This window comes from Pseudomonas citronellolis (assembly GCF_900112375.1).
Taxonomy (GTDB): domain Bacteria; phylum Pseudomonadota; class Gammaproteobacteria; order Pseudomonadales; family Pseudomonadaceae; genus Pseudomonas; species Pseudomonas citronellolis.
The window spans coordinates 1-112,873 of sequence record NZ_FOLS01000002.1; the positions used below are offsets into that span (position 1 = coordinate 1).

Sequence of the window (112,873 nt, forward strand, 5' to 3'; positions counted from 1 at the left end):
CAGCGCCAGGCCTGGTCGTGCACTCGGATCGTGGTAGCCAGTACGCCAGCGAGGTTTATCGCGCGCTGCTCAAGCGGCATGGCCTGGTCTTGAGCATGAGCCGCAAGGGAAATTGCTGGGACAACGCGGTCATGGAACGCTTCTTCCTGAACCTGAAAATGGAGCGGGTCTGGCAACGTGACTACGCCAACCATGCTGAGGCTATGACCGACATTGCCGACTACATCGTCGGCTTCTACAACAACGTGCGCCTGCACTCCAGCCTAGGCTATCTGCCACCCACCCGCTACGAGCGCAGGCCACCCAGACAACCTATCGAAGTGTCCGAAATTATTTGACCACCACAAACCAGGCCTTATCTCGGCACAGACTAGCCCCCTCTCCCTTCAGGGAGAGGGTTGGGGAGAGGGGAAAGCCCGAGCGCCGGTGTCATTCCCACTGTAGGAGCGCGCCCTGCGCGCGATTCGCGCGCAGGGCCCGCTCCTACAGGTGCATGGCCTAACGGAGCGCGTAGGGGCAGCCCCTTCTCTCCCTCCGGGAGAGGGCTGGGGTGAGGGAAAACCCGAGCTCCAATGTCATTCCCATTGTAGGAGCGCGCCCTGCGCGCGAATCGCGGGCAGGGCCTCCTACAGGTGCATGGCCTCGCGGAGCGCGTAGGGGAATGGAATCGAGCGAGCAGGCCTGCGGCCCCCTCACCCTAACCCTCTCCCGGAGGGAGAGGGGACCGTTCGGAGTAGTCGGGGAGGTTGGAGTCAGCCGGAGACCAAGGATTCTCCGGCTGAAACCTCACTCCCAGCCGGCACGGGCAGCCCCCTCTCCCTCCGGGAGAGGGTCGGGGTGAGGGGAAAGCCCGAGCGCCGGTGTCATTCCCACTGTAGGAGCGCGCCCTGCGCGCGAATCGCGGGCAGGGCCCGCTCCTACAGGTGCATGGCCTCACGGAGCGCGTAGGGGAATGGAATCGAGCGAGCAGGCCTGCGGCCCCCTCACCCTAACCCTCTCCCAGAGGGAGAGGGGACCGTTCGGCGTGCGTTGGTATTTCGGCGTTAGCCGGCTAGCACAGGGATTGCCGGCTGAAACCAGGCCGCCTCTCGGCACGGGCTAGCCCGGTAGGATGGGTTGAGCGAAGCGATACCCATCACCATGGCCCGATGGGTATCGCAAGCTCAACCCATCCTACGAAAAGCGTCTCGCCGCAGCCGCCAGACAGGCCGCGTATGACCGCGAACGGTTACATGCCCTACCAGCGATAACGCAGCAACCGGCCGATACGGCCCAGGGTGGGCCAGCGCTGCATCAGTTGCACGAATGCGCGGGACGACCAGGCCATCCGCCGGCATTCCTCGGGGGTGTAGGTGAGGCGCTCCTCGACCAGCTGCAGCCCCGGCACCAGCGCCTCCAGCTCCTTGGGCTCGTCCAGTGCCCAGTGCACCCGGGCGCCGCGTGCCCAGAACGGCAGGAACAGCCCCAGCATGCGGATGCCGAAGCGGTTGTAGCCGTCGAAGATCAGCTCGCCCTGGGGGAAGCGCGCCAGCAGGCCGCGCAGCAATGCGCTCACCTCAGCTTCGCGCAGGTAGGGCATCAGGCCTTCGGCGACGATCAGCAGCGGGCGGCCGGTGGGCAGCGCGTCGAGCCAGGACGGGTCGCCCATCGCGCCGGGCAGCAGCGTGCAGCCTTCGCGTGCCGGGTATACCTCGCTGCGCAGCGCCAGCACGTCCGGGTAGTCCACTTCGAACCAGGCCACGCTGGGCGGCGGGTCCAGGCGGAACACCCGGCTATCCAGGCCGCAACCCAGGTGCGCCACACAAGCATCGGGGTGGGCGGCGAGGAATTCGGCGGCCCAGCGGTCGAGCTTCCAGGCGCGCAGGGCGATGCCGACGTAGCTGCTGCGGCCCAGGCGGAAGCGCGCGAAGTCGTAGTCCAGGCGCGCCAGCGCGGCGGCCGCGAAGCGGTCCTGCAGCAGCGAATCGGGCAGGCGGCTTTCCATGGCCTTGGCGTAGAAGGTGATCAGCAGGGTTTCCTTGACCCCGCCGAGCTGGATGCGTGGCATTGGCGGCTCCCGGGGCGGACGACGGCACCGCCCTCCCCCGCAAGCCTAGGACCGCATCGGCGGATGCCGCAAGCGCAGCGGCGCCGTCGGCTCAGCGCAATTGCAGGCGGGCCCAGTCCCGCGGGGCAATCTCGCCGGCCAGTTGCAAGCCACCGCGGGCGTCGCTGAACAGCACCAGCGAGGTGCCGTAGCCGGGGGTTTCCAAGTCCCGGTGGCTGAGCGCCTGGGCCAGTTGCTCCATGCATTCGCTGTGGGTGACCAGGATCAGGTTGCGGTGGCTGGCCTTGTGTTCCAGCACGTGGTTGAGCAGGTTGCCGGTGCAGTCGGCGACCCAGGCCTGGCCCAGGGTGCCGTCGCCGAACATCAGGCTGGCGGTCTGCAGGGTGCGCGTCAGCGGGCTGGCGTAGACGTCGGCGTTGTCCAGGCCGAAGCGGCTGCGGTAGTCGTCGCCCAGGGCCGTGGCCAGCGCCCCGCCGCGCACAGTGATGCCGTCCTCGGCGCCCAGGCAGGGGGCGTCGGAACGGTCGCAGCGCTCGGCGTGGCGCACCAGCACCACCACCTCGCCCAGGCGCCAGTGGCGGGCCAGGTCGTCCTCGCCCGGCAGCGGCGGGCGCTGCGCCGCGACGCTGGCCGCGCCGCACAGGGCCACGGCCAACAGGCCGAGCAGCCCGCAGGCCAGGGCCATTACCCGTCTGGATGGACGCCGCCAGGTTTCCGGAATCTGCCTCACTTCGCCACAGGCCTCGCGCTCGATGGTTCGGGACGCACCCGGCACGCTGCCGGATGCTGGCCGCCATCCTGCACGGGCGAAGGTGAAAACTCCGCGAGGCGAATGTGAGGATTTCGTTGAGCGCCAACCGCCGCTCGGGATGCCGACGACCCGCAGGGCCAGGGCCGTCGGCGGGCCCTGGCCGGGCGGGCGTCAGTCGCTGATGCCCTGGATGTCGTTGAAGGTGGACAGCAGGGTGTTCAGCGAATCCAGGCTGCGGTCCTTGTCCGGGGACTTGGCGTGCAGTTCCCGCACCGCGCCCTCGACCGCCGCGTTGGCGGCCTTCCAGTCCTCCGGGCTCTTGCGCTTGAGCTCGGCGGCAGCGGCTCGCCACTTGGCCTGCAGGGCGTCGACCTTGGCCCGGGCGCTGGCGAAGTCGTCGGCGCCCACCGCGTCGAGCGACTCCTCGGCCAGGCGGCCGTATTCGCTGAGGTCGCCCAGCGGGCCCTGCTGGTCGTCGGCCTCCATGCCGCTGGGCGGTGCGGCGTCTTCGGCCCAGGCCGGGTTGTGTGCGACCGGAACAACAGCAACCAGCAGCGCCGCCAGCGCCGCCGCCAATACCGTCCGCGAGGAAGAACTCATTGTCTGGCTCCTTAGGCTGGCCAATGTGACTTCGAGGAGTGTAGAGGCTGGACGGTCAAATTTGCAGCCACCGGGCACGGCCTCGGCAAACCGGGAACGCCTTCGAGAAAACCCTCATCAAGGAATTTCCCTACAGCACATAACGCTCAGCTCCCACGAGCCGGATCGATAGTCTTCCCGCCGTCATGGCGTTTGCCATGACAGGGTGTCGCAACCCAAAGGTCCTTCAGCACAGCAGCAGCATTCAAAGCAAAGGCGCCACGTGCGTCGCGCTTGCCTTGGTTATGGCTGGCCGTGCAGGGCAGGCTTCCGCCTGGCCGGATTCTCCTTGGACCTCCGGTTTGCGACCCCTGCACGGCTCGCCGCCCTCCGTGTCGCAACGGAAGCGGCGGGTTCCATCCGGTCCAAGGAGCGTAAGGAAATGCACCAGTTCCCTTCCAAGCCCGCGCCCCTCCGCGCGAAGAACGCCCGCCCGGGCATTCAGCAAGAGTCTTTCAGGATTCGTGAATTCAAACCCCTTCCGGAAAGCTCGCAGGCCTTCTCCGAAGTGCTTTACATCGACACGCTGGCACCCTCGACACAGTTGCTCGACACGGCCCTGCAGCGCCTGCGGGCGCTCGGCGGCGTGCTCGACCTGCTGGAGGAGCACCCCGCCGCCAGTGCCTCGCAGTGGGACCTGGCGCGCTGGAGCGCAACGTTGCGCATGCTCCACGCCGACACCCAGGCACTGCTCGAGGCTGCGCACCAGCGCACCCACGAGGAACGCCCGGAGTAACCGGCCCCCGCCGCGCCCGCCTCAGCGGCTGGTCTGCAGGCGGCGGCGCGCGGCGTGGCGTTCCAGGGCCAGGTCGATCAGCCGGCTGACCAGTTCGCTGTAGCTCATGCCGGCAGCCTGCCAGAGCTTGGGGTACATGCTGATGCGGGTGAAGCCGGGCAGCGAGTTGAGTTCGTTGACCAGCACCTGGCCATCGCCGGTGAGGAACACGTCGACCCGCGCCAGGCCCGAGCAGCCCAGCACCTGGAAGGCTTCCACGGCGAGCTGGCGGATGCGTTCGCAGGCCGCGGCATCGATGTCCGCCGGCACCACCACCCGGGCGGCGTCTTCGTCGATGTACTTGCTGTCGTAGGAATAGAAGCCCCCACGCACCACGATCTCGCCGCAGCCGCTGGCGATGGGCTCGTCGTTGCCGAGCACCGCGCACTCGATCTCGCGGCCGTTCACCGCGGCCTCCACCAGCACCTTGTCGTCGAAGGCCAGGGCCTCTTGCACGGCGGCGACGTAGCCGGCCTCGTCCTCGACCTTGCTGACACCCACCGAGGAACCCAGGTTGGCCGGCTTGACGAACAGCGGCAGGCCCAGTTGGCGCTGCGCTTCGGCGAAGGGCGTGCGCGCGGCGGTGGCGCGGGTCAGGGTGATGAAGGGGGTGATGGCGATGCCGGCGTCGCGCAGCAGGCGCTTGCTCACGTCCTTGTCCATGCAGATGGCCGAGCCGAGCACGTCGGCGCCGACGAAGGGGATGTCGGCCATGCGCAGCAGGCCCTGCAGGCAGCCGTCCTCGCCCTGGGTGCCGTGGACGATGGGGAAGATCACGTCGACGTGGTCGAGCAACTGGCGGCTGCCGGTTTCCACCAGCTGCCGCTCGGCCTTGCCGGGCACCACGGCCAGCTCGCGGTTGGAGCGGTTGAGCGCAATCAGCGCCGGGTTCTCCTGGTTGAGCAGGTAGTCGGAGGCGTCGTTCAGGTGCCAGCGGCCGTCCTTGTCGATGCCGATCAGCACCGGCTCGAACCGCGAGCGGTCCAGGGCATCGACTATGTTCTTCGCCGACTGCAGCGACACCTCGTGCTCCGCCGAACGCCCACCGAAAATCACCCCGACACGCAACTTGCTCATAACTGCCTCCAGCTTGCTGATGGGCGCTTCTTATCATGGTGGTGGGGATTTTTATAGGAGCGGTGGTCGGGTGGGGTGGGGCCTATTCTGAAGAGCACCCTCTCCCCAGCCCTCGGCTGCGCGCCCCGCCCTGAAGGGAGAGGGGGCTTGTCCGTGCCGAGAGCAGGTATGGTTTCAGCCGGAAATCACCGCGCTTGCCGGCTGACTCGGGAAAACCAGACCGCGCCGAACGGTCCCCTCTCCCTTCAGGGAGAGGGTTAGGGAGAGGGGGCGGAGCCACGCCCGAACACCTGCATATCCGGGAGGCACCGTTCGCGAGCAAGCTCGCTCCTACGAAAAGCCAAAAGCCAGAAAGCCGAAAAGCCGGAAAAGCCGGAAAAGCCAGCCCAGCCTCAAACCACCGCCAGGTGCATCTTCCGCCGCGGCGGCGGGAAGGCCGCATCCAGCTTCGCCAGATCCTCCCCATCCAGCCGCAACTGCAGCGCCGCCGCATTGTCGCGGACATGCACAGCCTCCACCGCCTTGGGAATGGCGATCACCCCACCCTGGCGGATCAACCACGCCAAGGCCACCCGCGCCGGAGTGGCGCCATGGCGTTCGGCCACTTCGCGCAGGGTGGCATTGCGCAGCAGGTGGCCGCCCTGGCCTACCGGGCAGTAGGCCATCAGCGGCATGCGCTGTTCCTGGCACCAGGGCAGCAGGTCCCATTCGATGCCGCGTTCTTCCAGGCTGTATTGCACCTGGTTGGTGGCGCAGTGCAGGGCGCCCAGTTCCTGCATGTCGTCGAGGTCGAAGTTAGAGACGCCCCAGCGGCGGATCTTGCCGTCCTGGCGCAGGCGCTCGAAGGCCTCGACGGTTTCCTCCAGCGGGTACTGGCCGCGCCAGTGCAGCAGGTAGAGGTCCAGGCAGTCGGTGCCCAGGCGCTTCAGGCTGCGCTCGCAGGCCGCCGGCACGCCGCGGGCGCTGGCGTTGTGCGGGTAGACCTTGCTGACCAGGAAGACCTGCTCGCGCAGGCCGCGGATGGCCTCGCCGACCACCTCTTCCGAGCCACCCTCGCCGTACATCTCGGCGGTGTCGATGAGCGTCAGGCCCAGCTCGATGCCTTCGCGCAGGGCCGCCACCTCGCGCTTGCGCGCCGCCCTGTCCTCGCCCAGCCGCCAGGTGCCCTGACCGATGGCCGCAACGCGCGCGCCATCGGCGAATACCACCTCTTTCATGCCTTGCTCCTTCTTCGTTCAATGCCAGGGGTCGTAGGTGCCGAAGCTCCACACGTGGCCCTCGGGGTCGCGGCAGGTGAAGCCCTGGCCGCCGTAGTCCTCGTCGCGGATGTCGATGACCATCTGCGCGCCGGCGTCCAGCGCGCGGCGGTACAGGGCCTCGGCGTCGGGCACCAGCAGGTACAGGCTCTGGGTGCAGCCGCCGACGTCCTCGGGCCGGCGCATCAGCCGGCCGTATTCGTTGTCCACCGCCGAGCCCAGCATCAGCATGCCGCTGCCGTCGGGCAGGCACAGCTGGGCATGGGCCACGCCGCCTTCGCCGTCGTCCACCACCAGTTGGCGGACGAAGCCGAAGGTGTCGCACAGCCATTGGATGGCCGCCGGCGCGTCGCGGTAGCGCAGGCAGGGGATCAGGCGGGGATGGCTGGCCATGGCGGTCTCCTCGTGGCGCTGGGGCCCACACAGCATAGACCGCGGCCCGTCACAGACGCAGGCGCCAGCGCCCGTTGCGGACCAGGCGCAGCACGCCCAGCGGTTCGACGTCGATGGCGTTGAACGCCGCCGCGCCGGCCCGCAGCACGTGCAACGCGGCGGCGCGCAGCACCGCGGGGTGGCTGACGACGATGAAGTGGCCGTCCTCGTCGAAGGCGTCGAGCCAGGCGCCCACGCGCTCACACAGCTGCGCCTGGGATTCGCCGCCGTGGGGCGCGGCGGCGGGGTCCGTCAGCCAGGCGGCCAGGTCCTGCGCCGCCGTGGCCTGCAGGGCCTCCAGGCTCTGCCCGCGCCAGGCACCGTAGTCGCAGTCGCGCAGGGCTTCCAGCAGCTGCGGCTCGGCGCCCCAGGCGGCGGCGGTCTGCCGGGCGCGCAGCTCGGGGGCGCAGAGCACCCGGCGCGGCGCCTTGAGCCCGGCGCGGCGCTCGGCCAGGCGCTCGTCCTGGCCCGGTTCCAATGGCTCGTCGGCCTGGGCGAAACGGCCCTGGCGCTGGGCGGCGGTGCGCCCGTGGCAGACGAAGCTCAGGCGGCTCGGCATCGAATTCTCTCCCATTCGCAGGCGCCGGGGTTTACACTGGCCGACGCTCTCGTAGCATCTTGTTACTTGGAAGGAAGCCGGTGAAAACCCGGCACGGTCGCGCCACTGTATTCGGTCCCAAGGCCGAGAGTCAGACCCTTCCCTACAAAAACAGATCGCCCACCATTTCAGGACGCGTAATCCTAGGAGGTCTCCATGGCTCATTCAGCCACCCACGCCGATGCCGGCGTATCGCTCCCCGTCATCCCGCTCGGCGAACTGCTGCCGTGGGCCATCTTCGGCGGCCTGCTGCTGCTCCTGGCGCTGTACTTCGTCGGCGCCGAACAGGGCGCCACCTCGATGTTCAAGGGCATGTACGTGCACGAATTCGTCCACGACGGCCGCCACCTGCTGGGCTTCCCCTGCCACTGACCCCGGGGACTCCCTGACATGACTGGAAAACTCCTGCTGCGCGGGATGCTCGTCGGCGTCCTGGCGGGCCTGCTCGCCTTCGGTTTCGCCCGCCTCTTCGGTGAGCCCGAGGTAGACCGCGCCATCGCCTTCGAAGAACAGATGTCGGCCATGCACGAGGCCGAGGAAGCCGCCGCCAACGGCGGCATGGCCGCACATGACCACGAGGAAGAACTGGTCAGCCGCGAGGTCCAGGCCAGCATCGGCCTGCTCACCGGCGTGGTGGTCTACAGCGCCGCCATGGGTGGCCTGTTCGCCCTGGTGTTCGCCTACCGGCTCGGCCGCTCCGGGCACCTGAGCCCGCGCGCGCTGAGCGCCCTGCTGGCCCTGGCGGCCTTCGTCACCCTGTACCTGGTGCCGAGCCTGAAGTACCCGGCCAACCCGCCGTCGGTGGGCGACCCGGAAACCATCCGCCAGCGCACCACGCTGTTCTTCCTGATGATCGCCGTGTCCATCGCCGCCGCCGCCATCGCGCTGAACCTGGCCCGCCGCCTGAGCGCCAGCCACGGCGCCTGGGCCGGCACCATCGCCGGCGTGGCCCTGTACGTGGTGGTCTGCATCGTCGCCGCGGTCCTGTTCCCGGCCGTGCGCGAAGTGCCGGCGGACTTCCCGGCCGACCTGTTGTGGCAGTTCCGCCTGGTGTCCCTGGGCATCCAGGCGATCCTCTGGAGCACCGTCGGCCTGGTCTTCGGCTGGTGGATCGAGTCCAAGCCGCTGAGTCAATCGTTCATAGGAAAGGCCTGACCGCTTCCGGCCAGCCATTTCCGCCGCGGGTCCCGCCATCGGGACCCGCTTTCCTACCCCGCCATATCCCCGCTTTTTCCATATACCCTCCCCCATCGGCCTTGTAGACAAACCCGCCGATTCTTGAGGCCTGCGAGGCCTACATCAGCCTACAAAAAACACCTGCTTAATCTGGCGAATAAACCTACGTTTTCGTCCGCCTTTTCATCTGGTTCAGATTGGCCATTCCTGGGGAAGATTTCCGCCGATCCCTTATCGAGGCCAAGACGATGACGCACAACCTGCTCAAGCACATATTCGCCGGCACCCTGCTGGCCCTGCCCCTGGAGCAAGCACTGGCACTGGCGGAGGTATACGGCGACGTGGAGGTTTACCTGGAAATATCCAAGGGCTGCCAGGTGGGTGGAAGCGCAGTGCTCGACAGCACCAACGACTTCGGCGAACTCGATTTCGGCAGGGTCGGCCCGACCTGGGACACGACGTTGAAAACCCAGCTGATCAGCCCGCAAGGCGGCACGCTTCAGGTGACCTGCGATCCGAACATCAAGGCCTTCAAGGTCGCCATCGATGGCGGCCGGCGGGGCGATCGGATGTTGAAGCTCAACACCGGCCCGGACACCGTTGCCTACAAGGTGTACCAGGACGCCCAGCACACCAAGGAATACGCCGTCGACCAGTTCGTCTCCTTCCCCATCCCCACCGGCGGCGCGACCGTCAACATCCCCATCCATGGCTCCATCGCGCCCAATACCAGGCCCAAGCCGAGCGGCACGTACCAGGACACCCTGACCGTCACCATCGACTTCTGACGCCCCGCGGGGCCCGTCCATCCTCGACCCGCCTGGGGCTTGCCATGACACCTCACCCACTGCCGTGCCGGTGCGCCACGCTGCTGCCGGCCGTACTGCTCGCCACCCTGGCGCCGCTGCAAACGGCCAGCGCCGACACCCGCGCCAGTTTCCGGGTTTCCGCCAGCGTCACCCGCGGCTGCCTGGTCAACCACGCGGTGCCCGGCAACGGCAGCAACCTGGGCGACCTCGGGCGCCTGGACTTCGGCCGCCACCCGCCCGCTTCCACCGCCGGCATCAGCACCCGGCTGTCACCCAACAGCGCCGTCACCCTCAGTTGCACCCCCGGCGTGACCCTGCGCATGACGGTGAACGGCGGCCTGCACCTCGCCGGCGGCCTGCGCCACCTGCGCGCAGGCGAAGCGCAGCTGGCCTACCGCCTGTACCTCGACGCCGGCCTCAGCCAGGAGATCCCGGTCAACGCCAGCGTGCGCGTCGACTACGACGACGCCGAGAACATCCGGCTGCCGATCAACGCCGCCCTGCGGCTGCCCGGCAACCAGGCGTCCGGGCGCTACCAGGACCGCCTCGGGGTGACCTTGTCATGGTGAGCGCCCCGATGGCCCTGCTCCTCGCCCTGCTCGTCCTGCTGCCCGGCGCGGCGCGGGCCGGCAGCTCGCTGCTGATCTGGCCGATCGACCCGGCGCTGGAGCACGACCAGCGCGCCAGCGCGCTCTGGCTGGAGAACCACGGCAACCAGCCGGCCCAGCTGCAGGTGCGCATCTTCGCCTGGAGCCAGCGCGGCGGCGAGGAACACTACCAGGTGCAGCACGAGGTGGTCGGCAGCCCGCCGATGTTCCGCGTCGAACCGGGCGCCCGCCAGTTGGTGCGGCTGACGCGCCTGGCGCCCAGCGCCCCGGGCACGGAGCGCGCCTACCGCATTCTCATCGACGAAATCCCCACGCCGCAGGCCTCGCCGGCGCCCGCCGAAGGCAATGGCATCCGCTTCCAGATGCGCTACTCGGTTCCCCTGTTCCTCTATGGCGAGGGCCTGGGGGCGAAGAGCGCCGAGCGCCCGGCGCTGGACTGGCGCCAGCTCGTCGAAGGCGGCAAGGCCTACCTGGAGGTGCGCAACCGCGGGCCACGCCATGCCCGTCTGACGCAGGTGGTCCTCGAACGGCCTGGCGGCAACCAGGCGATCGAGGACGGCCTGCTCGGCTACGTGCTGGCCGGCGCCAGCATGCGCTGGCCGCTACCACGGCCGCTGAGCGGCGGCGGGCGCCTGCGGGCGGAGGTCAACGGCGAAGGTGGCGAGATAGCCGCCGCGCCCCGCTGAGCCGGGCCATGGGCCGCCAGTCGCCGCGCCGCTGCCCCGCGCTGCTCGCCGGAGCCGCCCTGCTGTGCGCAGGCGAGCCCCCGGCGGCGGCCTCGCTGCCCCTGCCGCCGCGGGAGTCCAACGTCCTGGTCGATGATGCCCGCCTGTACCTGGAGGTGCTGGTGAACCTGCGGCCGAGCGGCCAGGTCATGGCCGTGGACAGGCGCCAGGGGCATTTGCGCATGGATGCGGCCGACCTGCGCGCCCTCGGCCTGCCGGTGACGCGCGACGGCCCGCTCGACCTCGCCGGGCTGCCGGAAGTCGAAGTGCGCTACGACGCCGCCAACCAGCGCCTGCTGCTGCAGGTGCCGGCGCACTGGCTGGCGGAACAGCATCTGCAAGGCGCCGCGCCGCAGGCCCGCATGCCGGCCCGCAGCAGCTTCGGCGCCCTGCTCGACTACCAGCTGTACGCCAGCAGCCCGCGGGACGGCCAGGACATCCACTCGGCCTGGAGCGACCTGCGCCTGTTCGGCGACTTCGGCGTGTTCAGCCACAGCGGCGTCTACCAGCAGCCCTTCGGCGGTTCGGCGCAGCGCAGCCGCTACCTGCGCTACGACAGCGCCTGGCGCTACGCCGACGAAGAACGCGCGCTGACCTACGAGGTCGGCGACCTGGTCAGCCGCACGCAATCCTGGGCCACGCCGGTGCGCCTGGGTGGCGTGCAGCTGTCCCGGGATTTCGCCATCCGCCCCGACATCGTCACCTATCCGCTGCCGCGCTTCGCCGGCGAGGCGGCGCTGCCCAGCACCCTGGACCTGTTCATCGACGGCTACCGCAACAGCAGCTACCAGCTGCAGCCCGGCCCCTTCAGCATCGGCGGCCTGCCCTACATCAACGGCGCCGGCCAGGCGGTGCTGCAGACAACCGACGCCCTCGGCCGCCAGGTCTCCACCAGCGTGCCCTTCTACGTCAGCAGCGACCTGCTGCGCCCGGGCCTCAGCGATTTCGCCCTCAGCCTGGGCAGCCTGCGCCAGGGCTACGGCGAGGACGACTTCGCCTACGGCACCGGTGCCGCCAGCGCATCGCTGCGCCACGGCCTGAGCGACTACTTCACCCTGCAGGCCCAGGCCGAGGGCGCCACCGGCCTCGCCATGGGCGGCATCGGCGGCGTGTTGCGGCTGGGCACCCTGGGCATGCTCAACGCCGCCGCCAGCCATGGCAGCCAGGACGGCGACGGCGGGCGGCAGTTCAGCTTCGGCTACCAGTACAGCGCGCGGCGCTTCAGCTTCTCCATACAGCGCAGCCAGCGCGACGCCGGTTACCGCGATCTGGCGCACCTCGCCCAGGAACACCAGTGGCGCGGGACGACGGCCGAAGACGAAGACGACGAGCGAGGGCGGCGCTATTCGCCCTCCCGCCGCAGCACCCAGGCCACCGCCAGCCTCGCCCTGGACGACTGGGGCAGCCTGGGCGCCGGCTACTTCGAGGTGGAGACCGGCGACGGCAGCCGCACGCGCCTGCTCAACCTGTCCTGGAGCCGCTCGCTGTGGGGCGACGCCAGCCTCTACCTATCCGCCAACCGCGAGCTGGGCAACGGCAGGTGGAGCAGCGTCGTGCAACTGGTGGTGCCGTTCGACCTGCGCGGCACCCTCAGCGCCAGCGTCGAGCACGACGCCGAGGGTCGCGGCAGTCGGCGCCTCGACTACAGCCAGTCGGCGCCCACCGAGGGCGGCTTCGGCTGGAACCTCGGCCTGGCCGACAACGCCCAGGGCGGCGCCTGGCGCCAGGCCGCGCTGCACTGGCGCGGCCAGCACCTACAGGCCCGGGGCGGCCTGTACGGTAGCGCCGGCGACTACACCCACTGGCTCGACGCCGGCGGCGCCGTGGCCTGGATGGACGGCGCGCTGTTCCCCAGCAACCGCGTGCACGACGCCTTCGTGCTGGTCAGCACCGACGGCCATGCCGATGTTCCGGTGCGCTACGAGAACCAGCTGGTCGGCCACACCAACGCCGACGGCCACCTGCTGGTGCCCTGGAGCAGCGCCTACTACGCCGGCAAGTACGAGATCGACCCGCTGGGCCTGGCCTCCAACGTCGTGGCGCCGCTGGTGGAGCAGCGCGTGGCGGTGCGCTCCGGCAGCGGCTACCTGCTGCGCTTCCCGCTGCAGCGGGTGCTGGCCGCCAGCCTGCTGCTGCACGACAGCCACGGCCGGCCGCTGCCGATCGGCGCCCAGGCCCGCGTCAACGGCGGCCCGCCCGTGCCCGTGGGCTGGGACGGACTGGTCTACCTGGAACACCTGCAGGCGCACAACCGCCTGCGCGTGAGCCTGCCCGACGGCCAGGCCTGCAGCCTGGTCTTCGACCTCGACCCGCAGGCCGAAGAACTGGCGCAGCTGGGCCCGTTGCCCTGCCGCTGAACCCTGGAGCCGACCATGACCACACTGCGCTACCTGCTGCCCTTCCTGGCCCTGGCGCCACTTACCGGCCTGGCCCATACCGAGACCGAGCAATGCACGATCAACCCCGGCAGGGCAAGCTTCGGCAGCCACGGCTCGATGACCATCGCCAGCGGCGTTCCGGCCATGCAGCTCTCCGGCGGCGCCCGGTGCAGCCTCAAGGGCTATCCGATCCGCGAGAACTGGATACGCCTGCTCCCGGAGAACCTCAACGGCGGTGTGCTGCGCAATGCCGCCACGGGCGACGCCATCCCCTTCGAGCTGTACGGCAACGCCGGCCTGAGCCTGCCTCTACGGCAGGGCCAGTTCTACAACTACTCCAACTTCCCGTTTCCCGGCGGCGCGCCGGACGTCTCGCAGTTCCCCCTGCACGCCCGCCTGCGCCCGGCCAACGTGGCGCCCGGCACCTACACCGCCACCATCCAGCTACGCTGGCAGTGGCGCATCTGCGTGGCGGGCCGCGTGCTGGGCGCCTGCTACTTCCCCGGCTGGGACATCACGCCCGGAGTGAGCGGCGGCTGCATCGCCGAGATTTGCACCTCGGCGCCGAGCAACTGGGGTACGGGCGTGCTCACCAGCATGCAGCTGGTGGTGCAGGTCAACCGCGACTGCCAGCTCAGCGCGCCCGCCGTGAACTTCGGCAGCGCGCCGCTGATCGCCGGCTTCCGCCCGGTGCAGCAGCGCATCCAGGTGCGCTGCTCCAAGGGCACGAGCTACGACGTCGGCCTGAGCGACGGCGTCAACGCCAGCGGCGGCCAGCGGCGCATGGCCAGCGGCGGCAACCGCCTGGCCTACGAGCTGTACAAGTCGAGCAGCGGCAGCGAGCGCTGGGGCTCTGCGGGCACTGAAAGGCGCCCCAGCAGCAGCGCCGAACTGAACCCCGGCAGCCTCGACGGCCTCACCTACCAGGGCTTCGACTACCGCGCGGAAATCCTCCCCGACCAGCCCACTCCGCCGGCCGGCACCTACAGCGACAGCGTGGTGGTGGACGTGCGCTTCTGAGCGTGCTCAGGGATACAGGGCCTCGGCCAGCGACCGTGCCGCGCGGCCGCTTTCCACGCCTGGCACCAACTGGCTGAAGGGCAGCGTCACGAAACGCCCTTCGCGCACCGCGCGCAGCCGCGAGAGCAGCGGGTGCGCGCGCAGGTAGCGGACCTTCTCCGCCGCCGGCGACCAGCGCGCATCGGCCAGCAGGATCACGTCCGGGTCGCCCGCGAGCAGCGTCTCGGGGCTGGCCAGGTAGCCGCGCAGCGCCACCGCCTCGAACAGGTTGCGCGCCCCGGCGGCGCGCAGCAGCTCGCTGACGAAGCCGCGCCCGCCCTGGCTGGCCAGGCCGGCGTCGCTGCTGTCGAGGTAGAACACCCGCAGCGGCGCGCGGCCGTCAGCCCTGGCGGCCGCCGCGCGCAGGTCGGCCTGCTGGGCGTCGATCAGCGCCTGGGCCCGTGCCTCGACGCCCAGCAGCCGACCCAGGGTGCGCAGGTCGTCGCGCACGTTGCCGAAGCCATCTCCCGTGCGCTGTGCACAGGCCGCCTCCAGCAGGTAGTTGGCGATCCCGGCGGCGGCCAGTTCGGCGCGCCCGCGCCCGGGGTCGAAGGCAGTGGCGAAGCCGCCCACCACCAGGTCCGGGCGCAACGCATAGAGCAGTTCGGTGGACGGATAGCGCGCCGACACCACGGGCACGCCGCGGTAGCGGTCACCCTGCAACTGCGGCCCCGGGTCGTCCAGATAGGCCACGCCCGCCAGCCGCTCCCCGGCGCCCAGTTCCAGCAGCAGGTCGGCGGCGTGCTGGTTGAGCGCGAGGATGCGCTCGGGCACCTTGGCTAGGTGCCAGGTCTCGCCGCAGTTGCGGTAGTCCTCGGCGGCCAGGGCCGGCGTCGCCACCAGCAGCCCCAGCAGCAGTGCGAAGCCTTTCATGGCGCGCCCTCGATCAGCAGTTCGGCCACCGGCTCGCCGCCCGCCAGGTGCTGCTCCACCACCCACAGCACCTCGGCCTCGTCACGCACGCCGTACCAGCAGCGGTCCGGGTAGACCGTCAGCAGCGGCCCGCGGTTGCAGGGGAACTGGCAACCGGTGCGGGTCAGCAGCACGCCTTCGGCGGTTTCGATCAGCTCGCGCCTGGCCAGTTCGCGGCGCAGCGTCTTCCACAAAGGCAGGGCACCGCGCCGCACGCAGCGCGGGCCGGTGCAGAGGAACACCTGGCGCTTGTGCGGCGGCGGCGCCGACCAGTCCGGTTGTTCCGGCACCGGGCCGACGGTGCGGCATTCCAGTTGCTGGCGGCCGTCGTCGATGGCGGCGCCGACCAGGCGGGCGTCCAGGCCACGACGGCCGAGGGCCGAGGCGGTCACCCGCGGGCACGGCGCCTGGGGAAAGTCGCCGGCCAGTTGCGCCACCTCGCCGCGCAGCCAGTCGAGGTAGGCGCCGTCGCTGGCCGGTTCCATATCCACCAGCAGCAGCACCCTGCCCGCTCGCAGCTGCGTGCGAATGGCCGGCCACAGGGCATCGAAGCCGTCGCTGGTATCGACCAGCGTCACGGCGCGGTGGGACGCCGCCAGCTCGGCGCGCAAGGCCTCGCCCTGGGCGCCCGCGAGGGGGCCGACGATCAGCAGCGCCTGGTCCATGGCCACCTCAGAAGCTGAAGGTGTAGCGCAGCTCGGCGGTGCGCGGGCGGCCCAGGTTGTCCACCTGGCGGATGCCGTTGGTGGTGCGGCTGGTGGCGTAGTCGCGGTCCAGCAGGTTCTCCAGCAGCAGGCTCAGGCGGTGGCGGCGGGCGCCGTCGAGGTAGCGGTAGGCGTCGCCGTCGAGCACCGTGTAGTGGCCGTAGTCGTCGCCCTGCGGGCTGACGATGGAGCCCACGTAGCGCAGCGCCATGCCGAAGCCCCACGGGTCCTGGTCGTAGCCCAGGCGGGTGCGGGCGAAGAAGTGCGGGATGTTGTTCACCGTCACGCCCTCGCGGGTGTCCACCAGGTTGCGGGTGGCGTCGGCGTCCAGCTGCCAGTGCTCGCCCAGCCGCCACTGGCCGTTGGCCTCGATGCCGCGCACCTCGATCTCGCCGTCGCCGTTCACCCACTGGTCGCCGGCCAGGGTGATGAGGTCCTTTATCTCGCGGCGGAACAGGGTGACGCTGCCGCTCCAGGGCTGGCCGAACAGCGCGCCGCTGTAGTCCAGGCCCAGCTCGGCGTTGCGGCTGCGCTCGGGCTTGAGGTCGCGATTGCCGATCTCGCTGCCCGGCTCGTTGACGAACAGCTGCTCGGCGTTGGGCAGCTTGAAGGCGGTGCCCAGCTGGCCGCGCAGCTTGAGCTGGTCGCTGAGGTCGTAGAGCGAGGTGAGCATCCACACGGTGGCGCCCTCGCCGCCGCTCATTTCCTCGCGGCGCACGCCCAGGCTGGGGTGCCAGTTCGGCAGCAGGTCCACCTGCGGGCGCAACTGGGCGTACAGGGCGTGGGATTCGGCCTTGTCGTTGTCGATGATCAGGACGTCGTCCTGGCCCTTGTACCACTGGTTGTCGCTGCCGAAGACCAGCTCGTGGCCGCCGGCCAGGCGCGCCTTGCCCTCCAGCTGCGCGCCCCAGTCGGTGAAGCCCCAGTAGTCGTTGTGGTTGAGCACCCGGGTGCCGCCGCCGGCGAGGTTGTAGATGCGCGTGTAGCGGGTGTCCCAGTCGTTCAGGTGGGCCTTGGCGAACCAGCTGAAGTCGTCGTTCAGGCGCTGCTCGAAGGTCGCCGTGGCGATCTGCTGGATGCGGTCGTTGCTGGTGTGGTGGTTGTCGGCCGGGCGGGCGAAGTCCAGGTCGGCGTCGGCGTATTGGTAGAACAGCTCCAGCCGCGAGGTATCGCCGAAAGCCTGGATGGCCTTGGCGCCGAACACGTTGACGTCGTAGGAGCGGCGCTTGTCGCTGACGGTGTCGGTCATGTCCTGTTCGCGGAACGGCTTGTAGCCGTCGGAGCGGTTGTGGCTGACGTAGGCCAGCAGGCCGAGGTCGCCCAGGCCGTTCTCCAGCACCTTCTCCACCCGCGCGTCGCCGTTGCGCCCGCGGAAGCTGTCCAGGCCCAGGTTGACCTCGCCGGAAGCCTCGCGGGTCTGCGCGCTGCGGGTGACGATGTTGATCACCCCGGACACCGCCTGGGTGCCGAACAGCAGGCCCTGGCCGCCCTTGAGCACCTCGATGCGCTCCACCGCGGTGGTCGGCAGGGTGTCCAGGTAGAGGCCGCCGTACAGGCGGTTGTTCAGGCGCACGCCGTCGAGCAGGATCAGGGTGTCGTCGTTGCGCCCGCCCAGCAGCGAGTAGGTGCCGTAGTCGAAAGGGCCGTTCTTCGGCGCCACGAACAGGCCGGGCACGTACATCTGCAGCACGCGGGTGATGTCGGCGCTGGGGCCGGCGCGCTCGATCTGCTCGCGCTCGATGACTTCGAGCTTGCTGCCGTAGCGGGCCATCTCGGCGACGGTGGTGGACTCCACCGAGGGCGCGCTGACGATTTCATCGCGCAGGCCCAGGGGCTCGGCGTTCAGGCAGGGGCTCAGCAGCAGCCCGGCCAGCCAGGGCGCACGCCGGGAAACGGAATGGGAAAGGGGGAATTGCAAGGTGATCGCCTCGAAACGGGAATTTCGCAGGCGGCGCAGCGAGTCCCGGCGCGAGCGCGTCCGGAATCCGGCTCACGCCCGCCCACCGCGGGTTTGCCAACAACGCTCCAGGCCGGTCTCCGGGCTTGCGAGGGTTCTGGAGCATCCGCCTTCCCATGCCTGAGCACAGTGGCCTCGTGGATGCCCCGCTCGCTTACCGTTGCGGGGGCAGCGCCGGACTGATCGCCAAGGGCGACGCACCGGCTTCCCGTTTCACCTCACGCACGGCGGCGTGAGGCACCTGGAACGGCGCGCATCTGACCATCGGTGCGGCGGGGCGTCAAGGGCGCGGGTGTCGCGCCTGGACCGTCCATCCAACGGCGGTTAAGGTGAGCGGCCCGGAACCGGGCCCCCGGTGCCCTGCACATGGAAAAGACTGGATACAAATGACCGACCTCCCCATCGTCTCCGTGCTCATCCACGTGCCCGACTGGCGCACAGCCACCGACTGGTACGCCCAGGCCTTTCCCGCGGCACGCCGCGTGGTGCACGCCCCCGACGACTTCGGCCACCTGCAGCTGGGCGCGGTGGCCCTGGAGATCGTCAACGCCGACGCCAAGGTCACCGCCGGCGCCGCGGGCTCGGTGGTGTACTGGCGCGTCGCCAACCTCGACGGCGAGCGGGCCCGCCTGCTGGCCCTGGGCGCCGAACCCTGGCGCGGGCCGCTGGCCCTGCCGGAGGGCGGGCGCATGTGCCAGGTGCGCGATCCCTGGGGCAACTGCATCGGCCTGCGGGAGGACTGACAGGCGCCAGCTTTCCGCTATCATCGGCGGACCTTTCCCGACGCCCGAAAAGGACCTCCCATGTCGGTTTCCTCCCTGGTCACCCTGCTCGTCCTCGCCGTGCTGTTCTTCGGCGTCATCGCCATCTACAACCGCCTGGTGAACCTGCGCGCCCGCTACCGCAACGCCTTCGCGCAGATCGAGGTGCAGCTCAAGCGGCGCTACGACCTGATCCCCAACCTGGTGGAAACCGCCAAGGCCTACCTCAAGCACGAGCGGGAAACCCTGGAAGCGGTGATCGCCGCGCGCAATGCCGCGGTGGCCGGGCTCAAGGCCGCCGCCAGCCAGCCCGGCGCCGCTGCCGGCCTGGCCCAGCTGGCCAGCGCCGAAGGCGCCCTGGGCGGCGCGCTGGGGCGGCTCAACGTGACCATGGAAGCCTACCCGGACCTCAAGGCCTCGCAGAACCTGCAGCAGCTCACCGAGGAGCTGTCGAGCACCGAGAACAAAGTGGCCTTCGCCCGCCAGGCCTACAACGACGCAGTGATGGAATACAACGCCTACCGCCAGTCGTTCCCCGCCGTGGTGCTGGCGGCGAATTTCGGCCACAAGGCCGAGGTCGCGCAGCTGGAGTTCGCCGACAGCAAGCAGATCCAGGACGCGCCCAAGGTCGCCTTCTGACGAGCGGCCCGCGCGATGAACTTCTTCCAGCACCAGGACCGCGCCCGCCGCCAGACCGGCCGGCTGATCCTGCTCCTGGCCGCGGCGGTGGCCTGCCTGGTGACGCTCACCAGCCTGGCCCTGGGCTGGCTCTGGCGCCACATCGGCGAGCCCGCCAGCCACTGGACCTCGCCGCAGCGCCTGCCCGACCTCGAGCTTTACCTGTGGGTGGCCCTAGTGGTGGTCGGCGTGGTGATCGTCGGCGCCTGGTACAAGCACCGCCAGCTGCGCCTGGGCGGCCGCGCCGTGGCCGAGCGCCTGGGCGGCCGGCTGATCAACCTGGACGCCCGCGACGCCGAGGAGCGCCGGGTGCTCAACGTGGTCGAGGAAATGGCCATCGCCTCGGGCGCCCCGGTGCCGCCGGTGTACCTGCTGGAGGACAGCGGCATCAACGCCTTCGCCGCCGGCCTGACGCCGCGCGACGCGGTCATCGGCGTCACCCGCGGGACCATCGCCCTGCTCAGCCGCGACGAGCTGCAGGGGGTGATCGCCCACGAGTTCAGCCACATCCACCACGGCGACATGCGCCTGAACACCCGCCTGGTGGCGCTGCTGCACGGCATCCTGCTGCTGGGCCTGATCGGCGAGACCATGGTCCGCGGCCTGTGGGACAGCCACTGCGCCGACGACGTGGCGCGCATCCGCATGCAGCGCAGCAACGCCGGAAATGACAGCGGCTCCGGCTCGGCCCTGGGCTTCATCGCGCTGGCCTTCGTCGCCGGCCTGTGCCTGTGGGTGCTGGGCTCGGTCGGGACCTTCTTCGGCAGCCTGATCAAGGCCGCGGTGAACCGCCAGCGCGAATACCTCGCCGACGCCTCCGCCGTGCAGTTCACCCGCAACCCGGCCAGCATCGCCGGGGCGCTGAAGAAGGTCGGCGGCTACGGCTCGCTGCTCGGCGCCCTGCACCGCGCCGAGTTCAGCCACCTGTACTTCAGCGACGGCCTGGCCAACCACTGGTTCGGCCTGGCCACCCACCCGCCGCTGGAGGCGCGCATCCGCCGCATCGAGCCGGGCTGGGACGGCCGCTACCCGAAGGTGGAACCGCGCCTGGACATCCCGCTGGTGGACCGCGAGACCTGGAACGCCGCCCTGCGCGGCTACCCCTCGGGCGCGGCGCTGGCGTCGGTCGAGGCCATCGGCGAGCCGGCCGGGGCGCACCTGGAGCAAGCGCGGCACACCCTGCAACGGCTGGATGAAAGCCTGCGGGCGGCGGCGCACAAGGTCGATGGCGCGCAGGCGCTGGTCTACGGCCTGCTGCTGGATGCCGAAGCGCTGGCCCGCGCCCAGCAATTGCAACTGCTCAAGCCGCGCCTGGAGCTGGGCGTGGCCTTCCAGTTCGACCGCCTGGAGGAGCACCTGCACGCCCTCGATCCAGGCCAGCGCCTGCCCCTGCTGGACCTGGCCATGCCGGCGCTGAAGCAGTTGGACGCCACCCAGGTGGCGAGCCTGCTGGGCAACATGGCGCTGCTGATCAAGGCCGACCGCCGGGTGAAGCTGCTGGAGTGGACGCTGCTGCGCATCGTCGAACGCAACCTGCGCCCGGCCCCGGCGCGCATCGGCAACCTGCCGCTGGCCGAGCTGGGCGACGAGGCGGCGGTCCTGCTGGCCTTCCTCGCCGGCGTCGACGAAGCCGAAGCGGCCCATGCCGAACAGGCCTTCGCCCAGGCCTGGGCCACCCTGCCCTTCGCCGTGCGGCAGCCGCCGCAGGCCGGCACCCTGCGCGAGCTGGAGGCGGCGCTGCGACGCCTGGCGCAACTGCGCCCATTGCAGAAGCCGCAGCTGCTCAAGGCCATGGTCCGCTGCAGCGAATACGACGGCCGCATCAGCGTGGCCGAGGCGGAACTGCTGCGCGCGGTGGCCGACATCCTCGACTGCCCGATGCCGCCGTTGCTGGCGGATACGGCTTTTCGTAGGAGCGAGCTTGCTCGCGAATGAGTCCCGCAGCGGAGTCTGTTCGCGAGCAAGCTCGCTCCTACGAAGAGCACCTCGGCGCGGTCATGGGCGATGGAGTTGCCGGAAGGTGTAGGAGCGGACTCTGTCCGCGATAGCCGGAGGTTCCGGCGCGATTCGCGGATAAGATCCGCTCCTACGCTACCCCACCCGCGCCATTCCCATGTAGGAGCGCGCCCTGCGCGCGATTTCGCGGGCAGGGCCCGCTCCTACAGTTGTCGTGAGGCATGGAGTTTCCTCTCCGTCCGCGATTCGCCACACAAAAGAAAAGGGCCTCCGAAGAGGCCCTTTGTCATTTCATCGCTACGCTCACGCGCCGCTGGCGACCGCGCCCTGCTCGCCCTTGGGCGCCAGGTCGAACACGCGGTACAGCACCACCAGCAGGACCAGGAAGGCCGGGCCGATGTAGAGGGCGATGCGGGTGTCCTCGAAGAACGCCATCAGCGCCACCACCAGCACCAGGAAGGCCATGGCCAGGTAGGAGCTCAGCGGGTACAGCCACATGCGGAACTGCAGCTTGCCGGCCTCGGCCGGGCTCAGGCCGCGGCGGAACTTCAGCTGCGCCAGCAGGATCATGGCCCAGGTCCAGATGGCGCCGAAGGTGGCGATGGAGGTCACCCAGGTGAACACCTTCTCCGGCACCAGGTAGTTCAGCAGCACGCCGAACAGCAGCGCGACTATGGACAGGATCAGCGCATTGCGCGGCACGCCGCCCTTGGAGGTCTTGGCGAAGACCGCCGGCGCCTGGCCGTGCTGGGCCAGGCTGTAGAGCATGCGCCCGGTGCTGAAGATGCCGCCGTTGCAGGAGGACAGCGCGGCGGTGATCACCACGAAGTTGATGATGCCGGCGGCGGTCTTGATGCCCAGGCGCTCGAAGGTCATCACGAAGGGGCTGCCCTGGGTGCCGATCTCGCTCCACGGGTAGATCGACATGATCACGAACAGCGCGCCGACGTAGAACAGCAGGATGCGCCAGAACACCGAGTTGATCGCACCCGGGATGGTCTTCTGCGGGTTCTTCGCCTCGCCGGCGGTGAGGCCGATCATCTCCACGCCCAGGTAGGCGAACATCACCATCTGCAGCGACATCAGCACGCCGGTGATGCCATGGGGCATGAAGCCGCCGTTGCTCCACAGGTTGGAAATGCCGGTGGCCACGCCGCCGTTGCCCAGGCCGAAGACGATCATGCCGCCGCCCACCAGGATCAGCGCGAGGATGGTGACGACCTTGATCAGGGCGAACCAGAACTCGAACTCGCCGAAGGCGCGCACCGCGATCAGGTTGATGGTGCCCATGCTCGCCAGGGCCGCCAGGGCCCAGATCCAGCGCGGCACCTCGGGGAACCAGATGCCCATGTAGATGGCCACCGCGGTGATCTCGGCGACGCAGGTCACCAGCCACAGGAACCAGTAGTTCCAGCCGGTCAGGTAGCCGGCCAGCGGGCCGAGATAGTCCTGGGCGTAGCGGGCGAAGGAGCCGGCCACGGGGTTGTGCACGGCCATTTCGCCGAGGGCGCGCATGATGACCAGGATGGCCAGGCCGCCGATGATGTAGGAGAGCATGATGGCCGGGCCGGCCATCTGGATGGCCTTGGCGGAGCCGAGGAACAGGCCGACGCCGATGCAGGCGCCGAGGGCCATGAGACGGATGTGCCGCTCGTTGAGATCCCGTTGGAGATCGTGGGACGACATGATGGTGCAACCTCGATTTTGTTGTTGGGTATATCAGCGGCGACTCGAAGCGCGGTCGGGATGAGGAAGGCCCGCGACGGAAAAAGCGCCGCCACCGCGCCGGTGGGCACGGGGGAGGATTCGTCTGGGGCCTTCCGGGACTGCACACCGGAAGAGGCTGCCCGCCCTTGTGGAGCGGACGTGGGCATTGCGGGAGTGAACCACTGAGGTCGCCGCGGAGTGTTGCACAAGATTGCCGGGGCGTCTGCCCCCTTATGGTGCGAACGAGACCAAAGGCTTACCCGGCCGGCGCGGCCACCAGCAGCAGCGAGCAGGCCACGCCGGTATCCGGCCGCCGCGGCTCGCGCAGCGCCAGCAGGCGCCAACCGCTGGCGTGCAGCAGGGCCAGCCAGGATTCGAAGGTGCGGAAGTACCAGGGCATGGGCTCGCGGAACTCGTCGCCGAAGGCGCTGAAGGTCTCCAGGCGCCAGCCGTCCTCGTAGGGCTCGTCGCCGCAGGCGCTCCAGGGGTGCAGGGTCTGGATCAGCAGCCGCCCGCCCGGCGCCAGGCGCTGCTGCAGGCCGCGCAGCAGGGGCGCGAGGTCCTCGTCGAACAGGGCGAAGTTGCACACCAGCGCGTCGAACCGCCCCAGGTGCGCCCCGGCTTCGCCCGCCAGTTCGGCCTGGCTCAGCACCTCGTAGCGCCCCTCGCCGGCCTGGCGCGCGGCCTCGATCAGCGCTGGCGAGGCATCGATGCCCACCACTTCGCAGCCCTGGGCCTCCAGCACCCGGCACAGCCAGCCTTCGCCGCAGCCGATGTCCAGCACACGATGCGGCGAACCTTCCAGCACGGCGCGGACGATAGCCTCGTCGGTGGCCAGGCGGCGGCTGTCGATGCGCTGCTCGCGCACTACGCGGGTCCAGGCGCTGGCGTTGCTGTCCCAGCTGTGGCGGATGCGGGTGGGGTTGTCGGGCATGGTGGGGGTCCGAGGGGAAAGGGAAGATTCCATTTTAGGTTGTAGGAGCGAGCTTGCTCGCGAATGGAGTTTCCCGATGGCTGCGGTGCAGGCCCCGAAGAGCCCCTCTCCCTAACCCTCTCCCTGAAGGGAGAGGGGACCGTTCGGTGTGCCTGGGTATTCCTGAGTCAGCCGGCAATTACGGAAGTATCCAGCGAACACCACGCTTACCGCTGGCACGGCCAGTGGCTTTCGTAGGAGCGAGCTTGCTCGCGAACCGTGTTTCCCGGTGACCGCGGTGCTTTCGGTGGACTCCGTACCCTCTCCCCAGCCCTCGGCTGCGCACCCCGCCCTGAAGGGAGAGGGGGCTTGGCCGTGCCGAGAGAAGGAGTGGTTTCAGCCGTCAATCCAAGTGCTAGCCGGCTGACTCCAAAACATCAGCGTCTGCCCAACGGTCCCCTCTCCCTTCAGGGAGAGGGTTAGGGAGAGGGCGCTCTTCAGGGCCAGCACCGCAGCTACCGGGAAACTCCGTTCGCGAGCAAGCTCGCTCCTACAAAAGAAAAACCCGCCCCCTCACAACCCCTTCGGCACCGCCAGCCCCTTGGTCGAGGGCCCGCGCTTCAACGGCTGCCGGCACCCCGCATCGCTGAACGGCCCGGACAGCCGTGCCCAGCCCTCCCCCGGCGAGGTCTGGCTGCAGGTCAGGTGGCCGTCCACGCGGCTCTGCCACAGGTAGAACGGCATGGGCGCGGCCTGGGCGGCCAGGCTGGCGATCAACGGCAGGAACAGCAGGAACAGGCGCATCGGGTCGTTTTCCAGGTCACTCGTCGGGCATTGTCGCGGCTTGGGTAGGACGAAGGCACGACATTCAGCAGAATTTTCCCCGCCTACTACGCTCAAAGAAAGGGGAGGCCGCTGGCACGGGGGCTTTCGCGGCACCGGGATGGGTGCCGGTCGTCACGTCGGCGGAGACCACTTACTCAGGCTTTCGCAAGCATGGGCAGGTCGTGATATGGCGCATACGGAGCATACCGGTCAACTGCATTCTCAACCGGGCGTGCCGGAGCCTGGCTTTTCCCCGAAAAAACCCAGCCACCACCGCTTCCTGCTGCTGTTCCTGTTCGTCCTGCCACTGCTGGCAGCGATGGGCGCGGCGCTGCTCTACGAGGCGCATACCTCCAAGCTGCAGGCCCGCGAGCTGGCGCGCCTGGCCGGCGAGCTGACCTGGCAGGTCGGCGCCGGTTCCAGCGACCAGGTGGTCTACCCGAAGGACGGCCCCTTCGACCGCCGCCTGGGCTACCTGCAACTGCCGGACTTCCTGCAACGCCTGCACGACCGCGACTTCGTCACCCTCGACCAGGCGCGCTTCTCCCCTGCCCTGCTGCAATACGCCGGCTACGGCATGTTCCCGCCCTACGCCGAGAAGGCCCAGGCCGGCGTCGACATCAGCGACTGCCGCGGCCTGCCGATCTACAACTTCCGCTACCCGCAGCGGCTCTACGCCAGCTACGACGCCATCGCCCCGCTGATCGTGCAGAGCCTGCTGTACATCGAGAACCGCGACCTGCTCGACGCCAGCCGCCCCTACCTCAACCCGGCCATCGACTGGAGCCGCTTCACCCAGGCCGCCGTGGCCCAGGCCGGGCGCCTGGTCGGCATGGGCAACCACGCCCCCGGCGGCAGCACCCTGGCCACGCAGATCGAGAAGTACCGGCATTCAGTGGACGGCCGCACCAACTCCATCCGCGACAAGCTGCGGCAGATGGCCTCGGCCAGCGTGCGCGCCTACCAGGGCGGCGCCGAGAACCTGCCGGCGCGGCGCAACGTGGTGCTCACCTACCTCAACTCGGTGCCGCTCTCGGCGCAGCCGGGCTACGGCGAGGTCAGCGGCCTGCCCGACGGCCTGTGGATCTGGTACGGCGCCGACTACCAGCAGGTCAACCGCCTGCTCTCCGCCCCCGTCGGCCAGGACGCCGAACTCGAGGCCCAGGGCCGGGCGCTGCGCCAGGTGGTGTCGCTGATGATCGCCCACCGCCGCCCGTCCTATTACCTGGCGCGCGGGCGCAAGCCGCTGGGCGAGCTGACCGACAGCTACCTGCGCCTGCTGGCCCAGGCCGGGGTGATCGAAGCGCCGCTGCGCGATGCCGCCCTGGCCCAGCGCCTGGAGTTCCGCGACCCACAGAACCAGCCGACGGTGCAGCCGCTGGAGCCGAACAAGGGCGTGAGCCTGGCCCGCACCCGCCTGGCGGGCATGCTCAACGTGCCGCTGTATGACCTGGACCGCCTCGACCTGACCTTCAGCACCACCCTGCAGGACGAGCTGCAGAACAAGGTCAGCACCTACCTCAAGCAACTGGCCGACGCGGACTTCGCCGCGCAGATCGGCCTGTTCGGCGAGCACCTGCTGTCCAAGGACAAGACCGCCGACGTGCGCTACAGCTTCGTGCTGTTCGAACGCACCGCCGACGGCAACCGCGTGCGCGTGCAGACCGACAGCACCGACCAGCCCTTCGACATCAACGAGGGCAGCAAGCTGGAGCTGGGCTCCACCGCCAAGCTGCGGGTGCTGTCCAACTACCTGGAGCGCATCGCCGACCAGTACCGCGCCTACAACGGCAAGCCCGCCGCCGAGCTGCGCAAGGTGCCGATGGAGCCGCTGGACTTCATCAGCCGCTGGTCCATCGACTACCTGATCGCCAACCCCAACGCCGACCTCTCGGCCATGCTCGCCGCGGCCATGCAGCGCAAGTACTCGGCCAGCCCCTACGAGAGCTTCTTCACCGGCGGCGGCGTGCACACCTTCTCCAACTTCCGCCGGGAGGACAACGGGCGCATCCCCACCCTGCTCGAAGCGCTGCGCGAATCCATCAACCTGCCCTTCGTGCGCCTGCTGCGCGACCTGGTGCGCCACGACATGTACCAGAAGGACGGCAACAAGCTGACCGTGCTGCAGGACGACAAGGACCCGCGCCGCCAGCTGTACCTGGACCGCTTCGTCGACCAGGAGAGCCGCGTCTACCTGCTGCGCTTCTGGCAGAAGTACCGCGGGCAGAACGCCGACGAGCGCCTGGACACCTTCCTCGACGGCCTGCGCCCGTGGCCGGTGCGCCTGGCGGCGATCCACCGCTACCTGCAGCCCCAGGCCGACCAGGCGACCTTCGCCGCCTTCCTCCAGGACCGCCTGAAGCAGAGCCACTACACCGGCGAGAAGCTCACCGACAAGCGCATCGCCGACCTCTACACCCGCTACGGCCCCGGCGCCTTCGACCTCAACGACCAGGGCTACGTGGCCCGCGTGCACCCGCTGGAGCTGTGGCTGCTGGGCTACCTGCAACGCCAGCCCCAGGCCAGCTTCGCCGACGCGGTGGCCGCCAGCAACGCCGAGCGCAAGCAGGTCTACGGCTGGCTGTACAAGTCGCGCTACAAGGCTGCCCGCGACAAGCGCATCCGCATCATGCTGGAGGTGGAGGCCTTCCTCGACATCCACCAGCAGTGGAAACAGCTGGGCTACCCGTTCGACCACCTGGTGCCCTCGCTGGCCACCGCCCTGGGCAGCTCCGGCGACCGCCCGGCGGCGCTGGCCGAGCTGATGGGCATCATCCTCAACGACGGCATCCGCCTGCCCACCCTGCGCATCGACAGCCTGCACTTCGCCGCCGGCACGCCCTATGAGGTGAGCCTGGCGCCGCAGGCCAACGTCGGCACCCGGGTGATGACCTCGGAGGTGGCCAGCACCCTGCGCGACTCGCTGTCCCAGGTGGTCGACCAGGGCACCGCGCGGCGCCTGTCCGGCAGCTTCCGCCGCGACGACGGCAGCGCGCTGGTGATGGGCGGCAAGACCGGCACCGGCGACAACCGCATCGAAAGCTTCACCCGCAGCGGGGCGGTGAAGAGCTCGCGCTCGCTGAACCGCACCGCGACCTTCGTGTTCTACCTCGGCCCGCGGCACTTCGGCACCCTCACCGCCTACGTGGCCGGCAGCGCGTCGAGCAATTTCAAGTTCACCTCGGCGCTGCCGGTGCAGGTGCTCAAGGGCATGGCGCCGATGCTGCAGCACTACCTGGAGCCGGGCACCGAGTGCCACGCGCCCCAGGACACCCTGCGGGTGAGCTGGCTATGAGGCCGCGCGCCGCCGCGGCCTGAACCCGGGAAAGGCCAGGGAAGCACGGCGCCAAGGGTTCGGCGCCGGGAGGTCCGGCCGGCCGTCAGCATGACCTGGCGCGGCGCCCCTTGCCGCGCGGGTCAGGAGCCGGAGGGCACCGCCATGCCGCGCCGCCACGGAAACCTCAGGGACCAGGAACAGGCGTTGCTGCGCCAGCGCCGCGCCCAGGCCGGCATCGACGTGCCGAGCGACTTCAGCTGGGGCCTGGCCCTCTCCGGCGGCGGCGTGCGCAGCGCCACCTTCAACTTCGGCCTGCTGCGGGCGCTGGCGAAGAACCACGTGCTCAAGCGCTTCGACTACCTGTCCACGGTGTCCGGCGGCGGCTACGTCGGCGCCATGCTCGGCCGCCTGTACGGCCCCGCCCAGGGCGCCCGCGAGGTGGAGAACGGCCTGGCGGCGGACGACTCGCTGCTGCTCTGGTGGCTGCGCAACAACGGCCGCTACCTGGCCCCGGCCGGCGGCCGCGACCTGCTGATGGCCGGCGCCTCGATGCTCCGTGGCTTCATGGCCACCCAACTGGAGATCGGCATCCTGCTGCTGTGCATCGGCATGTTCACGGTGCTGCCCCACGTGCTGCTGGCGCTGCTGGGCACGCCGCCGGTGTTCCTCGGCAACCTCTGGTCGCTGTGGTTCCTCGCCGTGCCGCTGTTGCTGCTGGCCGCCGGCGCGCTGTGCTGGGCCTACTGGTTCAGCCGCGACCGCCAGGACCACGCCCTGCGCGACCTGCTCTCGGTGCTGCTGGCCCTGCTCGCCGCCCTCGCCCTGGCGGTGCAGAGCCTGTGGCCGCAGTTGCAGAGCGACATCGAACTGGGCCCGCGGCTGCTGGCCTACGCCGTTCTGGTCGGCGCCCTGCTGATCGCCCCGCTGGGCTGGCTGCTGCGCCTGCCGCTGCGCGCCTGCCCGCCGGAACAGCAGCGCCTGCGCCTGACCCACTGGCTGGGCTGGGTGCTGCTGGGCGGCGCCGGGGTGCTGCTGCTGGGCGTCTGCGAGGCGGCCACCTGGCACTTGGTCGTGCGCCTGCGCGAGAGCGGCAACTTCACCCTGGTTTCCTCCGGCGTGCTGGGCTCCACGGGCCTTGCCGTGGTGCTGCTGCGCGCCCTGCTGCCGACGCTGCTGGAGCGCCTGCGCCAGCAGGGCCTGCCGAGCGCCTACGGCAGCCAGCTGGCCAACCTGCTGGGCCTGGCCCTGCTGGCATTCCTGCTGCTGGCCTGGCTGACGCTGCTGCAGGCCTTCCTCTACCTGGGCGGCAACCTGCTCAGCCCCGGCGCCGCCATGCAGCCCTGGCTGCCGCTGCTGTACTGGGCCCTGGTGCTGGCCGCGCTGGGCTTCTACATCGGCATCAGCGGCGCCAACCTCACCCAGCTGAACCTCGCCTCGCTGCACTACTTCTACCGCTCGCGCCTGGCCCGCACCTACGTCGCGGTGGCCAACCACGGCGGGCCCGAGGCGCGCTTCCCGGCCTCGCTGCTGGTGCCGGCCGAGCGCCGGCTGATCGAAGGCATCGAGTCGCTGCGGGAGATACTGCCCGGCGACGACGTGGCCCTGGCCGACTACCAGCCGCACACCTACGGCGGGCCGCTGCACCTGATCAACTGCTGCATCAACCAGACCCTCGACGACCGCACCCACAGCTACAACGCCGACCGCAAGGGCGTCGCCCTGACCGTCAGCGCCCTGGGCGTGGAGACCGGCACCCACGGCCCGCGGCCGCCCCAGGGCATGGAGCGCAGCAGCCTGGCGCAATGGGCGACCATCTCCGGCGCCGCGCTGAGCACCGGCATGGGCTCGCGCACCAGCGCCGGGCTGGCCGCGCTGGTGTTCATGACCGGCCTGCGCCTGGGCTTCTGGCTGCCCAACCCGACGCGCGCCGCCGAGACCGGCTGGCGCGCGCGCCTGGCCAAGTACCTGGCCACCCGCGCCGAGATGCTCGCCCAGTTCCCCGGCCTGCGCGCGCCCTTCTGGTACCTGTCCGACGGCGGCCACTTCGACAACAGCGGCGTCTACGCCCTGCTCAAGCGCGAGGTCGACCTGATCATCGCCAGCGACTGCGGCGCCGACCCGCGCTACCTGTTCGAGGACCTGGAGAACCTGGTGCGCAAGGCCAAGATCGACTACGACGCCGACATCGAGTTCATCGACCCGGACAGCCTGGCGCGGGTCTCCGCCGGCGACGCCCGCGCCCTGCTGTTCGGCACCCCGGAATCCATCTCGCCGGATTGCGGCCGCGAATACCTGCTGCTGGCGCGCATCACCTACGCCAGCCACAGGCGCGGCACCCTGCTGGTGGTCAAGCCGCACCGCTGCGATTCGCCGCTGCTGGAGCTGCCCTTCGACCTGGTGGGCTACGCCGACCGCAACCCGGCCTTCCCGCAGCAGGGCACCGACGACCAGTTCTTCGACGAAAGCCAGTGGGAGGCCTATCACCAACTGGGCCTGGCGCTGGGTTCGGTGCTCAGCCGCGACTTCCTCCAGCGCCTGCCGGGCTGGACCGACCTGGCCAGCATCGTGACCCTCACCGCGGTCGGCCAGCCGGCCCCGGCCAACGGCCCGAACCGCCGCCAGCGCATCGCCCAGAACGTGCGCACCACCCTCGGCGTGGGCCTCTCCGCCAGCCTGGTGGTGGCGCTCTGGCAGGGCCTGGAGCAGTACCGCGGCAGCATTGCCGACAGCGATTCGAAGTACGCCAGCCAGTTGGAGGCCATCGCCGATCTCTATGCCAAGGGCAACAAGGTCAGCGACGCCCTGCGCACGCGCATCGGCCACCTGGAGAACTTCGCCAGCCGCAACGGCCTGTCGGTGGAGTTCGCCAGCGACATGCGTACCCTGTTCGAGCGCGCCAGCACGGCCTGCGCCAGCGGCGCCGAGTCGGCCGACTGCGATTACCTGCGCCAGCTCACCAGCGACCCGCACCCCAACAGCCCGGTGCAGCAATACTGGTTCGGCTTCACCCCGCTGCCGGAAGACAACCCGGCGCTGGCCAGCGCCCCGCCGCCCCCTCCGCCACCGCCAGCCGCGGCGCCGGCATCACCGCCTGTCAGCGCCGAGATGGTGCCACCGCCCGCCGTCACGGCCAACGCCGCGCCCGCGCCCGCAGCAGAGCCGGTGGCCAACCCCTGCATGCGCGAAGGCAGGCGGCCGGTGGTGCTCTACACGCAGATCTACTCGGCCGACGAACAGCGCCCGGCGCGGGACTTCCTCAAGCTGCTGGAAGGCAGCGGGATCAGCACCCCGGGCATCGAGAACGTGGTCAGCGCCGCCGCCCGCCGCGGCTCGCCGCCGCCATTGCCCTGGCCGCGGCCGACCTTCATCTACCACGCCCGCCGCGACGGCGAATGCGCCCGCTGGCTGGCCCACAAGTTCAGCGACAAAGCCGTGGCCCTGCCGCTGGCGGCGAGCCTGCAGGCCTCGCCCGGGGTCATCGAGTTCTGGCTGCCGGCGCAGGCGAAGCCCAATTGAGGTGGCGCCGGGGCGCTCTTCGTAGGATCGAGGGGGACGCCTAGTTCTTGCTCGCGAACAGACGCGGTGCCATGCGATTCGCGAGCAAGCTCGCTCCTACGGGAAGCCATGCGCACCGGTATTGTCCGCGATAACCGGACGCCCCGGCGCGATTCGCGGATGAGATCCGCTCCTACGCCACGCCATTCCCCTGTAGGAGCGCGCCCTGCGCGCGAATCGCGGGCAGGGCCCGCTCCTACAGGTTGCCGGGAGGCACGGTATTCCTCCCCCCGTAGGAGCGGACCTTGTCCGCGATAGCCGGACGCCCCGGCGCGATTCGCGGATAAGATCCGCTCCTACGCCGCCCCACCCACGCCATTCCCCTGTAGGAGCGCGCCCTGAGCGCGATTTCGCGGGCAGGGTCCACTCCTACAGGGTTACCGGGAGGCACGGTATTCCTCCCCCCGTAGGAGCGGACCTTGTCCGCGATAGCCGGACGCCCCGGCGCGATTCGCGGATGAGATCCGCTCCTACTCCGCGCCACCCGCGCCATTCCCCTGTAGGAGCGCGCCCTGCGCGCGATTTCGCGGGCAGGGCCCGCTCCTACAGGTTGCCGGGGCCCCACCGGCCACGTCGGACTATCCGCTCACCCCTTCCCACGCACCATCTGCACGTAGAGCTTCTCCACCTGCTCCCGCGCCCAGGGCGTGCGGCGCAGGAAGGTCAGGCTGGACTTGATGCTGGGCTCGCTCTTGAAGCAGCGGATGTCGATGCGCTTGGCCAATCCCTCCCAGCCGTACTGCTCCAGCAGGCGTTCGAGGATGGTCTGCAGGGTCATGCCGTGCAGTGGGTCCTTGGGTTTCTCGCTCATGGTCGGGCTTCGTCGTCGGTACGTATGTGCGCGCACCTTAGCAGCAAGCCGCCAGGCGCGCAGCCCAGGCGCAGACAGGCGCCCGGAGCGCGGCGTAGAATGGCCGCCGCGACCGCCGCAGCCCCCATACCAACAACGATTCCTCTTCGCCCGCCCGCACCCGGCCCTTTGCCGCCGGTGCCCCGCGCGTGGCCGGGGGACTCGGCCTGAGCCCCACCCTCACTCAGGATTCCCATGCACACCGCGCAAGACACCCGCACCGGCAGTTGGCTGAACGTCATCGCCCTGGCCATCGCCGCCTTCATCTTCAACACCACCGAGTTCGTCCCGGTGGGCCTACTCAGCGACATCGGCCGCAGCTTCGACATGCGCCCGGAACAGGCCGGGCTGATGCTCACCCTGTACGCCTGGGTGGTGTCGCTCACCTCGCTGCCGCTGATGCTGGCCACGCGCAACATGGAGCGGCGGCGCCTGCTGGTGACGATCTTCTGCCTGTTCATCGGCAGCCACCTGCTCTCCGGCGTCGCCTGGAGCTTCACCACGCTGATGCTCAGCCGCTTCGGCATCGCCTTCGCCCATGCGGTGTTCTGGTCGATCACCGCGTCCCTGGCGGTGCGCGTGGCGCCGCCGGGCCAGCAGGCGAAGGCCCTCGGCCTGCTGGCCACCGGCACCATCCTGGCGATGGTCCTGGGCATTCCCCTGGGCCGCGTGCTCGGCGAGGCCATGGGCTGGCGCGCGACCTTCCTGGCCATCGCCGGCGTCTCGCTGGTGGTGGTGCTCTGGCTGGCCCGCGCGCTGCCGCTGCTGCCCAGCCAGAACTCCGGCTCGCTGCGCAGCCTGCCGCTGTTGCTGCGGCGCCCGGCGCTGGTGGCGCTGTACGTGCTCACCGTGCTGGTGATCACCGCGCAGTTCACCGCCTACAGCTACATCGAGCCCTTCGCCCGCGAGGTGGCCAGGCTGGACAGCCAGCGCACCACCCTGCTGCTCCTGCTGTTCGGCGGCGCCGGGCTGTTCGGCTCGATCCTCTTCAGCCGCTACAGCGAACGCTTTCCGCGCGGCTTCCCGTGCCTGACCATCGCCGTGCTCGGCAGTTGCCTGCTGCTGCTCCTGCCGCTGGCCCACGAGCCCCTGGCGCTGCTCGGCCTGAGCCTGTTCTGGGGCGCCGCCATCCTCTGCTTCGGCCTGGCCCTGCAGGCCAAGGTGCTGCAACTGGCCCACGACGCCACCGACGTGGCCATGGCCATGTTCTCCGGGCTGTACAACGTCGGCATCGGCGGCGGCGCGCTGCTGGGCAGCCGGGTGGTCGGCGGCATCGGCCTGGCGCAGATCGGCAACGTCGGCGGCGCCCTGGCCATGGCCGGCCTGGCGCTGTGCCTGTTCGCCTGCTGGCGCTATGCCGAGGCGCTGCGCAACGGGCACAAATGAAAAAGGCCGCGGCCCCTTGCGGGACCGCGGCCTTGGGTACAGCCCGGCGAATCAGCGACCGGCGGCGGGTGCCGAAGCCGGCAGGTGGGCCTCGCCGTACTCCGCCTCGGCTTCGTCGAAGCGCTGCTGCATGGCCTTGGACGGGGCCGGGCCGAGTAGGCTGAAGGCCACGATGGCGATGCTGGAGAACAGGAAGCCGGGGATGATCTCGTACAGGCCGAGCCAGCCGAACTGCTTCCAGACGATCACGGTCACCGCGCCGACCAGCATGCCGGCCAGGGCGCCGTTGCGGTTCATGCGCTTCCACAGCACCGAGAACAGCACCAGCGGGCCGAAGGCGGCGCCGAAGCCGGCCCAGGCGTAGGACACCAGGCCCAGCACGCGGTTTTCCGGGTTGGCCGCCAGGGCGATGGCGATCAGCGCCACCAGCAGCACCATGGCACGGCCGACCCAGACCAGCTCGAGCTGGCTGGCGTTCTTGCGCAGGAAGGCCTTGTAGAAGTCTTCGGTCAGCGCCGAGGAGCACACCAGCAGCTGGCAGCTCAGGGTGCTCATCACCGCGGCGAGGATGGCCGACAGCAGCACGCCGGCGATCCACGGGTTGAACAGGATCTTCGCCAGCTCGATGAACACCCGCTCATGGTTCTCGGTGACCGCGCCGGCCTGCTCCGGGTTGGCCTGGAAGTAGGCGATGCCGAAGAAGCCCACGGCCACGGCGCCGCCCAGGCAGAGGATCATCCAGGTCATGGAGATGCGGCGCGCGGCCGGGATCGACTTGACCGAGTCGGCGGCCATGAAGCGCGCCAGGATGTGCGGCTGGCCGAAGTAGCCCAGGCCCCAGGCCATCAGCGAGATCACGCCGATGAAGGAAGCGCCCTTGAGCATGTCGAAGTTGGCCGCGTCCTTCAGCTCGATGGCGGCGAAGGTCGGTTCCACGCCACCGGTGGCGAACAGTACGATGATCGGGGTGAGGATCAGCGCGAAGATCATCAGCGAGGCCTGCACGGTGTCGGTCCAGCTCACCGCCAGGAAGCCGCCGACGAAGGTGTAGGCGATGGTCGCGGCGGCGCCGGCCCACAGCGCGGTCTCATAGGACATGCCGAAGGTGCTTTCGAACAGGCGGGCGCCGGCGACGATGCCCGAGGCGCAGTAGATGGTGAAGAACACCAGGATCACCACCGCCGAGAGCACGCGCAGGATGCGGCTGTTGTCCTCGAAGCGGTTGGTGAAGTAGTCGGGGAGCGTCAGCGCGTTGCCGTTGTGCTCGGTGTGCACGCGCAGGCGGCCGGCGACGAACAGCCAGTTCAGGTAGGCGCCGACGATCAGGCCGATGGCGATCCAGCTTTCGGAGATGCCGGAGAGGTAGATCGCCCCCGGCAGGCCCATCAGCAACCAGCCGCTCATGTCCGAGGCGCCGGCCGACAGGGCCGTGACGAAGCTGCCGAGGCTGCGGCCGCCGAGGATGTAGTCGGAGAAGTTGTTGGTGGAACGGTAGGCGGCGAGTCCGATCAGGACCATGGCCGCGATGTAGATCACGAACGTGACCAGTGTTGGCGTGTTGACGCTCATGGGGGCTCCCCTGAAGCTTGTTTTTATCCAGGCCCGGAGGGTAGCCCGGGCCCTTGCTCGTCGGGGCCGGCGCGGTTGGCGTCGGTCCCCCTGCCGTGCCCTTCGGCACGGCGGGGCGGCAGCGGCCCTGCGCAAGCTCCGCTACCACCCCTGTCGCCACCCGGCGCGGTTGCACCACGCGGGCGGCTGATTCTTCGGCGCCCCCTCACCAGTCCCGGGGCAGCCGTCGCCACATTGCCCGGCGCACGTCCGGGGACGCGCGAGGGTGGCGGATTCTAGCGCAGGGAAAAGCCCTTGGCGCGACGAATCGCCGAACGGTTGCACTCAAGGTGCAACCCCGACGGGCGACTGGCGGAATCTAGTGGCACCCTGCCCCGGCATTCTTGCGAAAAGCTCTGGACTTCTTGCGAAAAACTCCAGGAAGCCCGCCCTTCGCAGCCAGCGGCTAGCACTTTCGGATCTGAAAGCACTTGATTTTCAAACCACAGGGAATGTTATGTTATAACAACATAACTCAAGGCCGCCCCACCGAGCGGCCCGCCAAGCCCCTGCCTAGAGCCTTCGCGCAGCCCGGATCGCCACGGGAGGGGCGCGTTCTGCCCGAAAAAACCAAGGAGCCCCACGATGTCCCCGTCCCGCCCCCTGCCCCGCTGGCCACTCGCGCCGCTGACCCTCGCGTTGTTCGCCGTTCCCGCGCTCGCCGACACCCGCCCCGCCGAGCTGCAGCCCCAGGTGATCACCGCCAACCCGCTGGGTGAGGTGCAACCCGCCGCGCCCAGCAGCGTGCTGCAGGGCGACGACCTGACGCTGCGCCAGAAAGGCAGCCTGGGCGAGACCCTCGACGGCCTGCCGGGGGTGTCCTCCACCTGGTTCGGCCCCGGCGCCAGCCGGCCGATCATCCGCGGCATGGACGGCGACCGCATCCGCCTGCTGCGCAACGGTGTGGGCGCGCTGGATGCCTCGTCGCTGTCCTACGACCACGCGGTGCCGGAAGACCCCAACGTGGTCGAGCGCATCGAAGTGGTCCGCGGCCCGGCCGCCCTGCTCTATGGCGGCAACGCCATCGGCGGGGTGGTCAACAGCTTCGACGACCGCATCCCCAGCGAGCCGGTGGACGGCGTGCACGGCCGCGGCGAGCTGCGCTACGGCGGCGCCGACACCACCCGCAGCGCCGCCGGTGCAGTGGAAGCCGGCGACGGCAACTTCGCCCTGCACCTGGACGCCGGTTCCCGCGAGTTCAACGACCTGCGCATCCCCGGCTACGCCCATTCCCGCGCCCAGCGCGCGATCGACGGCGACGACTCCAGGCACCGCGTCGAGAACAGCGACGGCCGCCAAGACAGCGGCGCCATCGGCGGCAGTTACCACTGGGACCACGGCTACGCCGGGCTCTCCTACAGCGGCTACGACAGCAACTACGGCTCCCCCGCCGAGGACGACGTGCGCCTGAAGATGCAGCAGGACCGCTACGCCTTCGCCTCGGAGATCCGCGACCTCGAAGGCCCGTTCAGCTCGGTGAAGCTGGACGCCGCCTACACCGAGTACCAGCACAAGGAGATCGAGGACGGCGAGACCGGCACCACCTTCAAGAACGACGGCTACGAGGCGCGCATCGAGGCCCGCCACAAGCCGCTGGGCCCGCTGCAAGGCGTGGTCGGCGCGCAGGTGGCCAACAGCCGCTTCTCGGCCCTGGGCGAAGAGGCCTTCGTGCCGCACACCGAAACCGACAGCGCGGCGCTGTTCTTCCTGGAGAACTGGCAGGCCAGCGAGCGCCTGGCGCTGAGCTTCGGCGGCCGCGTCGAACACAGCCGCATCGACCCCGACGCCAAGGACAATGAGCGCTTCGCCGAGAACGACGGCAGCCGCAGCTTCACCGCCGGCAGCCTGTCCTCCGGCGCGGTGTACCAGCTGACGCCGATCTGGGCGCTGGCCGCCACCCTCAGCTACACCGAACGCGCGCCGACCTTCTACGAGCTGTACGCCAACGGCCCCCACGCAGCCACCGGCACCTACGAAGTGGGCGATGCCGACGCGGACAAGGAAAAGGCGGTCTCCACCGACCTGGCCCTGCGCTTCGACAACGGCATCCACAAGGGCAGCGTCGGCGTGTTCTACAGCCGCTTCTCCAACTACATCGGCCTGCTCGCCAGCGGCCGCTACCGCGACGAGGAAGGCGAGGTGGTCGCCGCCGACAGCGACGAGGCCCTGCCGGAATACCTCTACAGCGGCGTGCGCGCGGAGTTCTACGGCGTCGAGGCGCAGGACCGCATCCACCTGCTGGAAAGCCCCTACGGCAACTTCGACCTGGAACTGTCCGGCGACTACACCCGGGCGAAGAACCGCGACACCGGCCAGCCGCTGCCACGCATCGCCCCGCTGCGCCTGAACAGCGCGCTGATCTGGGAACTGCAGCAATGGCAGGCGCGCCTGGAAGTGGAACACGCCGCCTCGCAGCACCGCGTGCCGGACGAGGAACTCTCCACCGACGGCTACACCACCCTGGGCGCCAGCGTCGGCTACAGGTTCGACATGGGCGGCAGCCAGTGGCTGGCCTTCGTCAAGGGCGAGAACCTGACCAACCAGACGGTGCGCTACGCCAGCTCCATCCTGCGCGACAGCGTGCCGGCGGCGGGACGCGGCATCGAGGCGGGGGTGAAGGTGGCGTTCTGATGGGGTGCGGTAGGGGTGCTCTGCGTAGGATGGGTTGAGCGAAGCGATACCCATCGCCGGCCCTGCCGGCGCAATCGCGGATGAATCCGCTCCTACAAGGGAATGCCGTGCCCCACCGCGAACTGTAGGAGCGGGCCCTGCCCGCGATAGGGCTGCTCGGCGCGCACAGATGGTTCGGCGTCATCCTGAACCATTGGTTCGCGAGCAAGCTCGCTCCTACGAAAAGCCGCACAGCTTGCCCGCGAACCAACTGCTCTGTGTAGGAGCGAGCTTGCTCGCGAACCGCCGCAAAAACAGAAGGCCCCGGTTCCTCGCGAAACCAGGGCCTTCGTTCAGGCGCAAAACCGCGCCGTTACTGCCGCATCCCCCGCCCGCTCACCAGCAGGCGGATGCAGAAGAAGTACAGGATCACCGTCGCCACCAGCATGAAGATCAGCGCCGTGCCGATCTGGATGTCCGACACCCCGAGGATGCCGTAGCGGAAGGCGTTGACCATGTGCAGGATGGGGTTGGCCAGCGACACCGTCTGCCAGAACTCCGGCAGCATGTGGATGGAGTAGAACACCCCGCCCAGGTAGGTCAGCGGCGTCAGCACGAAGGTCGGGATGATCGAGATGTCGTCGAAGTTGCGCGCGTACACCGCGTTGACGAAGCCGCCCATGGAGAAGATGGTGGCCGTCAGCACCACCACCAGCACGGTGATACCCAGGTGGTGCACCTGCAGCTTGGTGAAGAACAGCGACAGCGCCGTGACGATGACGCCCACCGCCAGCCCGCGCAACACACCGCCCACGGTGTAGCCGAGGAGGATGGTGTGCGGCGACACCGGCGACACCAGCAGCTCCTCGATGGAGCGCTGGAACTTGCTGCCGAAGAAGCTCGACACCACGTTGCCGTAGGCGTTGGTGATCACCGACATCATGATCAGCCCCGGCACTATGTACTGCATGTAGCTGAAGCCGCCCATGCCGCCGATCTGCCGGCCGATCAGGTTGCCGAAGATGACGAAGTACAGAACCATGGTGATCGCCGGGGGCAGCAGGGTCTGCGGCCAGATGCGGGTGAAGCGGCGGACTTCGCGATAGACGATGGTGCTCAGGGCCACCCAGTTGGCGCGCAGCTCGCTCATACCGCCACCTTCGACAGGTTCTTCTCGACCAGCGACACGAACAGCTCCTCCAGACGGTTGGTCTTGTTGCGCAGGCTCAGCACCTCGATGCTCTGCCCGTTGAGCGCGGCGAACAGGCCGTTGATGCCGGCCGCCTTGTCCACCTGCACCTCCAGGGTGTGGTCGTCCAGCAGCCGCGCCGGGTAGCCGGGCAGTTGCGGGAGCTGGGCCACGGCGCCCTTGAGGTCGAGCACGAAGGTCTCCACGTGCAGCTGGGTCAGCAGCTTGCGCATGCTGGTGTTCTCGACGATGGTGCCGTGGTCGATGATCGCGATATTGCGGCAGAGCTGCTCGGCCTCCTCCAGGTAGTGGGTGGTGAGGATGATGCTGATGCCCTGCTGGTTCAGTTCGGTGAGGAAGTTCCACATCGAGCGGCGCAGCTCGATGTCCACCCCGGCGGTGGGTTCGTCGAGGATCAGCAGGCGCGGCTCGTGGATCAGCGCGCGGGCGATCATCAGCCGGCGCTTCATGCCGCCGGAGAGCTCGCGCGAGGCCGAGTTGCGCTTGTCCCACAGGCCCAGCTGGTTGAGGTACTTCTCGGCGCGCTCCTTGGCGATCTTCGCCGGAATGCCGTAGTAGCCGGCCTGGGTCACGACGATGTCGAAGACCTTCTCGAACTGGTTGAAGTTGAACTCCTGGGGCACCACGCCCAGGCAGCGCTTGACCTTCAGCGGCTCGCGGTCGAGGTCGTGGCCGAACACCGTGACCGTGCCGCTGGTCTTGTTCACCAGGGTCGAGAGGATGCCGATGGTGGTGGACTTGCCGGCGCCGTTGGGGCCGAGCAGGGCGAAGAAATCGCCCTCGGCGACGTCCAGATCGATGCCCTTGAGGGCCTGGAAACCGTTGCCGTAGGTTTTCGTCAGTTGACGGAGGGTAAGCGCGGAACTCATGGAATTTCCCGTGGCTGGGCGGCGCGTGAAAATGGAACAGCTAGATAAGGGCCGGCGCCGGCAATTGCAACCTTCGCCGGCGTCGCGGTCGGCTCAGGTCAGCGCGGTCATCACCGCCGCACGGTAGGCCGGGCGCTCGCGCAGGCGGGCGTACCAGGCTTCCAGGTGCGGCATCGGCGGGCGCTGGATGGGCATCTCGAACCAGGCATAGATGAAGCTGCCCAGGGGGATGTCGCCCATGCCGAAGCGCTCGCCGGACAAGTATGGCTGGCGCGCCAGGGCCTGCTCGGGCACCGCCAGGGCCGTCACGCAGACCTCGATGCCGGCGTCGATGGCGGCCTGGTCGCGCTGCTCCGGCGGGGTGCGCAGGGTACCCCAGAACACCGTGCGGAAGGGCCCGGCGAAGGTCGAGGTGGTCCAGTCCATCCACTTCTCGGAGCTGGCGCGCTGCTGCAGGTCCTGCGGGTAGAGGCTGTCGGGCGCGTACTTCGCCGCCAGGTAGCGGACGATGGCGTTGGATTCCCAGAGCACGAAGTCGCCGTCCTCGAGGGTCGGCACCACGCCATTGGGGTTGAGCGTGCGGTAGGCCGGCTCGTTCACCACGCCGAAGGCGCCGCCGGCGTCGATGCGCTGGTAGGCCACCCCGGCCTCCTCGGCGCACCACAGCGCCTTGCGCACGTTGGAGGAATTCTTGCGGCCCCAGATTTTCAGCATGGCGTGCAGCCTCTTCTTGTTTGGCGGGTGAGCGCGGCCGCGGCAGGTCGACCGGTGAATGCGAGCACCCTACCGGTCGGCGCGGCAAGAAGAAAGGCGTGCGGACTGATGATGACTATCGATTGCCTTCATGCTTCGGCGCTTCGGCCTGCATGTCGCCGGACAGCGGCGTGGCGCCGGCGTCGAACAGGTGCGGGTAGCAGGCGCGCAGATGGCCGAAGAACAGGTCTTCGGGGACGTCGGCGAACCGGCCGTGGTCGCACAGGTACTCCATGTGCCGCCGGCCGTCCTGGTCGAATTCGTGGAAGACGCTGTCCTCGCGCCCGTCGAACTCCAGCGGCAGCACGCCGAAGGCCTCACACAGCTCGCGGTTGAAGGCCGGCGTGGCCTTGACCCAGCGGCCGTCGAGGAACAGCTCGGTGTAGCCGTGCATGGCGAACACCTCGCTGCGCAGCATCTCCACCATGCGCCCGCTGGCCAGGTGGTTCTTCACGTCGGCCAGGCCGATGCGCGCGGGGATGCCGCAATGCCGGGCGCAGGCCGCCAGCAGCGCGGCCTTGGGCACGCAGTAGGACTGCCCGGCCTGCAGCGCGTGGCTGGCCTTGAGCGTCTGCGCATCGAGGCTGAACACGTAGGGGTTGTAGCGGATGCCGTCGCGCACCGCGTAGTACAGCGCCACCGCCTGCTCGCGCGGCTGCGGCGAGGCGCCACGGTGCCGTTGGGCGAACTCGACCACTGCGGGGTGGTCACTATCCAGGTAGCGGCCGGGTTCGAGGTAAGCCTGCATGGGGGAATCTCCTTCACGGTTCCGGCCAGTCTAAACAGCCCGTCCGCACGCCGTGGAGGACGATCCGGCCAAGCTCGCCGAGGAAGGCGCCAACACCCGGCTAAGCTGTGAGGGATCGCCCCGTCGTTCGTCATGGAGGAAAGTGCATGTTGTTGCTCTGGTTGATCGTTCTCGTGCTCGGCGTCGCCTGGCTGGCCCACCGGCGCGTGGCGCCGGCTCCGGCGCTGGGGATAGTCGCCGTCTATCTCATCTTCATGGGCCTGTTCAGCCGCGCCCACGGCTGGATGATCCTGCTCTGGCTGCCCTGGCTGGCGGTGGCCGCCGCCCTGGCCCTGCCCGATCTGCGCCGCAAGCTGTTCAGCGGCCCGCTGTACGCCTGGTTCAAGCAGGTGCTGCCGCCGATGTCCGACACCGAGCGCGAGGCCATCGAGGCCGGCACCGTGTGGTGGGACGGCGACCTGTTCAGCGGCCGCCCGGACTGGAGTAAGCTGCTGGGCGCCCCGGCGCCGCAGTTGAGCGAGGAGGAACAGGCCTTCATCGACGGCCCCACCGAGCAACTCTGCGCCATGGTCGACGACTGGGACATCTCCCGGCGCATGGACCTGCCGCCCGAGGCCTGGGCCTTCATCAAGGAACAGGGCTTCTTCGGCCTGATCATCCCCAGGGAGTATGGCGGCAAGGGCTTCTCCGCCTTCGCCCACTCCCAGGTGGTGATGAAGCTGGCCAGCCGCAGCGGCGACCTGGCCTCCACCGTGATGGTGCCCAACTCCCTGGGCCCGGCCGAGCTGCTGCTGCACTACGGCACCGACGAGCAGCGCCAGCGCTACCTGCCGGGCCTGGCGCGCGGCGAGGAAATCCCCTGCTTCGGCCTGACCAGCCCGCAGGCCGGCTCCGACGCTGGCGGCATGACCGACATCGGCATCGTCTGCAAGGGCCAGTGGCAGGGCGAGGAAGTGCTCGGCCTGCGCCTGACCTGGGAGAAGCGCTACATCACCCTGGGCCCGGTGGCCACCCTGCTCGGCCTGGCCTTCAAGTGCCACGACCCGGACCACCTGCTGGGCGGCGAGGAAGACCTGGGCATCACCCTGGCCCTGGTGCCCACCGACACCCCCGGGGTGGAGATCGGCCGGCGCCACGTGCCCCTGGGCGCGGCCTTCATGAACGGGCCGAACTCGGGCAAGGACGTGTTCCTGCCGCTGGACTGCATCATCGGCGGCCAGGCCATGATCGGCAAAGGCTGGATGATGCTGATGAACTGCCTGTCGGTGGGCCGCTCCATCTCCCTGCCGGCGGTGGGCACCAGCGCGGCCAAGGGCTGCAGCTACAGCAGCGGGCGCTACGCGCAGATCCGCGAGCAGTTCAACGTGCCCATCGGCGCCTTCGAGGGCATCCAGGAAGCCCTCGGGCGCATCGGCGGCAACGCCTGGATGATGGACTGCGCGCGCATCCTCACCGCCCACGCGGTGGACCTGGGCGAGAAGCCCTCGGTGCTCTCGGCCATCCTCAAGTACCACCTGACCGAGCGTGGCCGCGAATGCATCAGCCACGCCATGGACATCCACGGCGGCAAGGGCATCATCCTCGGCCCGCGCAACTACCTGGGCCGCGCCTGGCAGACGGCGCCGATCTTCATCACCGTGGAAGGCGCCAACATCCTCTCGCGCAACCTGATGATCTTCGGCCAGGGCGCCATCCGCTGCCATCCCTTCGTGCTCAAGGAGATGGCCCTGGCCCAGCAGGAAGACCAGGGCCACGCCGCCCACGAGTTCGACCGCCTGCTGCTGCGGCACATCGGCTTCGCGGTGAGCAACGCCGCCAGCAGCCTGCTGCTGGGCCTGGGCTTCGGCCGCTTCGACCACGTGCCCGGCGACCGCCTGACGCGCCCCTACTTCCGCGCGGTGAACCGCCTGGCAGCCAGCTTCGCCATGCTCGCCGACTTCAGCATGATGCTGCTGGGCGGCGAACTGAAGCGCAAGGAACGCCTCTCGGCGCGCCTGGGCGATGCCCTGAGCCACCTCTACCTGGCCTCGGCGGCGCTCAAGCGCTACCACGACCTGAACCACGCCGAGTACCTGCAACCGCTGCTGCGCTGGGCCCTGGAAGAAAACCTGGCGAAGACCGAAGAGGCCCTGGCCGCCCTGCTGGAGAACTTCCCCAACCGCTGCGTCGGCTGCCTGCTCAAGCTCCTGGTGTTCCCCCTGGGCCGCCGCCACAAGGGCCCGAGCGACGCGCTGGACGCGGAGATCGCCGGCATCCTCGGCCGCCCGCTGGACGACCCGGCGCTGCAGGCGATCCTCTACGGCGCCTTCCTGCCCACAGCGCAAGACGACCCGCTGGCCGACCTGGAGCGCGCCCTCACCGCCCTGCGCGAAGTCGCGCCCTTGCAGAAACAGCTGCACAAGGCGCTCAAGGAAGGCAAGGTGCGTCCGGCGCCCGGCCAGTCGCCGATCGACGCCGCGGTGGCCGCGCGGGTGCTGGACGAGGACCAGGGCCAGCAGCTGCACGCTGCGGAAAAGGCCCGGCGCCAGGTGATCGACGTCGACGACTTCGCCAAGGAGGAACTCGGCCAGCCCGGCAAGGTCTGACCACCCAGAACCCTTCCCTACCCCATGAAGGGAGCAGTACGCCAAGGGCGCCGACACGGCGCCCTTGGCGTTTTCGCCCCGGGGGCTGCCAGTGCCGGCGGATGGGTGCACACTGGCAGGCAAAGGCAACCGGGAGAACGCCCATGCGCATCCTGCCCATCCTTCTCGTCGGCCTGGCCCTGGCGACCACGGCCCAGGCCGACTCCTGGCTCTACCCGAGCCGCAACAGCCCACCACCGGCGCCGCTGGTCGACCTGGACCCGCAACAGCAGCAGATCGACAACCTGCAGCGCCAGGCCGAACAGCGCCGCGCGCAGCAGCAGGACCAGCGCCTGCAATACGAGGACCAGCGCCTGCAGCTCAAGCAGCAACAGCTCAAGGACCAGCAGCAGTCCCTGGACCGCCAGCGCCAGCAACAGCGCCTGCAGGACCAGACCATCGAGCGCCAGCGCACCGACCTGCAGCAGTTCCGCCTGCAGCAGCAACAGCAGCAGCTCGACATGCAGCGGCGGATGATCGACAACCAGCGCCGGCAGACGCAGTCGCGGCCGCTCCGTTGAATGGCGCAGCGCGGCGGGGCCGGTGAAACCCCTATATACTCCGCCCCCGTTTCAGCCGTTTCCGCAGAGGAGCCCACCATGGCCAGCGCCTACCTTGACCACCACCTCGCCCTGCTGCAGCACCTGCGCATGATCCTCGGCGCCCTGGGCGAAGCCGAGCAGGTCCCGGAGGAGAACCACGGCCTGTTCCTCGAACGCTTCGACGAACTGCTGCAGGAACTGCCGCGCGACCCGGTGGGCGCCCAGTACCTGGGCCAGGACCTGATTTCCCAGACCTTCCACCGCTACCCGCAGATCGCCCACCTGGTGCCGCGCGACCTGCTGTGGTTCTTCGGCGGCGACTGCCTGCACTTCATGCCCGACGAAGAGATCGACCTGTACCAGCAACTGGACGAACGCCGCTTCGCCGCCGAGGAAAACGGCGAGCCCTTCGACTGGAACAAGGAAAAGGCTTTGCTGGCGTTGCCGGGAGATGCGCCGAAGCATTAAGAGCACCCTCACCCCAGCCCTCTCCCGCAAGCGGGAGAGGGGGCTGTCCTGAGCGGCGTTGAACTCAAGCGTCGTCCTCACACCTCGTCATTCCCGCGGACAGCGCTTGCGCTGGTCCGAGCAACTGTCTTACAGGCCGCGCCGAGGTGCTCGCTCCTACAGGGGCAACCGTGGTTTCAGGATCATGCGGCGTTGAACTCAAGCGTCGTCCTCACACCTCGTCATTCCCGCGTACAGCGCTTGCGCTGGCCCTAGCGACTGTCTTACAGACCGCGCCGAGGTGCTCTTCGTAGGAGCGAGCTTGCTCGCGAATGAGCCCCCGCAGCGGAGTCTGTTCGCGAGCAAGCTCGCTCCTACAGGGGCAACCGTGGTTTCAGGATCATGCGGCGTTTTCAGTCGGCTCGGGACAGCCCCCTCTCCCTTCAGGGAGAGGGTTGGGGAGAGGGCGCCCCCTCGATCCTACGAAAAGCCCCGCAAGACAGTCACCCCTCCTCCGGCACCCGTATCCGGTGGCAATCCTTGATCTCCCGCAGCGCCAGGGTCGACTGGATCGACGCGATGCCCGGCTGTTTGCGCAGCACCTTCTCGACGAATTCCGCATAAGCGTCCAGGTCCTTCTCCAGCACCTGCAGAAGGAAGTCCGCATCGCCGGTGATCTTGTGGCAGGCCAACACCTCCGGCAGGTCGCGCACGGTCGCCTCGAAGCGGTCCGAGGCGTCGTCGGAGTGGGCGGCGAAGCGCACGTGGACGAAGGCCAGGATGTCCAGGCCCAGGCGCCGGCGGTCGAGGTTGGCCTGGTAGTCGCGGATGTAGCCCTCCTCCTCCAGGCGCTTGCGCCGCCGCCAGCAGGGCGTGACGCTCAGCGCCAGGCGCTCGCTCAGTTCGGCGTTGGACAGGCTGGCGTCGTCCTGCAACAGGCGCAGCATCGCCAGGTCGGTGGCATCCAGATCGGCCACGCTGGAATTTCTTTTCTTCATTCCTCTTACCCTGAGTCTGTCTTTGCGCAGAAGCCTAGCCCATGCAGTCAGAAAGCACAGTTATTCCCGGCCAGCGGCATAGACTGACCCCAGGCGCCCGATGAACGCGCGGCGCTCCCACTCAGGAGGATGGCAGCATGACCCGTTATCTGGATGTGCAGGACGTTGGCCGACTGCTCGGCGAAATCGGCCCGGGCGCGGCGATCCGCGCGATGGCCGGCTACATCGAGGCCGACTACCGACGCTGGGATGAATTCACCAAGTGCGCCCGCGTCGCCAACCACTCCGCCCTCGGCGTGATCGAACTGATGCCCGCCGACGACGGCAAGCTGTATGCCTTCAAGTACGTCAACGGCCACCCGAAGAACCATCGCGTCGACCTGCCCACGGTAATGGCCTTCGGCGTGCTGGCCACGGTGGACACCGGCTACCCGCTGCTGCTCGGCGAACTGACGCTGACCACCGCCGTGCGCACCGCCGCCACCTCGGCGCTGTTCGCCGGCTGCCTGGCCCGCCCCGATGCCCGAAGCATGGCGCTGATCGGCAACGGCGCGCAGAGCGAGTTCCAGGCCATCGCCTTCCACGAGCTGCTGGGTATCGAGGAAATCCGCCTGTTCGACATCGACCCGGCGGCCACCGCCAAGCTGCAGCGCAACCTCGCCGGTCTCCCCGGCCTGAAATTGGTGGTCGCCAGCTCGGTGCGTGAAGCGGTGCGCGGCGCCGACATCGTCACCACGGTCACCGCCGACAAGACCAACGCCATCATCCTCAGCGCCGACATGCTCGAACCGGGCATGCACATCAACGCCGTGGGCGGCGACTGCCCGGGCAAGACCGAGCTGCAGGCCGAAGTGCTGGAGCGCGCGCGGGTGATAGTCGAGTTCGAACCGCAGACCCGCGTCGAGGGCGACATCCAGCAGATGCCGGCGGATTTCCCGGTGATCGAGTTCCAACGCATCCTCGCCGGCGCCGCCGAGGGCCGGCAGAACGCCGAGCAGATCACCGTATTCGACTCGGTGGGCTTCGCCCTGGAAGACTTCTCCGCCCTGCGCTGGCTGCACGACGCGGCGCGCGAGCGCGGCATCGGCCGCGACATCGAACTGGTGCCGCGGCCGCAGGACCCGAAGGACCTGTTCGGCCTGGTCCGGCAGCCCCAGGGCCAGGCGCTGCGTGCTGTGCGCTGAGCCTGGCGCGCCAGGGCAAGGGCTGGCTCACTCCAGCACGCTGAACTCGATGCGCTGGTTGCGCGCCCTGCCCGCCTCGGTGGCGTTGCTGAAGAGCGGCTGGCTGCGCCCGTAGCCCTTGGCCTGCAGACGGTCGGGCGCCACGCCCAGTTCCACCAGGCGCGCCACCACGGCCTCGGCCCGAACGCGGGAGGCCTGCTGGCTGCTTTGCGAATCGTCGCTGTCGTCGGTGTGTCCGCCCACTTCCACGAGGGTGCCCGGCGGCGCCTGGCGGATGGCTTCGGCGGCTTCGGCCAACACCTCGTCGCTGTCGCGGCTGATGGTGCTCGAGCGGTTGTCGAAGCGAATCCCCAACTGGGTCAGGGCATCGGCCAGTTGCCGAGCGCCGGAGCCCGGCGGCAGGCCGTTGAGGGCGGCCAGGGTGCGGTTCCACAGCCCCAGGAATTCGAAGCCGCCGAAGGTCTCGCGCAATTTCTGCGACAGCTCGATGCGCTGCCCCTGGCTCAGCGCGGTGGAATCCATGCGGATGCGCTCGCCGTTGAAGCCCAGCTTGAGCCCCTCGACCTTCAGTTCCGGCAGCAGCTCCAGCAGGCCGTCGAGCCAGGCAGCGGGGCTGGTTTGCCGCTTGACCAGGATGTCGCCCCGCAGGCGCTCCGCGCCGAAGACCTCCTTCAGCCGCCCCAGCAGCGCCGCGCGCTCGTCGATGCTGGTGAGCTGGCCATTGATGCGGACCTTGCCCTCGCGCAGTTCGAGCATGAAGCGCGGCGCCTCCACCACCGGGCTGGCCTCGGGCTGCGGGACCACCTCCACGGCTGCCGCCACCCGCGCCTGGGCCACGGGCGTGGACGAGCAATGGCGAAACGACAGCACCATGGTGAGCAACGACAGCACCAGCAGCGCGCCCAGCCAGGGCGCCAGCCCCCGCTTCGCACCCGGCCGCGGCCCAGCCGGCTCGCTGATCGCCTCCGGCCGCAGCGCCGGCAACAATTCGGCGGTGTCGGCCATCAGCACCGTCAGCCCCTCGGCCCCGGCCTGCGCCGCGCCACCGGCAGCGTCGAGTCCGGCCAGCAGCTCCGGCAGGCAGGCGGCGACCGCCTCTTCCAGCCCCTCGTCGGACAGCCCCAGGTGCCGGGCAAAGCGGCCCAGCGTGCCGGCGTCGAACACCTGCTCCAGCTGGGCGCGGTCGGGCGCCTGCGCATGGGGGCCGCCCTGCAGCCAGGCGCCCAGTCCCTGCCGGCGCAGGTGCTGGACGAAACCGGCCCAGCCGCCGCGCTGCTCGTCGAGCACCAGGTGGGCCAGCAGGCCCAGGAGCTTTCCGGCGTTTTCCGGCGCCAGGCCGAAGCGGCGGACGAGCGTCTCCAGAAGCCGCCCAATGAAATCGTCATACATATGAAGAACTACTCGGAGAATATCCATCGACCCGTGCCAGGCATTGCGGCCACACGGTCCCTGCAATGCTGCCCAGGCGCCGATGCGCGCCGGGGAAGCCGGCGCTATCAGAGCAAATCCCTCCGGCGGACCAAATAAGGGCAATCCGAATTCGCTGCCCGGCGCCGGCATTGCCGGGGGGCGAGGAAACGTCTCACCGGCGCCCGCGCCTGCGCCTTATTCCACCGGCCGGGCAAGCCTTGCCAAGCTGGCCGGAACACTTCGCCAAGGCGCTATCGCAGGACCTCCCCATGCCGCACCTCCCACCGATGACCACCAGCCATGGAGGGCTGCGGCTGCGCTCGGGCAGCATCCTCGCCCTGCTGCTGGTGCTGCTGGCGAGCCTGGCGCCCAGCAGCCAGGGCCAGAGCCAGGGCGGGCAGCGGACGGCGAAGGTCGAGGTGGAAAGCTTCGTGCGCCGGCTGTACGGCGACGAAGGCCCCGGGGCGCTCTCCGGCGATATCGGCGAGGCGCGCGCCCGGCGCTGGCTGAGCCCTGCGCTGGCGCGGGCGCTGAAGGCCTACCGCGCAGCCCGCAATGAAGGCGCGGGGCTGCTGGAGAACGACCCGCTCTGCGTCTGCCGGCGTTCGCCAGGCCTGGAGCTGGAGCAACTGCACGTCAACTTGGCCGGCGAGAGCCGGGCCACGGCCAGGGTGATCCTGGTGCACGAGCAGTGGCGCCGCGGCGTGCTGCTGCGCTTGGTCAGGCGTGGGGGAGCCTGGCGCCTGGACGACCTCGCGCAACCGGCCATGCCCAGCCTGCGCCAGGCGCTGGAGCGAGAAACGCGGGGCAGCGAGCCGGCGCCTGCGGATAAGCGAGGGGACGGAAACGCAAAAAGGCTGCCCTGAGGCAGCCTTTTTGTGTGGATCACCGCGAGGGGCGATCCGGATTGGAGCGGGAAACGAGACTCGAACTCGCGACCCCGACCTTGGCAAGGTCGTGCTCTACCAACTGAGCTATTCCCGCATCAACTTGTTGCAACCTCCAGCTTTCGGCCGGAGGGTAACGCCATTTTGCTTTCCGTTCACCGCCGGGGCGATGACCGAGAATCTGGAGCGGGAAACGAGACTCGAACTCGCGACCCCGACCTTGGCAAGGTCGTGCTCTACCAACTGAGCTATTCCCGCAATGGCGTCCCCTAGGGGACTCGAACCCCTGTTACCGCCGTGAAAGGGCGGTGTCCTAGGCCACTAGACGAAGGGGACGCGGCCCGGAACTTACAACATTCTTTCCGGCTTCTTCGCTCTGCCTTTCGGCTTTCGCGTCGAAGTGGCGCGCATTCTATGGAGCCTTTGGAGGGGCGTCAACCCTTCCGGAAAAAATTTTTTAAATCAAAGACTTCTGGTCAAATTTTGCGCCGCCGCTATGACCGGTGTCAGCGAGCCATTACACTCGGGAAAAATCCTTCAGGGAGTTTCCAAGGTGTCGCCACTCGTCATCACCGCCCTGGTCGTCGCCGGCATCGTCATTCTGATCGCCATCGTCTTCATCAACCAGCAGTTGGAAAACCGCAAGCTGGAGAAGGCCCGGGAGAAGGCCGACCTGCAGGATCGCTTCCGCCGCTGCGGCGCCATCGCCGAGAGCCTGCCCGGTCAGTTCATCTCCGCGGACCTCAAGCTGCTGCTCAGCCGTTTCGAACTCAGCCTGGGCGAGCGCCTGCTCAAGCTGGAAAAAACGCCCCAGGTCGCCGAGCGCGTCGCCGAACTCAACCGCCTGGTAAGCCAGGGCAGCGCCATGGAAGTGCGCAACGCCCCGCAGTTGATCCTCACCGAAGCCAAGGCCAAGGAAGTCCGCTTCCTTTTCGAGGGCCTGCACGCCCAGATCAACCGCTTCGCCCAGGATGGCCTGCTGCCGCGCAACGACGCCCAGCGCTGGCTGAAGGAAATCCGCCACCTGCTCACCCAGCTGCATATAGAGTTCTTCACCAACATCGGCCAGCAGGCGCTGCAGCAGAACCAGCCCCGCCAGGCCCGCCTGGCCTTCGAGCGCGGCGTGCAGTACCTGCAGAAGCAGGCCGACCTCGGCCGCTACCAGGCCCAGTTGAAGCAACTGGAACAACAGCTCGAACGCGCCAACGCCCTGGTCCTGGAAAGCAGCAAGCCCTCCGCCGAGGAAAACACCGAGCTGACCGAAGGCCTGAAGGCGCTGGACGAAGACGACATCTGGAAGAAGAAGAATCTCTACGACTGAGGAGACCCGCATGAGCCTGACCCTCTACGGCGCCGCCCTATCCCCCTTCGTCCGCAAGGCCCGCCTGTGCCTGGCGGAGAAGGGCCTGGACTACCAGCTGGAGAACGTCGACCCGTTCAACCAGCCGGACTGGTACGCCGACCTCAACCCGCTGCGACGCATCCCCGCCCTGCGCGACGGCGACGTCACCCTGGCCGACTCCAGCGTCATCTGCCACTACCTGGACGACCGCGATCCCCAGGCCACGCCCCTGTGCGGCGGTAACGCCCTGGCCCGCGCGCGGATCAACTGGCTGGAAAAATACGCCGACTACGAAGTGGCGCCCCTGGCCACCTTCACCGTGTTCCGCAACCGCCTGCTCAAGCCGCTGCTGGGCAAGCCGTGCGACGAGGCGGCGGTAGAGGCCGCGCTGCAGGAGAAACTGCCGCCGCACTTCGACTACCTGGAAGGCTGCCTGGGCGGAGCCGAGTATTTCGTCGACGACCGCTTCAGCCTGGCGGACATCGCCGTGGCCAGCCAACTGGTGAACATGCGCCACGGCGGGGAAGTATTGGATGCCGGGCGCTGGCCGCGTCTGGCCGCGCACTTCCAGCGCATGCTGCAGCGCCCTGCCCTGCAAGCGGTTCTCGAGGGTGAACAGCGGGTCGTCGAGAAGATTCGCACACGCATCGCCCAGGCGCCGGCCTGAATAGAAAGACGCCGTCGGTCGGAGCACGGCGTACATCCCCCGTAGGAGTGGACCTTGTCCGCGATAGCCGGAGGTATCGGCGCGGTTCGCGGATGAGATCCGCTCCTACGCCGCCCCACCCGCGCCATTCCCTTGTAGGAGCGCGCCCTGCGCGCGATTTCGCGGGCAGGGCCCGCTACTACAGGTGCGGGGAAACGCCGTGCCTCACGGAACGCATAGGGGCACGGAATCGAGCGAGCAGGCCTGCGGCCCCCTTACCCTAACCCTCTCCCAGAGGGAGAGGGGACCGTTCGGAGTGCGTTGGTGTTTCGGCGTTAGCCGGCTAGCACAGGGATCGCCGGCTGAAACCAGGTCTCCTCTCGGCACGGATTAGCCCCCTCTCCCTCCGGGAGAGGGCTGGGGTGAGGGGAAAGCCCGAGCACCGACGTCATTCCCCTGTAGGAGCGCGCCCTGCGCGCGATTTCGCGGGCAGGGCCCGCTCCTACAATTCGTGCCTCAGCAATCGGTCAGGCGCAGGAAGATCTCGGCCAGGCGCTCGATGCCGGCCTGGTCCTCGGCGCTGAAGCGGCCGATGCTCGGGCTGTCCAGATCGAGCACGCCGATCAGCCGGCCGTCCTTGACCAGCGGCACCACCAGCTCGCTGTTGGAGGCACTGTCGCAGGCGATGTGCCCGGGGAAGGCGTGCACGTCTTCCACCCGCTGCGTCTGGCGGGTGCGCGCCGCGGCGCCGCACACACCCTTGGCGAAGGGAATACGCACGCAGGCCACCTTGCCCTGGAACGGGCCCAGCACCAGTTCCTCGTCCTTGTTCAGGTAGAAACCGGCCCAGTTCAGGTCGCCCAGTTCGTGGAACAGCAAGGCGGCGAACTGCGAGGCGTTGGCGATGAAGTCGCGCTCGTCGGCGAACAGCGCTTCGGCCTGCGCCGCCAGCAGCGCGTAGCCACCCAGCCCGGCGCCGGTCTGTTGCAGGTCGATCATGGTTCTTCTCCTTCGAGCAATTGACGGCCCACCCACTGGCGGGCGAATTGATAGGCGCAGCGGCCGTTGCGGTTGCCGCGGCCGAGGGCCCAGCGGATGGCTTCCTTCTCCAGCGGCTCGTCCCAGGTGAAGGCCAGCCCCGAACGGCCGGCCAGCACTTCCACCCAGTGCCGCACCACGTCCAGGAAGTGCTCCTGGGTGAAGGGGTAGAACGACAGCCACAGGCCGAAACGGTCGGACAGGGCGATCTTGTCCTCCACCGCCTCGCTGGGGTGCAGCTCGCCGTCGACCATCTTCCAGTTCTCGTTGTCGCTCTGCTTCTCCGAGACCAGGTGGCGGCGGTTCGAGGTGGCGTACAGCAGGACGTTGTCCGGAGCCTGCTCCAGCGAGCCGTCGAGCACGCTCTTGAGCACCCGGTAGTCGCCCTCGCCGGCGTCGAACGAGAGGTCGTCGCAGAACAGCACGAAGCGCTGCGGCAGGCCGTGCAACTGCTCCACCACCCGCGGCAGGTCGGCCAGGTGGTCGCGCTCGATCTCGATCAGGCGCAGGCCGTCGCCGGCCAGCTCGGCCAGCAGCGCGCGCACCAGCGAGGACTTGCCGGTGCCGCGAGCGCCCCACAGCAAGGCGTGGTTGGCCGGCCTGCCGGCGACGAACTGGCGGGTGTTGCGGGCCAGTTGTTCGCGCTGCTTGTCGACGCCGAGCAGGTCGTCCAGGCGCAGGTCGAGGCTCACCTGCAGCGCCTGCAGGTAGCCGCTGCGGCCATCGCGGTGCCAGCGGGCGGCCAGGCAGCGCTGCCAGTCGATGGGCTCGCGCAGCGCCGGGAGCAACGGCTCCAGCCGGGCCAGCACGCTTTCGGCGCGGGCCAGGAAATCATTCAGACGGGAATCCACGGCTTTCTCCCAGGGATCTTCAGCGTACGGAGGCTGAGGTTCGGTCATGTCACATGGATGGCATCGCCTCTGCCGACAGCCTGCCGGCTTGGGCTATGCTACGCGCCTGGAAAGCATTCTCGAGGCGAAGTACCGCACCTCATGGATATTGCGCTCACCCATCGCCTCTCGTTCAAGCAGGCCAGCCTGACGGTGCTGGTCGCCTTCATCCTCGGCACCCTGCTCAGCCTCATCCAGGTGGGCGTCGATTATGCCAGCCAGGACGCCTCCATCAACCGCGAAGTACGCGCCCTGCTGGACGTCAGCCACAACCCGGCGGCGCGCATCGCCTACAACATCGACGCCGAACTGGCCCAGGAACTGGTGGTGGGCCTGCTGCGCTCGCCGGCGGTGATTCGCGCGGAAATCATCGACAGCGCCGACGTGGCCCTGGCCAGCGCCGGCCGGCCGCCGGCGGAAAGCCGCCTGCGCCCGCTCAGCGACTTCCTCTTCGGGCACATGCGCGTCTACGAGGAGCCGCTGTATATAGAGCACCAACCCAAGGAATCCCTCGGCGTGCTGCGCCTGGAGATCGACACCTTCGTCTTCGGCAACGACTTCCTGCGCCGCGCCGGCATGACGCTGATCTCCGGCTTCGTCCGCAGCCTGCTGCTGTCGCTGATCCTCCTGGTGCTGTTCTACGGCCTGCTGACCAAGCCACTGGTGAGCCTGATCGAAGTGCTCGCCCGCCACGACCCACGCTCGCCCACACGCCTGCGCCTGCCCTGCCCCAGCGGCCACGAGCGCGACGAGATCGGCGTGCTGGTGGAGGTGACCAACCGCCAGCTCAGCCACATCGCCGTGGAGATGGAACAGCGCCGCGAGGCCGAGGACCGCCTGACCCGCTACCTGGCCGAGTTGGAGAACATAGTGGCGGCGCGCACCGCCGAGCTGAAGGCGGCCAACGCCCGCCTGACGCAGTCCAACCAGCAACTGGAGCGCGCCCGCCTCAACGCCCTGGACATGGCCCAGGCCCGCGCCACCTTCCTGGCCAACATGAGCCACGAGATCCGCACCCCGCTCAACGGCCTGCTGGGCATGCTCGGCCTGGCCCTGGACGGCCCGCTGAGCCCGGAACAGCGCCAGCAGCTGTCCATCGCCCACGACTCGGGCAAGGTGCTGGTGGACCTGCTCAACGACGTGCTCGACCTGTCCAAGTTCGAGTCCGGCCAACTGGAGCTGGAGAAAATCCCCTTCGACCTCGCCACCCTGGTGGAGGACACCGCCAGCCTGCTGTCACAGAACGCCGCCCCGGCGGTGGAGCTGACCTGCCTGGTCAGCCCCGACTTGCCTGCACAGCTGGAAGGCGACCCGACGCGGGTGCGGCAGATCGTCAGCAACCTGCTGTCCAACGCCCTCAAGTTCACCCGCCTGGGCCGCGTCGACCTGCGCGTCGAACCCTGGGAGGACGGCGTGCGCATCAGCGTCCGCGACACCGGCATCGGCATCGCCGCCGACGCCCTGCAGCGCATCTTCCAGCCCTTCACCCAGGCCGACGCCGGCATCACCCGCCAGTTCGGCGGCACCGGCCTGGGCCTGGCGCTGACGCGCAAGCTGTGCGAGGCCATGCAAGGCGAACTGAGCGTCAGCTCGCAACCGGGCCTGGGCAGCGAGTTCGCCGCGACCCTGCCGCTACACGCCCTGGGCCCCGCGCAAACGCTGGAGCCGTTGAGCGGCAAGGTGGTGGCGCAGTGCCCGGCCGGCAGCGGCCTGGCCGAACTGCTGCAGACCTGGCTGCCGCGCTGGGGCCTGGACTACCGGCGCCTGGACACCGACGCCAGCCTGCTGGGCGTGGAGCTGGACGTGTTGCTGTCCGACTGCCCGGACTGCCTGGTCGGCCTGCGCCAACATCTCAAGGACCGCCCGGTGCTGCTGGTCACCGCCTACGGCAGCTTCGTCGAAGCCGAACTGGCGCAGCAGTTGGCGCCCCTGCGCCAGCTGGCCCGCCCGCTCAGCCGCGCCACCCTGCACCAGGCCCTGCAGCAGGCCCTCCGCCGCCCGGCCACACCGGCCCAGCGTCAGTTGCCGGGCGAGGCCCCGGAGCAGTTCGCCGCGCGCGTGCTGCTGGTGGAAGACAACCCGGTCAACCAACTGGTGGCCAGGGGCCTGCTGCAGAAGCTCGGCTGCCGGGTGAGGGTCGCCGCGGATGGCCAGGAGGCCCTGGATGCCCTGGCCGAGGAAGACTTCGAGCTCGTGCTGATGGACTGCAACATGCCGGTGATGGACGGCTACGAGGCGACCCGCCGGATTCGCCAGGCGCCGCGCTGGAAGGATCTGCCGGTGATCGCCCTGACCGCCAACGCCTTGCCCGACGAGCGCGAGCGCTGCCGCCTGGCCGGCATGGACGACTACCTGGCCAAGCCCTTCCACCGCGACGAGATGGCGGCGATGCTGGAGCGCTGGGCGCAGCCCCGGCTGGATGCCTGAGGCCGGCGGCGCCTTACGGCTCCAGCGCCAGCAGTTGCCCGAGCAGGTCGTCCAGGCGTCCGCGCAGCTCATCCATCGCATTGAGGTCCAGGCCGCTGGCACACAGCAGCGCCTCGCGCAGCGGCGCCACCTTCTCGCGCAAGGCAATGCCCTCCCCGCTCAGGCCCAGGTGCACCTCGCGCTCGTCCTGCCGCGCCCGCCGGCGCTGCACCAGGCCGAGCTGCTCCAGGCGCTTGAGCAGCGGCGTCAGGGTGCCGGAGTCGAGCATCAGGCGTTCGCCCAGGGCCTTCACGGTCGGCTGCGCGGGCGGTTTGTCCTGCCATTCCCACAGCACCAGCATCACCAGGTACTGCGGGTAGGTCAGGCCGAGCGCATCGAGCATCGGCCGGTAGCCGCGGATGATCGCCCGCGAGGCGGCGTACAGGCGGAAGCACAACTGGTTGTCCAGCAGCAGCGCCTGTTCCGGTTCACGGCGGCTCATCGCAGCAGCGCTTCGATCTCGGCGGCGAGTTCCTCCGGCTTGGTCAGCGGGGCGAAGCGCTTGACCTGGCTGCCGTCGCGGCTGACCAGGAACTTGGTGAAGTTCCACTTGATGCCCTGGCTGCCCAGCACGCCCGGCGCGCGCTTCTTCAACTGCACGTAGAGCGGGTGGGCGCCGGCGCCGTTGACGTCGATCTTCTTGAACAGCGGGAAGCTGACGCCGAAGTTCAGCTCGCAGAACTGCGAGATCTCGCCTTCGTCGCCCGGCTCCTGCTTGCCGAACTGGTTGCAGGGGAAGCCCAGCACCACCAGGCCCTTGTCGCGGTACTTCTCCCACAGCGCCTCCAGGCCCTTGTACTGCGGGGTGAAGCCACACTGGCTGGCGGTGTTCACCACCAGCAGGGCCTTGCCGCCGAAATCGGCCAGGGTCTTCTGCTCGCCCTTGATGGTCGTGCAGGGGATATCCAGCAATGCGTCGCTCATGGAACCGGCTCCAGGAAAGTGGGAGCGATCAAGATAGCCCGCAATTAAATTGCACACAATTTATTTATATCGAAAAAAGGCCCGCCGACGACCGGCGGGCCTTGCGTCACTCAAGCCCCGTCGCGCGGCACCAGCTTCAGCGACGCCGAGTTGATGCAGTAGCGCAGCCCGGTCGGCCGCGGCCCGTCGGGGAACACGTGGCCCAGGTGGGCTTCGCAGGCTGCGCAGCGCACCTCGATGCGGTGCATGCCATGGCTGAAGTCTTCCAGCTCGGCGATGGCCTGCTTCGACACCGGCTGGAAGTAGCTCGGCCAGCCGCTGCCGGAATCGTACTTGGCGTCCGAGTCGAACAGCGCCGCGCCGCAGCACACGCAGTGGTAGATGCCGGGGGTCTTGGTCGCGTAGTACTCGCCGGTGAAGGCACGCTCGGTGCCGCCCAGGCGGCAGATGTGGAACTGCTGTTCGTCGAGCTCCTCGCGCCAGCTTTCCAGGGGCTTCTCGATCTTTTCCATCGCTGTACCTCGCAAGCTTGAAAAAAGCCCGTCCGCGCCCTTTCGCGGGAAACGGGCCGCACGTATGATGCGTGACGTCATCGTTGGATGCAGAATCTGCCGCACAAGGGATCATTGACGATAAAAAAGCCTTTTTATGGGCTTTTTTTCGTTCGTTTCTCCGTTAACCAGGCGTTTTTTCAGTTTCACCGCCAGGACGCGCGACATTCCGCACCTCGTATAGACGCCAGTCTGTCACCCGCGTTACAGCCTGCCAAGCCAGGGCCGGAGCGCGGGAACCTTCATTTCGGGAACGCCACATCATGCAGGTCAGCAAATCGAACAAGCTCGCCAACGTCTGCTACGACATCCGCGGGCCGGTGCTCAAGCACGCCAAACGCCTGGAAGAGGAAGGCCATCGCATCCTCAAGCTGAACATCGGCAACCCGGCGCCGTTCGGTTTCGAAGCCCCTGACGAAATCCTCCAGGACGTCATCCGCAACCTGCCCACGGCCCAGGGCTACAGCGACTCCAAGGGCCTGTTCAGCGCGCGCAAGGCGGTGATGCAGTATTACCAGCAGAAGCAGGTGGAAGGCGTCGGCATCGAGGACATCTACCTGGGCAACGGCGTCTCCGAGCTGATCGTCATGGCCCTGCAGGCGCTGCTCAACAACGGCGACGAGGTGCTGATCCCGGCGCCCGACTACCCGCTGTGGACCGCCTCGGTGTCGCTGGCCGGCGGCAAGCCGGTGCATTACCTGTGCGACGAGCAGTCCAACTGGTTCCCCGACATCGCCGACATGAAGGCGAAGATCACCAGCAACACCAAGGCGCTGGTGCTGATCAACCCGAACAACCCCACCGGCGCGGTCTACTCGAAGGAAGTGCTGCTGGACATCGTCGAACTGGCGCGCCAGCACAACCTGGTGATCTTCTCCGACGAGATCTACGACAAGATCCTCTACGACGAGGCCGTGCACATCTCCACCGCCTCCCTGGCGCCGGACGTGCTCTGCCTGACCTTCAACGGCCTGTCCAAGGCCTACCGGGTGGCCGGCTTCCGCTCCGGCTGGATCGCCATCTCCGGGCCCAAGCACAAGGCCCAGAGCTACATCGAGGGCCTGGACATCCTGGCCAACATGCGCCTGTGCGCCAACGTGCCGAGCCAGCACGCGATCCAGACCGCCCTGGGCGGCTACCAGAGCATCAACGACCTGGTGCTGCCCGGCGGCCGCCTGCTGGAACAGCGCAACCGCGCCTGGGAGCTGCTCAACGACATCCCCGGGGTCAGCTGCGTCAAGCCCATGGGCGCGCTCTACGCCTTCCCGCGCATCGACCCCAAGGTCTGCCCGATCCACAACGACGAGAAGTTCGTCCTCGACCTGCTGCTTTCCGAAAAGCTGCTGATCGTCCAGGGCACCGCCTTCAACTGGCCGTGGCCGGACCATTTCCGCGTGGTCACCCTGCCCCGCGTCGACGACCTGGAGCAGGCCATCGGACGCATCGGCAGCTTCCTCGGCAGCTATCGTCAGTAACCATGGACCTGCAGATAGACGACTTCTACAAGGACGCCGCCGCTGGGATGCTCCTGCTCTACCAGGCCTTCCCGCGCAAGATCGCCCTGTACGTGGAAGACCTCATCGGCCGTGAGGAGCACGACGAGTTCGGCCTGCCCAGCAAGCGTCACCAGGCCTGCCTGGGCGCGCTGCTGTGGCTGGCCGAGGAAGGCTACCTGCGCTACGACAGTTGCATCCGCCACGAAGCCCTGGACCAGGCCGTGCTCAGCGAAAAAGGCTTCCTGCGCCTGAGCCGCGCCCTGCCCCACGGCGCCGACGACGCGCAACTGCCCGCCAGCGTGCGGCGCCAGCAGGCCACCCTCGCGCAGCAACTGCGCGACGCGCTGGCCGATGCGCACAGCGAACGCATCTCGCGCCTGGCCCGGCTACTCTTCGAATGTGCTGGCGTGGAAAAAGAGACATAGTTTGAAATAGTCCCCACGTTGAATCGCCTAGGGGCCGACCGTATATACCCCGCATAATCCAGCCCGGCCCCGGAGCGCGCACGCCCGGGGCACCGGCGCGCCCCTGCGCGCCGTGCGCCCAAGTCGCGAGGAGAAGTCTTACCCATGATGCGCATCCTGCTGTTCCTGGCCACCAACCTGGCGGTCGTGCTCGTCGCCAGCATCACCCTGAGCCTGCTCGGCTTCAACGGGGTCATGGCCGCCAACGGCGTCGACCTCAACCTGCAAGCGCTGCTGGTCTACTGTGCCGTCTTCGGCTTCGCCGGCTCGATCATCTCGCTGTTCCTGTCCAAGTGGATGGCCAAGACCACCACCGGCACGGAAATCATCAGCCAGCCGCGCACCCGCCACGAGCAGTGGCTGCTGCAGACCGTCGAGCAGCTCTCGCGCGAAGCCGGCATCAAGATGCCCGAGGTGGGGATCTTCCCGGCCTACGAGGCCAACGCCTTCGCCACCGGCTGGAACCGCAACGACGCCCTGGTGGCCGTCAGCCAGGGCCTGCTCGAGCGCTTCTCGCCGGATGAAGTGCGCGCGGTGCTCGCCCACGAGATCGGTCACGTGGCCAATGGCGACATGGTCACCCTGGCGCTGATCCAGGGCGTGGTGAACACCTTCGTCATGTTCTTCGCGCGCATCTTCGGCAACTTCGTCGACAAGGCGGTGTTCAAGACCGAGGAAGGCCGCGGCCCGGCCTACTACATCGCGACCATAGTCGCGGAACTGGTGCTGGGCATCCTCGCCAGCATCATCGTCATGTGGTTCTCGCGCCGCCGCGAGTTCCGCGCCGACGCCGCCGGCGCCCACCTGGCCGGCAGCAATGCGATGATCGCCGCGCTGCAGCGCCTGCGCGCCGAGCAGGGCGTGCCGGTGCACATGCCCGACAGCCTGACCGCCTTCGGCATCAACGGCGGCCTCAAGCACGGCCTCGCCGGCCTGTTCATGAGCCACCCGCCGTTGGAAGAACGCATCGAGGCGCTGCGCAACGCGCGCTGATGAAACAAGGGCGGCCCCAGGGCCGCCCTTCTTCTTTCAGTCCAGGTGCAACCGGAACACCACTTCTTCCAGGCGCTGCACCCCGCGGTCGAGGAACTTCCAGTTCTCGCCCAACACGTCCAGGCGCTCCAGCTCCACGACCTGCCACTGCGCGAAGCGCTCCCTCACTTCATCCGCCAGCACCGCGAACGGCGGCCCGGACATCTGCTCCTGAGAGTATTCCAGGGTGACCAGCAGGCCATCCAGCGGCCGCGGCAGGATGGCGGACAGGTGCCGCGCGTAGTCCTCGCGCATGTCCGGCGGCAAGGCGATGAGCGCGGCGCGGTCGTAGAGCGCCTGGCAATCGGCCAGATGTTCGGCCGTCAGGTCGAAGAAGTCGCCCTGGAGGATTTCCACGGCGCCATGCCGATAACAGCACAGCGCGCCCCGCTGCTCCACTTCGGGCTGCCAGCCCTGCTCGGCGAAGAAATCCTTCACCGCACGCTCGGCCAGTTCCACCCCCAGCACCCGGTAGCCCTGCTCCGCCAGCCAGACCAGGTCACGCGACTTGCCGCACAGCGGCACCAGCACGCGCGCGCCCCTCGGCAAGGCCAGCGCCTGCCAGTGACGAACGAGGTAGGGGTTGACCTCGGCGAGGTGGAAACCGATTTCGTTGCGCGACCAGCGCGCCTGCCAGAAGTCTTCGTGCATGGGCTCCATTCCTGCTGCGGTGCAGGCCGGATTGCCTGCACGGAATCGGCGGAGCGGCTCCGCCGGATGCCCATGATCGCCCAGCCGGGCGTCTGCCGCTAGCGACCGCGCAGCAACGCCGGCCGCAGCGGCCAGTGCAGCCAGCCATGGCGTTCGGCCTGCTCGCGCTGCTCGACCACCCCCAGGCTCACCCGCCCCGCACGGATGCGGCGGACGATGAGTTCGGTACCGTCGGCGAGCACGAAACGATCGCCTTCCCGAAGGATCAGCTCTTGCCTGAAGGCTTGCATGGATGGAACCTCGAACGCTGGAAACGACGACTGCACTGCGGGGCGCGCAGTATCCTCGCCCCCGCTCCTCCGCCAAAGAGACGCAGGCCGCAACTTGCTGTGGCTCTTTTCCGAGAATAGTTGGCTTTGCGACGCAGCCGGCAAAAACACCTCGGCAACCGCCACCACCCAGAACAGTCATGGGTTGGAGCGGCCAGTGGCCATCCAGGTTCCACCCGACCGTCGGCTCGGACACAGCCTAGCGGAATCGAATTAACGGATAGTTATGGTCGAAAACCTATACTGGATTTCGATTTATCCCAGCGGGAACATAACGCCATTCCCTGGAGGTGTTTCATGCTCCCTACCCTGTTCATATCCCACGGCTCCCCCATGCTGGCGCTGGAACCCGGTGCCAGTGCGGCGCCACTCAAGCGCCTGGCCAGCGAACTGCCCCGGCCGAAGGCGATCCTGGTGGTATCGGCGCACTGGGAAACGCCGGACCTGCGCGTCACCGCCAATCCCCAGCCGGAGACCTGGCACGACTTCTACGGTTTCCCCCGCGCCCTCTACGAGGTCCAGTACCCCGCGCCCGGCGCCCCGGAACTGGCCCAACGCGTCGTCGAACTGCTGGCCAGCCAGAACATCCCGGCCAGCCTGGACGTCGAGCGGCCACTGGACCACGGCGCCTGGGTGCCGCTGAGCCTGATGTACCCGGCCGCGGACATCCCGGTGCTGCAGCTGTCGCTGCCCAGCCGCCTCGGTCCGCGCCTGCAGGACCACGTCGGCAAGGCCCTGCGCCAGTTGCGCGAGGAAGGCATCCTGCTCATCGGCTCGGGCAGCATCACCCACAACCTCGGCGAACTGGACTGGCACGCCGGCCCCGACGTGGTCGAACCCTGGGCCCGGGCCTTCCGCGACTGGATCGTCGAGAAGCTGGCGAGCAACGACGAAGCCGCGCTTTTCGACTATCGCCAGCAGGCGCCGTCGGCAACGCGAAACCACCCCAGCGACGAACACCTGCTGCCGCTGTACTTCGCCCGCGGCGCCGGCGGCCCCGCCATACACGTCGAGCACGCCGGCTTCACCCTGGGCGCGCTCGGGATGGATATCTACCGCTTCGGTTGAGTCTCGCCACGACGGGAAGGATGGGGCAGTCCATGCGGCTATGGCGATGGGTATCGCTTCGCTCAACCCATCCTACGTAGCGGCCCCGTGGGGCGCATAGCACCTGCGGCGTTATCCGCTGATCGACTTACGGGTGGGAATGCCGGGCTTCAAGGCACCCTGTAGGAGCGGGCCCTGCCCGCGATTTCGCGCGCAGGGCGCGCTCCTACATTGAAATGGCGTGGGTGGGCGCGCCGGGGGGTTCTGGCTATCGCGGACAAGGTCCGCTCCGTTGCAGACGAGCACGGCTTCTCGTAGGAGCGAGCTTGCTCGCGAACAGACTCCGCTGCGGGGCTCATTCGCGAGCAAGAACTAGGCGTCCCCCTCGATCCTACGAAGAGCAATCTTGGCGAGGGCGCAGGGCGCGCTCCTACATGGGGATGGCATCGGTATGCGGCGGATACAAAAAAGGCGGAGCAGGTCACCCTGCTCCGCCTTTTCTCACAGCCGATGGATCAGTACTTCTCGACCTCGGCCTTGTCGCTCAGTTGACGACGGAAGGCGGCGAAGTCTTCCTGGCCGCTGCGCGAGGCGAGGAACTGGCGATACATGGCCTTCTCCTGGTCGCTCAGGGTGGCGCTCGGCTCGCTGACGCCGTTCAGGCGGATCAGCACGTAGTCGCCATTGCCCAGGGTCACGCCGGCGAAGGTCGGTTGCTCGGCCTTGGCCGGGCGCGCCATGCGGAACACTTCCTGGAGCAGCTGCGGATCGACGCCGTCCTGGCCACGGGAAGCGGCTTCCACCACTTTCCAGGTCTGGCCGCTCTGGGCCTGGGCCAGCGGCGTCTTGCCGTCGCGCAGGCCTGCCAGCAGGGCTTCGCCCTGTGCCTTGGCGGCATCGGCGGCATGCTGGTGCTGCAGCACTTCGCGGATGGAAGCGGTCACTTCCTCCAGGGTCTGCTGCTGCGGCTTGTGGTGCTCCTTGACGCGCAGCACCACCACGGTGTCCGGATCCAGCTCGATGGCGCCACTGTTGGCGCCATCCTCCAGCACCTCGGTGCTGAAGGCAGCCTGGACGACCTGGCGGTTGGCGGCGACGCCCTCGCCGCCCTCGCGGCCGAAGGGCTTGCTGGTCTCGACCTTCAGGCCCAGTTCCTGGGCCGGTTGGGCCAGGTCGGAGGCTTCGTAGGCGGAGCTTTCCAGCTGCTTGGTGGCGTCGACGAAGCGCTGCTCCACCAGTTGGCTCTTCAGGTCCTGTTCCAGCTTCGGCTTCAGGCTGGCGAAGCTCGGGACTTCCGGCGCCTGCACGCCCATCAGCTTGATCAGGTGCCAGCCGTACTGGGTACGCACCGGCTCCGACACATCGCCCTTGGCCTTCAGGCCGTAGAGCGCGTCCTCGAAGGCCGGATCGTAGACGCCACGGCCGGCATAGCCCAGGTCACCGCCGTTGTTGGCGGAGCCGACGTCGTTGGATTCCTCCTTGGCCAGCTTGGCGAAGTCCTCGCCCTTGGCCAGGCGCGCCTTGATCTCTTCGATCTTGGCCTTGGCCTGTGCATCGGTCTGCTTGGCGTTGACCTCGACGAGAATGTGCGCGGCGTCGCGCTGCTCGGAGAGACCGGCGATTTCCTTCTGGTACTGGGCCTGCAGGTCCTCGTCCTTGGCGACGACCTGGTTGAAGAAGGACGACTTCTTCAGCTCGATGTAGTCGATCACCACCTGGTCCGGGCTCATGAACTCGGCCTTGTGGGCGTCGTAGTAGGCCTTGATGTCGGCGTCCTCGACCTTGGCCTTGGCCGGATCGGCCTTGAAAGTCAGGGTGGCGAAGTCGCGGGTCTGCTTCTCCAGGCGGGCGAAGGCCTGCAGCTCGTTGTCGGTGACGAAGCCGGAGCCGGCGATGCCGGCGCGCAGTTGGCCGATGAGCATTTCCTGCTCGAGCATCTGGCGGAACTGCATGCGGGTGTAGCCGTTCTGGCGCAGCGCCTGGTCGAACTTGTCGGCGTTGAACTTGCCGTCGACCAGGAATTCGGGAGTCTGCAGGATCAGTTGGTCGACCTGCTGCTGGGTGAAGGCGAACTTGTCGTTCTGTGCGGCCTGGAGCAGCAGCTTGCGCTCGATCAGGCCCTTGAGTGCGGCGTCCTTGAGCAGCTTGTCGTCCAGGGTCGAGGCGTCGAAGTCCTTGCCCAGGCGCTGCTGCAGCTGGCGGCGCTGCATTTCCTGAGCCTGCTGCAGCTCGGGGATGCTGATGTCATCGCCATTGACCTTGGCAGCGACATTCTCATGATGGGTAGCCCGGATGATGGCATCGAAACCGGTCAGCGCCATCAGCACGACGATGACACCGATGATGGTCTTGGCGATCCAGCCCTGGGAATTGTCCCTGATGTTTTGCAGCATGCGGCCCCCAAAAGCGGCCACGCACCTGCCGTCAGTGTCGGCGAGGCGTGGGTATTTAAGATGCGGATATGAGAAAGGCGCATCCGAGGATGCGCCTTCTCGCAACTGGCGGAGCTAGCGGGCTAGGCCCGCGACCCCCGGCGATGCGGGATGGTAACCCATCCCGAGCGCCGCTCCGCGGCCGATCCGACGCTAGGTCGGACCGGACAGGTCAAGTCCAGAAAGACGCTTAGTTGACAGCATCCTTCAGGGCTTTACCGGCTTTGAAGCCCGGGATCTTAGCGGCAGCGATCTTGATCGGCTTGCCGGTTTGCGGGTTGCGACCGGTGCGGGCAGCACGCTCTTTGACAGCGAAGGTGCCGAAGCCAACCAGTACGACGGAGTCACCCGCCTTCAGGGCGCCAGTGACGGACTCGATTACCGCGTCCAGAGCGCGACCGGCAACAGCTTTCGGGATATCAGCAGATGCGGCAATTGCATCGATCAGTTCCGACTTGTTCACTCTAAGTCCCCTTATTTCTGTTGAGTATGTTTCTATGTGTTAGGTGTAAGCAAAAGCAGGTGCTGGTTTGCCAACTGACAAAGCAAGTGCCGCTTTATAACAAGGGCCCAAAAACAGTGTCAAGAAAGCCCCCCGGCTAATGCGTGCTGATTCGCTCCTTGGAATCAGACTCGCGTTTTTCATCCTTTGCAACCATCTCGGGAGCCGCATCGGGCAAGGGCTCCGGCGTGTATTGCAGCGCAATTTGCAGGACCTCGTCAATCCATTTAACCGGTTTAATAACGAGATCTGCCTTAATGTTATCCGGAATTTCCTTGAGATCACGGACATTTTCTTCGGGGATGATCACGGTTTTGATTCCCCCGCGGTGGGCCGCCAGAAGTTTTTCCTTGAGCCCGCCGATGGCCAGCACCTGGCCGCGCAGGGTGATCTCGCCGGTCATGGCGACGTCCGCGCGCACCGGGATCTGGGTGATCGCCGAGACCAGCGCGGTGCACATGCCGATGCCGGCGCTGGGGCCGTCCTTGGGCGTGGCGCCTTCCGGAACGTGGATATGGATATCGTGTTTTTCGTGGAAGTCCGCCGGAATTCCCAGACTTTTCGCACGACTACGAACGACGGTCAGCGCAGCGGTAATGGACTCCGCCATCACGTCGCCCAGCGAACCGGTCTTGGTCAGCGCGCCCTTGCCGGGGACGATGGCCGACTCGATGGTCAGTAGTTCGCCGCCCACCTGGGTCCAGGCCAGCCCGGTGACCTGGCCGATCTGGTCCTGCTGCTCGGCAAGGCCATAGCGGAACTTGCGCACGCCCAGGTAGTTCTCCAGGGTCTCGGTGGTGACCTTGGCCTCGATGCGCTTGGCCCTGGCCCCCTCCTTCACCGCCTTGCGGCAGACCTTGGCGATCTGCCGCTCCAGGCTGCGCACGCCCGCCTCGCGGGTGTAGTAGCGGATGATGTCGCGGATGGCCGCTTCGTCGAAGGTCAGCTCGCCCTTCTTGAGACCATTGGCCGCAGTCTGCTTCGGTACAAGATATTTCGAGGCGATGTTGACCTTCTCGTCCTCGGTGTAGCCCGGCAGGCGGATGACTTCCATGCGGTCCAGCAGCGGGGCCGGGATGTTCATGGAGTTGGCGGTGCAGAGGAACATCACGTCCGAGAGGTCGTAGTCGACTTCCAGGTAGTGGTCGTTGAAGTTGTGGTTCTGCTCCGGGTCCAGTACCTCCAGCAGCGCCGAGGCCGGGTCGCCGCGCATGTCGCTGCCCATCTTGTCGATCTCGTCGAGCAGGAACAGCGGGTTGCGCACGCCCACCTTGGTCATCTTCTGGATCAGGCGGCCGGGCATGGAGCCGATGTAGGTACGGCGGTGGCCGCGGATCTCGGCCTCGTCACGCACGCCGCCCAGGGCCATGCGCACGAACTTGCGGTTGGTGGCGCGGGCGATGGACTCGGCCAGCGAGGTCTTGCCCACGCCGGGCGGGCCGACCAGGCAGAGCACCGGGCCCTTGACCTTCTTCACACGCTTCTGCACGGCGAGGTATTCGAGGATGCGTTCCTTGACCTCTTCCAGACCGTAGTGGTCGGTGTCGAGGATGTCCTCGGCCTTGTCCAGGTCGTGGCGCACCTTGCTCTCGGCCTTCCACGGCACGTTCACCAGCCAGTCGATGTACGAGCGCACCACGGTGGCCTCGGCGGACATCGGCGACATCTGCTTGAGCTTGTTCAGCTCGGCATTGGCCTTGGTCAGCGCCTCCTTGGTCAGGCCGGCGGCGTCGATGCGCTTCTTCAGCTCCTCGACCTCGTTGTGGCCCTCGTCGATGTCGCCCAGCTCCTTCTGGATGGCCTTCATCTGTTCGTTCAGGTAGTACTCGCGCTGGCTGCGCTCCATCTGCTTCTTCACGCGGCCGCGGATGCGCTTCTCGACCTGCAGCAGGTCGATCTCGGCATCCAGCATGGCCAGCACGTGCTCGACGCGGGCGGCCAGCTCGGTGATTTCGAGGATTTCCTGCTTCTGCTCGATCTTCAGGGCCATGTGCGCGGCCATGGTGTCGACTAGGCGGCCCGGCTCGTCGATGCTGTTCAGCGACGACAGCACTTCCGCCGGCACCTTCTTGCCCAGTTGCACGTACTGCTCGAACTGGCTCAGCAGGCTGCGGATGAAGACCTCGGACTCGCGCTCGCCGACCGGCGCCTCGTCGATGATCGAGACTTCGGCGCGGCAATGGGCGTCTTCGTCGATGAAACGCTCGACATGGCCACGCTGCTCGCCCTCCACCAGGACCTTCACGGTGCCGTCGGGCAGCTTCAGCAGTTGCAGCACGGTGGCCACGGTGCCCATGCGGTACAGGCCGTCTTCGCCCGGGTCGTCGTCGGCGGGGTTCTTCTGCGCCAGCAGGAGGATCTGCTTGTCGCTGGTCATCGCGGCCTCCAGGGCCTCGATGGATTTCTCGCGCCCCACGAACAGGGGGATGACCATGTGCGGATAGACCACTACGTCACGCAGGGGAAGCAGGGGCAACTCGACGAGTGTTTTCATGATATTCGGCTCTACAGCGGCACTTGGCCAAAAAAGATGGGGTTAGACCCTTGGGCCTAAGATGGGGTTAGGCCAGGGAAAAAACAAGCGCGGTAGACGGGAAGGAAAAAGGGGGCCCGAAGGCCCCCTTTTCTTTATGCCTCAGGCGCAGCCTTGGCAGGCTGCTCGCTGTTCTCGTAGATCAGCAGTGGCTGGGACGAGCCGTCGATGACGCTCTCGTCGATGACCACCTTGCTGACCTCGGTCTGCGAGGGGATTTCGTACATGGTGTCGAGCAGGATGCCTTCGAGGATCGAACGCAGGCCGCGGGCGCCGGTCTTGCGCTCCAGGGCCCTGCGGGCGACGGCCTTGAGGGCGTCCGGGCGGAACTCCAGGTCCACGCCTTCCATCTCGAACAGCCGGGCGTACTGCTTGGTGAGGGCGTTCTTCGGCTCGGTGAGGATCTGCATCAGCGCCGCCTCGTCGAGCTCGTCGAGGGTGGCGATGATCGGCAGACGGCCGACGAACTCCGGGATCAGGCCGAACTTGACCAGGTCTTCGGGCTCAACTTCGCGCAGGGCCTCGCCAACCTTCTTGCCCATCTCCTGGCTGCGCACTTCGGCGCTGAAGCCGATGCCGCCCTTGGTGGAACGGTTCTGGATGACCTTTTCCAGGCCGGCGAACGCGCCACCGCAGATGAACAGGATGTTGCGGGTATCGACCTGCAGGAACTCCTGCTGCGGGTGCTTGCGGCCGCCCTGGGGCGGAACCGAGGCGACGGTGCCTTCGATCAGCTTCAGCAGGGCCTGCTGCACACCTTCGCCGGACACGTCACGGGTGATGGACGGGTTGTCCGACTTGCGCGAGATCTTGTCGATCTCGTCGATGTAGACGATGCCCATCTGGGCCTTCTCTACGTCGTAGTCGCACTTCTGCAGGAGCTTCTGGATGATGTTCTCGACGTCCTCGCCCACGTAGCCGGCTTCGGTCAGGGTGGTGGCGTCGGCGATGGTGAAAGGCACGTTCAGCAGGCGCGCGAGGGTCTCGGCGAGCAGCGTCTTGCCCGAGCCGGTCGGCCCGATCAGCAGGATGTTGCTCTTGCCCAGCTCGACATCGTCCTTGCGGTCGCGCTGATTCAGGCGCTTGTAGTGGTTGTAGACCGCTACCGCCAGGGTTTTCTTGGCACGTTCCTGACCGATCACGTACTGATCGAGGATGGAACGGATCTCTTTCGGCGCCGGAAGCTTGTGCGCGCTACTCTCCGCCTGTGCTTCCTGCACCTCCTCGCGGATGATGTCGTTGCACAGGTCGACGCACTCGTCGCAGATAAAGACCGAGGGGCCGGCAATCAACTTGCGCACTTCGTGCTGGCTCTTGCCGCAGAAGGAGCAATACAGCAGCTTGCCGTTGTCCTCGCCGTTGCGGGTGTCAGTCATTAGATCGTTCCAGTCGGATAGGCTTGAAACACAAGATGAAGGCAAATGCGGGCATTTTCAAGCCCGCGAAACGGCCGGTCGCCCGGCCGTGTTCGAGCGGAAAGACTCAGGCGGCCGAGGGGCGCTGAGTGTAAACCTGATCGATCAGACCATATTGCACCGCTTCCTCGCCGCTCATGAAGCGGTCGCGGTCGGTGTCGCGGGCGATGACGTCCAGCGGCTGGCCGGTGTGGTGCGCCAGCACCTGGTTCAGGCGCTCCTTGATGAAGAGGATTTCCTTGGCGTGGATCTCGATGTCCGAGGCCTGGCCCTGGAAGCCGCCCAGCGGCTGGTGGATCATCATCCGCGAGTGCGGCAGGCAGTAGCGCTTGCCGGCGGCACCGCCCGCCAGGAGCAGTGCGCCCATGCTGCAGGCCTGGCCGACGCAGATGGTCGACACGTCCGGCTTGATGAACTGCATGGTGTCGTAGATCGACATGCCGGCAGTCACCGAACCGCCCGGCGAGTTGATGTACAGGTGGATGTCCTTGTCCGGGTTCTCGGCTTCGAGGAACAGCAGCTGGGCCACCACCAGGTTGGCCATGTAGTCCTCGACCTGGCCGACCAGGAAGATGATCCGCTCCTTCAGCAGGCGCGAATAGATGTCGTAGGAACGCTCACCGCGGGCGGACTGCTCCACCACCATCGGCACCAGGCCACCGGCGGCCTGGATGTTCGGAACTTGCGGCATGAAGGTATTCGGCATGTCCGACGATCACTCCCTAATGAAATAGATATGTCTCAAAGACATAAGCCAGCCCGAGGGCTGGCTTATGACGATCGAACGAAGGGTTGGATCAGGCCGCTACAGGAGCTTCAGCAGGCTTGACCGCGTCTTCGTAGGATACCTGCTTATCGGTCACTTTGGCCTTCTGCAGGACAGTATCTACAACTTGTTCTTCCAGTACAACCGAGCGCACTTCGTTCAACTGCTGGTCGTTCTTGTAGTACCAGGCGACCACTTGCTCGGGCTCCTGGTAGGCCGAGGCCATCTCTTCGATCATCTCGCGAACACGGGCTTCGTCGGCCTTCAGCTCGTGCTGCTTGACCAGCTCGGCGACGATCAGCCCCAGGACCACGCGGCGCTTGGCCTGCTCTTCGAACAGTTCGGCCGGCAGTTGCTCGGGCTTGATGTTGCCGCCGAACTGCTGGACGGCCTGCACGCGCAGACGGTTCACTTCGTTGCCGATCAGGGCCTTGGGCACTTCGATCGGGTTGGCGGTCACCAGACCTTCCATCACCTGGTTCTTCACCTTGGACTTGATGGCCTGGCGCAGCTCGCGCTCCATGTTCTTGCGCACTTCGGCGCGGAAGCCTTCCAGGGTGCTTTCCTTGATGCCGAACAGGGCGAAGAACTCTTCGGTCAGTTCCGGCAGCTTGGGCTCGCTGACAGTGTTCACGGTGACGGTGAACTCGGCGGCCTTGCCGGCCAGATCGAGGTTCTGGTAGTCCTCGGGGAAGCTCAGGTTGAGCACGCGCTCTTCACCGGCCTTGGCGCCGACCAGGCCTTCTTCGAAGCCCGGGATCATGCGGCCGGAGCCCAGCACCAGCAGGGTGCCCTTGGCCGAACCGCCGGCGAAGGCTTCGCCGTCGATCTTGCCGACGAAGTCGATGTTCAACTGGTCGTCGTTCTGCGCGGCGCGCTCGACGGCCTCGAAGCGGGTGTTCTGCTTGCGCAGGATTTCCAGCATGTTGTCGACGTCGGCGTCGGCCACGTCGGCCTGCAGGCGCTCGACCTCGATGCCGTCGAAGCCGGCAACCTGGAATTCCGGGAAGACTTCGAAGGTGGCCACGTATTCCAGGCCCTTCTCCTTCTCGAACACTTTCGGCTCGACGGACGGAGCGCCAGCCGGGTTCAGCTTCTGCTCGACCACGGCTTCGTAGAAGGTTTCCTGGATCAGGTCACCGAGGGCTTCCTGACGAGCGGCGGCTTCGTAGCGCTGGCGGATCACGCTCATCGGCACCTTGCCGGGACGGAAGCCGGGAACCTTGGCGCGACGAGCGGTCTGCTGCAGACGCTTGTTGACTTCGGTCTCGATGCGCTCGGCCGGCACGCCAACGGTCATGCGGCGCTCAAGAGCGGAGGTGCTTTCAACGGAAACTTGCATGGATATTCCTCGTGGCACAGACGTAAGCCGGTCCTTCCGGCTCCCAGAATCAAGGGCAAGCATTCTAGTCACAAGAAATGCAGAAGTCACCCAGGCTGAAAGCGGCGGAAATACTCGGGCTGCGAGAGCTTCTGGAAAAGAATGGTGCGGACGGAGAGACTCGAACTCTCACAGCTTGCGCCACCGGAACCTAAATCCGGCGTGTCTACCAATTTCACCACGTCCGCAGGGAACCGCAGAAACGAAAACGCCAGGCTCGGGGCCTGGCGCTTCGGAATATGGGGTGGACGATGGGAATCGAACCCACGACACCAGGAGCCACAATCCTGTGCTCTACCAACTGAGCTACGCCCACCATATTACATGCTTCACCGAACGCCAGTATGGCGCACCCGGCAGGACTCGAACCTGCGACCATCCGCTTAGAAGGCGGATGCTCTATCCAGCTGAGCTACGGGCGCTTTAGTGGCTGCAACCCTTGCTAAGCAGATCAGTGGAAACCACTGAACCGGTTTGCACTGCCTTGGCTTTCTTGCTTCAGGCTGTGCTCGGCAAGCGGGGCGCATGTTAGCGACGAGCCCTACCCTCGTCAACGGTTTTTTTAAAAAAATTTCAAAGAGATAAAGGGGTTACGGCAAATCGGGGACGGCGCGCCTTTGCCTTATGAAAGCAGCGTGCGAAAATGCGCGTCCTTTTTTCCCCGTCTCTATGGTTGCTCCTCCGACATGACCGCAAAACTGATCGACGGCAAAGCGATCGCCGCCAGCCTCCGCCAGCAGATAGCCCAACGCGTCGCCGAGCGCCGCCAGCAAGGGCTGCGCATTCCCGGCCTGGCGGTGATCCTGGTCGGCAGCGATCCGGCTTCCCAAGTCTACGTCGCGCACAAGCGCAAGGACTGCGAGGAAGTGGGCTTCCTGTCCCAGGCCTACGACCTGCCGGAAAGCACCACCCAGGAAGAACTGCTGGGCTTGATCGACCGCCTCAACGCCGACCCGGCGATCGACGGCATCCTGGTCCAGTTGCCCCTGCCCGCCCAGCTCGACGCCTCGCAGCTGCTGGAACGCATCAACCCGGACAAGGACGTGGACGGCTTCCACCCGTTCAACGTCGGCCGCCTGGCCCAGCGCATCCCGCTGCTGCGCCCGTGCACCCCGAAAGGCATCATGACCCTGCTGCAAAGCACCGGCGCCGACCTGTACGGCATGGACGCGGTGGTGGTGGGCGCCTCCAACATCGTCGGCCGCCCCATGGCCCTGGAACTGCTGCTGGCCGGCTGCACCGTGACCGTCACCCACCGCTTCACCCGCGACCTCGCCGACCACGTGCGCCGCGCCGACCTGGTGGTGGTGGCTGCCGGCAAGCCGGGCCTGGTCAAGGGCGAGTGGATCAAGGAAGGCGCCATCGTCATCGACGTGGGCATCAACCGCCAGGCCGACGGCCGGCTGGTGGGCGACGTGGAGTACGAAGTGGCGGCCGAGCGCGCCAGCTGGATCACCCCGGTGCCGGGCGGTGTCGGCCCGATGACCCGCGCCTGCCTGCTGGAGAACACCCTGTACGCTGCGGAAGAGCTGCACGTCTGACCGGCAGCCCTGCCCGACGGGAAAAGGCCGCATCCGCGGCCTTTTTTCATGGCGAAACCATTGCCTCCCGGCAACCGTAGGAGCAGGCCCTGCCTGCGATTCGCGCGCAGGGCGCGCTCCTACAGGGGATAGCGCGCTGGGACGTCCGGCCATCGCGGACAAGGTCCGCTCCTACATTGCAGGCGAGCATGGCTTTTCGTAGGAGCGAGCTTGCTCGCGAACAAACGCCGTGCCATGCGGTTCGCGAGCAAGAACTAGGCGTCCCCCTCGATCCTACGAAGAGCACGTTGGTGCGACCGGCGAGGCAGAAAAAAGGCCGCATCAGCGGCCTTCTTTCCTTTCAGCGGTGGATCACTCGGCCAAACGCCAGGTGGTGCCACCCTTGCCGTCTTCCAGAACCACGCCCATGGCCGTCAGCTCGTCACGGATGCGGTCCGACTCGGCCCAGTTCTTCGCCGCGCGGGCTTCCAGGCGGGCCTGGATCAGCGCTTCCACCTGGGCGGCGTCGACCTTGCCGGCGGCGCCGGCCTGAAGGAAGGCATCCGGCTCCAGTTGCAGCACGCCGAGCAGGCCAGCCAGTTCGCGGAGCTTGGCAGCCAGGGCTGCCGCAGCCTGCAGGTCGGCTTCACGCAGGCGGTTCACTTCGCGAGCCATCTCGAACAGCACGGCGACGGCCTCAGGGGTATTGAAGTCATCGTCCATTGCCGCTGCGAAACGCTCGGCGAAGGCTTCGCCACCGGCCGCCTCGACCTCGGGCAGGCCACGCAGCGCGGTGTAGAAGCGTTCCAGCGCGCCCTTGGCTTCCTTGAGGTTGTCCTCGGAGTAGTTGATCGGGCTGCGGTAGTGGCTGGACACCAGCAGGAAGCGCACCACCTCGGGGTGGTACTTCTCCAGCACCTCGCGGATGGTGAAGAAGTTGCCCAGGGACTTGGACATCTTCTCGCCGTCCACGCGCACCGCACCGGCGTGCATCCAGGTGGCCGCGTAGGGCTTGCCGGTGGCCGCCTCGCTCTGGGCGATCTCGTTCTCGTGGTGCGGGAACACCAGGTCCGGGCCGCCGCCGTGGATGTCGAAGGTCTCGCCCAGGCAGCAGGTGGACATCACCGAACATTCGATGTGCCAGCCCGGGCGCCCGGCGCCCCAGGGAGATTCCCAGCTCGGCTCGCCGGGCTTGGCCGCCTTCCACAGGACGAAGTCCAGCGGGTCTTCCTTGGATTCGTCGACCTCGATGCGCGCGCCGATGCGCAGGTCTTCGATCTTCTTGCGCGACAGCTTGCCGTAGCCGACGAACTTGCCGACGCGGTAGTAGACGTCGCCGTTGCCCGGGGCGTAGGCGAAGCCCTTGTCGATCAGCGTCTGGATCATCGCGTGCATGCCGGCGATGTGGCCGGTGGCGCGCGGCTCGATGTCCGGGCGCAGCACCGACAGGCGCGCCTCGTCCTCGTGCATCGCGGCGATCATGCGTTCGGTCAGGGCGTCGAAGGGCTCGCCGTTCTCCTGGGCGCGACGGATGATCTTGTCGTCGATGTCGGTGATGTTGCGCACGTAGGTCAGCTCATAGCCGCGCTGGCGCAGCCAGCGGGCGATGACGTCGAAGGCGACCATGACGCGGGCGTGGCCGATGTGGCAGAAGTCGTACACGGTCATCCCGCACACGTACATGCGCACCTGGTTGCCGACCAGCGGCTGGAACGGCTCCTTGGCCTTGCTCAGGGTGTTGTAGACGGAAAGCGCCATTTACTGCCCCCAGGAATCGCGCAGGGTCACGGTGCGGTTGAAGACCAGGGCGCCAGCCTTGGAATCCTTGCTGTCGGCGCAGAAGTAGCCTTCGCGCTCGAACTGGAAACGGTCCTCGGCGCCGGCGCTGGCCAGCGACGGCTCGGCGCGGCAACCCTTGAGCACCACCAGGGAGTCGGGGTTGATGTTGTCGAGGAAGCTGCCGCTTTCCTCGGCCTTCTCCGGGTTGGCCGAGCGGAACAGCCGGTCGTACAGGCGCACTTCGCACTCCACGCTCTCGGCGGCCGGCACCCAGTGGATCACGCCCTTGACCTTGCGACCCTCGGGGTTCTTGCCCAGGGTGTTCTCGTCGTAGCTGCAGCGCAGTTCGACGATGTTGCCGGCGGCGTCCTTGATGGCTTCGTCGGCGCGGATCACGTAGCTGCCGCGCAGGCGCACTTCGCCACCGGGGATCAGGCGCTTGTAGCCGGCCGGCGGGACCTCCTCGAAGTCGCCGGCGTCGATGTAGATCTCACGGCTGAACGGCAGCACGCGCACGCCCATGTCCTGCTTCGGATGGCGCGACAGCTCGAGGTTCTCGACCTGGCCTTCGGGGTAGTTGGTGATGACCACCTTCAGCGGCTTGAGCACGCACATGGCGCGTGCGGCGTTGGCGTCCAGGTCGTCGCGAATGGCGAACTCCAGCATGCCGATGTCGACCACGCCACCGGCGCGGTTGACGCCGATCATGTCGCAGAAGCTGCGGATCGAGGCCGGGGTATAGCCGCGGCGGCGGTAGCCGGAGAGGGTCGACATGCGCGGGTCGTCCCAGCCGTCCACGTGGCCTTCGTCGACCAGTTGCTTGAGCTTGCGCTTGCTGGTGATGGTGTAGTTCAGGTTCAGCCGGGCGAATTCGTACTGGCGCGGCTGCGCCGGCACCGGCAGGTTGGCCAGGAACCACTCGTACAGCGGGCGATGGTCCTCGAACTCCAGGGTGCAGATGGAGTGGGTGATGCCCTCGATGGCGTCCGACTGGCCGTGGGTGAAGTCGTAGCTGGGGTAGATGCACCACTTGTCGCCGGTCTGGTGGTGATGGGCGTGGCGGATGCGGTAGAGGATCGGGTCGCGCAGGTTGATGTTCGGCGAGGCCATGTCGATTTTCGCCCGCAGCGACTTGGCGCCGTCGGCGAACTCGCCGGCCTTCATGCGGGCGAACAGGTCGAGGTTCTCCTCCACCGAGCGCTCGCGGAACGGGCTGTTCCTGCCCGGCTCGGTCAGGCTGCCGCGGTATTGGCGCATCTCTTCGGCATTGAGGTCGCAGACGAAGGCCTTGCCGGCCTTGATCAGGTCCACCGCCCAGGCGTGCAACTGGTCGAAATAGTCGGAGGCGAAGCGCACCGGGCCGGCCCACTGGAAGCCCAGCCACTTCACGTCGGCCTCGATGGCGTCGATGTATTCCTGGTCTTCCTTCGCCGGGTTGGTGTCGTCGAAGCGCAGGTGGCAGTCGCCGCCGAAGTCACGGGCCAGGCCGAAGTTCAGGCAGATCGACTTGGCGTGGCCGATGTGCAGGTAGCCGTTGGGCTCCGGCGGGAAGCGGGTGACGATCTTCTGGTGCTTGCCGCTGTCCAGGTCTGCCTGGACGATGGGGCGCAGGAAGTTGGCGGCGACAGTGGCTTCTTTCGAATCGGCGGTGGGCTTGCTCATGGTGTCCTTGATCGTTACTGACGTTCGGCCAGGGTAGGCCGGCCAAACCAAAGCGCTTATCATAGCCGAAGCTGTCAACCCCCTGACAGGCCTTCGATTTTCCCGACAGAGTGGAATCCCCTCATGATCAAGCTGCACACCAACCATGGCGTCATCACCCTGGAACTCTTCGAAGACAAGGCCCCGGAGACCGTGGCCAACTTCAAGGAGTACGTGAAGAGCGGTCATTACGACAACACCATCTTCCATCGCGTGATCAACAACTTCATGATCCAGGGCGGCGGTTTCGAACCGGGCATGAAGCAGAAGAGCACCCGCGCCCCGATCAAGAACGAGGCCAACAACGGCGTCGGCAACAAGGTCGGCACTGTCGCCATGGCCCGCACCATGGAGCCGCACTCGGCCAGCGCGCAGTTCTTCATCAACGTCGCCGACAACGACTTCCTCAACCACAGCGCGCCGACCGTGCAGGGCTGGGGCTACTGCGTGTTCGGCCAGGTAGTGGACGGCATGGACGTGGTCAACAAGATCAAGGGCGTGGCCACCACCATGCGCGCCGGCCACCAGGACGTGCCGAGCGAAGACGTGATCATCGAGAAGGCCGAGATCGTCGAGTGAGTCGATGAGCGTCCTGTTCATCTCGGACCTGCATCTCGAAGCGGAACGCCCGGACATCACCCGGGCGTTCTTGCATTTCCTCCGCAGCCGCGCCCGCCAGGCCGAAGCGCTCTACATCCTCGGCGACTTCTTCGAGGCCTGGATCGGCGACGACGGCATGGACGAGTTCCAGCATTCCATCGCCCGCGCCCTGCGCGAACTGGCCGACAGCGGCACGCGCATCTACCTGATGCACGGCAACCGCGACTTCCTGATCGGCAAGGCGTTCTGCCGCGAAGCCGGCTGCACCCTGCTGCGCGACCCCAGCGTGATCCGCCTGAACGGCGAGAAGGTGCTGCTGATGCACGGCGACAGCCTGTGCACCCTGGACGTCGGCTACATGAAGCTGCGCCGCTGGCTGCGCAATCCGGTCTCGCTGTTCATCCTGCGCAACCTGCCGCTTTCGAAGCGCCACCAGTTGGCGCGCAAGCTGCGCAAGGAAAGCCGCGCGCAGACGCGCATGAAGGCCAGCGAGATCGTCGACGTGACGCCGGACGAGGTGCTGAAGGTCATGCGCCAGCATGGCGTGCGCACCCTGATCCACGGCCACACCCATCGCCCGGCGGTGCACGAGTTGCAGCTAGACGGCCAGCCGGCCCGGCGCATCGTCCTCGGCGACTGGGACCGTCAAGGCTGGGCCCTGCAGGCCGACGCCAACGGCCTGCACCAGGCGCCCTTCAGTCTCGAAGCGGAGCCGTCCGGCCACTGACGCGGATCAACTTCATGGCCCCGGGCCAGCAGCTATGCTCAATCCATCCATAGCCGCATCGTCCGGGATCACCATGAAAAAACACCTGTTGCTCGCCGCTTGCCTGCTCGCCCTCGCTGGTTGCTCCAGCGAGTACATCATCAGCACTGCCGATGGCCAGATGATCACTACCGACAACAAGCCGAAGCTGGACAAGGCCAGCGGGATGATTCGCTTCGAGGATGCAGAGGGGCGGGAGCAGATGATTCCGCAGTCGCAGATTCGGCAGATCATCGAGCGCTGAAGGCGCCCCCATTGCATGGGGCGTTATCCACCAATCGCGGACGGAGTCCGCTCCTACGCCCGTGCTTTGCAACTGTCTTGCCGGCTGCACCGAGGCGCTCTTCGTAGGATGGGTTGAGCCTTGGCAAAACCCATGCGGTCGTGACGATGGGTATCGCTTCGCTCAACATCATCCTACGCGGCGTCGTGTTTACCGGTGAGGTAGGAGCAACTGTCTTGCCGACTGCGCCGGGGTGCCTTTCGTAGGATGGGTTGAGCTTGCGAAACCCATCGGGCCATGGTGATGGGTATCGCTTCGCTCAACGCCATCCTACGAAAAACCGTGCTTTCCCGGAGGCGTAGGAGCGGACTCCGTCCGCGATTGGGCCCGCCGGCCACGCTGGGTTATCCGGTAGCACCGAGCCCCTTCACCCCAACCTGAAAGCCAAAGGCCTCAAGCCACTTGCGGCACGCCGCTGTGGAAGCGGAACTCCTCGTCCGGCGAGCTGATGAGACCCGCCTCGACCCCACGGATATGCTCCACCCGCCGCTGGATATCGGCCTCGTCACCATACCGCCGCGCCAATGCCAGGTATCCCTGGAAGTGCCGCGCCTCGGACTTGAGCAGCGAACCATAGAACTTCGCCAGATCCGCATCCAGGTGGTCGACCAGGGCGGCGAAGCGCTCGCAGCTGCGGCATTCGATGAAGGCGCCGACGATCAGGGTGTCGACCAGCTTGTGCGGCTCGTGGTTGCGCACCGCCGCGCGCAGGCCCGAGGCATAGCGGCCGGCGGAGATCGGCCGCAGGGCGATGCCGCGCTTCTTGAGGATCGCCAGCACCTGCTCGTGGTGGCGCAGTTCCTCGCGCGCCAGGCGCGACATGAAGTTCACCAGTTCCTCGTGGGCGCTGTACTTGGCGATCAGCGCCAGGGCGGTGCTGGCGGCCTTGAACTCGTTGTTCTTGTGGTCGATCAGCAGCACTTCCTGGTCCCGCAACGCGGCCTCGACCCAGGCATCGGGCGTGGCGCAACCGAGGAATTCGCGGATTTCGGACAACATGACGGGCTCCAGTCACTCAGCGCCGCCGCGCAAAAGGGTTCGCCGGCGGCCAAAGGCGGAGCATTATACGAATGCAGCGGCGCACGGCCAGCGCCACACTTGATGCATCTCAAGAACCGCTCGGCCGGATCGCGTCTACAGTTGCTGCAAAGCAACGGCAAGTGCCAAGGGAGACGACCATGCAAGCCATCCGCAGCATTCTCGTAGTAGTGGCCCCCGACCAGCCCGACGGCCTGGCGCTCAAGCGCGCCAAGCTGATCGCCAGCGTCACTCAATCCCACCTGCACCTGCTGGCCTGCAGCAAGCAAGGCGACGCCGGCGCCCGGCTGGAGGAACTGACCGCCAGCCTGCGCGAGGAAGGCTACAGCAGCAGTTGCCGGCAGGCCTGGCACGACAGCCTGCACGCCACCATCATCGCCGAGCAGCAGGCCGAAGGCTGCGGCCTGGTGGTCAAGCAGCACCACCCCGACAGCCCGCTGAAGAAGGCGCTGCTCACCCCCGACGACTGGAAGCTGCTGCGCTACTGCCCCGCTCCCGTGCTGCTGGTGAAGAGCGCCACGCCCTGGGCCGGGCGCAACATCCTCGCCGCGGTCGACGTCGGCAACAACGACGCCGAGCACCACGCGCTGCACGCCAATATCGTCAGCCACGCCTACGACATCGCCGGGCTGACCCACGGCCAGTTGCACGTGATCAGCGCCCACCCTTCGCCGATGCTGTCTGCCGCCGACCCGACCTTCCAGCTCAGCGAGACCATCGAAGCTCGCTACCGCGAGGCCTGCAAGGCATTCCAGGCCGAGTACGGGGTGGACGACCAGCACCTGCACATCGAGGAAGGCCCGGCCGACGTGCTCATCCCGCGTACCGCGCACCAGCTGGACGCGGCGGTGACGGTGATCGGCACCGTGGCGCGCACCGGCTTCTCCGGCGCGCTGATCGGCAACACCGCCGAGGTGGTGCTCGATGCCCTGGAAAGCGACGTGCTGGTGCTCAAGCCGGACGAAGTCATCGCCCACCTCGACGAACTGGCGGCCAAGGCCTGACAGCTAGGCGCCAGCCCCGGCGCCGAGCATCGCCCGCAGGCGGACGCCCTCCGCCTTGCGGCAGTTCACATGCACGCCCTCCAGGCCCAGCCAGGTGGCCATTTCGCGCAACTGGCCGGCCAGCGCCAGCATCCCCTCCTCGCCCAGCGGCCGCTGCTCCTCGTGCACGGCATGGACCGCCAGGCGCCCCGCCGCCCGCTCGGCGCGCAGGTCGATGCGCGCCGCCAGGCGTTCGCCGAACAGGAAGGGCAGCACGTAGTAGCCGTAGACCCGTTTGTGCTGCGGGGTGTAGATCTCCAGGCGGTAGCGGAAGTCGAACAGCCGTTCGGTGCGGGTGCGCTCCCACACCAGGGAGTCGAAGGGTGAGAGCAGTGCGCTGGCCGCCACCTTGCGCGGAATGACTGGTTCGCCGGCGACGTAGGCCGCCTGCGACCAGCCCTGCACGCGCACCTGGCGCAGCGCGCCGGCCTCGACCAGTTCGGCCAGGCGCGCCTTGCTGTCCGCCGGCTCCAGGCGGAAGTAGTCGCGCAGGTCGGTCTCGCTGGCCACGCCCAGGGCGTTCGCGGCGTGCAACAGCAGGCCGCGCTGGGCCTGCTCGGCATCCAGCTCGGGCGCATCCAGCACAGCGGCGGGCAGCACCCGCTCCGGCAGGTCATACAGCCGCTCGAAACCACGGCGCCCGGCCACCGTCACCTCGCCCGCGGCGAACAGCCATTCCAGGGCGTGCTTCTCGTCGCTCCAGTCCCACCAGGGGCCGGCCCGCTCGCTGCGGGTGGTCAGGCTGCCGGCGCCCAGGGCGCCCTGCTCGCGCACCGCCTGCAGCACGCGCTCGATCACTTCGCGGCGTTCCTCGCCGAAGCGCGCCAACTGCTTGTAGATGCCCTGCCCCACGGCCGCGCGGCGCATGCGCCAGCGCATCAGCGGATAGAGTTCCAGCGGCAGCAGGGACGCCTCGTGTCCCCAGTACTCGAACATTCGCCGGTGGCGCCCGGCGCTCCAGGCCGCCTCGTCCAGCAGGGCCTGCGGATAGCTGCCCAGGCGCGAGAAAAGCGGCAGGTAGTGCGAGCGAGTCAGGGCATTGACCGAATCGATCTGCAGCACGCCCAGGCGTTCCAGCACCTGTTGCAGGTGCCGGCGCTGCACCTGGCTGCGCGGCCGGCGGCTGGCGAAGCCCTGGGCCGCCAGGGCCAGGCGGCGGGCTTGCTTGAGGGACAGGCTGTCGGTCATGGGCGCTTCCTGCTGGCTGGATCGAAGCCCCCGATCCTACGCCAAAGCCGCCAACGCCGACATCAGGCCGGCAGCGCTTGCGCGCTGGGCGCGGGGAACGGCCGGGCGATGCTGAAGGCTGCGGCGCTCGGCCCGTGCTCGGCCAGGCGCTGCAAGGCCGCGCGGGCCTGCTCCAGGGTCGGCAGTTGCCCGGCCGGCAGCCACCAGAGCGCCAGGCTCGGCCCCGGCAGCTTCTCCATCCATTCCTTGCGCCGGCGCAGCACGCTCAGGTGCTCGCCGCCATAGACATAGTCGCGCAGCGCCTCCAGGGACTCCCAGAGCGACAGGTTGACGATGATCCGCGGGTCGGCGAAGGCCTGGATGCCGGTGGCGTCGCCCGCCTCGTCCTGCAGGCGCCAGACGAAGCCGGGACTGGCCTCGGCCAGGGCGTTGATGGGCGCCAACTGGTCGACGAAATCCTGCATCAGCGGGTGGTCGAGAGGGGCCCTGGCCCGGGCGATGTTGACCTGGGCCAGGTGGTAGCGGTGCGGCATGGGCCTTTCCTTGTGCTCGTGCAATATAGAAGGGGTTCAGCGACGCAGGTGGTCGATCCAGAAGGGCTTCTCTGCCTCCTGCAGGATGTCGGCGCGGCTCAGGCCGATGTCCTTGAGCGCCGCATCGCTGAGCCTGGCCAACTGCTCGCGCTGCCGGGCCAGTTCCCGCCAGCGGCGGATGCGGCCCAGCAGGCGCTGCCAGAAGGCCGCGCCGGCGTGCCGGCGGGTGAATACCGAGGGTGTCATCACGAAACCGAATTGCGCTTTCATCGTGTCGTCCTCCCTGTGGGGTTGGCGCCAGTCTCGCGCCGGGCATAAGATCAATCCAACGAATCATTCTTATGCATCCCATCTTGGAGATTGATGTATGAGCGCCTTCCCCAGCATCGACAGCGAACTGCTGCGCACCTTCGTCGCCATCGCCGACCACGGCGGCTTCACCCGCGCCGCCGAGGTGGTCAACCGCACCCAGTCGGCGGTGAGCATGCAGATGAAGCGCCTGGAGGAAGACGTGCTGGAACGCACCCTGTTCGAGCGCGACGGCCGCCAGGTGCGCCTGACGCCCGAAGGCCAGGTGCTGCTGGGCTACGCGCGGCGCATCCTGCGGCTGCAGGGCGAGGTGTTCAACACCCTGCGCCAGCCGCACATGGTCGGCGCGGTGCGCATCGGCACGCCGGACGACTACGTGATGCGCTTCCTCCCGGAAATCCTCTCGCGCTTCGCCCAGGCCTACCCGCTGGTGCAGGTGGAAGTGCATTGCGAGACCTCCTCGCAACTGCTCACCCGCAAGGACCTGGACCTGACCATAGTCACCCGCGAGCCGGGCACCGAGATCGGCCAGCTGCTGCGCCAGGAGCCCTTCGTCTGGATGGCCGCGGAAAGCTTCTGCCCGCAGGAACAGCGCCCGCTGCCGCTGGCGATGTTCAACACCACCTGCTTCTGCCGCGCCTGGGCCTGCAACGCCCTGGAAGCGCTGGAGATCGACTACCGCATCGCCTACAGCAGCCCCAGCCTCTCGGCGCTGTTCGCCGTGGCCAGCGCGGGCCTGGCGGTCACCGCCCAGCTGCGCAGCCTGCTCACCGGCAACCTGCGCATCATCGGCGAGGAGGAAGGCCTGCCGGCCCTGCCCTCGGCGAGCATCGTGCTGCTGCGCAACCCGGCGCGGCAGTCGCCGGTCACCGACAAGCTGGCCGACTACATCGTCGAAGGCTTCGCCGCCTGAGCCGGCTCACTGGCGCAGCAGAAGCAGCGCGCAAACCACCAGGAACAGGCTGAAGGCGAAGCGCAGGGCGCGCTCAGGCAGCGCATGGGCCAGCCTCACGCCCCAGGAGATGCTCAGCAGGCCGCCGGCCGCGAGGCAAGCGCCCATGCGCCAGTCGACGTGGCCATGCAGCGCATAGGTACCCAGCGCCACCGCCGTGCTCGGCGCGGCCAACGCCAGGGCCAGCCCCTGGGCCACCACCTGGGTGAAGCCGAACAGCGAGGTCAGCACCGGCGTGGCCAGCACGCCGCCGCCCACCCCGAACAGCCCGCCCAGGGAACCCGCGCCCAGGCCGAGGGCGGCGAACCAGGGCAGGCCCGGTGTTTCCTCGCGCGGCTGCGCCTCGCTGCGCTGGCGCAGCAGCAGGTAGCCGGCCAGGGCCACCAGGAACACCACGAAGGCCGTGCGCATGTGCGCCGCGTCGATACGAAGCGCCAGGCTGGAAGCGAGGAAGGCGCAGAGCAGGCCGGTCACCGCAAGCACCGCCGCCTGGCCGGGATCGATACGATTGCGCTGGTGATAACGGCGCAGCGCCAGCAGCACGTTGGGCACCACCATCACCAATGCCGTGCCCTGGGCCAGTTGCTGGTCGAGGCCGAACAGCACGCTCAGCGCCGGGATCGCCAGCAGGCCGCCGCCGATGCCGAACAACCCGCCCAGGCAACCCAGAACCAACCCCAGGACGAAATCCAGCCCCATCTCCAGCATGCGAACCTCCAAATACGTCGAGGCCATGCTAGAAAACCGCCGCTGGATGGGAAACGCAAAGCCCAGCACAATGGCTTTGCGCTTTACGCATAGGCAAGCACCATGACTCCCACCGCCCTGGAAGACCAGTTGGACCTGTTCCTCGACGTGCTCGACAGCGGCAGCTTTTCCGCCGCCGCGCGCCTGCGCCAGCTCACGCCCTCGGCGGTGGCGCGACGCATGGATGCCCTCGAACGCGGCCTCGGCAGCCCGCTGCTGGCCCGCAGCACCCACGTGGTGCGCGCCACGCCGGCGGGCCTGGCCTTCGCCGAGCGCGCCCGGCGCATAGTCGAGGAACTGCGCCAGGCCCGCGCCGAGGCGGTGTCGCTGAGCACCGCGCCCGAAGGCCTGATCCGCATCGACGCGCCCGTGCCCTTCGGCCGCCGCCACCTGGCACCGGCCATCGCCGACTTCCTCAAGGCCAACCCCGGCCTGGACGTGCAGCTGCGCCTGATCGACAGCTTCACCGACCTGCAGGGCGACAACCTCGGCCAGGTCGACCTGGTGCTGCGCATCGGCCCGCTGCCGGACAGCCGCCTGGTGGCCACGCCGCTGGCGCCCATGCGCCGCATCGTCTGCGCCAGCGCCGACTACCTGGCCCGCCACGGCCGGCCGACCTCGCCGCTGCAGTTGCCCGAGCACGTCGGCCTGGACTGGGAAGGCCTGGCGCCGCCGCTGGCCTGGCGCTTCGCCGTCGACGGGCGCCTGCAGCACCTGCGACCGCGACGCCTGCGGCTAACCGCCAACAACGCGGAAACCCTGGTCGAAGGCGCCTTGCAGGGGCTCGGCATGGCCCACCTGCCGACCTGGCTGTGCAGCGAATACCTGGTGCGCGGCGAACTGCAGCCGCTGTTCTGCGAGCCGGGCCTGCCGGAAGCCGAACCGGGCGGCATCCACGCCCTGCGCCTGGAGCGCGGCACCCACCCGCGCAGCCAGCGCCTGCTGGCCTTCCTCGTCGAGCGCTTCGGCTTCCCGCCACCCTGGGACAGTGCCCTCGCCGCGCACCTGGCAGGCAAGGAACTGGCGAAGAAATAGCCAGCGCGCTAAATTAAGGCGCAATCATCTATTCGGAGGCCCGTCATGAGCCAACCCAAGGACGCCTGCGAATCGCTCAAGCTCGACAACCAGCTGTGCTTCGCCCTCTACTCCACCTCGCTGCAGATGACCAAGGTGTACAAGCCCCTGCTCCAGCAACTGGGCCTGACCTACCCGCAGTACATCGCCATGCTGGTGCTCTGGGAACAGGACGGCATCACCGTCGGCGAGATCAGCGCGCGCATGCTCACCGACCCCGGCTCCCTCACCCCGCTGCTCAAGCGCCTGGAAGGCGAAGGCCTGATCACCCGCAAGCGCAACGCCAGCGACGAGCGGGTGGTCGAACTGCGCCTGACCGACAAGGGCCGGGAGCTGCGCCAGCAGGCCGAGAGCATCCCGGCCTGCATCCTCACCGCCAGCGGCCTGTCCCTCGAAGAACTGGGCAGGCTGAAGAACGAACTGGTGGACCTGCGCGGCAGCCTGCAAGGCTCGGACTAGAGGCTTATTCCCTACATCGAGCTCTCTTATCGCGAATTCTTCCAATAAATATCTTGCGCGCAAGATAACTCAGGACTAATTTCTGCCTCACGCACTTACTTAGCGCGCAAAATTTTAACGAACAAACAGAAATCCGGAGACACCGCCATGCAAACCATCAAAGCCCTCTACACCGCCACTGCCACCGCTACCGGAGGCCGCGACGGCCGCGCCGTTTCCTCCGACGGCAACCTCGACGTGAAACTCACCACCCCGCGCGAACTGGGCGGCCAGGGCGGCGCCGCGACCAACCCCGAGCAGCTCTTCGCCGCCGGCTACTCGGCCTGCTTCATCGGCGCGCTGAAGTTCGTCGCCAGCCAGAGCAAGCGCCAGCTGCCCGCCGACGCCTCCATCACCGGCAAGGTCGGCATCGGCCAGATTCCCGGCGGCTTCGGTCTGGAAGTGGAACTGAACATCGCCCTGCCGGGCCTGGAACGCGCCGTCGCCGAGGAATTGGTGGCCGCGGCCCACCAGGTCTGCCCGTACTCCAACGCCACCCGCGGCAACATCGACGTGCGCCTGAACATCGCCGTCTGACCCCACCCAGCCCAAGGAGACCCGAACATGAAAGCGCTCAGCAAAACCCTCGCAGGCGGCCTGCTCGCCCTGGCCATCGGCAACGCCTTCGCCGCCGGCAGCCCCGGCGTGCAGCACGACACCCAGGCCTTCCTCGAAGCCCTGGAGGCCGGCGGCGGCAAGCCCCTGGAAACCCTGTCGCCGAAGGACGCCCGCGCGGTGCTGAGCGGCGCCCAGGCCTCGGTGAAGGTCGACCTCTCCGGCACCAACGTCAGCGAGAAGACCATCCAGGCAGACGGCCAGCGCATCAAGCTGACCATCGTCCGCCCGGCAGGCGCCAAGGGAACCCTGCCCGCTTTCATGTTCTTCCACGGCGGCGGCTGGGTGCTGGGCGACTACCCGACCCACGCCCGGCTGATCCGCGATCTGGCGGTGAACTCCGGCGCGGTGGCGGTGTACGTCGACTACACGCCCTCCCCCGAGGCCCACTACCCGGTGGCGATCAACCAGGCCTACGCCGCCACCAGGTGGGTGGCCGAGCACGGCAAGGAAATCGACGTCGATGGCGCGCGCCTGGCGGTGGCCGGCAACAGCGTCGGCGGCAACATGGCCGCGGTGGTCGCACTGATGGCCAAGGACAAGGGCACACCGAAGCTGCGCTTCCAGGCCCTGCTGTGGCCGGTGACCGACGCCAGCTTCGAGACCGGCTCATACGGCCAGTTCGCCCAGGGGCACTTCCTCACCAAGCCGATGATGCAGTGGTTCTGGGACAGCTACACCACCGACGCCAAGCAGCGCGCCGAGATCTACGCCTCGCCGCTGCGCGCCAGCACCGAGCAACTGAAAGGCCTGCCGCCGGCACTGGTGCAGACCGCCGAGTTCGACGTGCTGCGCGACGAAGGCGAAGCCTACGCCCGCAAGCTGGACGCCGCCGGCGTGGCCGTCACCGCCACGCGCTACAACGGCATGATCCACGACTACGGCCTGCTCAACCCGCTGGCCAAGGTGCCCGCCGTGCAGGCCGCCATGCGCCAGGCCGGCGAGGAGCTGAAAGTGCATCTGAAGTAACGGACGCCAGAAACGAAGAAGCCCGGCATCTGCCCCCTCACCCCAGCCTTCTCCCGAAGGGAGAGGGGGCAGTTCGTGCCACCGGGGCGTCCGGCGTGGCCGGTGGTTCCAATCGCGGACGGAGTCCGCTCCTACAGGGAGGAATACCATGCTTCCCGGCAACTTGTAGGAGCGGGCCCTGCCCGCGATTCGCGCGCAGGGCGCGCTCCTACAGGGGGAGTGGCGCGGCTGGGGCAGCGCAGGAGCGGATCTCATCCGCGAAACGCGCCGATACGTCCGGCTATCGCGGACAAGGTCCGCTCCTACCCCCTCCGGCGAACACAAGACCCGCAGGATGGCGTTGAGCGAAGCGATACCCATCACCACGACCGCATGGGTTTCGCCAAGGCTCAACCCATGCGTTGAGGCGCACCTCGGCGCAGCCGGCAAGACAGTTGCTCCTACGCCCGGGGGCGCCTGGTTCGGGCCTGCGTGGCGGGGAGTTCGCGAATGAAAAAATGCCGTTTCTCCCATGGAGAGAAACGGCATTCTTTCTTAAGTGAAAAGCTCTACGGCATCTGCCAGGCTTTTCACATCACGCGAAGGCTCAAGCCTTGACGCGGGACTTGTACTCGCCGGTGCGGGTATCGATCTCGATGGAGTCGCCGATTTCGCAGAACGCGGAAACCTGCAGCTCAGCACCGTTCTTCAGGCGAGCGGTCTTCATGACCTTGCCGGAAGTATCGCCACGGACAGCCGGCTCGGTGTAGACGATTTCACGAACGATGGTGGTCGGCAGTTCGACGGAGATCACCTTGTCGTTGTAGAAAACCGCTTCGCAGACGTCGGTCATGCCGTCTTCGATGAAGGTCAGCACGCCTTCCAGGTCGCCCTTCTCGATCTCGTACTGGTTGAACTCGTTGTCCATGAAGACGTACAGCGGGTCCGCGAAGTAGGAGTAGGTCACTTCCTTGCGGTCGAGAATGATCGGTTCCAGCTTGTCATCGGCCTTGAACACGGTCTCGGTGCCGGCGCCGGTCAGCAGGTTCTTCAGCTTCATCTTGACGACGGCGCTGTTACGGCCGGACTTGTTGAACTCGGCCTTCTGGATGACCCAGGGGGCGCCGTTGATGTTGGCAACCTGGCCTGCGCGGAACTCTTGAGCGGTTTTCATACGAATATCCGATTTGGATTGGAGACAAAAAACAGGGGACGTATCATAGCCAATTTGTATAAAAACGCACCAGCCCCGCGGCGAGATCCGGCTGTGCGGCATGCTTTTCGCTCCAGCGCAGCGCCCATTCCCGCCAGGCTCCGGCCCGCTGCTGCAATGCCATCCAGGCCGTCGCCGCGTCGCCAAGGCCGTTCCAGGCGTGCCAGTAGGCCACCAGGGCAGCCTCGAGCCCGGGCTCCATGCCCTCGGTATAGATAGAGAGGAAGGCGTCCAGCTTCTCCAGGTGCACGCCCTCCTCCTGCTCATAGATGTGCCAGACGAATGGCCGCCCCGCCCAGAGCGCGCGGACGAAGGAATCCTCGCCGCGCACCGCGTTGACGTCGCAGCTCCACAGCAGCAGGTCGTAGTCCTCCTGGCAGACGAACGGCAATACCTGCAGGCGCAGGTTGCCGCGCCGATGGCGGTCGCCCGGCGCCAGCCCCGGCAGGCCCAGCCAGTCGGCGACATCACCCAGCACGCGCCCTTCCGGCACCAGCAGCATCGTCGGCTGCACGTCTTGCGCCAGCGCGTCCAGCCAGGGCGCCAGCGCCGGGTTCTCGTAGGCGAACAGGGAAATCAGACGCTCCCTACCCTCCACTTCCACACCAAGGGACGCCAGGAATGCCCGGCGACTGGCATCGTCCGCCTGGAAGGCCCGGCGCCGCTCGATCAGCCCCGCCTCCCGCAGCAGGCCGCCGACGCCCGGCTGCACCCCGGGGAAATAGAAGTACTTCTGCAGACCGTTGGCCTGCAGCGAAGGCAGGGCGTGACAGGAAGCCACCCAGTCCTCGGCGCTGAGGTATTCCAGGTTCAGCCACAGCGGCGCCACGGCGCGCTCGCGCATGGCCGCCACATAAGCCGGCGGCAACGGACAGGCGAATGCCTCGATGACCACATCGGCGGCCGCCGTGTCTTCCCAGAGCGCGGGCCAGTGGCGGACTTCGACGCCCGCCTGGCGCTGGCCGGACAGCGCCGGATCAGCCCCGGGGCACAGCCGCGCGAAGGCATTCAGGTCGTCCACCCACAGGCGCACCGCCTGGCCATGCTCGCCGGCGAGCTGGCGGGCCAGGCGCCAGGTCACGCCGATGTCGCCATAGTTGTCCACCACGCAGCAGAAGATGTCCCAGCTCGCCATCGCACTCGCCTTTCGAAGGAAGCCGCCAGTTTAGCAAGGCGGGCCGCCCCGGTTTCCCCTCGACGTCCTTAAGCCGATGAATCCGTTGAAAAAACATTTGCCTTTCGGAAAACCTTTGAGTAAAGTGCGCGCCTCGACAGACACAGCGCTGTCGAAACCCTGGTGAGGTGTCCGAGCGGTTGAAGGAGCACGCCTGGAAAGTGTGTATACGGGAAACCGTATCGAGGGTTCGAATCCCTCCCTCACCGCCAGATCAAAAAGCCCGGCTGACTGATGAAGTTAGCCGGGCTTTTTCGTTCCAGCGCGTTGCACTCGCAATGCACCCCTTGCACTTGGCGACACAGTTAGTCGCCATTAGTTCCCAGCAGACTTTCGTCCTATCGCGTTTTAGCATTACTTCGGACGTCTATACTCGGATATTCCGCCCTCGCCTCGGCTCCTCCCAACAGCCCCGCTGTAGGGCAGTCGCGGACACTTGCACATTTTTTGCACAACTATCGGGCAATTAAGAGTTCAAGCCGCCCCGGCATGAAAAAAAAGTGCCGTACTTGCGCTTGGTCAGTTTACTTACTACAAGTAATGAGTACTATGTAGTCCGGCTAATTTCCCAGTCCCATGGGGAATTGCTTTAATGGAAATGTCCACCTTAAGGGGAACACGATGAACAACGTTCTGAAATTCTCTGCTCTGGCTCTGGCTGCTGTTCTGGCCACCGGTTGCAGCAGCCACTCGAAAGAAACCGAAGCCCGTCTGACCGCTACTGAAGACGCCGCTGCCCGTGCCCAAGCCCGCGCTGACGAAGCCTATCGTCACGCTGACGAAGCTCTGGCCGCTGCTCAGAAAGCCCAGCAGACTGCTGACGAGGCTAACGAGCGCGCTCTGCGTATGCTGGACAAAGCCAGCCGCAAGTAATAGATCCTCGGATCTGTTCGAAAAGCCGACCTCTCGAGGTCGGCTTTTTTATTGCCCGGACTTTCTCCCGGGCAATGAAAAGCCCGCGGACCTTGCGGTCGGCGGGCTCGGCACAACGGCGCAGGCGTCAGGGCATCTGCACGGTGGTGTTCTCGCTGGCAGCCACTGAGGAACCGGGCTGCTGCGGCATGGCGATGGCCACCGGCAGGCCGTCTTCGGCCGCCACCACTTCGCGCACCACGTTCCAGTCCATCTGCATCTGGTTGGCGATGTCTTCGCGCTTGAGCAGCGCGTTGATCACTGCGGTGTGCTTGTCCACGACCGAGGGGTTGCCGTGGTCGTCGATCGGCGTATGGGCCTCGAGGTAGATCTTGCCTTCGCTGCGGCCGAACTTGTACGGCTCGTTGATGATGCGCACCGAAGTGCCCACCGGCACCATCGGGAACAGCTCGGTCACGTCGCCGTTGTACATGCGGAAGCAGCCGTGGCTGGTGCGGGTGCCGATGCCGAACTTCTTGTTCGAGCCGTGGATCAGGTAGCCGGGAACGCCCAGCGACATCTTGAACGGGCCCAGCGGGTTGTCCGGCCCCGGCGGCACCACGGTCGGCAGCGGGTCGCCGTCGGCGGCGTGCTCGGCGCGGATCGACGCCGGCGGGTACCAGGCCGGATCCTTGGTCTTGGCGACGATGCTGGTGTGGGCGATGGGCGAGCCCCAGCCCTCGCGGCCGATACCCAGCGGGTAGGTGTAGACCACGTTCTTGCCTTTGGGGAAGTAGTACAGGCGGTACTCGGCGATGTTGATCACGATGCCTTCGCGCGGGCCGGGCGGCAGGATGAAGCGCGTCGGGATGATGACCTCGGTGCCCACGCCGGGCAGCCAGGCGTCGACGCCCGGGTTGGCGGCGAGCATTTCCTGGTAGCCCAGGTCATAGGTCTGGCCGAGGTCGGCGAAGGTGTCTTCGTACTTGGCCTTGATGACCTGCACCTGGCCGACGATATCCTCGCCGGGCGCCGGCAGCGGCAGCTCGAGGGCGGAAACGGGGCCGGCCGAGAGCAGCGCGGCAAAAGACAGCGAGCAGGCGGCGATAACACGCGACAACATCCGGAGATCCTTGGCGAGAGCACAGTTGACAGAGGGGGCGGTAGTGTACCACTCAGACCCTATTTTCCGGGAGAGTTCACAATACCCAGGAAAATCGTTGCCCGCGTTTTTCCTGCTCCAGGCGTTTCAGGCATTCCGGGCACAGCCGCCGGTCGCGCAGCTGCGGCCGCCGGGCCTCGCGCCAGAGCGGTTGCGCCGGCAGCAGGCCGCCGCACAGGGTTCGGTCCGCGGGGGAGCCGAGCTCCAGCTGCCGGGCGACGAGATGCACGCGCACCTCGCGGCAGGCGAACAGATCGAGCTGGGAATCGGGTTCGATCAGCTGGTAGGCGAAGAGGGTCCAGGCGGGGCGGGACATGGCGGCTCCTGAAGGGTGCGCAAACATAGCGGAAAGCCCCCGCGCGGGGAAGCCTTCCGACAGCCCGGCGATCAGAGCAACGGCTTGAGCTGCGGCCAGACGTTGTCCAGCAGGCGCGGCTGCGCGGCCACGGCCGGATGGATGCCGTCGGCCTGCATCATCTGCGGCACGCCGCCCACGCCGTCGAGGAAGAACGGCACCAGCGGCACCCCGCCCTGCTCGGCGACCTGCTGGAACACCCGGGCGAAAGCCTGGGTATAGCGTTCACCATAGTTGGGCGGCAGGCGCATGCCCAGCAACAGCACCTTGGCCCCGGCCTGGCGCGAGGCCGCGACCATCGAAGCAAGATTCTGTTGCAATTGCTGCGGCGCCTGCCCGCGCAGGCCGTCGTTGCCGCCCAGCTCGATCACCACGACGCCGGGTTTCTCCCCGGAAAGCAGCGCCGGCAGGCGCGCCAGGCCACCGGCGCTGGTGTCGCCGCTGACCGAGGCATTGACCACCCGGTAGTCGAAACCCTCGTCCTTCAGCCGCTGCTCCAGCAGGCTGACCCAGCCGCGGCCGGTATCCACTCCCAAACCGGCGCTGATACTATCGCCGACGACCAGCAGCGTCTGCGCCGCGGCTTGCTGGGCGACCAGCAGCAACGCCAGGCAGACGCTCGATAGCCATGCACGCATCGGACCCTCCATGAGCGAAAGCATTCTCACCGCGCGCAACCTTAGCAAGGTCGTTCCCAGCGCGGAAGGCGAGCTGACCATCCTCCACGACCTCTCCCTAGCCCTGCAGCGCGGCGACAGCCTGGCCATCGTCGGCAGCTCCGGCTCCGGCAAGTCCACCCTGCTCGGCCTGCTGGCCGGGCTCGACGAGCCCAGCGGCGGCAGCGTGGAACTGGCCGGGCACCGCCTGGGCGAGCTCGACGAGGACCAGCGCGCGCGGGTGCGCGCCGCCCACGTCGGCTTTGTCTTCCAGTCGTTCCAGCTGCTCGACAGCCTCGACGCCCTGGAGAACGTCATGCTGCCCCTGGAGCTGGAGGGCCGCAGCGACGCCCGCGAGCGCGCCCGCACCCTGCTCGAGCGCGTCGGCCTGGGCCAGCGCCTCACCCACTACCCGCGCCAGCTCTCCGGCGGCGAGCAGCAGCGCGTCGCCATCGCCCGCGCCTTCGCAGCCGAACCCGACGTGCTGTTCGCCGACGAGCCCACCGGCAACCTCGACAGCAGCACCGGCGAGCGCATCAGCGACCTGCTCTTCGAACTCAACCGCGAGCGCCGCACCACCCTGGTCCTGGTCACCCACGACGAGCGCCTGGCGCACCGCTGCCAGCGCCAGATCCGCCTGGAAAGCGGCCACCTGATCGACCACGCGGAGCCCTGAGCCGATGAAATCGCTGCCGCTGTCGCGCCTGTTCGGCCTGGCCCTGCGCCAACTGCTGCGCGAGTGGAGCAGCGGCGAGCTGCGCGTGTTGTTCTTCGCCCTGCTGGTGGCGGTGGCTGCCAGCTCCGCCATCGGCTATTTCAGCGCACGGCTGAACGGCGCCATGCTGGTGCGCGCCTCGGAATTCCTCGGCGCCGACCTGGTCCTCAGCGGCACCCAGCCGGCCGCCCCGGAGCAGATCGACAGCGGCAACCGCTTGGGCCTGAAACATGCCTACAGCGTCGAGTTCTCCAGCGTCATCGCCACCGACCAGGGCATCCAGCTCAGCAGCGTCAAGGCGGTGGACGACAGCTACCCGCTGCGCGGCGAGCTGAAGAGCGCGGCTGCGCCCCTGGAGCCGGAACGCGCCGGCGGCCGGCCGCAACCCGGCGAAGTCTGGGTCGAGACGCGGCTGCTCACCAGCCTCGACCTGAAGGTCGGCGACAGCATCGAGATCGGCCGCCAGGACCTGCGCATCGCCCGCGTGCTGACCTACGAGCCGGACCGCGCCGGCGACTTCTACAGCCTCACCCCGCGGGTAATGATGAACCTGCACGACCTGCAGGCCACCGGCGTGGTCCAGCCCGGCAGCCGGGTGCGCTACCGCGACCTCTGGGAAGGCGACGGCCAGGCCCTGCAGGCCTACCGCCGCGCGGTGGAGCCGGGGCTTGCGGCGAACCAACGGCTGCTCGACGCGCACCACGGCAACCGCCAGATCGGCGACGCCCTGGAGCGCGCCGAGCGCTACCTGAACCTCGCCAGCCTGGCGGCCATCCTCCTCGCCGGCGTGGCGGTGGCGCTCTCGGCCAACCGCTTCGCCGCCCGCCGCTTCGACGCCAGCGCCCTGCTCCGCTGCCTGGGCCTGACGCGCCGCGAAGCACTGCTTCTTTATGGCCTGCAGCTGTTCAGCCTGGGCCTGGCCGCCAGCCTGCTCGGCGCGCTGCTCGGCTACCTGGCGCAGCTCGGCCTGGTGACGCTGCTGGGCGACCTGCTGCCGCCACAGATTCCGCCGGCCGGGCCGGTGCCGGCGCTGGCCGGCGTCGCCACCGGCCTGGTCGCCCTCGCCGGTTTCGCCCTGCCGCCTCTGGCAGCCCTGGGCCGGGTGCCGCCGTTGCGGGTGCTGCGCAGCGACCTGCTGCCGGTGCCCATGCGCAGCTGGCTGGCCTACGGCTGCGCGCTGCTGGCGCTGGGCCTGATCATGTGGCGGCTGAGCCTGGACCTGCGCCTGACCCTGGCCCTGCTGGGCGGCGGCGTGGTCGCCGCGGCCATCCTCGGCGCCCTGCTGCTGCTCGCCCTGAACGGCCTGCGCCGCCTGCTGTCGCGCGCCAGCCTGCCCTGGCGCCTGGGCCTGGGCCAGTTGCTGCGCCACCCGCTGGCCGCCGCCGGGCAGAGCCTGGCCTTCGGCCTGATCCTGCTGGCCATGGCGCTGATCGCCCTGCTGCGCGGCGAGCTGCTGGACACCTGGCACGCCCAGCTGCCGGCCAACGCGCCCAACTATTTCGCCCTGAACATCCTGCCGGCGGAAAAGGACGCCTTCGAAGCCCGCGTGCGCAAGGTCTCGCCCAACGCCGAAGGGCTGTTCCCCATGGTCCCCGGGCGCCTGGTGGCGGTGAACGGCCAGCCAGTGCAGACGCTCAGCGAAGATGTGCGCAGCGAGCGCGCCCTGCAACGCGACCTCGGCCTGACCTGGTCGCAGAAACTGCCCGCCGGCAACCAACTGGTGGCCGGGCGCTGGTGGGGCGACGCGCCGGCCGGCGAACTACCCGGCGTCTCGGTGGAGGAAAAGCTCGCCGGCAACCTCGGCATCAAGCTCGGCGACCGCCTGAGCTTCAACGTCGCCGGGCAGACCCGCGAGGTGCAGGTGCAGAGCCTGCGCTCGGTGAAGTGGGACAACTTCCAGCCGAACTTCTTCATGGTCTTCCAGCCCGGCACCCTCGCCGACCTGCCGGTGACCTACCTGACCAGCTTCTACCTGCCCGCCAGCGACCAGCGCAGCGCCATCGAGCTGGCCCGCGCCTTCCCCACCGTCACCCTGCTGCCGGTGGACGTGCTGCTGGCGCAGCTGCGCAGCATCCTCGACCAGGTCACCCTGGCGGTGGAATACGTGCTGGTGTTCGTCCTCGCCGCCGGCTTCGTAGTGCTCTTCGCCGGCCTGCAGGCCACCCTCGACGAGCGCCTGCGCCAGGGCGCCCTGCTGCGCGCCCTGGGCGCCGAGCGCGAGCTGCTGCAACGCACCCGGCGCAGCGAGTTCGCCCTGCTCGGCGCGGTCAGCGGCGTGCTGGCGGCCCTGGGCTGCGAGCTGATCAGCTACCTGCTCTACAGCCTGGTGTTCCAGCTGCCCTGGCATCCGCACCCCTGGCTGCTCGGCCTGCCGCTGCTGGGCGCGTTGCTGGTGGGCGGCGCCGGGCTGTTCGGCACGCGTCGGGCGCTGACCCTGAGCCCGCTGCGCCTGCTCCGCGAAGGCTGATAGACTCCAGGGCCCGCCCAGCCACAGCCGGAACCCCATGAGCCGTTATCGCCCGCCGCGCACCGCCGGAACCCCGTTGATCACCCCCGAAGGCGAGGCGCGCCTGCGCGCCGAACTGCACGAACTGTGGAACGTGCGCCGCCCCCAGGTGACCCAGGCGGTGAGCGAGGCGGCCGCGCTCGGCGACCGCTCGGAGAACGCCGAGTACATCTACGGCAAGAAGATGCTGCGCGAGATCGACAGCCGCGTGCGCTTCCTGCGCAAGCGCCTGGAGAACCTCAAGGTGGTGCGCGACCGCCCGGGCGACCCGCACAAGGTCTACTTCGGCGCCTGGGTGACGCTGGAGGACGAGGACGGCGAACAGGCCCGCTACCGCATCGTCGGCCCGGACGAGCTGGACCTGCGCAGCAACCAGATCAGCATCGACTCGCCCCTGGCCCGCGCCCTGGTGGGCAAGGAGCTGGACGCCGAAGTCATGGTGCGCACGCCGGCGGGCGAGAAGCTCTGGTTCGTGGTCGAGATCGACTATCCCTGAGCGCTGCCCCGCGCAGCGCCTGCCGGCGCAATCGCGGACAAGGCCCTCTCCTACGGTCCCAGGAAGCACGGCTTTTCGTAGGATGGCGTTGAGCGAAGCGATACCCATCACCGCAACCGCATGGGTTTCGCAAGTGCTCAACCCATCCTACAAAGAGCACCTCGGCGCAAGACAGTTGCTCCTACGGGGGGAGGAATACCGTGCAACCTGTAGGAGCGGGCCCTGCCCGCGATTTCGCGCGCAGGGCGCGCTCCTACAGGTGAATGGTGCGGGTGGCGCTCACGTCACGACCGGGCGCCATGCTCGGGACTGTCGTCCAGGGTGATGCCTTGCACCCCGATTTCCTTCTCCAACGCCAGCAGGTATTGGCGCAGGGCCTGGCGGGTGGATTCTTCGCGCAGGCTGTGGCGGACGCGGGTGCTGACCTGGGCGTAGGGCAGCGGGCGGCTTTCCTGGCGTTGGTCGATGCTGACCAGGTGCCAACCATAGCGCGAGGCCAGGGGGCGGTCGTGCAGGCCCAGGGGCAGGCGGTGCAGGGCCTGGTCGAGTTCGGCGACGGTTTGCCCGGCGCGCAGCCAGCCCAGGTCGCCGCCTTCTTCCTTCGACGGGCAGGCCGAGTGGCGTTGGGCGAGCTCGGTGAAGCGTTGCGGGTCGCGGTGCAGTTCGCGCAGCAGTTTTTCGCCCAGGTGGTAGTGGGCGTCGCGGGCGCTGGCGTCGTCCGGGGCGGCGGGCAGGAGGATGTGGCGGACCTTGATCCTGGCCGGCTCGGCGAAGCGTTCGCGCTGGGCTTCGAAGTAGCGCCGGCAAGCGTCCTCGTCGGGTTCGGGGACTTGCAGTTCGCGCTCCAGCAGCGCCGCCACGGCCTGGTCGGCGCCCTCCTCCGCCAGTTCGCCCGCTGGCAGCAGGCCGAGGCTGGCGGCCCTTTGCCCGAGCAGTTCGCGCACCACCAGGGCGCGGGCCGCCTGCAGTTGCGCCTCGGCCAGGGAGGCGGCCGGGTGGAAGGGGGTTTCCCGGGCGATGTCGGCTTCGCTGAGCCGGGCGCTGCCGACGCGGATCACCGCGACGGGTTCGTCCGGCAGGTTCTCGACGGCGATCATTTGGGCCATGGCTTCGCTCCTCAGCCGCGGCGGCGGACGATCTGGTAGTTACGCCCGAAGTAGCCCAAGGGGATGCTCCAGACGTGCACCAGGCGGGTGAAGGGGAACAGCAGGATGATGGTCAGGCCGATGAAGATGTGGATCTTGAAGATCAGCGGCGTGCCGATCAGGAAGCTGGCCGCGTCGCCGCGGAAGAACACGATGGACTGCGCCCAGCCGGCCAGGGCCAGCATCATTTCGCCGTCCAGGTGGTGCAGCGAGAAGAAGATGGTGATCAGCCCCAGGCACGCCTGCAACAGCAGCAGGGCGATGATCAGGTTGTCCATGAGGCTGGACGAGGCGCGCACCCTGGGGTTGAACAGCCGGCGCCAGAGCAGCATGCCGCCGCCGATCACGCAGAGCACCCCGGCCGCGCCGCCGAAGAGGATGGCCATGAGCTGCTTGTGGCCGGCGGAGAGGAACGGCTCGTAGACCCAGTGCGGCGTCAGCAGGCCGACCAGGTGGCCGAAGAAGATCGCCAGGATGCCGATGTGGAACAGGTTGCTGGCCAGGCGCATGTGGCGGCTGGAGAGCAGTTGGCTGGAGCCGGTCTTCCAGGTGTACTGGCCGTAGTCGTAGCGCAGCAGGCTGCCGAGCAGGAACACGGTGCCGGCCAGGTAGGGGTAGTAACCGTAGAGCAGGTGCAGAACGTAGTCTTCGAACATGGTGAGCCTCCGTTCATTGGCCGTCCGCCAGGGGGGACGGGGTGGCGGGCAGGACCTGGACGACCTGGGGCACCGCCTGGTATTTGCGCTCGACCAGGCGCCGGCCCTCGGCGGACTGCAGGCTGCAGTCCTGGTCGGTCTCGGCGTTGAAGCGGACGATTTCCTCTTCCCACACCGCGTCCAGAGCTTGTGGCGTGTGGTCCGGCGCTTCCCCCTCGACCGCCGGACGCTGCTGCTGGATCAGTTCGCTGCGGCCGATCAGCGCCAGCAGCGCGTGGGGCACCAGCGCGTGGTCGGCGCCGCGCTCTTCCAGGCGCGCGGCGAGCAGCGCGAGGATGTGCTGGATGTCGCCCAGCCACTGGCCGATCTCGGCGTGGCTGCGGGTGGAGAGGTATTCGAGGAACAGCGGCAGGTGGTCGGGCAACTCGCGAGCGTCGAGCTGGAAGCCGGCGGCCTCGTACTCGGCCAGCAGGTCGACCATGGCCTGGCCGCGGTCGCGGGATTCGCCGTGGACGTGCTCGAACAGCAGCAGTGAGACCGAGCGGCCGCGGTCGAAGAGTTCGACGTAGGCTTCCTGCAGGTCCAGCAGGTCGCTCCGCGCCAGGCGTTGGCACCACTGGCCCAGGCGCTTGCGCAGGGGCTCGGGCAGGCGCATCTCGTCGTCGAGGATGGCGGCCAGTTCACCGGCCGCCGCCTGCAACCCGGCGCAGGGGTAGTCGAGCAGCCGGGCCAGCACGCGCAGGCTCAGCAGGCCCTGGGGCTGGCGCTCATCCATGGCGGCTGTCCTCGACCGGGTCGAAGGTCTGCACCGGCTTGACCAGGGTGGTGGTCTGCTTGCTGCCGCCGAACAGGCTGACCTCGCTGTTGCCGCCGTGGCAGCCGTTGCCGAAGCTGAAGCCGCAACCGCTGCGCTCGGCGTAGGCGTCGGGCAGGGCCTCGCGGTGGCCGGTGGGGATGACGAAGCGGTCCTCGTAGTTGGCGATGGCCAGGTAGCGGTACATCTCTTCCACCTGGCGCTGGCTCAGGCCGACCTGCTGCAGCACTTCGCTGTTGAGGGTGCCGTCCACGTGCTTGGCGCGCATGTACACGCGCATGGCCATCAGCCGCTTGAGGGCCAGCACCACCGGCGCCTCTTCGCCGGCGGTGAGCATGTTGGCCAGGTAGCGCACCGGGATGCGCAGCGATTCGATCTTCGGCAGCACGCCGTCGAATTCCACGTGGCCGGCCTCGGCGGCGGACTGGATGGGCGACAGCGGTGGCACGTACCAGACCATCGGCAGCGTGCGGTACTCCGGGTGCAGCGGCAGCGCCAGCTGCCAGTCGATGGCCAGCTTGTACACGGGCGAGGCCTGGGCCGCGGCGATGACGCTGTCGGGCACGCCGTCCTTGCGCGCCTGCTCGATCACTTGCGGGTCGTGGGGGTCGAGGAAGATTTCGCACTGGCGGTGGTAGAGGTCGCGGTCATCGGCGGAGGCGGCCACTTCCTCGATGCGGTCGGCGTCGTAGAGCAGCACGCCGAGGTAACGGATGCGCCCCACGCAGGTCTCGGAGCAGACCGTCGGCTGGCCGGTCTCGATGCGCGGGTAGCAGAAGATGCATTTCTCGGATTTGCCGCTCTTCCAGTTGTAGTAGATCTTCTTGTACGGGCAGCCACTGATGCACATGCGCCAGCCGCGGCACTTGTCCTGGTCGATCAGGACGATGCCGTCTTCCTCGCGCTTGTAGATGGCGCCGCTGGGGCACGAGGCCACGCACGCCGGGTTCAGGCAGTGCTCGCACAGGCGCGGCAGGTACATCATGAAGGTGTTTTCGAACTGGCCGTAGATGTCGGCCTGGACCTGCTCGAAATTGATGTCCTTGCGCCGCTTGGCGAACTCGGTGCCCAGCAGTTCCTCCCAGTTCGGCCCCCACTCCACCTTGTCCATGCGCAGCCCGCTGATCAGCGAGCGCGGCCGCGCCACGGGCTGGTGCTCGCCCTGGGCGGCGCTGTGCAGGTGCTGGTAGTCGAAGGTGAAGGGTTCGTAGTAGTCGTCGATCTGCGGCAGGTCGGGGTTGGCGAAGATGTTCGCCAGCACCCGCCACTTGCCGCCGATGCGCGGGTTGATGGAGCCGTCGGCATTGCGCACCCAGCCGCCGTTCCATTTCTTCTGGTTCTCCCATTCCTTGGGATAGCCGATGCCGGGCTTGGTCTCGACGTTGTTGTACCAGGCGTATTCGATGCCTTCGCGGCTGGTCCAGACGTTCTTGCAGGTGACCGAGCAGGTGTGGCAGCCGATGCACTTGTCGAGGTTGAGGACCATGCCGACCTGGGAACGGATCTTCATTTCACCGCCTCCTGCTGGTAGTCGTTGCCTTCGCCGTCGAGCCAGTCGATGCGCTTCATCTTGCGCACGATGACGAACTCGTCGCGGTTGGAGCCGACGGTGCCGTAGTAGTTGAAGCCGTAGGACAGCTGCGCGTAGCCGCCGATCATGTGGGTCGGCTTGGGACAGACCCGCGTCACCGAGTTGTGGATGCCGCCGCGCGTACCCGTCACTTCGGAGCCGGGGATATTCAGGATGCGTTCCTGGGCGTGGTACATCATCGCCATGCCCGGGCGCACCCGCTGGCTGACCACCGCCCGCGCGGCGATGGCGCCGTTGGCGTTGTAGAGTTCGATCCAGTCGTTGTCGACCACGCCGATGGCGCGCGCGTCGTCCTCGCTGATCCAGACGATGGGCCCGCCGCGCGACAGCGTCTGCATCAGCAGGTTGTCGCTGTAGGTGGAGTGGATGCCCCACTTCTGGTGCGGCGTCAGCCAGTTCAGGGCGATCTCCGGGTTGCCGTTGCTGCGCGGCTCGGCGACGCTGGCCGCGGCCTTGGTGTCGATGGGCGGGCGGTAGACCATCAGGCTCTCGCCGAAGGCGCGCATCCAGGGGTGGTCCTGGTAGAACTGCTGGCGGCCACTGAGGGTGCGCCAGGGGATCAGTTCGTGGACGTTGGTGTAGCAGGCGTTGTAGCTGACGTGCTCGTCTTCCAGGCCCGACCAGGTGGGGCTGGAGATGATCTTGCGCGGCTGCGCCACCAGGTCGCGGAAGCGGATTTTCTCTTCCTGCTTGGGCCGCGCCAGGTGGGTGTGGTCGCGCCCGGTGATCTTCGACAGCGCGGCCCAGGCCTTGACCGCCACCTGGCCGTTGGTTTCCGGGGCCAGGGTGAGGATCATCTCCGCCGCGTCCACCGCCGAGGCCAGGCGCGGGCGCCCTTCGGCGGAACCGTCGAGCTTGCGGTAGTTGAGCTTGCCGAGCAGGTCGACCTCATCCTGAGTCTGCCAGGCGATGCCCTTGCCGCCGTTGCCCAGGGTGTCCAGCAGCGGGCCGACGGAGCTGAAGCGCTCGTAGGTTTCCGGGTAGTTGCGCTTGACCTCGATCAGCGAGGGCATGGTCTTGCCGGGGATGGGCTCGCACTCGCCCTTCTTCCAGTCGCGCACTTCGGACTGGGCCAGCTCGCCGGGGCTGTCGTGCTGCAGCGGCAGGGTCACCAGGTCCGTCTCCTCGCCCAGGTGGCCGACGCACAGGCGCGAGAAGGCGCGGGCGATGCCGTCGTAGATCTGCCAGTCGCTGCGCGCTTCCCAGGCCGGGTCGGTGGCGGCGGTGAGCGGGTGGATGAAGGGGTGCATGTCCGAGGTGTTGAGGTCGTCCTTCTCGTACCAGGTCGCCGTCGGCAGCACCACGTCGGAGTACAGGCAGGTGGTGGACATGCGGAAGTCGAGGGTCACCAGCAGGTCGAGCTTGCCCTCGATGGGCTCGTCCTTCCACAGCACCTCTTCGGGCTTCTGCTTGCCGGCCTCGCCCAGGTCCTTGCCGAGCACGCCGTTCTTCGTGCCCAGCAGGTACTTGAGCATGTATTCGTGGCCCTTGCCCGAGCTGCCGAGCAGGTTGGAGCGCCAGACGAACAGGTTGCGCGGGTGGTTCTGCGGGTTGTCCGGGTCTTCGCTGGCGAAGCGCAGCTGGCCGCTCCTGAGCTGTTCCACCACGTAGTCGGCGGTGCTCTTGCCGGCGGCCTGGGCCGCGGCGGCCAGGCGCAGCGGGTTGGTGCTCAGCTGCGGCGCCGAGGGCAACCAGCCCATGCGCTCGGCGCGCACGTTGAAGTCCACCAGGCTGCCGCCGAAGTCCTGCGGCCGGGCCAGGGGCGAGAGCAGTTCCTTCACCTCCAGCTTCTCGTAGCGCCACTGGCTGGAGTGGTTGTAGAAGAACGAGGTGCCGTTCATGTGCCGCGGCGGGCGGTGCCAGTCCAGGGCGAAGGCCAGGGGCGTCCAGCCGGTCTGCGGGCGCAGCTTCTCCTGGCCGACGTAGTGCGACCAGCCGCCGCCGCTCTGGCCGATGCAGCCGCAGAGGATCAGCATGTTGATCAGCCCGCGGTAGTTCATGTCCATGTGGTACCAGTGGTTCATCCCGGCGCCGACGATGATCATGGAGCGGCCGTGGGTCTTGTCGGCGTTCTCGGCGAACTCGCGGGCGATGCGGATCATCTGCGCCGCCGGCACTCCGGTGATGGCCTGCTGCCAGGCCGGGGTGTAGGGCTTGAGCTGGCCGTAGTCGCTGGCGCCGTCGTCCTCGCCGGCGCCGCCCACGGTGGGCTGCAGGCCGCGGTCGATGCCGTAGTTGGCGGCCATCAGGTCGAACACGCTGGCCACCAGCGCCTCGCGGCCGTCGGCCAGTTGCAGGCGCTTGGCCGGCACGTGGTGGTAGAGCACGTCGCGCACCGGCACGTTGGGGAAGTGCTTGCGTTCGATGCCGCCGAAGTACGGGAAGGCCACCCGCGCCACTTCGTCGTGGCGGCCCAGCAGCGACAGCGCCAGGCGCACATCGCGGCCCTCGGCGTCCACCGGTTCCAGGTTCCAGTGGCCGGACTCGCCCCAGCGGAAGCCGATGGAGCCGCGCGGCACCACCAGGCGCTCGCCCGCCTCGTCCCAGGCCACGGTCTTCCACTCGGGGTTGTTGGCCTGCGCCAGCTGGCCGGCGAAGTCGGCGGCGCGCAGCTGCTTGCCGGGGACCAGGCCGCCTTCGGCGCGCGGCTCCAGTTCCACCAGGATCGGCAGGTCGGTGTAGCGGCGCGCGTAGTCGGTGAAATAGCTCCGCGGGTTCTCCAGGTGGAATTCCTTGAAGATCACCTGGCCCATGGCGATGGCCAGGGCCGAGTCGGTGCCCTGCTTGGCGCTCATCCACTCGTCGCAGAGCTTGGAGATTTCCGCGTAGTCCGGGGTGATGGCCACGGTCTTGGTGCCCTTGTAGCGCACCTCGGTGAAGAAGTGCGCGTCGGGGGTGCGCGTCTGCGGCACGTTGCTGCCCCAGGCGATCAGGTAGCCGGAGTTGTACCAGTCGGCCGACTCGGGCACGTCGGTCTGCTCGCCCCACACCTGCGGGGATGCGGGCGGCAGGTCGCAGTACCAGTCGTAGAAGCTCAGGCACACCCCGCCGATCAGCGACAGGTAGCGGGTGCCCGAGGCGTAGCTGACCATGGACATGGCCGGGATCGGCGAGAAGCCGGCGACGCGGTCCGGGCCGTAGGTCTTGATGGTGTAGACGTTGGCCGCGGCGACCAGCGTCTGCAGCTCGTCCCAGTCGCTGCGCACGAAGCCGCCGCGGCCGCGGATGGACTTGTACTGCTTGGTCTTCTGCGGGTCTTCGACGATGCTCGCCCAGGCCTGCACCGGGTCGCTGTGGCTGGCCAGCGCCTCGCGCCACAGCTGGATCAGCGCCTTGCGCACCAGCGGGTATTTCAACCGGTTGGCGCTGTACAGGTACCAGGAGTAGCTGGCCCCGCGCGGGCAGCCGCGCGGCTCGTGGTTGGGCAGGTCCGGGCGGGTGCGCGGGTAGTCGGTCTGCTGGGTTTCCCAGGTGACCAGGCCGTTCTTCACGTAGATCTTCCAGCTGCACGAGCCGGTGCAGTTCACCCCGTGGGTGGAGCGGGCGATCTTGTCGAACTGCCAGCGCTGGCGGTAGCCGTCTTCCCAAGCGCGGCTCTCGTCGCGGGTCTCGCCGTGGCCGCCGGCGAATTCCGGCGGGCGTTTGACCAGGTAGCGCAGGCGGTCGATGAAGTAACTCATTTCTCTCCTCCTCGGCGCGGGCCGGATGGCTAGCAGCTCACCTCGGCGTTACGGCGGGTGTAGTAGAACCAGGTCACGACGATGCACAGGGCGTAGAAGACGATGAAGCCGTAGAGCGCCCACTCCGGCCCGCCGGTCAGGTCGAACGAGCTGCCGAACGACTTCGGGATGAAGAAGCCGCCGTAGGCCGCCACCGCCGAGATGAAGCCCACCGCGGCGGCGGACTCCTTCTCGCTCTGCAGCGCCTGCTGCCCGGCGGGCAGGCCGGGGAACAGGCGCGGCGTCTGGATGCGGAAGATCGCCGGGATCATCTGCGTGGTGCTGGCGTTGCCGACCCCGGAGAAGAAGAACAGCAGCAGGAACATGGCCAGGAAGCCCCAGTAGGCCCCCGGCTGGTCCTTGATGCCGATGAAGAACAGCACGCCGCCGACGCACACGGCCATGGCAACGAACACCCAGAGGCTGATGCGGGCGCCGCCGAAACGGTCGGCCAGGCCGCCGGAGAAGGCGCGGCTCAAGGCGCCGATCAGCGGGCCAAGGAAGGCGAAGCGCAGCACGTCGACCTGCGGGAACAGGTGCCCGGCCAGCAGCGGGAAGCCGGCGGAGAAGCCGATGAAGCTGCCGAAGGTGCCGGTGTAGAGCACGCTCATCAGCCAGGTGTGCTTGCGCTTGAAGATCGCCATCTGGTCGCTGAACGAGGACTTGGCGCTGGCGATGTCGTTCATCCCGAACCAGGCGGCGAGGGTCGCGGCGATGATGAACGGCACCCAGATGAAGCCGGCGTTCTGCAGCCACAGCGGGGTGCCGGCGGCGGTCGTCTGCGGCTCGCCGCCCAGGCTGCCGAACACCGCCAGGGTGATCGCCAGCGGCACCAGGAACTGCATGACGCTCACGCCCAGGTTGCCCAGCCCGGCGTTCAGGCCCATGGCCGCGCCCTTGGCCTGTTTGGGGAAGAAGAACGAGATGTTGGCCATGCTCGAGGAGAAGTTGCCGCCGCCCAGGCCGCACAGCAGGGCGAGGATCAGCATGATCAGGTAGGGCGTGTTGGGGTTCTGCACGGCAAAGCCGATCCACAGCGCCGGCAGCAGCAGCGAGGCGGTGGACAGCGCGGTCCAGCGCCGGCCGCCGAAGATCGGCACCATGAAGCTGTAGAAGATGCGCAGGGTGGCGCCCGACAGCCCGGGCAGCGCCGCCAGCCAGAACAGCTGGTTGGCGCTGTAGCTGAAGCCGGCCAGCGGCAGCTTGGCCACCACCACCGACCAGACCATCCAGATGGCGAAGGCCAGCAGCAGGTTGGGGATGGAGATCCACAGGTTGCGCGTGGCGATGCGCTTGCCCTTGCTCTCCCAGAACGCGGCGTCCTCCGGGTGCCAGTCCAGCAGCACGAAGCTGCTGGGGGTGGACAACTCCGGCAGGTCGCGGCCCTCGCGCCGCTCGGCCCATTCCACGCGCTCGGCCATGCGGATCGCGTAGTGCATCCAGGCCAGGGCGCCTGCGGCGATCAGGAACAGCAGCATGAAGCAGCTCTGCCAGACGCCGATGACGTCGTTGAGCATGCCGAAGGTCAGCGGCAGCAGGAAGCCGCCCAGCCCGCCGACCATGCCCACCAGGCCGCCGACCACGCCGACGTGCTGCGGGTAGTAGCTGGGGATGTGCTTGAACACCGCCGCCTTGCCCAGCGACATGAAGAAGCCCAGCACCACGATGACCGGGATGAAGCCGGCCAGGCCCAGGTGCAGGGAGAACTCCAGCTCACCGCGCACGCCGCTGACGATGTAGCGCGTCGGCGGGTAGCTGAGCAGGAAGGTGCACAGCACCGACACGCCGAGGGTCCAGTACATCACCCGGCGCGCGCCGTAGCGGTCGGACAGCCAGCCGCCGAGGATGCGGAACAGCGACGCCGGCACCGTGTACAGCGCGGCGATCACCCCAGCGCTGGCCAGGCTGACGCCGAACACCTGCATCAGGTAGTGCGGCAGCCACAGGGCCAGGGCGACGAAGGCGCCGAAGACGAAGAAGTAGTACAGCGAGAAGCGCCAGACGCGCAGCTCCGCCAGCGGCGCCAGTTGCTCCGCCAGGGGAATGGGCTGCTGCTTGCGCGCCTGGCTCTGCGGGTCGGACTTGGCCAGCAGCATGAAGGCCACGCCCATGACCGCCAGCACCGCGGCATACACCAGCGCGGCGCCGCGCCAGCCCAGGGCCAGCAGCAGGAAGGGCGCGGCGAAGTTGGTGATGCCGGCGCCGACGTTGCCGGCGCCGAAGATGCCCAGCGCGGTGCCCTGGCGCCCCGGCTCGAACCAGGCCGAGGTGTAGGCGGTGCCGACGATGAAGCCGCCGCCGGCCAGGCCCACGCCCAGGGCCGCCAGCAGCAGGCTGTAGAAGTCCGTGGCGAAGGTCAGCAGGTAGACGCACAGCGCCGAGGCCAGCATCACCAGGCCGAACACCCAGCGTCCGCCGTAGCGATCGGTCCACAGGCCGAGGAAGATCCGCGAGATGGAGCCGGTCAGCACCGGCGTGGCCATCAGCAGGCCGAGCTGGGTGTCGGTCAGCCCGAACTCGTCCTTGATCTGCAAGCCGAGGATGGAGAACAGCGTCCACACGGCGAAGCAGAGGGTGAACGCCAATGTCGACAAGCCGAGGGCCCGGTATTGATCCCGGACAGGAGCGGTCGTAGCCATGCGCGCGCAGTCCCTGGCGAGCGCCTCGAACGGCGCTTGCTCTACAGGCCCGGGGGCGAGTCCCGATACCGGCGGCTACCGGTCCACAGCGAATAGCATCGCACTCAGGCCAATCACGGTTGATGTTGCTGCTTTCGTTATCGTGGCACCGCTTTGGTGCAAGAACTGAGCGTAGTCAGGTTCCGCGAGAATTCCAGAACGCCGCCTCAGGCAGGCGCCGCCGTCGAAGCCGCGCCAGGTTCAGCCACGGGGTGGCCGGCAAGGAAGGTGTGACGGCGTATAACCGTGAACGGTTATACGCCCTACGTCCATGGTGGGCGTGGCGTAGGGCGGATAACGCTCCGCGTTATCCGCCGTTTGGCCTTGGCCACATCCCGCTGGCTGCCGGGCACGGAGCCGCCGTTGAAGAGCGCGCCGAGTTCAGCCACAGAGTCGGTGTAACGGGCCAAGGAGGGTGGGCGTAATCGGGTGATGGGGTGAGGTGCTTGCCGGGGGCTTTGGTGGTGAGCCTTCAGAGCGCCCTCTCCCCAGCCCTCTCCCTGAAGGGAGAGGGGGCTTGTCCGTGCCGAGAATGGATTTGGCGTCAGCCGGAAACTTCGTGCTAGCCGGCTAACTCCGAAACACCCGCGCACACCGAACGGTCCCCTCTCCCTTCAGGGCGGGGCGCGCAGCCGAGGGTTAGGGAGAGGGAACAAAGGTGGGCTTGGCAGAGGAGTCACCGGGGAGCCTGTTCGCAAGCAAGCTCGCTCCTACCAACCCTGCAAACAAAAACGCCCGCGGATCACTCCGCGGGCGTTCTTTCATTCCAACGATACCGTCAATCCGGCAACGCAAAGGCCATCACGTAATCCCCCTGACGAGTCCCCAGGGAGCCATGCCCGCCCGCCATGACCAGCACGTACTGCTTGCCGTCCTTGCCGGTGTAGGTCATCGGCGTGGTCTGGGCGCCGGCCGGCAGGCGGCCTTCCCAGAGGACCTTGCCGTCGCGCAGGTCGTAGGCGCGCAGGTACTGGTCCAGGGTGCCGCTGAGGAAGCCCAGACCGCTGGCGGTGGTGATCGGGCCGCCGAGGCTGGGCACGCCCATGGTCAGCGGCAGCGGGACCGGCGAGCTGTCGCGCACGGTGCCGTTCTTGTGCTTCCAGATCACTTTGTGGTTCGTCAGGTCCACCGCCGCCACGTAGCCCCAGGCCGGGGCCTGGCAGGGCAGGCCGACGGGCGACAGGAAGGGCTCCATGATCACGCCGTAGGGCGCACCGGCGTTGGGTTGCACGCCTTCGGTCTCGCTCTTGCGGGCCGGGCCGCCGGCGATTGCCTCGCTGGGCACCAGCTTGGACTTGAAGGCCATGTAGTCGGGGTTGACGAACATGATCTGGCGCACCGGGTCGACCGACACGCCGCCCCAGTCGAACACCCCGAAGTTGCCCGGGAACACCAGCGAGCCCTGCAGCGACGGCGGGGTGTAGATGCCCTCGTAGCGTAGCGACCTGAAGTCCAGGCGGCAGAGCATCTGGTCGAACGGCGTCACGCCCCACATGTCCTTCTCGCGCAGGGTGGTGGGCATGAAGTTCAGCTCGGACATCGGCTGCGTCGGCGAGGTGTGGTCGCCTTCCACCGCGCCCTGCGGCACCGGGGTTTCGTTGATCGGCACGATGGCCTCGCCGTTGCGCCGGTCGAGCACGTAGATGCTGCCCTGCTTGGTCGAGGCCAGCAGCGCCGGCTTGATGCCGTCGGCGGTCTTCAGGTCGACCAGGGTCGGCTGGCCGCCGACGTCCATGTCCCACAGGTCGTGGTGGGTGAACTGGTGGGTCCAGCGCACCTTGCCGGTGGCCAGGTCCAGCGCGGTGACGCCGGCGCTGAACTTCTCCGCCTCGGGGGTGCGGTTGCCGCCCCACTGGTCGGGCATCTGGTTGCCCATGGGCAGGTAGACCAGGCCGAGCTTCTCGTCGACGCTGGCCACCGACCACATGTTCGGCGAGTTGCGGGTGTAGGTCTGGTCGGCGGCGATGGGCGCGGTGGCGTCCGGATTGCCGCTGTCCCAGTTCCACACCAGGTGGCCGTCGCGCACGTCGTAGGCGCGGATCACCCCGGAAGGCTCGTCGGTGGAGACGTTGTCGGTGACGTGGCCGCCGATGATCACCAGGTCGCGGGTCACGGCCGGCGGCGAGGTGGAGTAGTAGCCGCCGGCGGTGAAGCTGCCGATGTTGGCGCGCAGGTCGATCTCGCCCTTGTTGCCGAAGCCTTCGCAGACCTTGCCGGTGTCGGCGTCGAGGGCGATCAGGCGGGTGTCGGCGGTGGGCACGAACAGGCGTTTCGGGCAACTGCCGGCGGCCGGCGCCGGGCTGGCGACGGTAGTGCCGTCGGCGGCCTTGGCGGCGTAGGCGGCCTCGTCATGGTAGGCCACGCCGCGGCAGGTCATGTGCGCCCAGCCCTTGAAGTTGGCCGCGTTCTGCGTGCTCAGCTTGGGATCGAAGCGCCAGAGTTCCTTGCCGCTGTCCGGGTCCAGGGCGATCACCTGGCTGTGCGGGGTGCACACGTAGAGCTTGCCGTTGACCTTCAGCGGGGTGTTCTCCGCGGTGGTCTCGCCCGGGTCGTTCGGGCCGGGCAGGTCGCCGGTGCGGAAGGTCCAGGCCAGCTTCAGCTGGTGGACGTTGTCCGGGTTGATCTGCGTGAGCGGCGAGTAGCGGTCGCCGAAGGCGGTGCGCCCGTAGGCCTGCCAGTCACCTTCGGGCTGCGCCGGGGCGGCGTTGGGCACGCCGGCGCTGGCGCGGTCGATGCGCCCTTCGATGCGGCCCGGGTTGGTGAACTGCGAGGCGATGGCGGTGGCGCCGGCCAGCACCACGGCCAGGCCCAGCAGCGCGGTGGCCTTGGGCGCGGGGCCTGCGCTCAGCAGCGGGCGGCGCAGCCAGGGCAGCAGCAGGACGATGCCGAGCACGAACCACAGCGCCAGGCGCGGCACCAGCTGCCACCAGTCCAGACCCACTTCGTACCAGGCCCACAGGGTGCTGCCCAGCAGGAACAGCGCGTACAGGCCGATGGCGGCGACGCGGCCGAGCAGCAGCAGCACGCCGGTGACGGCCAGCACCACGCCGGCCACCAGGTAGTAGAGCGAGCCGCCCAGGCTCAGCAGCTTGACGCCGCCGGCCAGCAGGGCCAGGCCCATCAGCAGCAACAATAGTCCGAGCAGGCTCGGCAGCAGGCGTGACCTGCCAAACGCACCGTCAGTGCTCATGCGTGTTCTCCTTCGGTCTTTCAGTGAGCGGGTACTGCTTGGGTTCAGAACTGGTATTCGAGGCCGGCGCCGGCGTACCAGGAGCGCCCCGGGGCGGCCTCGTAGTAGCGGCCGTTGCTGTCGCCGACGATGACCGAGCCGACGTACTGGCGGTCCAGCAGGTTGTCCAGGCGCACCAGTTGGTGGAACGTCCAGGGGCCGTAGCGCTGTTCGAAGCGGGTGCGCCAGTTGAACACCGCATAGCTGGGCGCCGGCTTGTCCTCGTTGCTGTCTTCAACATAGACCTTGCTGCGGTACTGCCCTTCGAAGCCCATGCTGATGTCCTGGCGCGGCTTCCACACCAGCTCGCCGTAGAGGCTGCTGCCGGGCACGCCGGGCAGGTGGTTGCCCTTCTCGATGGTGCTGCCGCTCTCGACGAAGTCCTCGTCGTAGGTGGCCTCCAGGCGGGTGTAGGCGAGGGTCGCGTCCCACTGTTCGTTGAGCTGGCTCTGCACGCCCAGTTCGAAGCCCCGGCGCAGGGTCTTGCCGGCGTTCTGGTAGCTGGTGCGGCCGCCGGTGGAGCTGGCGACGACGATTTCGTCGTCGGTGCGGATTTCGAAGATCGCCGCGTTGATCCGCGTGTCGCCGCCGACCTTGGCCTTCAGGCCCAGCTCGTACTGGGTGCTGGTGGCCGGGTCGAGGCCGAAGTTGAAGCTTTCCACCAGGCCCGGGGCGTAGGCCATCTCGGCCTGGGTCGGCGTTTCGAAGCCCTTGCCGGCGCTGACGTAGCCGTGCAGCTCGGGGGTGAAGGCGTACATCACCGACAGCGATGGGGTGTTCTTCTGGTACTTCTTCGAGCCGCTGGAGTCGCCGTTGGCCAGGTAGTGGTCGTCCACTTCCATCTTCATGGTGCTGTGGCGCAGGCCGGCGTCGAAGGTCCAGTCGCCCAGCTCCCAGCGCGCCTGCACGTAGGGGTCGAGGCTGGTGGCGATGTCGTCCTCGTCGCGGCGCAGCTCGCCCTTCACGCCCAGCAGGTCGCCGCTGTAGTTCTGGTAGCCGTGGCGGTCGTCGCGGCTGCGGTCGTAGTCCACCCCGGTGGTGACGGTCAGCTCGCCGGGCACCCCATGCACCGGCTGGATCCAGCGCAGGGTGCCGCCGTGGAATTCGCGGTCGAAGTCCACCACGCCGCCGCCGCGCTGGGTGTTGGAGACCACGCCCCTGGGGATCGACAGGTACTGGATGACGCTGCGCTGGCCGGCGTACAGGTTGAACTGCAAGGTGGCGTCGCCGAAGTAGCGCTCGTAGTTCATGCCCACCTGCTGGTGGTCGATGCTCTTGCGCGTGTCGTAGGTCTCGGCCACCGAGGCCACCGAGCGCGGGTCGTGCTGGTAAGCGTCCCAGGTCTGGCCCAGCGGATCCTGGGTGTTGTTCTGCTCCAGGCTGCTGTAGATCAGCGCCAGGCGGCTGTCGTCGTCGGGCCTGAAGTTGAGTTTGGCGAAGGTCTGGTCGCGGCGCGCGGCGCTGTGGTCGCGGTAGCCGTCGGTGTCCATGCGCGAGGCGTCGAGGAGGAAGCCGGCCTTGTCGTTGCCGCCCTCGGCGTAGAGGTGGTTCTTGTTGAAGCCGTCGCTGCCGAAGGTGGTTTCGGCGCCCACCTTCGGCGGGCCGGAGCCGTCGCGGCTGAACATCTGGATGACCCCGCCGGCGTTGCTGCCGTAAATGGTCGAGGCCGGGCCGCGCAGCACCTCGATGCGCTCGGCCACGTCCAGGTTCAGCGTCGCCGCCTGGCCCTGGCCATCCGGCGTGCTGGCCGGGATGCCGTCGCTGAGCAGCTTCAGCCCGCGAATGCCGAAGGCCGAGCGCGCGCCATAGCCGCGCGAGGAAATCTGCAGGTCCTGGGCGTAGTTCTGGCGGTTCTGCACCACCAGGCCGGGCACCCGCGGCAGCACTTCGGAGAGGTTGACGCCGAGCTGGCCGTCGCCGATCTGCGGCTGCTGCACGGTGTCGATGGAGAACGGCAGGTCGAAGCTGGAGACCGGCGCGTAGGTGCCGGTGACGACCATCGGGGCGAACACCTCGTCGGCGGGCACGGCGCTGTCCGCGGCAAGGGCGAAGGTGCCGGTGCCCAGGCCCCAGAGCAGCAGCGGCGGCTGCAGGGTCATGGCGAGGCTGAGCGGGCGAAAACGCAAGGACATGCTGAGGTTCCTGCTCCCGGCCCCGGCGCTGGCCGGGGCCTTGGTGATGACGTGGCGGCTCAGAAGCTGGACTGGATCTTCAAGCCGGCGACCAGGGCGTTGTCCACCTCGTAGACGCCGCCGGGATGCTTGATGTATTGCAGGTTCGGCCGCACCGTCAGCCAGTTGGTGACGTGCACGCCGTAGTACAGCTCGGCGTCGTATTCGCTGTGCTGCACCGGCTGGAACAGCGGGTTGTCGTAGTCGTCGATGCCGGCGACTTCGTTGATCTGCTTCTGGTGCTTGGTCACGTCATCGTTGATGTGGATGCGCGCCACCGCCAGGCCGATATCGTCCTTCGGCCGGGCATCGAACAGGCCTTTGTAGACCATGCCCACCTGCTGGTAGTTGTCGATGCTGTTGGTCGCCTGGTCATGCACGGTGAAGTTGGCGAACAGGCTCAGGCCGCGCGCGGCGTCGCCGTTGTGCGCGGTGACCTGCTGCTGCGCCACCACCCACCAGCCGTGCTTGCTGCCGTGGGACTTGAAGGCGTTGCCGGTCAGCGCCTGGGGCTGGCCGTTGACGTCCTCGTAGACGTCGT

Annotated in this window: 97 protein-coding genes, 7 tRNA genes and 1 riboswitch (1 of these 105 cut by a window edge); of the genes, 43 read left to right on the forward strand and 61 right to left on the reverse strand. The window is 67.9% G+C overall.

Going from position 1 to position 112,873, the window contains the following annotated elements:
- On the forward strand, window positions 1-338 hold a 338-nt coding region (locus BM060_RS01785), incomplete at its 5' end, for an integrase core domain-containing protein (RefSeq protein ID WP_143096582.1).
- Window positions 339-1,237: 899 nt separating this feature from the next.
- Here BM060_RS01785 and BM060_RS01790 read toward each other — a convergent pair.
- The 3 genes from BM060_RS01790 to BM060_RS01800 all read right to left on the reverse strand — a co-directional run bounded on the left by BM060_RS01790 (window position 1,238) and on the right by BM060_RS01800 (window position 3,398).
- Window positions 1,238-2,047 (reverse strand): class I SAM-dependent methyltransferase, encoded by an 810-nt coding sequence (locus BM060_RS01790; protein ID WP_074976814.1) that lies wholly within the window; start codon window positions 2,045-2,047, stop codon window positions 1,238-1,240.
- Window positions 2,048-2,138: 91 nt separating this feature from the next.
- Complete coding sequence (gene pmrG / locus BM060_RS01795) at window positions 2,139-2,732, reverse strand: lipopolysaccharide core heptose(II)-phosphate phosphatase PmrG (RefSeq protein ID WP_061561201.1); 594 nt, start codon at window positions 2,730-2,732, stop codon at window positions 2,139-2,141.
- A 237-nt stretch (window positions 2,733-2,969) separates the two neighbouring features.
- The gene (locus tag BM060_RS01800) at window positions 2,970-3,398 is read right to left on the reverse strand and encodes a hypothetical protein (protein WP_009618985.1); all 429 of its coding nucleotides are present in this window, start codon (window positions 3,396-3,398) and stop codon (window positions 2,970-2,972) included.
- Between the two features lie 421 nt (window positions 3,399-3,819).
- On the opposite strand from BM060_RS01800, the gene BM060_RS01805 reads away from it, so the two are divergent.
- On the forward strand, window positions 3,820-4,173 hold the full coding sequence (locus BM060_RS01805; protein ID WP_083426707.1) for a hypothetical protein: 354 nt from the start codon (window positions 3,820-3,822) through the stop codon (window positions 4,171-4,173).
- 21 nt (window positions 4,174-4,194) lie between these two features.
- Here BM060_RS01805 and ddlA read toward each other — a convergent pair whose 3' ends face one another.
- The 4 genes from ddlA to BM060_RS01825 form a co-directional block, all read right to left on the reverse strand.
- Window positions 4,195-5,289: a D-alanine--D-alanine ligase gene (ddlA, locus tag BM060_RS01810; protein ID WP_074976816.1), complete on the reverse strand. Its 1,095-nt coding sequence runs from the start codon at window positions 5,287-5,289 to the stop codon at window positions 4,195-4,197.
- Between the two features lie 392 nt (window positions 5,290-5,681).
- The gene (locus BM060_RS01815) at window positions 5,682-6,506 is read right to left on the reverse strand and encodes an aldo/keto reductase (RefSeq protein ID WP_074976819.1); all 825 of its coding nucleotides are present in this window, start codon (window positions 6,504-6,506) and stop codon (window positions 5,682-5,684) included.
- A gap of 18 nt (window positions 6,507-6,524) precedes the next feature.
- Window positions 6,525-6,938 (reverse strand): VOC family protein, encoded by a 414-nt coding sequence (locus tag BM060_RS01820; RefSeq protein WP_074976821.1) that lies wholly within the window; start codon window positions 6,936-6,938, stop codon window positions 6,525-6,527.
- 49 nt (window positions 6,939-6,987) lie between these two features.
- Window positions 6,988-7,536 (reverse strand): histidine phosphatase family protein, encoded by a 549-nt coding sequence (locus tag BM060_RS01825; RefSeq protein WP_074976823.1) that lies wholly within the window; start codon window positions 7,534-7,536, stop codon window positions 6,988-6,990.
- Window positions 7,537-7,731: 195 nt separating this feature from the next.
- Between BM060_RS01825 and BM060_RS01830 the strand changes: the two genes are divergently transcribed.
- The 7 genes from BM060_RS01830 (at window position 7,732) to BM060_RS01860 (ending at window position 14,291) form a co-directional block, all read left to right on the forward strand.
- Window positions 7,732-7,947, forward strand: a complete 216-nt coding sequence (locus BM060_RS01830; RefSeq protein WP_074976825.1) for a CbtB domain-containing protein — start codon at window positions 7,732-7,734, stop codon at window positions 7,945-7,947.
- A gap of 18 nt (window positions 7,948-7,965) precedes the next feature.
- Window positions 7,966-8,730, forward strand: coding sequence for a CbtA family protein (locus tag BM060_RS01835; protein ID WP_074976827.1), 765 nt, complete (start codon window positions 7,966-7,968; stop codon window positions 8,728-8,730).
- A 269-nt stretch (window positions 8,731-8,999) separates the two neighbouring features.
- Window positions 9,000-9,539: a Csu type fimbrial protein gene (locus tag BM060_RS01840; protein WP_074976831.1), complete on the forward strand. Its 540-nt coding sequence runs from the start codon at window positions 9,000-9,002 to the stop codon at window positions 9,537-9,539.
- Between the two features lie 44 nt (window positions 9,540-9,583).
- Window positions 9,584-10,129 (forward strand): Csu type fimbrial protein, encoded by a 546-nt coding sequence (locus BM060_RS01845; protein WP_074976833.1) that lies wholly within the window; start codon window positions 9,584-9,586, stop codon window positions 10,127-10,129.
- A gap of 8 nt (window positions 10,130-10,137) precedes the next feature.
- Window positions 10,138-10,854: a fimbrial biogenesis chaperone gene (locus BM060_RS01850; protein ID WP_245322993.1), complete on the forward strand. Its 717-nt coding sequence runs from the start codon at window positions 10,138-10,140 to the stop codon at window positions 10,852-10,854.
- Between the two features lie 8 nt (window positions 10,855-10,862).
- Window positions 10,863-13,250: a fimbria/pilus outer membrane usher protein gene (locus BM060_RS01855; protein ID WP_074976838.1), complete on the forward strand. Its 2,388-nt coding sequence runs from the start codon at window positions 10,863-10,865 to the stop codon at window positions 13,248-13,250.
- A 15-nt stretch (window positions 13,251-13,265) separates the two neighbouring features.
- Window positions 13,266-14,291, forward strand: a complete 1,026-nt coding sequence (locus BM060_RS01860) for a Csu type fimbrial protein (RefSeq protein ID WP_074976840.1) — start codon at window positions 13,266-13,268, stop codon at window positions 14,289-14,291.
- 6 nt (window positions 14,292-14,297) lie between these two features.
- On the opposite strand, the gene BM060_RS01865 is transcribed toward BM060_RS01860, so the two are convergent.
- The 3 genes from BM060_RS01865 to BM060_RS01875 are packed head-to-tail and all read right to left on the reverse strand — an operon-like array spanning window position 14,298 to window position 17,864.
- On the reverse strand, window positions 14,298-15,203 hold the full coding sequence (locus tag BM060_RS01865) for an ABC transporter substrate-binding protein (RefSeq protein ID WP_074976843.1): 906 nt from the start codon (window positions 15,201-15,203) through the stop codon (window positions 14,298-14,300).
- Window positions 15,200-15,907, reverse strand: a complete 708-nt coding sequence (locus BM060_RS01870; protein ID WP_074976845.1) for a (2Fe-2S) ferredoxin domain-containing protein — start codon at window positions 15,905-15,907, stop codon at window positions 15,200-15,202. Before BM060_RS01870 ends, BM060_RS01865 begins: the two co-directional genes overlap by 4 nt.
- Window positions 15,908-15,914: 7 nt before the next feature.
- Window positions 15,915-17,864 (reverse strand): TonB-dependent receptor plug domain-containing protein, encoded by a 1,950-nt coding sequence (locus BM060_RS01875; protein ID WP_074976847.1) that lies wholly within the window; start codon window positions 17,862-17,864, stop codon window positions 15,915-15,917.
- Between the two features lie 93 nt (window positions 17,865-17,957).
- Window positions 17,958-18,163, reverse strand: a riboswitch (cobalamin riboswitch).
- 126 nt (window positions 18,164-18,289) lie between these two features.
- Between BM060_RS01875 and BM060_RS01880 the strand changes: the two genes are divergently transcribed.
- Genes BM060_RS01880 through BM060_RS01890 form a run of 3 tightly spaced genes read left to right on the forward strand, consistent with a single transcriptional unit; the run spans window position 18,290 to window position 21,277 of the window.
- A complete protein-coding gene (locus BM060_RS01880) occupies window positions 18,290-18,646 on the forward strand; it encodes a VOC family protein (RefSeq protein ID WP_074976849.1) in 357 nt (118 codons plus the stop codon).
- 60 nt (window positions 18,647-18,706) lie between these two features.
- Window positions 18,707-19,303, forward strand: coding sequence for a LemA family protein (locus tag BM060_RS01885; RefSeq protein ID WP_074976851.1), 597 nt, complete (start codon window positions 18,707-18,709; stop codon window positions 19,301-19,303).
- A gap of 15 nt (window positions 19,304-19,318) precedes the next feature.
- The gene (locus BM060_RS01890; RefSeq protein ID WP_074976852.1) at window positions 19,319-21,277 is read left to right on the forward strand and encodes a M48 family metallopeptidase; all 1,959 of its coding nucleotides are present in this window, start codon (window positions 19,319-19,321) and stop codon (window positions 21,275-21,277) included.
- A gap of 324 nt (window positions 21,278-21,601) precedes the next feature.
- On the opposite strand, the gene BM060_RS01895 is transcribed toward BM060_RS01890, so the two are convergent.
- From BM060_RS01895 to BM060_RS01905, 3 genes are all read right to left on the reverse strand, one after another.
- Complete coding sequence (locus BM060_RS01895) at window positions 21,602-22,984, reverse strand: amino acid permease (RefSeq protein WP_074976853.1); 1,383 nt, start codon at window positions 22,982-22,984, stop codon at window positions 21,602-21,604.
- A 277-nt stretch (window positions 22,985-23,261) separates the two neighbouring features.
- The gene (locus BM060_RS01900; protein ID WP_074976855.1) at window positions 23,262-23,939 is read right to left on the reverse strand and encodes a class I SAM-dependent methyltransferase; all 678 of its coding nucleotides are present in this window, start codon (window positions 23,937-23,939) and stop codon (window positions 23,262-23,264) included.
- A gap of 552 nt (window positions 23,940-24,491) precedes the next feature.
- Entirely contained in the window at window positions 24,492-24,722 is a 231-nt protein-coding gene (locus tag BM060_RS01905; protein WP_074976857.1) for a hypothetical protein, read from the reverse strand.
- A 304-nt stretch (window positions 24,723-25,026) separates the two neighbouring features.
- On the opposite strand from BM060_RS01905, the gene BM060_RS01910 reads away from it, so the two are divergent.
- Entirely contained in the window at window positions 25,027-28,038 is a 3,012-nt protein-coding gene (locus BM060_RS01910) for a transglycosylase domain-containing protein (protein WP_074977316.1), read from the forward strand.
- Window positions 28,039-28,182: 144 nt separating this feature from the next.
- Entirely contained in the window at window positions 28,183-31,536 is a 3,354-nt protein-coding gene (locus tag BM060_RS01915; protein ID WP_159458810.1) for a patatin-like phospholipase family protein, read from the forward strand.
- 625 nt (window positions 31,537-32,161) lie between these two features.
- Here BM060_RS01915 and BM060_RS01920 read toward each other — a convergent pair.
- Complete coding sequence (locus BM060_RS01920; protein WP_043315070.1) at window positions 32,162-32,386, reverse strand: VF530 family protein; 225 nt, start codon at window positions 32,384-32,386, stop codon at window positions 32,162-32,164.
- 234 nt (window positions 32,387-32,620) lie between these two features.
- Here BM060_RS01920 and BM060_RS01925 point away from each other — a divergent pair, with 234 nt between their 5' ends.
- A complete protein-coding gene (locus tag BM060_RS01925) occupies window positions 32,621-33,811 on the forward strand; it encodes a sugar transporter (RefSeq protein ID WP_074976860.1) in 1,191 nt (396 codons plus the stop codon).
- Between the two features lie 51 nt (window positions 33,812-33,862).
- On the opposite strand, the gene putP is transcribed toward BM060_RS01925, so the two are convergent.
- Window positions 33,863-35,380, reverse strand: coding sequence for a sodium/proline symporter PutP (gene putP / locus BM060_RS01930; RefSeq protein ID WP_074976863.1), 1,518 nt, complete (start codon window positions 35,378-35,380; stop codon window positions 33,863-33,865).
- Between the two features lie 624 nt (window positions 35,381-36,004).
- Here putP and BM060_RS01935 point away from each other — a divergent pair.
- Window positions 36,005-38,050, forward strand: coding sequence for a TonB-dependent receptor (locus BM060_RS01935; protein WP_074976865.1), 2,046 nt, complete (start codon window positions 36,005-36,007; stop codon window positions 38,048-38,050).
- A gap of 352 nt (window positions 38,051-38,402) precedes the next feature.
- On the opposite strand, the gene BM060_RS01940 is transcribed toward BM060_RS01935, so the two are convergent.
- The 4 genes from BM060_RS01940 to BM060_RS01955 all read right to left on the reverse strand — a co-directional run bounded on the left by BM060_RS01940 (window position 38,403) and on the right by BM060_RS01955 (window position 41,609).
- Window positions 38,403-39,179, reverse strand: coding sequence for an ABC transporter permease (locus BM060_RS01940; RefSeq protein WP_074976868.1), 777 nt, complete (start codon window positions 39,177-39,179; stop codon window positions 38,403-38,405).
- Entirely contained in the window at window positions 39,176-40,108 is a 933-nt protein-coding gene (locus BM060_RS01945; protein ID WP_074976870.1) for an ABC transporter ATP-binding protein, read from the reverse strand. Before BM060_RS01945 ends, BM060_RS01940 begins: the two co-directional genes overlap by 4 nt.
- A 93-nt stretch (window positions 40,109-40,201) precedes the next feature.
- Window positions 40,202-40,822 (reverse strand): glutathione S-transferase family protein, encoded by a 621-nt coding sequence (locus tag BM060_RS01950; RefSeq protein ID WP_074976872.1) that lies wholly within the window; start codon window positions 40,820-40,822, stop codon window positions 40,202-40,204.
- Between the two features lie 115 nt (window positions 40,823-40,937).
- Entirely contained in the window at window positions 40,938-41,609 is a 672-nt protein-coding gene (locus tag BM060_RS01955; RefSeq protein ID WP_074976873.1) for a transglutaminase-like domain-containing protein, read from the reverse strand.
- Window positions 41,610-41,755: 146 nt separating this feature from the next.
- Between BM060_RS01955 and BM060_RS01960 the strand changes: the two genes are divergently transcribed.
- From BM060_RS01960 to BM060_RS01970, 3 genes are all read left to right on the forward strand, one after another.
- On the forward strand, window positions 41,756-44,194 hold the full coding sequence (locus BM060_RS01960; protein ID WP_074976875.1) for an acyl-CoA dehydrogenase: 2,439 nt from the start codon (window positions 41,756-41,758) through the stop codon (window positions 44,192-44,194).
- Window positions 44,195-44,337: 143 nt separating this feature from the next.
- On the forward strand, window positions 44,338-44,754 hold the full coding sequence (locus BM060_RS01965) for a PA2816 family glutamine-rich protein (protein ID WP_074976877.1): 417 nt from the start codon (window positions 44,338-44,340) through the stop codon (window positions 44,752-44,754).
- Window positions 44,755-44,832: 78 nt separating this feature from the next.
- Complete coding sequence (locus BM060_RS01970; RefSeq protein ID WP_074976880.1) at window positions 44,833-45,243, forward strand: PA2817 family protein; 411 nt, start codon at window positions 44,833-44,835, stop codon at window positions 45,241-45,243.
- Window positions 45,244-45,725: 482 nt separating this feature from the next.
- Here the strand turns inward: BM060_RS01970 and BM060_RS01975 are convergent, their stop codons facing one another.
- Window positions 45,726-46,220: an Lrp/AsnC family transcriptional regulator gene (locus tag BM060_RS01975; protein ID WP_061561177.1), complete on the reverse strand. Its 495-nt coding sequence runs from the start codon at window positions 46,218-46,220 to the stop codon at window positions 45,726-45,728.
- Window positions 46,221-46,357: 137 nt separating this feature from the next.
- Between BM060_RS01975 and ocd the strand changes: the two genes are divergently transcribed.
- A complete protein-coding gene (ocd, locus tag BM060_RS01980) occupies window positions 46,358-47,404 on the forward strand; it encodes an ornithine cyclodeaminase (protein WP_074976882.1) in 1,047 nt (348 codons plus the stop codon).
- A 27-nt stretch (window positions 47,405-47,431) separates the two neighbouring features.
- Here the strand turns inward: ocd and BM060_RS01985 are convergent, their stop codons facing one another.
- Window positions 47,432-48,793: an OmpA family protein gene (locus BM060_RS01985; RefSeq protein WP_074976884.1), complete on the reverse strand. Its 1,362-nt coding sequence runs from the start codon at window positions 48,791-48,793 to the stop codon at window positions 47,432-47,434.
- Window positions 48,794-49,083: 290 nt separating this feature from the next.
- On the opposite strand from BM060_RS01985, the gene BM060_RS01990 reads away from it, so the two are divergent.
- A complete protein-coding gene (locus tag BM060_RS01990) occupies window positions 49,084-49,680 on the forward strand; it encodes a hypothetical protein (protein WP_135499915.1) in 597 nt (198 codons plus the stop codon).
- A gap of 42 nt (window positions 49,681-49,722) precedes the next feature.
- Here BM060_RS01990 and BM060_RS01995 read toward each other — a convergent pair.
- The 3 genes from BM060_RS01995 to BM060_RS02005 form a co-directional block, all read right to left on the reverse strand.
- Window positions 49,723-49,798: transfer RNA gene (locus BM060_RS01995), tRNA-Gly, on the reverse strand.
- 85 nt (window positions 49,799-49,883) lie between these two features.
- A tRNA-Gly gene (locus tag BM060_RS02000) sits at window positions 49,884-49,959 on the reverse strand.
- Window positions 49,960-49,961: 2 nt separating this feature from the next.
- Window positions 49,962-50,037 (reverse strand) — tRNA-Glu (locus BM060_RS02005).
- Window positions 50,038-50,254: 217 nt separating this feature from the next.
- On the opposite strand from BM060_RS02005, the gene BM060_RS02010 reads away from it, so the two are divergent.
- A complete protein-coding gene (locus BM060_RS02010) occupies window positions 50,255-51,022 on the forward strand; it encodes a hypothetical protein (RefSeq protein WP_074976889.1) in 768 nt (255 codons plus the stop codon).
- A 10-nt stretch (window positions 51,023-51,032) separates the two neighbouring features.
- Window positions 51,033-51,710, forward strand: coding sequence for a glutathione S-transferase family protein (locus BM060_RS02015; protein ID WP_074976891.1), 678 nt, complete (start codon window positions 51,033-51,035; stop codon window positions 51,708-51,710).
- A 495-nt stretch (window positions 51,711-52,205) separates the two neighbouring features.
- Here BM060_RS02015 and msrC read toward each other — a convergent pair whose 3' ends face one another.
- Together msrC and BM060_RS02025 are read right to left on the reverse strand one after the other, a co-directional pair.
- Window positions 52,206-52,688 (reverse strand): free L-methionine (R)-S-oxide reductase MsrC, encoded by a 483-nt coding sequence (msrC, locus tag BM060_RS02020; RefSeq protein WP_009623401.1) that lies wholly within the window; start codon window positions 52,686-52,688, stop codon window positions 52,206-52,208.
- Window positions 52,685-53,578 (reverse strand): ATP-binding protein, encoded by an 894-nt coding sequence (locus BM060_RS02025; RefSeq protein WP_009623402.1) that lies wholly within the window; start codon window positions 53,576-53,578, stop codon window positions 52,685-52,687. Before BM060_RS02025 ends, msrC begins: the two co-directional genes overlap by 4 nt.
- Before the next feature lie 141 nt (window positions 53,579-53,719).
- Here BM060_RS02025 and BM060_RS02030 point away from each other — a divergent pair, with 141 nt between their 5' ends.
- Complete coding sequence (locus tag BM060_RS02030; protein WP_074976893.1) at window positions 53,720-56,044, forward strand: hybrid sensor histidine kinase/response regulator; 2,325 nt, start codon at window positions 53,720-53,722, stop codon at window positions 56,042-56,044.
- Window positions 56,045-56,057: 13 nt separating this feature from the next.
- On the opposite strand, the gene BM060_RS02035 is transcribed toward BM060_RS02030, so the two are convergent.
- The 3 genes from BM060_RS02035 to msrB form a co-directional block, all read right to left on the reverse strand.
- Window positions 56,058-56,525: a MarR family winged helix-turn-helix transcriptional regulator gene (locus BM060_RS02035; RefSeq protein WP_043267141.1), complete on the reverse strand. Its 468-nt coding sequence runs from the start codon at window positions 56,523-56,525 to the stop codon at window positions 56,058-56,060.
- Complete coding sequence (locus BM060_RS02040; protein ID WP_074976895.1) at window positions 56,522-57,007, reverse strand: glutathione peroxidase; 486 nt, start codon at window positions 57,005-57,007, stop codon at window positions 56,522-56,524. Before BM060_RS02040 ends, BM060_RS02035 begins: the two co-directional genes overlap by 4 nt.
- Before the next feature lie 110 nt (window positions 57,008-57,117).
- On the reverse strand, window positions 57,118-57,519 hold the full coding sequence (msrB, locus tag BM060_RS02045; protein ID WP_043267144.1) for a peptide-methionine (R)-S-oxide reductase MsrB: 402 nt from the start codon (window positions 57,517-57,519) through the stop codon (window positions 57,118-57,120).
- A 302-nt stretch (window positions 57,520-57,821) separates the two neighbouring features.
- On the opposite strand from msrB, the gene BM060_RS02050 reads away from it, so the two are divergent.
- The 3 genes from BM060_RS02050 to htpX all read left to right on the forward strand — a co-directional run bounded on the left by BM060_RS02050 (window position 57,822) and on the right by htpX (window position 60,511).
- The gene (locus tag BM060_RS02050; protein ID WP_069866431.1) at window positions 57,822-59,033 is read left to right on the forward strand and encodes a pyridoxal phosphate-dependent aminotransferase; all 1,212 of its coding nucleotides are present in this window, start codon (window positions 57,822-57,824) and stop codon (window positions 59,031-59,033) included.
- A gap of 2 nt (window positions 59,034-59,035) precedes the next feature.
- Window positions 59,036-59,479, forward strand: a complete 444-nt coding sequence (locus tag BM060_RS02055; protein WP_074976897.1) for a hypothetical protein — start codon at window positions 59,036-59,038, stop codon at window positions 59,477-59,479.
- Between the two features lie 144 nt (window positions 59,480-59,623).
- The gene (gene htpX / locus BM060_RS02060) at window positions 59,624-60,511 is read left to right on the forward strand and encodes a protease HtpX (RefSeq protein WP_009623413.1); all 888 of its coding nucleotides are present in this window, start codon (window positions 59,624-59,626) and stop codon (window positions 60,509-60,511) included.
- Between the two features lie 36 nt (window positions 60,512-60,547).
- Here the strand turns inward: htpX and BM060_RS02065 are convergent, their stop codons facing one another.
- Together BM060_RS02065 and BM060_RS02070 are read right to left on the reverse strand one after the other, a co-directional pair.
- Window positions 60,548-61,201 carry a thiopurine S-methyltransferase gene (locus tag BM060_RS02065; protein ID WP_074976899.1) on the reverse strand — a complete coding sequence of 218 codons (654 nt, stop codon included), beginning with the start codon at window positions 61,199-61,201 and terminating at the stop codon, window positions 60,548-60,550.
- Window positions 61,202-61,299: 98 nt separating this feature from the next.
- Window positions 61,300-61,491, reverse strand: a complete 192-nt coding sequence (locus tag BM060_RS02070; RefSeq protein ID WP_074976901.1) for a hypothetical protein — start codon at window positions 61,489-61,491, stop codon at window positions 61,300-61,302.
- 336 nt (window positions 61,492-61,827) lie between these two features.
- Here BM060_RS02070 and BM060_RS02075 point away from each other — a divergent pair, with 336 nt between their 5' ends.
- On the forward strand, window positions 61,828-62,598 hold the full coding sequence (locus tag BM060_RS02075) for a DODA-type extradiol aromatic ring-opening family dioxygenase (RefSeq protein WP_074976903.1): 771 nt from the start codon (window positions 61,828-61,830) through the stop codon (window positions 62,596-62,598).
- Window positions 62,599-63,092: 494 nt separating this feature from the next.
- On the opposite strand, the gene BM060_RS02080 is transcribed toward BM060_RS02075, so the two are convergent.
- The 9 genes from BM060_RS02080 to BM060_RS02120 form a co-directional block, all read right to left on the reverse strand.
- Window positions 63,093-64,970, reverse strand: coding sequence for a SurA N-terminal domain-containing protein (locus BM060_RS02080; protein WP_074976905.1), 1,878 nt, complete (start codon window positions 64,968-64,970; stop codon window positions 63,093-63,095).
- A gap of 229 nt (window positions 64,971-65,199) precedes the next feature.
- Window positions 65,200-65,472, reverse strand: coding sequence for a nucleoid-associated protein HU-beta (gene hupB / locus BM060_RS02085; RefSeq protein WP_003087931.1), 273 nt, complete (start codon window positions 65,470-65,472; stop codon window positions 65,200-65,202).
- Window positions 65,473-65,608: 136 nt separating this feature from the next.
- The gene (gene lon / locus BM060_RS02090) at window positions 65,609-68,005 is read right to left on the reverse strand and encodes an endopeptidase La (protein WP_069866442.1); all 2,397 of its coding nucleotides are present in this window, start codon (window positions 68,003-68,005) and stop codon (window positions 65,609-65,611) included.
- A gap of 134 nt (window positions 68,006-68,139) precedes the next feature.
- Window positions 68,140-69,420, reverse strand: a complete 1,281-nt coding sequence (clpX, locus tag BM060_RS02095; RefSeq protein WP_009623458.1) for an ATP-dependent Clp protease ATP-binding subunit ClpX — start codon at window positions 69,418-69,420, stop codon at window positions 68,140-68,142.
- Window positions 69,421-69,526: 106 nt separating this feature from the next.
- Window positions 69,527-70,165, reverse strand: coding sequence for an ATP-dependent Clp endopeptidase proteolytic subunit ClpP (gene clpP / locus BM060_RS02100; protein WP_009623460.1), 639 nt, complete (start codon window positions 70,163-70,165; stop codon window positions 69,527-69,529).
- 91 nt (window positions 70,166-70,256) lie between these two features.
- On the reverse strand, window positions 70,257-71,567 hold the full coding sequence (gene tig / locus BM060_RS02105) for a trigger factor (protein ID WP_074976907.1): 1,311 nt from the start codon (window positions 71,565-71,567) through the stop codon (window positions 70,257-70,259).
- Window positions 71,568-71,709: 142 nt separating this feature from the next.
- Window positions 71,710-71,794: transfer RNA gene (locus tag BM060_RS02110), tRNA-Leu, on the reverse strand.
- Window positions 71,795-71,846: 52 nt separating this feature from the next.
- Window positions 71,847-71,922 (reverse strand) — tRNA-His (locus BM060_RS02115).
- Window positions 71,923-71,951: 29 nt separating this feature from the next.
- Window positions 71,952-72,028 (reverse strand) — tRNA-Arg (locus BM060_RS02120).
- Between the two features lie 264 nt (window positions 72,029-72,292).
- Here BM060_RS02120 and folD point away from each other — a divergent pair.
- Entirely contained in the window at window positions 72,293-73,147 is an 855-nt protein-coding gene (gene folD / locus BM060_RS02125; protein ID WP_074976908.1) for a bifunctional methylenetetrahydrofolate dehydrogenase/methenyltetrahydrofolate cyclohydrolase FolD, read from the forward strand.
- 351 nt (window positions 73,148-73,498) lie between these two features.
- Here folD and cysS read toward each other — a convergent pair whose 3' ends face one another.
- Both cysS and BM060_RS02135 read right to left on the reverse strand, forming a co-directional pair.
- Entirely contained in the window at window positions 73,499-74,884 is a 1,386-nt protein-coding gene (cysS, locus tag BM060_RS02130) for a cysteine--tRNA ligase (RefSeq protein WP_009623465.1), read from the reverse strand.
- Window positions 74,885-76,567: a glutamine--tRNA ligase/YqeY domain fusion protein gene (locus BM060_RS02135; RefSeq protein ID WP_074976909.1), complete on the reverse strand. Its 1,683-nt coding sequence runs from the start codon at window positions 76,565-76,567 to the stop codon at window positions 74,885-74,887. It lies immediately after the preceding gene.
- Window positions 76,568-76,690: 123 nt separating this feature from the next.
- Here BM060_RS02135 and BM060_RS02140 point away from each other — a divergent pair, with 123 nt between their 5' ends.
- From BM060_RS02140 to BM060_RS02150, 3 genes are all read left to right on the forward strand, one after another.
- Window positions 76,691-77,185 carry a peptidylprolyl isomerase gene (locus BM060_RS02140; RefSeq protein WP_009623469.1) on the forward strand — a complete coding sequence of 165 codons (495 nt, stop codon included), beginning with the start codon at window positions 76,691-76,693 and terminating at the stop codon, window positions 77,183-77,185.
- Between the two features lie 4 nt (window positions 77,186-77,189).
- A complete protein-coding gene (gene lpxH / locus BM060_RS02145) occupies window positions 77,190-77,933 on the forward strand; it encodes a UDP-2,3-diacylglucosamine diphosphatase (RefSeq protein WP_074976912.1) in 744 nt (247 codons plus the stop codon).
- A 73-nt stretch (window positions 77,934-78,006) separates the two neighbouring features.
- On the forward strand, window positions 78,007-78,216 hold the full coding sequence (locus tag BM060_RS02150) for a YgdI/YgdR family lipoprotein (RefSeq protein WP_061561163.1): 210 nt from the start codon (window positions 78,007-78,009) through the stop codon (window positions 78,214-78,216).
- 432 nt (window positions 78,217-78,648) lie between these two features.
- Here the strand turns inward: BM060_RS02150 and BM060_RS02155 are convergent, their stop codons facing one another.
- Window positions 78,649-79,254 (reverse strand): MiaE family protein, encoded by a 606-nt coding sequence (locus BM060_RS02155; RefSeq protein ID WP_074976914.1) that lies wholly within the window; start codon window positions 79,252-79,254, stop codon window positions 78,649-78,651.
- A gap of 179 nt (window positions 79,255-79,433) precedes the next feature.
- Between BM060_RS02155 and uspL the strand changes: the two genes are divergently transcribed.
- Window positions 79,434-80,297, forward strand: a complete 864-nt coding sequence (uspL, locus tag BM060_RS02160; RefSeq protein WP_009623480.1) for a universal stress protein UspL — start codon at window positions 79,434-79,436, stop codon at window positions 80,295-80,297.
- A 3-nt stretch (window positions 80,298-80,300) separates the two neighbouring features.
- On the opposite strand, the gene BM060_RS02165 is transcribed toward uspL, so the two are convergent.
- The 3 genes from BM060_RS02165 to BM060_RS02175 form a co-directional block, all read right to left on the reverse strand.
- A complete protein-coding gene (locus BM060_RS02165; protein ID WP_074976917.1) occupies window positions 80,301-81,524 on the reverse strand; it encodes a winged helix-turn-helix domain-containing protein in 1,224 nt (407 codons plus the stop codon).
- Between the two features lie 62 nt (window positions 81,525-81,586).
- A complete protein-coding gene (locus BM060_RS02170) occupies window positions 81,587-82,057 on the reverse strand; it encodes a DUF3291 domain-containing protein (RefSeq protein ID WP_074976919.1) in 471 nt (156 codons plus the stop codon).
- 36 nt (window positions 82,058-82,093) lie between these two features.
- On the reverse strand, window positions 82,094-82,327 hold the full coding sequence (locus BM060_RS02175; RefSeq protein WP_043267170.1) for a DUF1127 domain-containing protein: 234 nt from the start codon (window positions 82,325-82,327) through the stop codon (window positions 82,094-82,096).
- Window positions 82,328-82,424: 97 nt separating this feature from the next.
- Here BM060_RS02175 and BM060_RS02180 point away from each other — a divergent pair, with 97 nt between their 5' ends.
- Window positions 82,425-83,279: a LysR substrate-binding domain-containing protein gene (locus tag BM060_RS02180; protein ID WP_074976922.1), complete on the forward strand. Its 855-nt coding sequence runs from the start codon at window positions 82,425-82,427 to the stop codon at window positions 83,277-83,279.
- A gap of 6 nt (window positions 83,280-83,285) precedes the next feature.
- On the opposite strand, the gene BM060_RS02185 is transcribed toward BM060_RS02180, so the two are convergent.
- A complete protein-coding gene (locus BM060_RS02185) occupies window positions 83,286-84,026 on the reverse strand; it encodes a sulfite exporter TauE/SafE family protein (protein ID WP_074976924.1) in 741 nt (246 codons plus the stop codon).
- Between the two features lie 102 nt (window positions 84,027-84,128).
- On the opposite strand from BM060_RS02185, the gene BM060_RS02190 reads away from it, so the two are divergent.
- The 4 genes from BM060_RS02190 (at window position 84,129) to BM060_RS02205 (ending at window position 87,221) form a co-directional block, all read left to right on the forward strand.
- A complete protein-coding gene (locus BM060_RS02190) occupies window positions 84,129-85,100 on the forward strand; it encodes a LysR family transcriptional regulator (protein ID WP_074976926.1) in 972 nt (323 codons plus the stop codon).
- A gap of 45 nt (window positions 85,101-85,145) precedes the next feature.
- Window positions 85,146-85,598 (forward strand): MarR family winged helix-turn-helix transcriptional regulator, encoded by a 453-nt coding sequence (locus BM060_RS02195; protein WP_074976928.1) that lies wholly within the window; start codon window positions 85,146-85,148, stop codon window positions 85,596-85,598.
- Between the two features lie 147 nt (window positions 85,599-85,745).
- A complete protein-coding gene (locus BM060_RS02200) occupies window positions 85,746-86,174 on the forward strand; it encodes an organic hydroperoxide resistance protein (RefSeq protein WP_009623499.1) in 429 nt (142 codons plus the stop codon).
- A gap of 27 nt (window positions 86,175-86,201) precedes the next feature.
- Complete coding sequence (locus BM060_RS02205) at window positions 86,202-87,221, forward strand: alpha/beta hydrolase (protein WP_074976930.1); 1,020 nt, start codon at window positions 86,202-86,204, stop codon at window positions 87,219-87,221.
- Between the two features lie 586 nt (window positions 87,222-87,807).
- Here the strand turns inward: BM060_RS02205 and efp are convergent.
- Both efp and earP read right to left on the reverse strand, forming a co-directional pair.
- Window positions 87,808-88,374 (reverse strand): elongation factor P, encoded by a 567-nt coding sequence (gene efp, locus BM060_RS02210; RefSeq protein WP_009623501.1) that lies wholly within the window; start codon window positions 88,372-88,374, stop codon window positions 87,808-87,810.
- Between the two features lie 43 nt (window positions 88,375-88,417).
- Window positions 88,418-89,548 (reverse strand): elongation factor P maturation arginine rhamnosyltransferase EarP, encoded by a 1,131-nt coding sequence (gene earP, locus BM060_RS02215; protein ID WP_074976931.1) that lies wholly within the window; start codon window positions 89,546-89,548, stop codon window positions 88,418-88,420.
- Between the two features lie 161 nt (window positions 89,549-89,709).
- Between earP and BM060_RS02220 the strand changes: the two genes are divergently transcribed.
- A tRNA-Ser gene (locus BM060_RS02220) sits at window positions 89,710-89,799 on the forward strand.
- A 409-nt stretch (window positions 89,800-90,208) separates the two neighbouring features.
- On the forward strand, window positions 90,209-90,460 hold the full coding sequence (gene oprI, locus BM060_RS02225; protein WP_024128796.1) for an outer membrane lipoprotei OprI: 252 nt from the start codon (window positions 90,209-90,211) through the stop codon (window positions 90,458-90,460).
- A 127-nt stretch (window positions 90,461-90,587) separates the two neighbouring features.
- On the opposite strand, the gene BM060_RS02230 is transcribed toward oprI, so the two are convergent.
- The 3 genes from BM060_RS02230 to BM060_RS02240 form a co-directional block, all read right to left on the reverse strand.
- Entirely contained in the window at window positions 90,588-91,562 is a 975-nt protein-coding gene (locus BM060_RS02230) for a L,D-transpeptidase family protein (protein ID WP_009623505.1), read from the reverse strand.
- Window positions 91,563-91,638: 76 nt separating this feature from the next.
- Window positions 91,639-91,917: a hypothetical protein gene (locus tag BM060_RS02235; protein ID WP_009623507.1), complete on the reverse strand. Its 279-nt coding sequence runs from the start codon at window positions 91,915-91,917 to the stop codon at window positions 91,639-91,641.
- Window positions 91,918-91,988: 71 nt separating this feature from the next.
- Window positions 91,989-92,594, reverse strand: coding sequence for an arylesterase (locus tag BM060_RS02240; protein ID WP_074976933.1), 606 nt, complete (start codon window positions 92,592-92,594; stop codon window positions 91,989-91,991).
- A 10-nt stretch (window positions 92,595-92,604) separates the two neighbouring features.
- Here BM060_RS02240 and BM060_RS02245 point away from each other — a divergent pair, with 10 nt between their 5' ends.
- The 3 genes from BM060_RS02245 to greB are packed head-to-tail and all read left to right on the forward strand — an operon-like array spanning window position 92,605 to window position 96,329.
- A complete protein-coding gene (locus BM060_RS02245; RefSeq protein WP_074976936.1) occupies window positions 92,605-93,288 on the forward strand; it encodes an ABC transporter ATP-binding protein in 684 nt (227 codons plus the stop codon).
- Window positions 93,289-93,301: 13 nt separating this feature from the next.
- Window positions 93,302-95,794 carry an ABC transporter permease gene (locus tag BM060_RS02250; RefSeq protein WP_135499921.1) on the forward strand — a complete coding sequence of 831 codons (2,493 nt, stop codon included), beginning with the start codon at window positions 93,302-93,304 and terminating at the stop codon, window positions 95,792-95,794.
- Between the two features lie 37 nt (window positions 95,795-95,831).
- Window positions 95,832-96,329, forward strand: coding sequence for a transcription elongation factor GreB (gene greB / locus BM060_RS02255; RefSeq protein ID WP_074976940.1), 498 nt, complete (start codon window positions 95,832-95,834; stop codon window positions 96,327-96,329).
- A gap of 284 nt (window positions 96,330-96,613) precedes the next feature.
- Here the strand turns inward: greB and BM060_RS02260 are convergent, their stop codons facing one another.
- The 9 genes from BM060_RS02260 to BM060_RS02300 all read right to left on the reverse strand — a co-directional run.
- Window positions 96,614-97,435: a peptidylprolyl isomerase gene (locus tag BM060_RS02260; RefSeq protein ID WP_074976941.1), complete on the reverse strand. Its 822-nt coding sequence runs from the start codon at window positions 97,433-97,435 to the stop codon at window positions 96,614-96,616.
- Between the two features lie 11 nt (window positions 97,436-97,446).
- Window positions 97,447-98,130 carry a respiratory nitrate reductase subunit gamma gene (gene narI, locus BM060_RS02265; RefSeq protein ID WP_074976943.1) on the reverse strand — a complete coding sequence of 228 codons (684 nt, stop codon included), beginning with the start codon at window positions 98,128-98,130 and terminating at the stop codon, window positions 97,447-97,449.
- Between the two features lie 13 nt (window positions 98,131-98,143).
- Window positions 98,144-98,905, reverse strand: coding sequence for a nitrate reductase molybdenum cofactor assembly chaperone (gene narJ / locus BM060_RS02270; RefSeq protein ID WP_074976945.1), 762 nt, complete (start codon window positions 98,903-98,905; stop codon window positions 98,144-98,146).
- On the reverse strand, window positions 98,898-100,454 hold the full coding sequence (narH, locus tag BM060_RS02275) for a nitrate reductase subunit beta (RefSeq protein WP_074976947.1): 1,557 nt from the start codon (window positions 100,452-100,454) through the stop codon (window positions 98,898-98,900). Before narH ends, narJ begins: the two co-directional genes overlap by 8 nt.
- Entirely contained in the window at window positions 100,451-104,215 is a 3,765-nt protein-coding gene (locus tag BM060_RS02280; protein ID WP_074976949.1) for a nitrate reductase subunit alpha, read from the reverse strand. Before BM060_RS02280 ends, narH begins: the two co-directional genes overlap by 4 nt.
- A 29-nt stretch (window positions 104,216-104,244) precedes the next feature.
- Complete coding sequence (locus BM060_RS02285) at window positions 104,245-106,893, reverse strand: nitrate/nitrite transporter (RefSeq protein ID WP_074976952.1); 2,649 nt, start codon at window positions 106,891-106,893, stop codon at window positions 104,245-104,247.
- Between the two features lie 817 nt (window positions 106,894-107,710).
- Window positions 107,711-110,122, reverse strand: a complete 2,412-nt coding sequence (locus tag BM060_RS02290) for a glucose/quinate/shikimate family membrane-bound PQQ-dependent dehydrogenase (RefSeq protein ID WP_074976954.1) — start codon at window positions 110,120-110,122, stop codon at window positions 107,711-107,713.
- 44 nt (window positions 110,123-110,166) lie between these two features.
- Entirely contained in the window at window positions 110,167-112,293 is a 2,127-nt protein-coding gene (locus tag BM060_RS02295; RefSeq protein WP_083426711.1) for a TonB-dependent receptor family protein, read from the reverse strand.
- A gap of 59 nt (window positions 112,294-112,352) precedes the next feature.
- Window positions 112,353-112,873, reverse strand: the 3' portion of a protein-coding gene (locus tag BM060_RS02300) for a carbohydrate porin (protein WP_074976957.1). It continues 814 nt past the right edge of the window; 521 of the gene's 1,335 nt are visible here — the last part of the coding sequence; its start codon lies off the right edge, out of view; its stop codon occupies window positions 112,353-112,355.

Bases quoted from the DNA above. Each gene is read 5' to 3' on its own strand.
- BM060_RS01790 (WP_074976814.1), bottom strand. From the start codon at position 2,047: ATGCCACGCATCCAGCTCGGCGGGGTCAAGGAAACCCTGCTGATCACC.
- pmrG (WP_061561201.1), bottom strand. From the start codon at position 2,732: ATGGCCCTGGCCTGCGGGCTGCTCGGCCTGTTGGCCGTGGCCCTGTGC.
- BM060_RS01800 (WP_009618985.1), bottom strand. From the start codon at position 3,398: ATGAGTTCTTCCTCGCGGACGGTATTGGCGGCGGCGCTGGCGGCGCTG.
- BM060_RS01805 (WP_083426707.1), top strand. From the start codon at position 3,820: ATGCACCAGTTCCCTTCCAAGCCCGCGCCCCTCCGCGCGAAGAACGCC.
- ddlA (WP_074976816.1), bottom strand. From the start codon at position 5,289: ATGAGCAAGTTGCGTGTCGGGGTGATTTTCGGTGGGCGTTCGGCGGAG.
- BM060_RS01815 (WP_074976819.1), bottom strand. From the start codon at position 6,506: ATGAAAGAGGTGGTATTCGCCGATGGCGCGCGCGTTGCGGCCATCGGT.
- BM060_RS01820 (WP_074976821.1), bottom strand. From the start codon at position 6,938: ATGGCCAGCCATCCCCGCCTGATCCCCTGCCTGCGCTACCGCGACGCG.
- BM060_RS01825 (WP_074976823.1), bottom strand. From the start codon at position 7,536: ATGCCGAGCCGCCTGAGCTTCGTCTGCCACGGGCGCACCGCCGCCCAG.
- BM060_RS01830 (WP_074976825.1), top strand. From the start codon at position 7,732: ATGGCTCATTCAGCCACCCACGCCGATGCCGGCGTATCGCTCCCCGTC.
- BM060_RS01835 (WP_074976827.1), top strand. From the start codon at position 7,966: ATGACTGGAAAACTCCTGCTGCGCGGGATGCTCGTCGGCGTCCTGGCG.
- BM060_RS01840 (WP_074976831.1), top strand. From the start codon at position 9,000: ATGACGCACAACCTGCTCAAGCACATATTCGCCGGCACCCTGCTGGCC.
- BM060_RS01845 (WP_074976833.1), top strand. From the start codon at position 9,584: ATGACACCTCACCCACTGCCGTGCCGGTGCGCCACGCTGCTGCCGGCC.
- BM060_RS01850 (WP_245322993.1), top strand. From the start codon at position 10,138: ATGGCCCTGCTCCTCGCCCTGCTCGTCCTGCTGCCCGGCGCGGCGCGG.
- BM060_RS01855 (WP_074976838.1), top strand. From the start codon at position 10,863: ATGGGCCGCCAGTCGCCGCGCCGCTGCCCCGCGCTGCTCGCCGGAGCC.
- BM060_RS01860 (WP_074976840.1), top strand. From the start codon at position 13,266: ATGACCACACTGCGCTACCTGCTGCCCTTCCTGGCCCTGGCGCCACTT.
- BM060_RS01865 (WP_074976843.1), bottom strand. From the start codon at position 15,203: ATGAAAGGCTTCGCACTGCTGCTGGGGCTGCTGGTGGCGACGCCGGCC.
- BM060_RS01870 (WP_074976845.1), bottom strand. From the start codon at position 15,907: ATGGACCAGGCGCTGCTGATCGTCGGCCCCCTCGCGGGCGCCCAGGGC.
- BM060_RS01880 (WP_074976849.1), top strand. From the start codon at position 18,290: ATGACCGACCTCCCCATCGTCTCCGTGCTCATCCACGTGCCCGACTGG.
- BM060_RS01885 (WP_074976851.1), top strand. From the start codon at position 18,707: ATGTCGGTTTCCTCCCTGGTCACCCTGCTCGTCCTCGCCGTGCTGTTC.
- BM060_RS01890 (WP_074976852.1), top strand. From the start codon at position 19,319: ATGAACTTCTTCCAGCACCAGGACCGCGCCCGCCGCCAGACCGGCCGG.
- BM060_RS01895 (WP_074976853.1), bottom strand. From the start codon at position 22,984: ATGTCGTCCCACGATCTCCAACGGGATCTCAACGAGCGGCACATCCGT.
- BM060_RS01900 (WP_074976855.1), bottom strand. From the start codon at position 23,939: ATGCCCGACAACCCCACCCGCATCCGCCACAGCTGGGACAGCAACGCC.
- BM060_RS01905 (WP_074976857.1), bottom strand. From the start codon at position 24,722: ATGCGCCTGTTCCTGCTGTTCCTGCCGTTGATCGCCAGCCTGGCCGCC.
- BM060_RS01915 (WP_159458810.1), top strand. From the start codon at position 28,183: ATGCCGCGCCGCCACGGAAACCTCAGGGACCAGGAACAGGCGTTGCTG.
- BM060_RS01920 (WP_043315070.1), bottom strand. From the start codon at position 32,386: ATGAGCGAGAAACCCAAGGACCCACTGCACGGCATGACCCTGCAGACC.
- BM060_RS01925 (WP_074976860.1), top strand. From the start codon at position 32,621: ATGCACACCGCGCAAGACACCCGCACCGGCAGTTGGCTGAACGTCATC.
- putP (WP_074976863.1), bottom strand. From the start codon at position 35,380: ATGAGCGTCAACACGCCAACACTGGTCACGTTCGTGATCTACATCGCG.
- BM060_RS01935 (WP_074976865.1), top strand. From the start codon at position 36,005: ATGTCCCCGTCCCGCCCCCTGCCCCGCTGGCCACTCGCGCCGCTGACC.
- BM060_RS01940 (WP_074976868.1), bottom strand. From the start codon at position 39,179: ATGAGCGAGCTGCGCGCCAACTGGGTGGCCCTGAGCACCATCGTCTAT.
- BM060_RS01945 (WP_074976870.1), bottom strand. From the start codon at position 40,108: ATGAGTTCCGCGCTTACCCTCCGTCAACTGACGAAAACCTACGGCAAC.
- BM060_RS01950 (WP_074976872.1), bottom strand. From the start codon at position 40,822: ATGCTGAAAATCTGGGGCCGCAAGAATTCCTCCAACGTGCGCAAGGCG.
- BM060_RS01955 (WP_074976873.1), bottom strand. From the start codon at position 41,609: ATGCAGGCTTACCTCGAACCCGGCCGCTACCTGGATAGTGACCACCCC.
- BM060_RS01960 (WP_074976875.1), top strand. From the start codon at position 41,756: ATGTTGTTGCTCTGGTTGATCGTTCTCGTGCTCGGCGTCGCCTGGCTG.
- BM060_RS01965 (WP_074976877.1), top strand. From the start codon at position 44,338: ATGCGCATCCTGCCCATCCTTCTCGTCGGCCTGGCCCTGGCGACCACG.
- BM060_RS01970 (WP_074976880.1), top strand. From the start codon at position 44,833: ATGGCCAGCGCCTACCTTGACCACCACCTCGCCCTGCTGCAGCACCTG.
- BM060_RS01975 (WP_061561177.1), bottom strand. From the start codon at position 46,220: ATGAAGAAAAGAAATTCCAGCGTGGCCGATCTGGATGCCACCGACCTG.
- ocd (WP_074976882.1), top strand. From the start codon at position 46,358: ATGACCCGTTATCTGGATGTGCAGGACGTTGGCCGACTGCTCGGCGAA.
- BM060_RS01985 (WP_074976884.1), bottom strand. From the start codon at position 48,793: ATGTATGACGATTTCATTGGGCGGCTTCTGGAGACGCTCGTCCGCCGC.
- BM060_RS01990 (WP_135499915.1), top strand. From the start codon at position 49,084: ATGCCGCACCTCCCACCGATGACCACCAGCCATGGAGGGCTGCGGCTG.
- BM060_RS02015 (WP_074976891.1), top strand. From the start codon at position 51,033: ATGAGCCTGACCCTCTACGGCGCCGCCCTATCCCCCTTCGTCCGCAAG.
- msrC (WP_009623401.1), bottom strand. From the start codon at position 52,688: ATGATCGACCTGCAACAGACCGGCGCCGGGCTGGGTGGCTACGCGCTG.
- BM060_RS02030 (WP_074976893.1), top strand. From the start codon at position 53,720: ATGGATATTGCGCTCACCCATCGCCTCTCGTTCAAGCAGGCCAGCCTG.
- BM060_RS02035 (WP_043267141.1), bottom strand. From the start codon at position 56,525: ATGAGCCGCCGTGAACCGGAACAGGCGCTGCTGCTGGACAACCAGTTG.
- BM060_RS02040 (WP_074976895.1), bottom strand. From the start codon at position 57,007: ATGAGCGACGCATTGCTGGATATCCCCTGCACGACCATCAAGGGCGAG.
- msrB (WP_043267144.1), bottom strand. From the start codon at position 57,519: ATGGAAAAGATCGAGAAGCCCCTGGAAAGCTGGCGCGAGGAGCTCGAC.
- BM060_RS02050 (WP_069866431.1), top strand. From the start codon at position 57,822: ATGCAGGTCAGCAAATCGAACAAGCTCGCCAACGTCTGCTACGACATC.
- BM060_RS02055 (WP_074976897.1), top strand. From the start codon at position 59,036: ATGGACCTGCAGATAGACGACTTCTACAAGGACGCCGCCGCTGGGATG.
- htpX (WP_009623413.1), top strand. From the start codon at position 59,624: ATGATGCGCATCCTGCTGTTCCTGGCCACCAACCTGGCGGTCGTGCTC.
- BM060_RS02065 (WP_074976899.1), bottom strand. From the start codon at position 61,201: ATGCACGAAGACTTCTGGCAGGCGCGCTGGTCGCGCAACGAAATCGGT.
- BM060_RS02070 (WP_074976901.1), bottom strand. From the start codon at position 61,491: ATGCAAGCCTTCAGGCAAGAGCTGATCCTTCGGGAAGGCGATCGTTTC.
- BM060_RS02075 (WP_074976903.1), top strand. From the start codon at position 61,828: ATGCTCCCTACCCTGTTCATATCCCACGGCTCCCCCATGCTGGCGCTG.
- BM060_RS02080 (WP_074976905.1), bottom strand. From the start codon at position 64,970: ATGCTGCAAAACATCAGGGACAATTCCCAGGGCTGGATCGCCAAGACC.
- lon (WP_069866442.1), bottom strand. From the start codon at position 68,005: ATGAAAACACTCGTCGAGTTGCCCCTGCTTCCCCTGCGTGACGTAGTG.
- clpX (WP_009623458.1), bottom strand. From the start codon at position 69,420: ATGACTGACACCCGCAACGGCGAGGACAACGGCAAGCTGCTGTATTGC.
- clpP (WP_009623460.1), bottom strand. From the start codon at position 70,165: ATGCCGAATACCTTCATGCCGCAAGTTCCGAACATCCAGGCCGCCGGT.
- tig (WP_074976907.1), bottom strand. From the start codon at position 71,567: ATGCAAGTTTCCGTTGAAAGCACCTCCGCTCTTGAGCGCCGCATGACC.
- folD (WP_074976908.1), top strand. From the start codon at position 72,293: ATGACCGCAAAACTGATCGACGGCAAAGCGATCGCCGCCAGCCTCCGC.
- cysS (WP_009623465.1), bottom strand. From the start codon at position 74,884: ATGGCGCTTTCCGTCTACAACACCCTGAGCAAGGCCAAGGAGCCGTTC.
- BM060_RS02135 (WP_074976909.1), bottom strand. From the start codon at position 76,567: ATGAGCAAGCCCACCGCCGATTCGAAAGAAGCCACTGTCGCCGCCAAC.
- BM060_RS02140 (WP_009623469.1), top strand. From the start codon at position 76,691: ATGATCAAGCTGCACACCAACCATGGCGTCATCACCCTGGAACTCTTC.
- lpxH (WP_074976912.1), top strand. From the start codon at position 77,190: ATGAGCGTCCTGTTCATCTCGGACCTGCATCTCGAAGCGGAACGCCCG.
- BM060_RS02150 (WP_061561163.1), top strand. From the start codon at position 78,007: ATGAAAAAACACCTGTTGCTCGCCGCTTGCCTGCTCGCCCTCGCTGGT.
- BM060_RS02155 (WP_074976914.1), bottom strand. From the start codon at position 79,254: ATGTTGTCCGAAATCCGCGAATTCCTCGGTTGCGCCACGCCCGATGCC.
- uspL (WP_009623480.1), top strand. From the start codon at position 79,434: ATGCAAGCCATCCGCAGCATTCTCGTAGTAGTGGCCCCCGACCAGCCC.
- BM060_RS02165 (WP_074976917.1), bottom strand. From the start codon at position 81,524: ATGACCGACAGCCTGTCCCTCAAGCAAGCCCGCCGCCTGGCCCTGGCG.
- BM060_RS02170 (WP_074976919.1), bottom strand. From the start codon at position 82,057: ATGCCGCACCGCTACCACCTGGCCCAGGTCAACATCGCCCGGGCCAGG.
- BM060_RS02175 (WP_043267170.1), bottom strand. From the start codon at position 82,327: ATGAAAGCGCAATTCGGTTTCGTGATGACACCCTCGGTATTCACCCGC.
- BM060_RS02180 (WP_074976922.1), top strand. From the start codon at position 82,425: ATGAGCGCCTTCCCCAGCATCGACAGCGAACTGCTGCGCACCTTCGTC.
- BM060_RS02185 (WP_074976924.1), bottom strand. From the start codon at position 84,026: ATGCTGGAGATGGGGCTGGATTTCGTCCTGGGGTTGGTTCTGGGTTGC.
- BM060_RS02190 (WP_074976926.1), top strand. From the start codon at position 84,129: ATGACTCCCACCGCCCTGGAAGACCAGTTGGACCTGTTCCTCGACGTG.
- BM060_RS02195 (WP_074976928.1), top strand. From the start codon at position 85,146: ATGAGCCAACCCAAGGACGCCTGCGAATCGCTCAAGCTCGACAACCAG.
- BM060_RS02200 (WP_009623499.1), top strand. From the start codon at position 85,746: ATGCAAACCATCAAAGCCCTCTACACCGCCACTGCCACCGCTACCGGA.
- BM060_RS02205 (WP_074976930.1), top strand. From the start codon at position 86,202: ATGAAAGCGCTCAGCAAAACCCTCGCAGGCGGCCTGCTCGCCCTGGCC.
- efp (WP_009623501.1), bottom strand. From the start codon at position 88,374: ATGAAAACCGCTCAAGAGTTCCGCGCAGGCCAGGTTGCCAACATCAAC.
- earP (WP_074976931.1), bottom strand. From the start codon at position 89,548: ATGGCGAGCTGGGACATCTTCTGCTGCGTGGTGGACAACTATGGCGAC.
- oprI (WP_024128796.1), top strand. From the start codon at position 90,209: ATGAACAACGTTCTGAAATTCTCTGCTCTGGCTCTGGCTGCTGTTCTG.
- BM060_RS02230 (WP_009623505.1), bottom strand. From the start codon at position 91,562: ATGTTGTCGCGTGTTATCGCCGCCTGCTCGCTGTCTTTTGCCGCGCTG.
- BM060_RS02235 (WP_009623507.1), bottom strand. From the start codon at position 91,917: ATGTCCCGCCCCGCCTGGACCCTCTTCGCCTACCAGCTGATCGAACCC.
- BM060_RS02240 (WP_074976933.1), bottom strand. From the start codon at position 92,594: ATGCGTGCATGGCTATCGAGCGTCTGCCTGGCGTTGCTGCTGGTCGCC.
- BM060_RS02245 (WP_074976936.1), top strand. From the start codon at position 92,605: ATGAGCGAAAGCATTCTCACCGCGCGCAACCTTAGCAAGGTCGTTCCC.
- greB (WP_074976940.1), top strand. From the start codon at position 95,832: ATGAGCCGTTATCGCCCGCCGCGCACCGCCGGAACCCCGTTGATCACC.
- BM060_RS02260 (WP_074976941.1), bottom strand. From the start codon at position 97,435: ATGGCCCAAATGATCGCCGTCGAGAACCTGCCGGACGAACCCGTCGCG.
- narI (WP_074976943.1), bottom strand. From the start codon at position 98,130: ATGTTCGAAGACTACGTTCTGCACCTGCTCTACGGTTACTACCCCTAC.
- narJ (WP_074976945.1), bottom strand. From the start codon at position 98,905: ATGGATGAGCGCCAGCCCCAGGGCCTGCTGAGCCTGCGCGTGCTGGCC.
- narH (WP_074976947.1), bottom strand. From the start codon at position 100,454: ATGAAGATCCGTTCCCAGGTCGGCATGGTCCTCAACCTCGACAAGTGC.
- BM060_RS02280 (WP_074976949.1), bottom strand. From the start codon at position 104,215: ATGAGTTACTTCATCGACCGCCTGCGCTACCTGGTCAAACGCCCGCCG.
- BM060_RS02285 (WP_074976952.1), bottom strand. From the start codon at position 106,893: ATGGCTACGACCGCTCCTGTCCGGGATCAATACCGGGCCCTCGGCTTG.
- BM060_RS02290 (WP_074976954.1), bottom strand. From the start codon at position 110,122: ATGAGCACTGACGGTGCGTTTGGCAGGTCACGCCTGCTGCCGAGCCTG.
- BM060_RS02295 (WP_083426711.1), bottom strand. From the start codon at position 112,293: ATGTCCTTGCGTTTTCGCCCGCTCAGCCTCGCCATGACCCTGCAGCCG.